At 47.7% G+C, this 115,343-nt stretch carries 106 protein-coding genes, 15 pseudogenes and 2 other annotated features (2 of these 123 running past the window's edge); of the genes and pseudogenes, 62 read left to right on the plus strand and 59 right to left on the minus strand.

The window, feature by feature from the left end:
* The 5 genes from cspI to ACU8XX_RS11950 form a co-directional block, all read left to right on the plus strand.
* A protein-coding gene (gene cspI / locus ACU8XX_RS11930; protein ID WP_000066495.1) for a cold shock protein CspI crosses the window boundary here: on the plus strand, positions 1-99 show its 3' end. Its footprint begins 114 nt before the window's first position; 99 of the gene's 213 nt are visible here — the last part of the coding sequence; the start codon falls outside the window, past its left edge; the stop codon is at positions 97-99.
* Positions 100-109: 10 nt separating this feature from the next.
* A complete protein-coding gene (ymcF, locus tag ACU8XX_RS11935; RefSeq protein ID WP_071524604.1) occupies positions 110-298 on the plus strand; it encodes a cold shock small protein YmcF in 189 nt (62 codons plus the stop codon).
* A 2-nt stretch (positions 299-300) separates the two neighbouring features.
* Entirely contained in the window at positions 301-366 is a 66-nt protein-coding gene (gene ynfR, locus ACU8XX_RS11940) for a small protein YnfR (protein WP_122134696.1), read from the plus strand.
* A 4-nt stretch (positions 367-370) separates the two neighbouring features.
* Entirely contained in the window at positions 371-601 is a 231-nt protein-coding gene (ynfN, locus tag ACU8XX_RS11945) for a protein YnfN (protein WP_000720962.1), read from the plus strand.
* Between the two features lie 171 nt (positions 602-772).
* Positions 773-946 carry a GnsA/GnsB family addiction module toxin gene (locus tag ACU8XX_RS11950; protein WP_001019606.1) on the plus strand — a complete coding sequence of 58 codons (174 nt, stop codon included), beginning with the start codon at positions 773-775 and terminating at the stop codon, positions 944-946.
* Between the two features lie 151 nt (positions 947-1,097).
* On the opposite strand, the gene ACU8XX_RS11955 is transcribed toward ACU8XX_RS11950, so the two are convergent.
* Both ACU8XX_RS11955 and ACU8XX_RS11960 read right to left on the minus strand, forming a co-directional pair.
* Positions 1,098-1,508: a DUF1398 domain-containing protein gene (locus ACU8XX_RS11955; RefSeq protein ID WP_240765516.1), complete on the minus strand. Its 411-nt coding sequence runs from the start codon at positions 1,506-1,508 to the stop codon at positions 1,098-1,100.
* A 57-nt stretch (positions 1,509-1,565) separates the two neighbouring features.
* Entirely contained in the window at positions 1,566-1,799 is a 234-nt protein-coding gene (locus ACU8XX_RS11960) for a YlcI/YnfO family protein (protein ID WP_001368374.1), read from the minus strand.
* 388 nt (positions 1,800-2,187) lie between these two features.
* Here ACU8XX_RS11960 and ACU8XX_RS11965 point away from each other — a divergent pair, with 388 nt between their 5' ends.
* The 4 genes and pseudogenes from ACU8XX_RS11965 (at position 2,188) to ACU8XX_RS11980 (ending at position 4,423) form a co-directional block, all read left to right on the plus strand.
* A complete protein-coding gene (locus ACU8XX_RS11965) occupies positions 2,188-2,733 on the plus strand; it encodes a DNA-packaging protein (protein ID WP_000453611.1) in 546 nt (181 codons plus the stop codon).
* Positions 2,708-2,950: pseudogene (locus tag ACU8XX_RS11970) on the plus strand (phage terminase large subunit family protein); the annotation flags it as partial. The gene ACU8XX_RS11965 and the pseudogene ACU8XX_RS11970, both read left to right, overlap by 26 nt.
* A 254-nt stretch (positions 2,951-3,204) precedes the next feature.
* Positions 3,205-3,855 (plus strand): annotated as a pseudogene (locus tag ACU8XX_RS11975) (tail fiber protein); the annotation flags it as partial.
* Positions 3,855-4,423 (plus strand): annotated as a pseudogene (locus ACU8XX_RS11980) (tail fiber assembly protein). The pseudogenes ACU8XX_RS11975 and ACU8XX_RS11980, both read left to right, overlap by 1 nt.
* A 97-nt stretch (positions 4,424-4,520) precedes the next feature.
* On the opposite strand, the gene ACU8XX_RS11985 reads toward ACU8XX_RS11980, so the two are convergent.
* From ACU8XX_RS11985 to ACU8XX_RS11995, 3 genes are all read right to left on the minus strand, one after another.
* Positions 4,521-5,111, minus strand: a complete 591-nt coding sequence (locus ACU8XX_RS11985) for a recombinase family protein (RefSeq protein ID WP_000086527.1) — start codon at positions 5,109-5,111, stop codon at positions 4,521-4,523.
* Positions 5,112-5,427: 316 nt separating this feature from the next.
* Positions 5,428-5,661, minus strand: coding sequence for a cold shock protein YdfK (gene ydfK, locus ACU8XX_RS11990; RefSeq protein ID WP_000836768.1), 234 nt, complete (start codon positions 5,659-5,661; stop codon positions 5,428-5,430).
* A gap of 68 nt (positions 5,662-5,729) precedes the next feature.
* Complete coding sequence (locus ACU8XX_RS11995; RefSeq protein ID WP_120795384.1) at positions 5,730-5,843, minus strand: YnaM/YnfT family protein; 114 nt, start codon at positions 5,841-5,843, stop codon at positions 5,730-5,732.
* 604 nt (positions 5,844-6,447) lie between these two features.
* Between ACU8XX_RS11995 and ydfJ the strand changes: the two are divergent.
* Positions 6,448-7,731: pseudogene (gene ydfJ, locus ACU8XX_RS12000) on the plus strand (MHS family MFS transporter YdfJ); the annotation flags it as partial.
* Between the two features lie 88 nt (positions 7,732-7,819).
* A complete protein-coding gene (locus ACU8XX_RS12005; protein WP_000527800.1) occupies positions 7,820-9,280 on the plus strand; it encodes a mannitol dehydrogenase family protein in 1,461 nt (486 codons plus the stop codon).
* Positions 9,281-9,315: 35 nt separating this feature from the next.
* Here the strand turns inward: ACU8XX_RS12005 and ydfZ are convergent, their stop codons facing one another.
* The 3 genes from ydfZ to ydfG form a co-directional block, all read right to left on the minus strand.
* Positions 9,316-9,519, minus strand: coding sequence for a putative selenium delivery protein YdfZ (ydfZ, locus tag ACU8XX_RS12010; RefSeq protein WP_000214712.1), 204 nt, complete (start codon positions 9,517-9,519; stop codon positions 9,316-9,318).
* A 176-nt stretch (positions 9,520-9,695) separates the two neighbouring features.
* A complete protein-coding gene (gene rspR / locus ACU8XX_RS12015) occupies positions 9,696-10,382 on the minus strand; it encodes a DNA-binding transcriptional regulator rspR (protein ID WP_000215549.1) in 687 nt (228 codons plus the stop codon).
* Between the two features lie 88 nt (positions 10,383-10,470).
* Complete coding sequence (ydfG, locus tag ACU8XX_RS12020) at positions 10,471-11,217, minus strand: bifunctional NADP-dependent 3-hydroxy acid dehydrogenase/3-hydroxypropionate dehydrogenase YdfG (RefSeq protein WP_001324973.1); 747 nt, start codon at positions 11,215-11,217, stop codon at positions 10,471-10,473.
* A 136-nt stretch (positions 11,218-11,353) separates the two neighbouring features.
* Here ydfG and dcp point away from each other — a divergent pair, with 136 nt between their 5' ends.
* The gene (gene dcp, locus ACU8XX_RS12025) at positions 11,354-13,399 is read left to right on the plus strand and encodes a peptidyl-dipeptidase Dcp (protein WP_000210376.1); all 2,046 of its coding nucleotides are present in this window, start codon (positions 11,354-11,356) and stop codon (positions 13,397-13,399) included.
* A 44-nt stretch (positions 13,400-13,443) separates the two neighbouring features.
* On the opposite strand, the gene ACU8XX_RS12030 is transcribed toward dcp, so the two are convergent.
* Positions 13,444-13,962 (minus strand): 2-oxo-tetronate isomerase, encoded by a 519-nt coding sequence (locus tag ACU8XX_RS12030; RefSeq protein ID WP_016242129.1) that lies wholly within the window; start codon positions 13,960-13,962, stop codon positions 13,444-13,446.
* 275 nt (positions 13,963-14,237) lie between these two features.
* On the opposite strand from ACU8XX_RS12030, the gene ydeI reads away from it, so the two are divergent.
* Entirely contained in the window at positions 14,238-14,630 is a 393-nt protein-coding gene (gene ydeI / locus ACU8XX_RS12035; RefSeq protein ID WP_000671731.1) for a YdeI family stress tolerance OB fold protein, read from the plus strand.
* A gap of 254 nt (positions 14,631-14,884) precedes the next feature.
* Entirely contained in the window at positions 14,885-15,775 is an 891-nt protein-coding gene (gene dgcZ / locus ACU8XX_RS12040; protein WP_000592814.1) for a diguanylate cyclase DgcZ, read from the plus strand.
* 114 nt (positions 15,776-15,889) lie between these two features.
* On the opposite strand, the gene mgtT is transcribed toward dgcZ, so the two are convergent.
* From mgtT to ydeE, 3 genes are all read right to left on the minus strand, one after another.
* On the minus strand, positions 15,890-15,994 hold the full coding sequence (gene mgtT, locus ACU8XX_RS12045; protein ID WP_211180496.1) for a protein MgtT: 105 nt from the start codon (positions 15,992-15,994) through the stop codon (positions 15,890-15,892).
* A complete protein-coding gene (gene mgtS / locus ACU8XX_RS12050) occupies positions 15,994-16,089 on the minus strand; it encodes a protein MgtS (protein WP_000901367.1) in 96 nt (31 codons plus the stop codon). The genes mgtT and mgtS overlap by 1 nt, the downstream gene beginning before the upstream one ends.
* A gap of 126 nt (positions 16,090-16,215) precedes the next feature.
* Complete coding sequence (gene ydeE, locus ACU8XX_RS12055; RefSeq protein ID WP_001054189.1) at positions 16,216-17,403, minus strand: efflux MFS transporter YdeE; 1,188 nt, start codon at positions 17,401-17,403, stop codon at positions 16,216-16,218.
* 194 nt (positions 17,404-17,597) lie between these two features.
* Here ydeE and eamA point away from each other — a divergent pair, with 194 nt between their 5' ends.
* Entirely contained in the window at positions 17,598-18,497 is a 900-nt protein-coding gene (gene eamA, locus ACU8XX_RS12060) for an O-acetylserine/cysteine exporter (RefSeq protein ID WP_000087216.1), read from the plus strand.
* Positions 18,498-18,541: 44 nt separating this feature from the next.
* On the opposite strand, the gene ACU8XX_RS12065 is transcribed toward eamA, so the two are convergent.
* A complete protein-coding gene (locus ACU8XX_RS12065) occupies positions 18,542-19,240 on the minus strand; it encodes a GntR family transcriptional regulator (RefSeq protein WP_023157114.1) in 699 nt (232 codons plus the stop codon).
* 198 nt (positions 19,241-19,438) lie between these two features.
* Here ACU8XX_RS12065 and ACU8XX_RS12070 point away from each other — a divergent pair, with 198 nt between their 5' ends.
* The 5 genes and pseudogenes from ACU8XX_RS12070 to ACU8XX_RS12090 all read left to right on the plus strand — a co-directional run bounded on the left by ACU8XX_RS12070 (position 19,439) and on the right by ACU8XX_RS12090 (position 24,718).
* Positions 19,439-19,750 (plus strand): PTS sugar transporter subunit IIB, encoded by a 312-nt coding sequence (locus ACU8XX_RS12070; RefSeq protein WP_000722572.1) that lies wholly within the window; start codon positions 19,439-19,441, stop codon positions 19,748-19,750.
* A 114-nt stretch (positions 19,751-19,864) separates the two neighbouring features.
* Positions 19,865-21,187 (plus strand): PTS sugar transporter subunit IIC, encoded by a 1,323-nt coding sequence (locus ACU8XX_RS12075; protein ID WP_000523802.1) that lies wholly within the window; start codon positions 19,865-19,867, stop codon positions 21,185-21,187.
* A 27-nt stretch (positions 21,188-21,214) separates the two neighbouring features.
* On the plus strand, positions 21,215-21,526 hold the full coding sequence (locus ACU8XX_RS12080; protein ID WP_112034009.1) for a PTS lactose/cellobiose transporter subunit IIA: 312 nt from the start codon (positions 21,215-21,217) through the stop codon (positions 21,524-21,526).
* 55 nt (positions 21,527-21,581) lie between these two features.
* Positions 21,582-23,254, plus strand: a pseudogene (locus ACU8XX_RS12085) (carbohydrate porin).
* Positions 23,255-23,278: 24 nt separating this feature from the next.
* Complete coding sequence (locus ACU8XX_RS12090) at positions 23,279-24,718, plus strand: 6-phospho-beta-glucosidase (protein WP_001741702.1); 1,440 nt, start codon at positions 23,279-23,281, stop codon at positions 24,716-24,718.
* 56 nt (positions 24,719-24,774) lie between these two features.
* Here the strand turns inward: ACU8XX_RS12090 and marB are convergent, their stop codons facing one another.
* From marB to marR, 3 genes are read right to left on the minus strand one after another with little or no spacing between them, the layout of a single operon-like run.
* Positions 24,775-24,993: a multiple antibiotic resistance protein MarB gene (gene marB / locus ACU8XX_RS12095; protein WP_000803522.1), complete on the minus strand. Its 219-nt coding sequence runs from the start codon at positions 24,991-24,993 to the stop codon at positions 24,775-24,777.
* 31 nt (positions 24,994-25,024) lie between these two features.
* Positions 25,025-25,408: an MDR efflux pump AcrAB transcriptional activator MarA gene (gene marA / locus ACU8XX_RS12100; protein WP_000091199.1), complete on the minus strand. Its 384-nt coding sequence runs from the start codon at positions 25,406-25,408 to the stop codon at positions 25,025-25,027.
* 19 nt (positions 25,409-25,427) lie between these two features.
* On the minus strand, positions 25,428-25,862 hold the full coding sequence (gene marR, locus ACU8XX_RS12105) for a multiple antibiotic resistance transcriptional regulator MarR (RefSeq protein WP_000843419.1): 435 nt from the start codon (positions 25,860-25,862) through the stop codon (positions 25,428-25,430).
* 210 nt (positions 25,863-26,072) lie between these two features.
* Here marR and marC point away from each other — a divergent pair, with 210 nt between their 5' ends.
* Complete coding sequence (marC, locus tag ACU8XX_RS12110; RefSeq protein ID WP_000885024.1) at positions 26,073-26,738, plus strand: NAAT family transporter MarC; 666 nt, start codon at positions 26,073-26,075, stop codon at positions 26,736-26,738.
* Positions 26,739-26,762: 24 nt separating this feature from the next.
* Here the strand turns inward: marC and ydeA are convergent, their stop codons facing one another.
* From ydeA to ptrR, 3 genes are all read right to left on the minus strand, one after another.
* Positions 26,763-27,953, minus strand: a complete 1,191-nt coding sequence (ydeA, locus tag ACU8XX_RS12115; RefSeq protein WP_000210799.1) for an L-arabinose MFS transporter — start codon at positions 27,951-27,953, stop codon at positions 26,763-26,765.
* Between the two features lie 149 nt (positions 27,954-28,102).
* Complete coding sequence (gene yneK, locus ACU8XX_RS12120; protein ID WP_240765155.1) at positions 28,103-29,218, minus strand: putative protein YneK; 1,116 nt, start codon at positions 29,216-29,218, stop codon at positions 28,103-28,105.
* 77 nt (positions 29,219-29,295) lie between these two features.
* Positions 29,296-30,177 (minus strand): putrescine utilization regulator PtrR, encoded by an 882-nt coding sequence (gene ptrR, locus ACU8XX_RS12125; RefSeq protein WP_000366502.1) that lies wholly within the window; start codon positions 30,175-30,177, stop codon positions 29,296-29,298.
* A gap of 100 nt (positions 30,178-30,277) precedes the next feature.
* On the opposite strand from ptrR, the gene sad reads away from it, so the two are divergent.
* From sad to ACU8XX_RS12155, 6 genes and pseudogenes are all read left to right on the plus strand, one after another.
* Complete coding sequence (gene sad, locus ACU8XX_RS12130; protein ID WP_001338596.1) at positions 30,278-31,666, plus strand: succinate-semialdehyde dehydrogenase; 1,389 nt, start codon at positions 30,278-30,280, stop codon at positions 31,664-31,666.
* 63 nt (positions 31,667-31,729) lie between these two features.
* On the plus strand, positions 31,730-32,656 hold the full coding sequence (glsB, locus tag ACU8XX_RS12135; protein WP_000257409.1) for a glutaminase B: 927 nt from the start codon (positions 31,730-31,732) through the stop codon (positions 32,654-32,656).
* Positions 32,656-33,015, plus strand: a complete 360-nt coding sequence (locus ACU8XX_RS12140) for a DUF4186 domain-containing protein (RefSeq protein WP_001191019.1) — start codon at positions 32,656-32,658, stop codon at positions 33,013-33,015. Before glsB ends, ACU8XX_RS12140 begins: the two co-directional genes overlap by 1 nt.
* A gap of 72 nt (positions 33,016-33,087) precedes the next feature.
* Positions 33,088-34,074: pseudogene (locus ACU8XX_RS12145) on the plus strand (GGDEF domain-containing protein); the annotation flags it as partial.
* 225 nt (positions 34,075-34,299) lie between these two features.
* On the plus strand, positions 34,300-35,751 hold the full coding sequence (uxaB, locus tag ACU8XX_RS12150; protein WP_000854624.1) for a tagaturonate reductase: 1,452 nt from the start codon (positions 34,300-34,302) through the stop codon (positions 35,749-35,751).
* A 206-nt stretch (positions 35,752-35,957) separates the two neighbouring features.
* Positions 35,958-36,872 (plus strand): bestrophin family protein, encoded by a 915-nt coding sequence (locus ACU8XX_RS12155; protein ID WP_000637082.1) that lies wholly within the window; start codon positions 35,958-35,960, stop codon positions 36,870-36,872.
* A gap of 3 nt (positions 36,873-36,875) precedes the next feature.
* Here the strand turns inward: ACU8XX_RS12155 and tam are convergent, their stop codons facing one another.
* From tam to lsrA, 7 genes are read right to left on the minus strand one after another with little or no spacing between them, the layout of a single operon-like run.
* Positions 36,876-37,634, minus strand: a complete 759-nt coding sequence (gene tam, locus ACU8XX_RS12160) for a trans-aconitate 2-methyltransferase (RefSeq protein WP_001286597.1) — start codon at positions 37,632-37,634, stop codon at positions 36,876-36,878.
* A 55-nt stretch (positions 37,635-37,689) separates the two neighbouring features.
* Positions 37,690-37,980: a (4S)-4-hydroxy-5-phosphonooxypentane-2,3-dione isomerase gene (gene lsrG / locus ACU8XX_RS12165; protein ID WP_000558527.1), complete on the minus strand. Its 291-nt coding sequence runs from the start codon at positions 37,978-37,980 to the stop codon at positions 37,690-37,692.
* A gap of 23 nt (positions 37,981-38,003) precedes the next feature.
* On the minus strand, positions 38,004-38,879 hold the full coding sequence (lsrF, locus tag ACU8XX_RS12170) for a 3-hydroxy-5-phosphonooxypentane-2,4-dione thiolase (RefSeq protein ID WP_000774189.1): 876 nt from the start codon (positions 38,877-38,879) through the stop codon (positions 38,004-38,006).
* A 26-nt stretch (positions 38,880-38,905) separates the two neighbouring features.
* Complete coding sequence (lsrB, locus tag ACU8XX_RS12175; protein WP_000172488.1) at positions 38,906-39,928, minus strand: autoinducer 2 ABC transporter substrate-binding protein LsrB; 1,023 nt, start codon at positions 39,926-39,928, stop codon at positions 38,906-38,908.
* 11 nt (positions 39,929-39,939) lie between these two features.
* Positions 39,940-40,932, minus strand: coding sequence for an autoinducer 2 ABC transporter permease LsrD (gene lsrD, locus ACU8XX_RS12180; protein WP_001222721.1), 993 nt, complete (start codon positions 40,930-40,932; stop codon positions 39,940-39,942).
* Positions 40,932-41,960 carry an autoinducer 2 ABC transporter permease LsrC gene (gene lsrC, locus ACU8XX_RS12185; RefSeq protein ID WP_000911192.1) on the minus strand — a complete coding sequence of 343 codons (1,029 nt, stop codon included), beginning with the start codon at positions 41,958-41,960 and terminating at the stop codon, positions 40,932-40,934. The genes lsrD and lsrC overlap by 1 nt, the downstream gene beginning before the upstream one ends.
* On the minus strand, positions 41,954-43,489 hold the full coding sequence (gene lsrA, locus ACU8XX_RS12190; protein ID WP_001194875.1) for an autoinducer 2 ABC transporter ATP-binding protein LsrA: 1,536 nt from the start codon (positions 43,487-43,489) through the stop codon (positions 41,954-41,956). Before lsrA ends, lsrC begins: the two co-directional genes overlap by 7 nt.
* Before the next feature lie 248 nt (positions 43,490-43,737).
* On the opposite strand from lsrA, the gene lsrR reads away from it, so the two are divergent.
* From lsrR to ACU8XX_RS12245, 11 genes and pseudogenes are all read left to right on the plus strand, one after another.
* Positions 43,738-44,691 carry a transcriptional regulator LsrR gene (gene lsrR / locus ACU8XX_RS12195; RefSeq protein WP_000154352.1) on the plus strand — a complete coding sequence of 318 codons (954 nt, stop codon included), beginning with the start codon at positions 43,738-43,740 and terminating at the stop codon, positions 44,689-44,691.
* 78 nt (positions 44,692-44,769) lie between these two features.
* Positions 44,770-46,362, plus strand: a complete 1,593-nt coding sequence (lsrK, locus tag ACU8XX_RS12200) for an autoinducer-2 kinase (protein ID WP_105394438.1) — start codon at positions 44,770-44,772, stop codon at positions 46,360-46,362.
* 530 nt (positions 46,363-46,892) lie between these two features.
* A pseudogene (locus ACU8XX_RS12205) lies at positions 46,893-52,311 on the plus strand (ECSE_1600 family autotransporter).
* Between the two features lie 222 nt (positions 52,312-52,533).
* A complete protein-coding gene (hipB, locus tag ACU8XX_RS12210) occupies positions 52,534-52,800 on the plus strand; it encodes a type II toxin-antitoxin system antitoxin HipB (protein WP_001301023.1) in 267 nt (88 codons plus the stop codon).
* On the plus strand, positions 52,800-54,122 hold the full coding sequence (hipA, locus tag ACU8XX_RS12215) for a type II toxin-antitoxin system serine/threonine protein kinase toxin HipA (RefSeq protein WP_001125439.1): 1,323 nt from the start codon (positions 52,800-52,802) through the stop codon (positions 54,120-54,122). The genes hipB and hipA overlap by 1 nt, the downstream gene beginning before the upstream one ends.
* A 301-nt stretch (positions 54,123-54,423) precedes the next feature.
* Positions 54,424-55,764 (plus strand): site-specific integrase, encoded by a 1,341-nt coding sequence (locus tag ACU8XX_RS12220; protein ID WP_001459747.1) that lies wholly within the window; start codon positions 54,424-54,426, stop codon positions 55,762-55,764.
* Positions 55,751-56,173 (plus strand): hypothetical protein, encoded by a 423-nt coding sequence (locus ACU8XX_RS12225; RefSeq protein WP_446908499.1) that lies wholly within the window; start codon positions 55,751-55,753, stop codon positions 56,171-56,173. Before ACU8XX_RS12220 ends, ACU8XX_RS12225 begins: the two co-directional genes overlap by 14 nt.
* A 33-nt stretch (positions 56,174-56,206) precedes the next feature.
* Positions 56,207-56,904, plus strand: a protein-coding gene (locus ACU8XX_RS12230; RefSeq protein ID WP_103215986.1) for an IS1-like element IS1A family transposase whose coding sequence is annotated in 2 segments (ribosomal slippage) — positions 56,207-56,456 and positions 56,456-56,904 — 699 coding nt in all. Because the reading frame shifts where the segments join, the coding sequence is not laid out codon by codon here.
* 9 nt (positions 56,905-56,913) lie between these two features.
* Positions 56,914-58,092 carry a site-specific integrase gene (locus ACU8XX_RS12235; protein WP_240765518.1) on the plus strand — a complete coding sequence of 393 codons (1,179 nt, stop codon included), beginning with the start codon at positions 56,914-56,916 and terminating at the stop codon, positions 58,090-58,092.
* Complete coding sequence (locus ACU8XX_RS12240; protein WP_000788503.1) at positions 58,076-60,442, plus strand: hypothetical protein; 2,367 nt, start codon at positions 58,076-58,078, stop codon at positions 60,440-60,442. Before ACU8XX_RS12235 ends, ACU8XX_RS12240 begins: the two co-directional genes overlap by 17 nt.
* On the plus strand, positions 60,442-60,876 hold the full coding sequence (locus ACU8XX_RS12245) for a hypothetical protein (RefSeq protein ID WP_001214175.1): 435 nt from the start codon (positions 60,442-60,444) through the stop codon (positions 60,874-60,876). Before ACU8XX_RS12240 ends, ACU8XX_RS12245 begins: the two co-directional genes overlap by 1 nt.
* Before the next feature lie 204 nt (positions 60,877-61,080).
* Here the strand turns inward: ACU8XX_RS12245 and ACU8XX_RS12250 are convergent, their stop codons facing one another.
* Positions 61,081-61,413, minus strand: coding sequence for a helix-turn-helix domain-containing protein (locus tag ACU8XX_RS12250; RefSeq protein WP_024189840.1), 333 nt, complete (start codon positions 61,411-61,413; stop codon positions 61,081-61,083).
* 97 nt (positions 61,414-61,510) lie between these two features.
* On the opposite strand from ACU8XX_RS12250, the gene ACU8XX_RS12255 reads away from it, so the two are divergent.
* Complete coding sequence (locus ACU8XX_RS12255) at positions 61,511-62,071, plus strand: hypothetical protein (protein ID WP_001543770.1); 561 nt, start codon at positions 61,511-61,513, stop codon at positions 62,069-62,071.
* A gap of 307 nt (positions 62,072-62,378) precedes the next feature.
* Positions 62,379-62,675, plus strand: coding sequence for a helix-turn-helix domain-containing protein (locus ACU8XX_RS12260; RefSeq protein WP_000379666.1), 297 nt, complete (start codon positions 62,379-62,381; stop codon positions 62,673-62,675).
* An 88-nt stretch (positions 62,676-62,763) separates the two neighbouring features.
* Here ACU8XX_RS12260 and ACU8XX_RS12265 read toward each other — a convergent pair whose 3' ends face one another.
* Entirely contained in the window at positions 62,764-63,699 is a 936-nt protein-coding gene (locus tag ACU8XX_RS12265; protein WP_016245986.1) for a hypothetical protein, read from the minus strand.
* Here ACU8XX_RS12265 and ACU8XX_RS12270 point away from each other — a divergent pair.
* Positions 63,648-63,950, plus strand: coding sequence for an SEC-C metal-binding domain-containing protein (locus ACU8XX_RS12270; RefSeq protein ID WP_240765157.1), 303 nt, complete (start codon positions 63,648-63,650; stop codon positions 63,948-63,950). The genes ACU8XX_RS12265 and ACU8XX_RS12270 overlap by 52 nt on opposite strands.
* Before the next feature lie 2 nt (positions 63,951-63,952).
* Here ACU8XX_RS12270 and ACU8XX_RS12275 read toward each other — a convergent pair.
* The 3 genes from ACU8XX_RS12275 to ACU8XX_RS12285 form a co-directional block, all read right to left on the minus strand.
* Positions 63,953-65,166 (minus strand): IS3 family transposase gene (locus ACU8XX_RS12275; protein ID WP_428848416.1). Its coding sequence is split into 2 segments (ribosomal slippage): positions 63,953-64,878 and positions 64,878-65,166, totalling 1,215 coding nucleotides; the frame shifts between segments, so codons are not numbered across the junction.
* Positions 64,769-64,885 (minus strand) — a sequence feature (AL1L pseudoknot). Its footprint overlaps the gene before it by 117 nt.
* Before the next feature lie 362 nt (positions 65,167-65,528).
* Positions 65,529-66,671 carry an AlbA family DNA-binding domain-containing protein gene (locus ACU8XX_RS12280; RefSeq protein ID WP_001459743.1) on the minus strand — a complete coding sequence of 381 codons (1,143 nt, stop codon included), beginning with the start codon at positions 66,669-66,671 and terminating at the stop codon, positions 65,529-65,531.
* Positions 66,672-66,806: 135 nt separating this feature from the next.
* A complete protein-coding gene (locus ACU8XX_RS12285) occupies positions 66,807-69,965 on the minus strand; it encodes an ATP-binding protein (protein ID WP_001543764.1) in 3,159 nt (1,052 codons plus the stop codon).
* A gap of 343 nt (positions 69,966-70,308) precedes the next feature.
* On the opposite strand from ACU8XX_RS12285, the gene ACU8XX_RS12290 reads away from it, so the two are divergent.
* Positions 70,309-71,522, plus strand: a protein-coding gene (locus ACU8XX_RS12290; RefSeq protein WP_428848416.1) for an IS3 family transposase whose coding sequence is annotated in 2 segments (ribosomal slippage) — positions 70,309-70,597 and positions 70,597-71,522 — 1,215 coding nt in all. Because the reading frame shifts where the segments join, the coding sequence is not laid out codon by codon here.
* Positions 70,590-70,706 (plus strand) — a sequence feature (AL1L pseudoknot). Its footprint overlaps the gene before it by 117 nt.
* 2 nt (positions 71,523-71,524) lie before the next feature.
* Here the strand turns inward: ACU8XX_RS12290 and ACU8XX_RS12295 are convergent.
* Positions 71,525-72,247, minus strand: a complete 723-nt coding sequence (locus tag ACU8XX_RS12295; RefSeq protein WP_240765159.1) for a hypothetical protein — start codon at positions 72,245-72,247, stop codon at positions 71,525-71,527.
* 90 nt (positions 72,248-72,337) lie between these two features.
* A pseudogene (locus ACU8XX_RS12300) lies at positions 72,338-72,493 on the minus strand (transposase); the annotation flags it as partial.
* A 174-nt stretch (positions 72,494-72,667) separates the two neighbouring features.
* Between ACU8XX_RS12300 and ACU8XX_RS12305 the strand changes: the two are divergent.
* Positions 72,668-73,776, plus strand: a protein-coding gene (locus ACU8XX_RS12305; protein ID WP_369755208.1) for an IS3 family transposase whose coding sequence is annotated in 2 segments (ribosomal slippage) — positions 72,668-72,929 and positions 72,929-73,776 — 1,110 coding nt in all. Because the reading frame shifts where the segments join, the coding sequence is not laid out codon by codon here.
* A gap of 125 nt (positions 73,777-73,901) precedes the next feature.
* Here ACU8XX_RS12305 and ACU8XX_RS12310 read toward each other — a convergent pair.
* Positions 73,902-74,225 (minus strand): annotated as a pseudogene (locus ACU8XX_RS12310) (Tn3 family transposase); the annotation flags it as partial.
* On the opposite strand from ACU8XX_RS12310, the pseudogene ACU8XX_RS12315 reads away from it, so the two are divergent.
* Positions 74,200-74,325 (plus strand): annotated as a pseudogene (locus ACU8XX_RS12315) (IS3 family transposase); the annotation flags it as partial. The pseudogenes ACU8XX_RS12310 and ACU8XX_RS12315 sit on opposite strands and share 26 nt — an antisense overlap.
* Before the next feature lie 98 nt (positions 74,326-74,423).
* Here the strand turns inward: ACU8XX_RS12315 and ACU8XX_RS12320 are convergent.
* From ACU8XX_RS12320 to ACU8XX_RS12345, 6 genes and pseudogenes are all read right to left on the minus strand, one after another.
* Positions 74,424-75,200, minus strand: coding sequence for an MBL fold metallo-hydrolase (locus ACU8XX_RS12320; protein WP_016245981.1), 777 nt, complete (start codon positions 75,198-75,200; stop codon positions 74,424-74,426).
* Positions 75,201-75,270: 70 nt separating this feature from the next.
* Complete coding sequence (locus ACU8XX_RS12325) at positions 75,271-76,224, minus strand: GlxA family transcriptional regulator (RefSeq protein ID WP_016245980.1); 954 nt, start codon at positions 76,222-76,224, stop codon at positions 75,271-75,273.
* 19 nt (positions 76,225-76,243) lie between these two features.
* A complete protein-coding gene (locus ACU8XX_RS12330) occupies positions 76,244-76,642 on the minus strand; it encodes an ester cyclase (protein ID WP_000798353.1) in 399 nt (132 codons plus the stop codon).
* Positions 76,643-76,840: 198 nt separating this feature from the next.
* Positions 76,841-77,053: pseudogene (locus ACU8XX_RS12335) on the minus strand (recombinase family protein); the annotation flags it as partial.
* Between the two features lie 53 nt (positions 77,054-77,106).
* Positions 77,107-77,420, minus strand: a pseudogene (locus ACU8XX_RS12340) (Tn3 family transposase); the annotation flags it as partial.
* Between the two features lie 26 nt (positions 77,421-77,446).
* Positions 77,447-78,199, minus strand: coding sequence for an alpha/beta hydrolase family protein (locus ACU8XX_RS12345; RefSeq protein ID WP_000734115.1), 753 nt, complete (start codon positions 78,197-78,199; stop codon positions 77,447-77,449).
* Positions 78,200-78,440: 241 nt separating this feature from the next.
* Between ACU8XX_RS12345 and ACU8XX_RS12350 the strand changes: the two genes are divergently transcribed.
* Together ACU8XX_RS12350 and ACU8XX_RS12355 are read left to right on the plus strand one after the other, a co-directional pair.
* Entirely contained in the window at positions 78,441-79,313 is an 873-nt protein-coding gene (locus tag ACU8XX_RS12350; protein ID WP_000090196.1) for a DMT family transporter, read from the plus strand.
* Positions 79,314-79,443: 130 nt separating this feature from the next.
* Positions 79,444-80,667 (plus strand): MalY/PatB family protein, encoded by a 1,224-nt coding sequence (locus ACU8XX_RS12355; RefSeq protein WP_000872613.1) that lies wholly within the window; start codon positions 79,444-79,446, stop codon positions 80,665-80,667.
* A 185-nt stretch (positions 80,668-80,852) separates the two neighbouring features.
* Here ACU8XX_RS12355 and ACU8XX_RS12360 read toward each other — a convergent pair whose 3' ends face one another.
* The 3 genes from ACU8XX_RS12360 to ACU8XX_RS12370 all read right to left on the minus strand — a co-directional run bounded on the left by ACU8XX_RS12360 (position 80,853) and on the right by ACU8XX_RS12370 (position 83,565).
* The gene (locus ACU8XX_RS12360) at positions 80,853-81,626 is read right to left on the minus strand and encodes an SDR family NAD(P)-dependent oxidoreductase (protein ID WP_001091224.1); all 774 of its coding nucleotides are present in this window, start codon (positions 81,624-81,626) and stop codon (positions 80,853-80,855) included.
* Positions 81,627-81,691: 65 nt separating this feature from the next.
* Positions 81,692-82,393, minus strand: a complete 702-nt coding sequence (locus ACU8XX_RS12365; RefSeq protein WP_008502228.1) for a DsbA family oxidoreductase — start codon at positions 82,391-82,393, stop codon at positions 81,692-81,694.
* Positions 82,394-82,458: 65 nt separating this feature from the next.
* Entirely contained in the window at positions 82,459-83,565 is a 1,107-nt protein-coding gene (locus ACU8XX_RS12370) for an alkene reductase (protein ID WP_006687059.1), read from the minus strand.
* 212 nt (positions 83,566-83,777) lie between these two features.
* Between ACU8XX_RS12370 and ACU8XX_RS12375 the strand changes: the two genes are divergently transcribed.
* Positions 83,778-84,107, plus strand: coding sequence for a thioredoxin family protein (locus tag ACU8XX_RS12375; RefSeq protein WP_008502229.1), 330 nt, complete (start codon positions 83,778-83,780; stop codon positions 84,105-84,107).
* A 29-nt stretch (positions 84,108-84,136) separates the two neighbouring features.
* Here the strand turns inward: ACU8XX_RS12375 and ACU8XX_RS12380 are convergent, their stop codons facing one another.
* From ACU8XX_RS12380 to ACU8XX_RS12395, 4 genes are all read right to left on the minus strand, one after another.
* Complete coding sequence (locus ACU8XX_RS12380; RefSeq protein WP_000888080.1) at positions 84,137-84,475, minus strand: carboxymuconolactone decarboxylase family protein; 339 nt, start codon at positions 84,473-84,475, stop codon at positions 84,137-84,139.
* A gap of 4 nt (positions 84,476-84,479) precedes the next feature.
* Positions 84,480-85,061, minus strand: coding sequence for a TetR/AcrR family transcriptional regulator (locus ACU8XX_RS12385; protein WP_008502230.1), 582 nt, complete (start codon positions 85,059-85,061; stop codon positions 84,480-84,482).
* A 141-nt stretch (positions 85,062-85,202) separates the two neighbouring features.
* Complete coding sequence (locus tag ACU8XX_RS12390; protein ID WP_000108589.1) at positions 85,203-85,760, minus strand: OsmC family protein; 558 nt, start codon at positions 85,758-85,760, stop codon at positions 85,203-85,205.
* A 184-nt stretch (positions 85,761-85,944) separates the two neighbouring features.
* Complete coding sequence (locus ACU8XX_RS12395; RefSeq protein ID WP_012695450.1) at positions 85,945-86,529, minus strand: recombinase family protein; 585 nt, start codon at positions 86,527-86,529, stop codon at positions 85,945-85,947.
* A 159-nt stretch (positions 86,530-86,688) separates the two neighbouring features.
* On the opposite strand from ACU8XX_RS12395, the gene ACU8XX_RS12400 reads away from it, so the two are divergent.
* Positions 86,689-89,673, plus strand: coding sequence for a Tn3 family transposase (locus tag ACU8XX_RS12400; RefSeq protein WP_042098032.1), 2,985 nt, complete (start codon positions 86,689-86,691; stop codon positions 89,671-89,673).
* A 121-nt stretch (positions 89,674-89,794) separates the two neighbouring features.
* Positions 89,795-90,010 (plus strand): annotated as a pseudogene (locus ACU8XX_RS12405) (integrase core domain-containing protein); the annotation flags it as partial.
* A gap of 11 nt (positions 90,011-90,021) precedes the next feature.
* Here the strand turns inward: ACU8XX_RS12405 and ACU8XX_RS12410 are convergent.
* On the minus strand, positions 90,022-90,483 hold the full coding sequence (locus tag ACU8XX_RS12410; RefSeq protein WP_040229972.1) for an Lrp/AsnC family transcriptional regulator: 462 nt from the start codon (positions 90,481-90,483) through the stop codon (positions 90,022-90,024).
* Positions 90,484-90,691: 208 nt separating this feature from the next.
* On the opposite strand from ACU8XX_RS12410, the gene ACU8XX_RS12415 reads away from it, so the two are divergent.
* Complete coding sequence (locus tag ACU8XX_RS12415) at positions 90,692-91,999, plus strand: aromatic amino acid transport family protein (protein ID WP_032296056.1); 1,308 nt, start codon at positions 90,692-90,694, stop codon at positions 91,997-91,999.
* A gap of 31 nt (positions 92,000-92,030) precedes the next feature.
* Positions 92,031-93,236, plus strand: a complete 1,206-nt coding sequence (locus tag ACU8XX_RS12420) for a MalY/PatB family protein (RefSeq protein ID WP_023063506.1) — start codon at positions 92,031-92,033, stop codon at positions 93,234-93,236.
* A 213-nt stretch (positions 93,237-93,449) separates the two neighbouring features.
* Here ACU8XX_RS12420 and ACU8XX_RS12425 read toward each other — a convergent pair whose 3' ends face one another.
* From ACU8XX_RS12425 to ACU8XX_RS12445, 5 genes are read right to left on the minus strand one after another with little or no spacing between them, the layout of a single operon-like run.
* Positions 93,450-93,953: a 4Fe-4S dicluster domain-containing protein gene (locus ACU8XX_RS12425; RefSeq protein WP_226792351.1), complete on the minus strand. Its 504-nt coding sequence runs from the start codon at positions 93,951-93,953 to the stop codon at positions 93,450-93,452.
* Between the two features lie 29 nt (positions 93,954-93,982).
* The gene (locus ACU8XX_RS12430; protein ID WP_023063504.1) at positions 93,983-94,579 is read right to left on the minus strand and encodes a TorD/DmsD family molecular chaperone; all 597 of its coding nucleotides are present in this window, start codon (positions 94,577-94,579) and stop codon (positions 93,983-93,985) included.
* A 43-nt stretch (positions 94,580-94,622) separates the two neighbouring features.
* A complete protein-coding gene (locus ACU8XX_RS12435; protein ID WP_023063503.1) occupies positions 94,623-95,396 on the minus strand; it encodes a dimethyl sulfoxide reductase anchor subunit family protein in 774 nt (257 codons plus the stop codon).
* A complete protein-coding gene (locus tag ACU8XX_RS12440) occupies positions 95,389-96,015 on the minus strand; it encodes a DMSO/selenate family reductase complex B subunit (RefSeq protein ID WP_023063502.1) in 627 nt (208 codons plus the stop codon). The genes ACU8XX_RS12435 and ACU8XX_RS12440 overlap by 8 nt, the downstream gene beginning before the upstream one ends.
* A gap of 13 nt (positions 96,016-96,028) precedes the next feature.
* Positions 96,029-98,470 carry a DMSO/selenate family reductase complex A subunit gene (locus tag ACU8XX_RS12445; protein WP_050488533.1) on the minus strand — a complete coding sequence of 814 codons (2,442 nt, stop codon included), beginning with the start codon at positions 98,468-98,470 and terminating at the stop codon, positions 96,029-96,031.
* Positions 98,471-99,092: 622 nt separating this feature from the next.
* On the opposite strand from ACU8XX_RS12445, the gene ACU8XX_RS12450 reads away from it, so the two are divergent.
* A protein-coding gene (locus ACU8XX_RS12450; RefSeq protein ID WP_425342433.1) for an IS5-like element IS5 family transposase occupies positions 99,093-100,072 on the plus strand; the annotation gives its coding sequence in 2 pieces (ribosomal slippage) (positions 99,093-99,978 and positions 99,978-100,072; 981 coding nt in all).
* Between the two features lie 305 nt (positions 100,073-100,377).
* On the opposite strand, the gene ACU8XX_RS12455 is transcribed toward ACU8XX_RS12450, so the two are convergent.
* Together ACU8XX_RS12455 and ACU8XX_RS12460 are read right to left on the minus strand one after the other, a co-directional pair.
* A complete protein-coding gene (locus ACU8XX_RS12455; RefSeq protein ID WP_001300905.1) occupies positions 100,378-100,572 on the minus strand; it encodes an MbcA/ParS/Xre antitoxin family protein in 195 nt (64 codons plus the stop codon).
* Positions 100,556-100,888, minus strand: a complete 333-nt coding sequence (locus ACU8XX_RS12460; RefSeq protein WP_001300511.1) for a helix-turn-helix domain-containing protein — start codon at positions 100,886-100,888, stop codon at positions 100,556-100,558. Before ACU8XX_RS12460 ends, ACU8XX_RS12455 begins: the two co-directional genes overlap by 17 nt.
* A gap of 96 nt (positions 100,889-100,984) precedes the next feature.
* Here ACU8XX_RS12460 and ACU8XX_RS12465 point away from each other — a divergent pair, with 96 nt between their 5' ends.
* Positions 100,985-101,545: a hypothetical protein gene (locus ACU8XX_RS12465; protein WP_001088752.1), complete on the plus strand. Its 561-nt coding sequence runs from the start codon at positions 100,985-100,987 to the stop codon at positions 101,543-101,545.
* Between the two features lie 408 nt (positions 101,546-101,953).
* Here the strand turns inward: ACU8XX_RS12465 and ACU8XX_RS12470 are convergent.
* The 3 genes and pseudogenes from ACU8XX_RS12470 to ACU8XX_RS12480 form a co-directional block, all read right to left on the minus strand.
* Positions 101,954-102,328: pseudogene (locus ACU8XX_RS12470) on the minus strand (IS3 family transposase); the annotation flags it as partial.
* Positions 102,329-102,359: 31 nt separating this feature from the next.
* A protein-coding gene (locus tag ACU8XX_RS12475) for an IS3-like element ISEc16 family transposase (RefSeq protein ID WP_095526145.1) occupies positions 102,360-103,510 on the minus strand; the annotation gives its coding sequence in 2 pieces (ribosomal slippage) (positions 102,360-103,249 and positions 103,249-103,510; 1,152 coding nt in all).
* A gap of 50 nt (positions 103,511-103,560) precedes the next feature.
* A protein-coding gene (locus ACU8XX_RS12480) for an IS1-like element IS1A family transposase (RefSeq protein ID WP_103215986.1) occupies positions 103,561-104,258 on the minus strand; the annotation gives its coding sequence in 2 pieces (ribosomal slippage) (positions 103,561-104,009 and positions 104,009-104,258; 699 coding nt in all).
* 80 nt (positions 104,259-104,338) lie between these two features.
* Between ACU8XX_RS12480 and ACU8XX_RS12485 the strand changes: the two genes are divergently transcribed.
* From ACU8XX_RS12485 to ydeO, 6 genes are all read left to right on the plus strand, one after another.
* A complete protein-coding gene (locus ACU8XX_RS12485; protein WP_000876763.1) occupies positions 104,339-104,869 on the plus strand; it encodes a fimbrial protein in 531 nt (176 codons plus the stop codon).
* Between the two features lie 12 nt (positions 104,870-104,881).
* Positions 104,882-105,385 (plus strand): fimbrial protein, encoded by a 504-nt coding sequence (locus tag ACU8XX_RS12490; RefSeq protein ID WP_000825452.1) that lies wholly within the window; start codon positions 104,882-104,884, stop codon positions 105,383-105,385.
* Between the two features lie 58 nt (positions 105,386-105,443).
* Positions 105,444-106,358 (plus strand): fimbrial protein, encoded by a 915-nt coding sequence (locus ACU8XX_RS12495; protein ID WP_000520676.1) that lies wholly within the window; start codon positions 105,444-105,446, stop codon positions 106,356-106,358.
* 333 nt (positions 106,359-106,691) lie between these two features.
* Positions 106,692-108,971: an acid resistance putative oxidoreductase YdeP gene (gene ydeP / locus ACU8XX_RS12500; protein WP_000726691.1), complete on the plus strand. Its 2,280-nt coding sequence runs from the start codon at positions 106,692-106,694 to the stop codon at positions 108,969-108,971.
* Between the two features lie 247 nt (positions 108,972-109,218).
* On the plus strand, positions 109,219-109,416 hold the full coding sequence (gene safA, locus ACU8XX_RS12505; protein ID WP_240765161.1) for a two-component system connector SafA: 198 nt from the start codon (positions 109,219-109,221) through the stop codon (positions 109,414-109,416).
* 74 nt (positions 109,417-109,490) lie between these two features.
* Positions 109,491-110,252 carry an acid stress response transcriptional regulator YdeO gene (gene ydeO, locus ACU8XX_RS12510; protein ID WP_000060493.1) on the plus strand — a complete coding sequence of 254 codons (762 nt, stop codon included), beginning with the start codon at positions 109,491-109,493 and terminating at the stop codon, positions 110,250-110,252.
* A gap of 392 nt (positions 110,253-110,644) precedes the next feature.
* On the opposite strand, the gene ACU8XX_RS12515 is transcribed toward ydeO, so the two are convergent.
* Positions 110,645-111,342, minus strand: a protein-coding gene (locus tag ACU8XX_RS12515; protein ID WP_103215986.1) for an IS1-like element IS1A family transposase whose coding sequence is annotated in 2 segments (ribosomal slippage) — positions 110,645-111,093 and positions 111,093-111,342 — 699 coding nt in all. Because the reading frame shifts where the segments join, the coding sequence is not laid out codon by codon here.
* A gap of 57 nt (positions 111,343-111,399) precedes the next feature.
* Between ACU8XX_RS12515 and ACU8XX_RS12520 the strand changes: the two are divergent.
* The 3 genes and pseudogenes from ACU8XX_RS12520 to gadC all read left to right on the plus strand — a co-directional run.
* Positions 111,400-112,854: pseudogene (locus ACU8XX_RS12520) on the plus strand (M16 family metallopeptidase); the annotation flags it as partial.
* A 361-nt stretch (positions 112,855-113,215) separates the two neighbouring features.
* Entirely contained in the window at positions 113,216-114,616 is a 1,401-nt protein-coding gene (locus ACU8XX_RS12525) for a glutamate decarboxylase (protein WP_000358930.1), read from the plus strand.
* A 155-nt stretch (positions 114,617-114,771) separates the two neighbouring features.
* A protein-coding gene (gene gadC / locus ACU8XX_RS12530; protein ID WP_000246018.1) for an acid resistance gamma-aminobutyrate antiporter GadC crosses the window boundary here: on the plus strand, positions 114,772-115,343 show its start. It continues 964 nt past the right edge of the window; the window shows 572 of its 1,536 coding nt (coding positions 1-572); the start codon lies at positions 114,772-114,774; its stop codon lies off the right edge, out of view.

Raw genomic sequence — 115,343 nt, forward strand, 5'->3', positions numbered from 1 at the left:
AGCAACGATTTCAAAACATTAACTGAGAATCAGGAAGTTGAATTTGGTATTGAGAACGGACCTAAAGGTCCTGCCGCTGTTCATGTAGTGGCGCTTTGAGGTAGACAATATTACAAACCATATTCACTTTAGATGCCCGTGTTGTCATGGTTCCCAGTATAGAACATCATCTTTTGATGTTTCTGACATGAATCCTTTCGGGGCAAAATGTATCTTTTGTAAATCAATGATGATTACATTTGATAATATTTCACAATACTTAAATGCCAGCCGTCTGTCGTTGGATTTAAAAAAGTGAAAATGAAGGCTCCTTCGGGAGCTTTTTTGCTTGGTATCTATTCGATGGATACTCACATACTACGGTAACATCATGAAAAAAATCATAGTTTTTTTTAACTCTGAACCTGCAGTGGTAGTGCCAGCGATGACTGGAGTTAACACCATCATGCGTGAATATCCAAATGGCGAAAAAACACACCTTACTGTAATGGCCGCAGGGTTTCCATCTCTGACCGGAGATCATAAAGTCATTTATGTAGCCGCGGATCGACATGTTACTTCAGAAGAAATTCTGGAAGCAGCAATAAGGCTCTTGAGTTGATTTGATGCTATTGTATTGATAATTCAGGAAAATTTTCTTTGTCTGTTTGTGTAAAATTTAGACTATCGTATGTTGATTATTGCGATGTTTCATCTTATCTTTTACACGTTTGCACCATATAATCGACTTACTGTGTAACTGGAAAGTCATAACAGACTAAAAGAGGAAATGATGAATATTGAAAACTTAAAAACAAAAGCAGAAGCAGATATTTCTGAATATATAACAAAAAAAATTATTGAACTTAAGAAAAAGACCGGGAAAGAAGTTACCAGTATTCAGTTTACCGCACGGGAAAAAATGACGGGTCTTGAAAGCTATGATGTCAAGATTAATTTAATCTGATGTATTCAATAATAAAATTTATCCATAAACCTCGTTTTTACGGGGTTTTGTTATATTTGAATGGTTCCGAATATCTAAATCACAATTGTTGATGGTTTTTATTAAACCAATGCAGTCCGGCTCAGGAGTGAGAGAAGCCGGACGTTATGGTTTAGCGTGGTAAGATCTGTGTAGTTTTCTGGATGCTTTCAGTAAATAGTAATGAATTATCAAAGGTATAGTAATATCTTTTTTGTTCGTGGATATTTGTAACCCACCGAAAAACTCCTGCTTTAGCAAGGTTTCTTCTGTATTCCTGAAATGTGATCTCTCTGGATTTCAGCTTATTAGAGGTCGTTTCTATAAGATGCCTATCCTTTGAAAATTTGACAGACACAATGTTTTTTAGGCCCTTTAATAACACTGTATTATCATTTTTTAATACAATATGAACATTCTCTGTGGCTAAATAGTAAATGTAATGTGAGACATTGAGACGTTTTAGCTCAGAATAAAACCATTGATAGTTTAAATCGTTTCGAACTTTATCAAATATTTGTTTAAAAATGACTACCTGATCCATAGATAAACCTTCCATGTGATATGAGGGGGCGTAGTCTGCACGATTATCTAAATTGCTTCAATCTGGTCTGACCTGTTTTCTGAGCAATTCAGTAATGTCACTCTTTTCTTTGTTTGCTTCAGAAGAAACTCTTTTTTCTGAGCACAGTCTCCGGCGGCAGGCTTCAATGACCCAGGCTGAGAAATTCCCGGACCCTTTTTGCTCAAGAGCGATGTTAATTTGTTCAATCATTTGGTTAGGAAAGCGGATGTTGCGGGTTGTTGTTCTGCGGGTTCTGTTCTTCGTTGACATGAGGTTGTCCCGTATTCAGTGTCGCTGATTTGTATTGTCTGAAGTTGTTTTTACGTTAAGTTGATGCAGATCAATTAATACGATATCTGCGTCATAATTGATTATTTGACGTGGTTTGATGGCGTAGATGCACGTTGTGACATGCAGATGATAATTATTATCATTTTGCGGGTCCTTTCCGGCGATCCGACAGGTTACGGGGCGGCGACCTCGCGGGTTTTCGCTATTTATGAAAATTTTCCGGTTTAAGGCATTTCCGTTCTTCTTCGTCGTAACTTAATGTTTTTATTTAAAATACCCCCTGAAAAGAAAGGAAACGACAGGTGCTGAAAACGAGCTTTTGGGCCTCTGTCGTTTCCTTTCTCTGTTTTTGGCCGTGGAATGAACAATGGAAGTCAACAAAAAGCAGCTGGCTGACATTTTCGGTGCGAGTATCCGTACCATTCAGAACTGGCAGGAACAGGGAATGCCCGTTCTGCGAGGCGGTGGCAAGGGTAATGAGGTGCTTTATGACTCTGCCGCCGTTATAAGATGGTATGCCGAAAGGGATGCTGAAATTGAGAACGAAAAGCTGCGCCGGGAAGTTGAAGAACTGCGGCAGGCCAGCGAGACAGATCTCCAGCCAGGGACTATTGAGTACGAACGCCATCGACTTACGCGTGCGCAGGCCGACGCACAGGAGCTGAAAAATGCCAGAGACTCCGCTGAAGTGGTGGAAACCGCATTCTGTACTTTCGTGCTGTCGCGGATCGCAGGTGAAATTGCCAGTATTCTCGACGGGATCCCCCTGTCGGTGCAGCGGCGTTTTCCGGAACTGGAAAACCGACATGTTGATTTCCTGAAACGGGATATCATCAAAGCCATGAACAAAGCAGCCGCGCTGGATGAACTGATACCGGGGTTGCTGAGTGAATATATCGAACAGTCAGGTTAACAGGCTGCGGCATTTTGTCCGCGCCGGGCTTCGCTCACTGTTCAGGCCGGAGCCACAGACCGCCGTTGAATGGGCGGATGCTAATTACTATCTCCCGAAAGAATCCGCATACCAGGAAGGGCGCTGGGAAACACTGCCCTTTCAGCGGGCCATCATGAATGCGATGGGCAGCGACTACATCCGTGAGGTGAATGTGGTGAAGTCTGCCCGTGTCGGTTAACCGCGCTGACAGACAATACGCAGGGGGCAACAGGTCTTGAGTTATACGAGGTGTATAACAACGGATATCCAACAGCGTATGGAAATATCATTCACCTGAAAGGGATGACAGCCGTTGGCGAAGGTGAGTTACTCATCGGCTGGAGTGGTACAAGCGGTGCTCATGCTCCGGCATTTATTCGTTCACGACGGGATACGACCGACGCAAACTGGTCGCCGTGGGCGCAGCTTTACACCTCGGCTCATCCTCCTGCAGAGTTTTATCCAGTCGGTGCACCAATCCCGTGGCCATCAGATACCGTTCCGTCTGGTTATGCCCTGATGCAGGGGCAGACTTTTGACAAATCTGCTTACCCGAAACTTGCAGCCGCTTATCCGTCAGGCGTGATCCCTGATATGCGTGGCTGGACGATTAAGGGCAAGCCCGCCAGTGATCGAGCCGTATTGTCTCAGGAACAGGACGGCATTAAATCACACACCCACAGCGCCAGCGTATCCAGTACGGATTTGGGGACGAAAACCACATCGTCGTTTGATTACGGCACTAAATCCACGAATAACACTGGTGCGCATACCCATAGTGTTAGCGGTACGGCTGCTTCAGCCGGTGCACATACCCATTCGATGACATTTGTTTCAGGTGGTTCCAGTGGTGCTCCGGGAAGTGGATCACCTGATTATTCTAAATACAGTGTTAACACTTCTTCTGCAGGCGCTCATACGCACTCTGTATCGGGTACTGCTGCAAGCGCAGGTGCACACGCACATACTGTCGGTATTGGTGCTCATACGCACTCCGTTGCGATTGGTTCACATGGACATACCATCACCGTTAACGCTGCTGGTAACGCGGAAAACACCGTCAAAAACATCGCATTTAACTATATTGTGAGGCTTGCATAATGGCATTCAGAATGAGTGAACAACCACGGACCATAAAAATTTATAATCTGCTGGCCGGAACTAATGAATTTATTGGTGAAGGTGACGCATATATTCCGCCTCATACAGGTCTGCCAGCAAACAGTATCGATATTGCACCGCCAGATATTCCGGCAGGCTTCGTGGCTGTTTTCAACAGTGATGAGGCATCGTGGCATCTCGTTGAAGATCATCGGGGTAAAACGGTTTATGACGTGGCTTCCGGCGACGCGTTATTTATTTCTGAACTCGGTCCGTTACCGGAAAATGTTACCTGGTTATCGCCGGGAGGGGAATATCAGAAGTGGAACGGCACAGCCTGGGTGAAGGATACGGAAGCAGAAAAACTGTTCCGGATCCGGAAGAAACAAAAAACAGCCTGATGCAGGTAGCCAGTGAGCATATTGCGCCGCTTCAGGATGCTGCAGATCTGGAAATTGCAACGGAGGAAGAAATCTCGTTGCTGGAAGCATGGAAAAAGTATCGGGTATTGCTGAACCGTGTTGATACGTCAACTGCACAGGATATTGAATGGCCAGCACTGCCGTAGGGTAAAACATATAAATTCTATAATTAGATGTATCTTTCCATTTACGGCAAGGAAGGTGGCTTGGAAGACGTAAAGCATCTCACACCGAGATTATTTTTTATATGTCAGGTGTCTGAAGTTTTGCTTTGGCTCTTAAAATGGTTTGCCGCGAGGTTTTGAATTCCCGGGCAATGGCACTTATACTTACACCTGACTTAATTCGTTCGAATACCACCTGTTTCTGTTCTTCATTTAACACAGGTGGTCGACCAAAACGTTTCCCTGCGCCCCGGGCTCTTACTATCCCGGAATGAGTGCGTTCAAGTAAAAGGTCTCGTTCAAATTCAGCGACTGCTGAAATTACTTGCATCATCATTTTTCCTGTTGGACTGGTCAGGTCAATGCCCCCCAATGCTAAGCAATGCACTCTGATACCTGTTTCGGTCAGTTGTTCCACTGTTTTCCTGATATCCATTGCATTACAACCAAGGCGATCCAGTTTTGTCACAATCAATTGATCACCACATTTCAGGCGAGCAAGCAACCGGTTAAAACCAGGACGCTCACTGGTTGCTGCTGAGCCGCTAATGTGTTCTTCGATTATTTGCTGAGGTTTGATTTTAAAACCTGCACTTTCGATTTCCCGGCGTTGATTTTCGGTGGTCTGATCCAGCGTTGATATCCGACAGTAAGCAAAAATTCGAGACATAGTGAGACTCTATACGAAATTGGTGTTCATATCATAATGCATCTCAGAAAATAATTTTGATTATTTTTGTGCATATTTTTATGTACACGTTCGAAAATAAACGAATGCGTATGCAACCCCGTAATTTTGGTGAGACCCAAAATCGATTTTGTGAAAAATGGCTTTAACTCGGTTTGTTTTTCGAGTTCCGGGCGGACTCAAGGAAGAAGAATAGTGTTGCGTGTTATTTTAACCAGATTTCAAGTTGTTTGGTCGTGGAAAAGTGGAGCAAAATGTTGTTAAAGTGGAAAAATGATAAAAAAGTAAGTTTATTATATTACATTTTACCATTTAAATTTTGGTTGTCTTTAAGAACTGATATCGCTGTTTGTAATAATTCTTTGTTATCCAGCCATGATTTTTTCTTTATGTTTCCTTCAATGTAATCAAGCAATGTTCTGGTATTGATAGGTCTTCCCTGTTTTGCTACTTCCACTACAGCATCCCCTAGGATAATTCTTACTTCAGGAAGCTGCGCAGGGAACCACTTTAGGGTGTCTTTTGATTTCATGAAGATATTCCTTAAAATATTATTGATTTTCATTGCGATATTGTATGTCTGATTCAGGATATGTTGACTTATACATCGGTTTTGTCTGGGTTATTGGATATGCCAATCCCTAATTTTATTAGGGCATGACTAAAAATGCTGAATATGATAAGGAGAGATGTGATTATCAGTATGCTGTTCATATAGCCTCGAATTAGTAATGTGTTATATATGATATAGTTGACAATTTTTATCTTGGGTGTTCTTAAAGTTCGTAGATAAACATTGTCGTTTCAGGTATACAGGAATGCTAACAGGTGGCAGCAAAAATCAGGCGGTTTATGGCGCAAGCTGAAGCGGCAACTGCAAACTATCTTATGCAGAGACTCTACACGGATTGGGTTTAAAAGTATACATAGATAACAGTTTTTATCTGAAAAATAAAAATATCAAGGTGATATAGCCTATATGCCTTTGATGCGGAGGAATGAATGTGATGGGAGTGATGTATCTGAATAGTTGAAAAACCGCAGACACGCCTTATGCAAGAACGTGCTGCGGTTGGCTGGTAAATTTTTCGATAGTGTGAGTATTGAATGATTTCCAGCCGTTCTTGATTTTACGCATAAATCCATGAAAAAACTACTTATCTGTTGGGGAGTTTTTTTTGGGGCATATATGGGACAGAAATAGGCCCCAGATAGACACTGAGATCGAACTTAGGATGCTTTTTAAAAAATGCAACTATCTGAAAAAACCTAGAAAACGCCAAGGAAACCACAGGATGGGAAAAAACACCTGTGAATTATGGATTTCCAGTTATATTCGCTCGGCGCAGCGTTAGTGTTTCATGAAATATTTTTTCCTGAATCATCAACGGCAATGGCGTTAATTCTGGCAATGGGAACCTACGGTGCAGGTCATGTGGCGCGTATTGTCGGAGCATTTATTTTCGGCAAAATGGGCGACAGAATAGGGCGTAAAAAAGTGCTCTTTATTACCATCACCATGATGGGGATCTGTACCACCTTAATTGGTGTGTTACCGACCTATGCACAGATTGGTGTTTTTGCCCCCATCTTGCTGGTGACGCTGCGTATTATTCAGGGATTGGGTGCAGGTGCGGAAATTTCCGGTGCCGGTACGATGCTGGCGGAATATGCGCCAAAAGGTAAGCGCGGAATTATCTCCTCATTTGTGGCTATGGGAACTAACTGCGGAACTTTAAGCGCAACGGCAATCTGGGCCTTTATGTTCTTCATTCTCAGTAAAGAGGAACTGCTGGCGTGGGGATGGCGTATACCGTTCCTGGCGAGCGTTGTCGTGATGGTCTTTGCTATCTGGTTGCGTATGAATCTGAAAGAAAGCCCGGTTTTTGAGAAGGTTAACGACAGCAACCAACCGACAGCAAAACCTGCACCTGCTGGTAGCATGTTCCAGAGCAAATCCTTCTGGCTGGCAACAGGGCTGCGTTTTGGTCAGGCGGGTAACTCAGGTTTAATTCAGACTTTCCTTGCGGGCTATTTAGTGCAGACGTTATTGTTTAACAAAGCAATTCCAACAGATGCATTGATGATCAGTTCGATTCTCGGCTTTATGACCATTCCGTTCCTTGGTTGGTTATCCGATAAAATTGGTCGCCGGATCCCGTATATTATTATGAATACCTCCGCGATTGTGCTGGCATGGCCAATGCTTTCTATCATCGTAGATAAAAGCTATGCCCCGAGCACCATTATGGTTGCACTGATTGTGATTCATAACTGTGCGGTGCTGGGATTATTTGCTCTGGAAAATATTACCATGGCAGAAATGTTCGGCTGTAAAAACCGCTTTACCCGGATGGCTATTTCTAAAGAAATTGGTGGTCTTATCGCTTCCGGTTTTGGTCCTATCCTGGCGGGTATTTTCTGCACCATGACGGAATCCTGGTATCCGATCGCCATTATGATCATGGCATATTCAGTGATTGGTTTAATCTCTGCGCTGAAAATGCCAGAAGTGAAAGACCGTGATTTAAGTGCGCTGGAAGACGCCGCGGAAGATCAACCGCGTGTTGTAAGAGCTGCGCAACCTTCCAGAAGTCTGTAAATCCTCAATCCCTTCTCTTACCGGAGAGGGGATTTTTATTCATATAACAAAACATGTAGCTTGCCATATTTATATTTAAGGAATTGTTATGGGAAATAATTTGTTATCAGCAAAAGCGACACTCCCTGTTTATGATCGTAATAACCTGGCCCCAAGAATTGTTCATTTAGGCTTTGGTGCATTTCACCGTGCGCATCAGGGCGTGTATGCCGATATTCTTGCTACAGAACATTTCAGTGACTGGGGATATTATGAGGTCAACTTAATCGGCGGCGAACAGCAAATTGCCGATTTACAGCAGCAAGATAATCTTTATACCGTTGCGGAAATGTCGGCCGATGCGTGGACGGCTCGCGTCGTTGGCGTCGTTAAAAAAGCCTTGCACGTACAGATGGATGGCTTAGAAACCGTGTTGGCTGCGATGTGTGAACCGCAAATCGCGATTGTCTCTCTGACAATCACCGAAAAAGGGTATTTCCACTCTCCGGCGACCGGACAGTTAATGCTCGATCACCCGATGGTCGCTGCCGACGTGCAAAATCCCCACCAGCCGAAAACAGCAACAGGGGTGATTGTTGAGGCGCTGGCTCGCCGTAAAGCGGCAGGACTTCCCGCATTTACCGTCATGTCATGTGACAACATGCCAGAAAACGGTCATGTTATGCGTGACGTTGTCACTTCCTACGCGCAAGCCGTTGATGTAAAACTGGCACAATGGATCGAAGATAACGTGACTTTCCCATCAACAATGGTGGACCGTATTGTGCCCGCAGTGACAGAGGATACGCTGGCGAAAATCGAACAACTTACCGGTGTGCGCGATCCTGCTGGCGTTGCCTGTGAACCTTTCCGCCAGTGGGTAATAGAAGATAATTTTGTTGCCGGACGTCCGGAATGGGAAAAAGCGGGAGCAGAACTGGTTAGCGATGTACTGCCTTATGAAGAGATGAAGTTGCGCATGCTCAACGGCAGTCATTCATTCCTGGCGTATTTGGGTTATCTTGCCGGATATCAGCACATTAATGACTGTATGGAAGATGAACATTATCGTCATGCGGCGTATGGCTTGATGTTGCAGGAACAAGCGCCGACGCTGAAAGTGCAGGGCGTTGATTTGCAGGATTACGCTAACCGATTAATTGCACGCTATAGCAACCCGGCGTTACGTCATCGAACCTGGCAGATTGCGATGGATGGCAGCCAGAAATTGCCACAGCGGATGTTGGATTCTGTTCGCTGGCATCTGACGCATGACAGCAAGTTCGATCTGCTGGCGCTGGGCGTCGCGGGTTGGATGCGTTATGTCGGTGGTGTTGATGAACAGGAAAATCCGATAGAAATCAGTGACCCACTGTTACCTGTTATTCAGAAGGCTGTACAAAGTAGTGCCGAAGGGAAAGCGCGCGTCCAGTCATTGCTGGCGATTAAGGCGATCTTTGGTGATGATTTGCCAGCCAATAGCTTGTTTACTGCAAAAGTGACGGAAGCGTACTTGTCTTTATTAGCGCATGGCGCGAAAGCGACCGTGGCAAAATATTCCGTGAAGTAAAAAAAGCAATGCCGCCATCGGCGGCATTCACACGCTTAGTTCATGCCGAGACGAATCAGGTCCAGTGGTGCCAGTTTCTCTTCACAACCTTCAACAACTACGGTTTTTCCGCGGCGGATTTGCTCAGCGGTCAGACCTTCAGTATCAATCGACAGGATCTTGCCAGTGTGACCGGTGCCGCTAACCATAACACGGCTGCCAGTGGTGATTGCGTTACGGTTACGATCGTAGGTCGTCATAGGTGTTTTCTCCTTTCTGATTTACAGTCGAAGCCCACGTAACGGGCGCAATATAAATACTCCTGTCGAGTGAAATATTTTTTGTTTTTGATCAAGCTCACATCTTTTTTGATGCATGCATGAGCCATAAGGCGGGGGAAAAGACTCTCACCCCGGATGGGATGAGAGGAAATGAATTACTCTTCGCTAAACCAGTCGCTATTTTCCTGGCGGATCTGGCGCACGGATTCGCTGATTTCCTGCAAATGTTGCGTCATTGCACGTTCTACCGCATCGCCATCACGTTTTTGCAGGGCAGAGAAAATATCAAGATGCTGGCGTAACAGCATTTCTGGTGGAGAAACGTGGTCGAAACTCATATAGCGCACGCGATCAACGGTCGCTTTCAGGTTCTCAATGGTATCCCACGCCAGTTGACAGTCGGCAATCTGCGTCAGGAGTTGATGGAAGTTGTCATCAAGTTCAAAAAAATCATCCAGTTGCTTGCGCTCAATGGCAATGCGTTGCTGGTGAAGATTTTGTTCCAGTTGGTAGCACTGGCTTTCGGTAATCATGCTCGCCGCCCGACGCGCCACCGCGCACTCAATGGCCTGACGGATAAAACTGCCGTTGCGCACCTGGGCCATGGAAATTTTGTTGACGTAGCTGCCACGCTGCGGACGAATTTGAATCAGGCCGTTTTCCGCCAGTTTAATAAAGGCTTCACGAACCGGCTGGCGTGACACATTGAAACGAACAGAAACTTCTTTTTCCGACAACGGTGTGCCTGGTGCAATCAGGCAATGGACAATGTCGCGACGAAGAATACGATAAATCTGCTGATTGACAGGCTGTGTGGGATTAAGTTGCGTTTCGACGGTCATTCGTTCTTGCTTGTGAGTGAGTTAACTGCATGAGTCTACCACTTTTTTGTGACAAGCAATAACCCGGCAGTTACGCCGGGTATAAAAATTACTGACGGTGGACATTCAGTCCGGCATAGCTTTGGGTAACCGGCATCATTTCCAGGGTATTGATATTGACGTGAGCAGGCAGCGTTGACACCCACCAGACGGCTTCGCTGACATCTTCTGGCGTCAATGCAACGGTATTTTGATAGGTTTTTTCCACTTTACCGTCATCGCCTTTAAAGCGGACATTGGAAAACTCGGTGCCACCCACCAGACCCGGCTCGATGTCGGTGACGCGCACCGCCGTACCATGCAGATCCGTACGCAGATTCAGGCTAAACTGACGAACAAACGCTTTCGTCGCACCGTAAACGTTACCACCGGCATACGGCCAGCTACCTGCCGTTGAGCCAATGTTAATAATATGACCATGATTACGTTCAACCATACCCGGTAAGACGGCGCGCGTCATATATACCAGGCCTTTATTGTTGGTATCAATCATCGTTTCCCAGTCTTCAACGCTGGCTTTATGCGCAGGCTCCATGCCCAACGCCAGGCCGGCATTATTTACCAGGATATCAATATTGCTCCACTCGGCAGGGAGCGATGCCAGCATCTCTTCAATAGCGGCGCGGTTGCGAACGTCCAGTTGGGCGATATACAGATTATCTCCCAGTTCGTCTTTTAACTCCTGCAACCGTTCCTGACGACGGCCAGTGGCGATAACTTTATGCCCTTGTTGAATAAAACGACGAGTAATGCATTCACCAAAACCTGCCGTTGCTCCAGTTACTAAAACGATCATCTCACTGTTCCTCAACGCTTTTGTGTGTCAATAACATAGCACGGGATGCTTAAGAGCGGGTAATACTGGATTGCAAGATTGCACTCCGTTATCAGTAAGCCTACGCTATGGAACACCTCGCGTTCAGGAGAAGAAAATGACAACAATGAATCCTTTCCTTGTGCAAAGCACACTGCCGTATCTGGCTCCTCATTTTGATCAAATTGCCAATCATCACTATCGCCCGGCATTCGATGAGGGAATGCAGCAAAAGCGGGCAGAAATTGCTGCCATCGCGCTTAACCCGCAAACGCCTGATTTCAACAATACTATTCTGGCACTGGAACAAAGCGGAGAATTACTTACCCGCGTTACCAGCGTCTTTTTTGCGATGACTGCGGCGCATACCAATGATGAATTACAGCGTCTTGATGAACAGTTTTCCGCTGAACTGGCGGAACTGGCTAATGATATCTATCTGAACGGTGAATTATTCGCGCGGGTAGATGCTGTCTGGCAGCGCCGTGAATCCCTGGGGCTTGATAGTGAATCCATCCGCCTGGTGGAGGTGATTCATCAACGTTTTGTCCTTGCCGGAGCCAAACTTGCGCAAGCTGATAAAGCAAAATTAAAAGTACTGAATACAGAAGCTGCGACACTGACCAGTCAGTTTAACCAGCGATTACTGGCAGCAAATAAATCCGGCGGTCTGGTTGTGAACGATATCGCGCAGCTGGCAGGAATGAGTGAGCAAGAGATTGCGCTGGCGGCAGAGGCGGCTCGCGAGAAAGGTCTGGATAACAAATGGCTGATTCCGCTGCTGAATACCACCCAACAACCGGCGCTTGCCGAGATGCGCGATCGTGCGACGCGTGAAAAACTGTTTATTGCGGGCTGGACGCGAGCGGAAAAAAATGATGCCAATGATACCCGCGCTATCATTCAACGTCTGGTAGAGATTCGCGCACAGCAGGCGAAACTGCTTGGTTTTCCTCATTATGCCGCATGGAAAATCGCCGATCAGATGGCAAAAACACCTGAAGCAGCACTTAACTTTATGCGGGAAATTGTTCCAGCGGCGCGTCAACGTGCGAGCGATGAATTAGCCTCCATACAGGCGGTTATTGATAAGCAGCAGGGCGGGTTTAGCGCGCAGCCGTGGGACTGGGCATTTTATGCCGAACAGGTACGGCGGGAGAAATTTGATCTTGATGAGGCGCAGCTCAAGCCATATTTTGAATTAAACACGGTGTTGAATGAAGGTGTATTCTGGACCGCGAATCAGCTCTTCGGTATTAAGTTTGTCGAACGTTTTGATATTCCTGTCTACCATCCTGACGTTCGTGTGTGGGAAATTTTTGATCATAATGGCGTGGGACTGGCGTTATTTTACGGTGATTTCTTCGCCCGTGATTCAAAAAGCGGCGGTGCATGGATGGGCAATTTTGTTGAGCAATCAACGCTTAATGAAACGCATCCGGTAATTTATAACGTCTGCAATTATCAGAAACCCGCTGCCGGTGAGCCTGCGTTGTTACTCTGGGATGATGTAATAACCTTATTCCATGAATTTGGTCATACGCTGCACGGCCTTTTTGCCCGCCAGCGTTATGCCACGCTTTCCGGCACCAACACGCCGCGTGATTTTGTCGAATTTCCGTCGCAAATCAACGAACACTGGGCAACGCATCCGCAGGTATTCGCTCGCTACGCCCGGCATTATCAGAGCGGGGCAGCAATGCCTGACGAACTGCAACAGAAAATGCGTAATGCCAGCCTGTTCAACAAAGGGTATGAGATGAGCGAACTGCTTAGCGCCGCACTTCTCGATATGCGCTGGCATTGCCTGGAAGAAAACGAAGCAATGCAGGATGTCGATGATTTTGAATTGCGGGCGCTGGTGGCGGAAAATATGGATCTTCCTGCTATACCACCACGCTATCGCAGCAGTTATTTCGCCCATATTTTTGGTGGCGGATATGCTGCAGGTTATTACGCTTATCTGTGGACGCAAATGTTGGCCGATGATGGTTACCAGTGGTTTGTTGAGCAGGGCGGATTAACGCGTGAAAATGGGCAGCGTTTTCGCGAGGCGATCCTTTCCAGAGGTAACAGCGAAGATCTGGAACGCCTGTATCGACAATGGCGCGGTAAGGCTCCTCAGATTATGCCGATGCTGCAACATCGTGGCTTGAACATATAAACACCACCAATGGCTGGCCTGGAGATATCGCCAGGCCAGCCTGGTTATAGCAGTAATTGCAGCAGCTGGACGAGGGCAAACCTCACCGCTAAAGCTAATACCGTTTCGCAGTCGCCAGCAAAATGCATAACCGCAGTGTAGGTCTGGCCTTTAATATGCCACGCGAACCAGACGGTACCCGCTGGCGTACCATCTTCACCGCCCTCCGGTCCGCCGTAGCCGGTAATGGCAATACTGACATCAGCATCCGCACGCTCTATGGCACCTGTTGCCATTTCTGCTGCCACTTTCTCACTCACCGCAGAATATCGTTCAAGAGATTGCTGGCTTACGCTGAGGATTTTCATCTTTGCCTGATCGGTGAAAGTAACAAAGCCTGCACCGTAAAATTTGGGTGTATCTTCAGCTGCACACAGGGCGCTAGCCAACTTACCGCCGGTGCATGATTCGGCGGTAGTTAAGCGTAATTGATCCGCGATAAGTCTTTGACTCAACGCGGATGTCAGGTTTTCAATAGTGTCGGTATCTGCGAGTTGTACATTTTTATCTTTATTAATGTTCACTGTTTTTTGTCCACGCTATTATATGTAAAGGTGATTTGCTTTTTCTGTATGCTCGTCCAATATAATAATTTTCAAACATATAAATCCGATTATTCTGAAAATATGTTTAAGACTCTTCAATCTTCTTAACCTTAGTGAGTTAAATTCTCTGAATATTTGACAGCTAGTGGGCTGATTTTAAATGCCTTATAACAATTGGCAGTATTCTTATTTGGCAATTATAAAAATAGCAACCAGACTTAATAAGTCAAACCAAACGCAATTAAGGAGTTAGTATGAAATTTCAGGCCATTGTATTAGCAAGTTTTCTTGTCATGCCTTATGCGTTGGCAGATGACCAGGGCGGTTTAAAACAGGATGCAGCGCCACCGCCGCCTCATGCAATAGAAGATGGCTATCGCGGAACCGATGATGCAAAAAAAATGACCGTTGATTTCGCAAAAAACATGCACGATGGCGCTTCGGTTTCACTACGCGGTAATTTGATTTCTCACAAAGGAGAGGACCGTTACGTTTTTCGCGATAAGAGCGGTGAAATTAATGTCGTTATTCCTGCGGCCGTCTTTGATGGACGAGAAGTTCAGCCGGACCAGATGATCAACATTAGCGGCAGTCTGGATAAGAAAAGCGCGCCGGCCGTCGTTCGGGTCACTCATTTGCAGAAATAAAAATAAATTAGCCTGATGGCCTGAACTACTGGGCCATTAGGGTATTGGGTTATGCTATTTGTCATCCTTTTATTTACGATAATGCAGAGGTGATTTACAGAATTAAACACTTTTTTATCCGCTGATTTTGTTTTAAATCACAATGTTATCTCAGAGATGACTCATAACTTCGGATTTCTATGAAAATATTGACGTAATTTTGCTTTTCTCTCGTTAGAATAGCGCGCACAAGGAACTGTGAAAAAGGAGTGGCAATGATCAAGAAGACAACGGAAATTGATGCCATCTTGTTAAATCTCAATAAGGCTATCGATGCCCACTACCAGTGGCTGGTGAGTATGTTTCACAGCGTGGTCGCGAGAGATGCCAGTAAGCCAGAAATAACGGATAACCATTCTTATGGACTGTGCCAGTTTGGTCGGTGGATTGATCATCTGGGGCCACTCGATAACGATGAATTACCTTACGTTCGGCTAATGGATTCTGCCCATCAACATATGCATAACTGTGGTCGGGAATTAATGCTGGCTATTGTTGAAAATCACTGGCAGGACGCGCATTTCGACGCCTTTCAGGAGGGGTTGCTTTCTTTTACTGCGGCATTAACCGATTACAAAATTTATTTGCTGACGATCCGTAGCAATATGGATGTTTTGACGGGATTGCCGGGGCGTCGGGTTCTTGATGAATCCTTTGATCATCAGTTACGCAACGCTGAGCCTCTGAATCTTTATTTAATGTTGTTGGATATTGACCGATTTAAATTGGTTAATGATACCTACGGGCATTTAATCGGCGATGTAGTATTACGCACCCTGGCAACTTACTTAGCCAGTTGGACGCGTGATTACGAAACGGTTTATCGCTACGGGGGCGAAGAATTTATCATTATTGTCAAAGCGGCTAATGATGAAGAAGCATGTCGTGCAGGTGTCAGAATTTGCCAGTTAGTCGATAACCATGCCATCACACATTCTGAAGGGCATATCAACATTACCGTGACAGCAGGTGTCAGTCGCGCATTTCCTGAAGAGCCTCTGGATGTGGTCATTGGAAGAGCAGACCGGGCAATGTATGAGGGTAAGCAAACCGGAAGAAACCGCTGCATGTTTATTGACGAACAAAATGTGATTAACCGAGTTTAAGCTCCGTTTAACATTCATTGAGAAAACTGATGCTACTGTGTCAACGATCCGTTATCAGTGCAGGAAAATGCCTGTTAGCGTAAAAGCAAAACACAAATCTATCCATGCAAGCATTCACCGCCGGTTTACTGGCGGTTTTTTTTCGCCGTCATAAAAATCAGGCCCCTTGTACACAACTGTAACAAGGGGCCGGTTAGGTGAGGGATTATCTCCGTTCATTAGTCATCCCATTTGTGGCTGAAATACGCGGCCAGAAAACCAGAAAATAAAATTATTCCCAGTACGGCCATAAAAACATTCATATTACCCAGCATTATTTGCCTCCGTTTATGGTGTGGTGTGTTTCCTCGCTTACCTTAATTTTCATCTCAATGAGAAAGATATTAGCAGAGGTAACCTAAACGAAGGCTGAATTAAATCTTTATTGTGTTCGACTTAAATCAACAAAGCGCGGGCTGCCCCCACGGTCTTGCTCGAATCCCTTTTAACATCAGCACCCACGCAGCAATGATCACCAACGCTAAGATGACAAACAGCGAGGAAGGCGGCAGGCTGGTTAGCACTACGCCACTCACTAATGGGTTAATCGCGGCACCAAGCCAGCCTAAAGACTGGGCGGAAAAATAGCTGGCTTTCATTCCTGGCGGCGCAATATGGTCAATCAACATATACTCGCCCGGCGCATAAATGATTTCACCGACAGTAAATACCGCAGCTGACATACCCCACAATAGCAGGCTGTTGCCGGAAAAAATAAAACCGACCAGACCGATGACGAAACAGAGGGTGCCTGCTGTCATCAGCGCGCGGATGTTAGCCGGGTTAAGTCGGCGGCCCACGGAATATTGCAACGTAACCACCATGGCAGCATTCACCGGAAGAACAACCGCGACCACCTTTTCGGCAAAATCCCCATCAGCAATCACCATCACATATTGTGAAATGCATGAAGCAAATGCGCCGCTTACAAAAGAAGCCAGAAAACCAGAGCAGGTAAACCACAACAGTGCTTTATCTTGTAATAAAACTTTCGGCGACCAGACACTGCCTGTTTCCGTGGCGATGATTTTCTCGCTGCGCTTTACCCAAATTTGAATGAAAAGCATGGGAAACGCGGAACAGATAGCTGCCAGCCAGAAGGGCAGATTGATGCTCTGCATCACCAACAGCGTGCCGAGCGGCGGACCGATGGTCCAGCCAATGTTTAGCATGGTGTAGTTGATTGAGAAGATTTTCGTTTTGCTGGTGGACGAAAGATTGTCGGCAAACCAGGCTTTCAGCACGGTAGCAAAAACAGAATAGGCGCAGTTAATGAGGGCAAAAAAGAGCACAACCAGCGTCACGTTATTCACTAAAGGAATGGCAATAAAACCGCTGGCGAAGGCGGTAATTGCCAGTAACATATAGCGTTTCTTGTCGAACTTATCCGCCAGGATACCAAAACCGAGGCTAAAAACGACGCCAATAGTGAGCGCAATTGTCATCGCATAACCGATTAGATCGACACTCAGGCTGTACTGGCGACTCAAGTAAATGGTCATAAATGGCAGCGTAGCGCCGCGTCCGATGGTTAATAACAACGACGAGGCAAGAAGGGCGCTGGTAGAGCGTCGTAGGGATAAGTTCATTTGTCTGTCCGGCAGTGCGTTTCGTTATGTTTTGTTTTAGAGATGTAAAGAAATAGCATGGCAAAAATCCGAAGTATAGCGACTTATTTGCGTATTAATGCCGTCGTAACCGGCGACTAACGAATCAACTGTTAAAGAAAAGTAAATTCAGCTAAGTTGATTGCTTACAAAAGATGAAATTCAGAGGCGGTAGAATGTCGCGAAAAGATGGTGTGTTGGCGCTACTGGTAGTGGTCGTATGGGGGCTAAATTTTGTGGTCATCAAAGTGGGGCTTCATAACATGCCACCGCTGATGCTGGCCGGTTTGCGCTTTATGCTGGTCGCTTTTCCGGCCATCTTTTTTGTTGCACGACCGAAAGTACCACTGAATTTGCTCTTGGGGTATGGATTAACCATCAGTTTTGCGCAGTTTGCCTTTCTGTTCTGCGCCATTAACTTTGGTATGCCTGCTGGACTGGCTTCGCTGGTGTTACAGGCACAGGCGTTTTTTACTATCGTGCTTGGCGCGTTTACTTTCGGGGAGCGACTGCATGGCAAACAATTGGCGGGGATCGCCTTAGCGATTTTTGGCGTACTGGTGTTAATCGAAGATAGTCTGAACGGTCAGCATGTGGCGATGCTCGGCTTTATGTTGACCCTGGCTGCAGCATTTAGTTGGGCGTGTGGCAACATCTTCAATAAAAAGATCATGTCGCACTCAACGCGTCCGGCGGTGATGTCGCTGGTAATCTGGAGCGCTTTAATCCCAATCATTCCCTTCTTTGTTGCCTCGCTGATTCTCGATGGTTCCGCATCCATGATTCACAGTCTGGTTACTATTGATATGACCACCATCTTGTCGCTGATGTATCTGGCGTTTGTGGCGACAATTGTTGGTTATGGGATCTGGGGGACGTTACTGGGACGCTATGAAACCTGGCGGGTTGCACCGTTATCGTTACTGGTGCCCGTAGTCGGACTGGCAAGTGCGGCACTATTGTTGGATGAACGCTTAACGGGTCTGCAATTTTTAGGTGCGGTGCTCATTATGACCGGGCTGTATATCAATGTATTTGGCTTGCGGTGGCGTAAAGCGGTAAAGGTTAGAGGCTAAACCATACGCACAGAATGTGATGTCAGCACTCTGTGCGTCTGCTTTTATCGCGGGAAAAAGTACTTTACCTGGAACTCGATAATATTGCTGTAAAGTAACGAATAATCCAGCGGAATAGAGTTACTGTCCACAGCCTGGGTCTGAATTTTAAGTATGGGATCCCGTGGGCTGATCCGTAAAATACTGGCGATTTCTGGGGTAGGAAAAGTAGGGGAGAAAGTTTCATAGGTGCCAATGATTTTGATCCCGCATTCGTTCTCAATATACGAAAATTTGGATTTTTGCATATGTGATACGGTTAAATCAGGAAAACGTGCCACTGACATCCACGTTTCTTCTAATTGTGCCGCATTATCCTCAATGAATCGCAGTCTCTTTATGTAATAAACCTGCTCACCGGGCACTAAATTCAGCTCAGTTGCAATAGTGGGTGAAGCATCCTGCACTTCAAATTTCATAATCTGACTCCCTGCCTCTTTGCCGCTTTTATGCGCAATTTCACTGAAGCTGTTCATGTGATCAATGTGTGCAACAAAATTCTTTTTTTGAATGTATGTTCCTGAACCATGCTTTCTGTGAATAATTCCTTCGCCTTCCAGCAAGGATAATGCCTTACGCAGGGTATTACGCGAAACATTATAACGAACTGCGAGTTCAGCTTCTGACGGCAACAAATCACCAACGTGCCATGAATGGCCATTGATCTCAGATTTAAGTAAGCGGGCAATCTTTTGAAAAATCACTTTTGCACCTTTTAAGAGCCATTGAAAACAAGGAGTTGAGTCCTGATTGGTTTATCGTATGGCCGAGTCGTTTAATTATTACCCTGATGTTGAACAACTTTATTACTGTATTACTGTGATCAATGTACCAGGATGTATAGCTACTGCGGGATATGATATTTACACAATGTAGTCTGTTATATACCAGTAAGGGAAAATATGAAAAAGATATTGTTAGTTTGCGCTGCGGGCATGTCAACCAGTATGCTGGTTAAACGTATGATTGATCATGCTAACGCTATTTCACTTGAAGTTAATATTTCCGCATTGGCGATTGCAGAGGCTAAAGGAAAAATTAAAAATAACGAAGTTGACGTTGTTTTACTTGGCCCGCAAGTTCGCTTTCAGAAACCGGAGATTGAAGCCGTTGCACAGGGGAAAATGCCTGTAGCCGTTATCGAGATGAAAGACTACGGCACCATGAACGGACAGGCAGTTCTTGAATTTGCGATGAAACTACTGCAACAGTAAGAATCTAATATTATTAAACTATTACCTGAACTAATTTTTCACACATCATAAAATGGATATGGCATACATGCTTTATTGGGATGTATAAATATCCAAAACAACAGGTATAAAAAAATGGGATTAATGGCCTCATTCGAACGTGGAATGGAACGTTTTCTTGTTCCAGTTGCTATCAAGTTAAACTCACAAAAACATGTTGCAGCGGTGAGAGATGGATTCGTTTTTACGTTTCCAATTATCATGGCAAGTTCATTAATTATATTAATTAACTTTGCCATATTATCGCCAGACGGTTTTATTGCCGGATTACTGCATCTGAATAGCATTTTCCCCAACCTTGAAAAAGCACAAGCTATTTTTACTCCGGTAATGAATGGTTCTGTAAATATCATGTCAATTATGATTGCTTTCCTGGTCGCCAGGAATATGGCGATTAGCTATGAGCAAGATGATCTTTTATGCGGATTAACGGCAATAGGAGCATTTTTTATTGTTTATACGCCATATCAGATGATAGATGGGCAAGCATTCCTGACGACCAAATATCTCGGCGCGCAGGGGTTGTTTGTTGCTGTTATCGTTGCATTGATCACCAGTGAAATATTTTGTCGCTTAGCTCGAAACCCAAAAATCACCATAACGATGCCGGCAGCTGTACCGCCTGCGGTAGCGCGTTCATTTAAAGTTTTATTGCCAATATTTTTTGTCATGGTGTTCTTTTCCGCACTTAATTATTGCCTGACACTGATATCCCCGGCAGGACTAAACGATCTTATTTACACATTAATCCAGACGCCGCTCAAACATATGGGAACGAATATCTTTGCGGTAATTATCCTGGGGGCTGTGGGTAATTTCCTGTGGGTGCTGGGGATCCACGGACCTAATACCACATCGGCAATTCGAGAAACCGTTTTTTCTGAGGCTAATCTGGAGAATCTCTCCTGGGCCGCTCAACATGGCACTACCTGGGGCGCGCCATATCCGATTACCTGGACTTCTATTAATGATGCATTCGCCAACTGCGGCGGTTCAGGTATGACGTTGGGGTTATTGTTGGCTATTTTTATCGCTTCTAAGCGTGCGGAATACCGTGATCTGGCAAAAATGTCATTTATCCCCGGTATTTTCAATATCAATGAACCGATAATGTTTGGCCTTCCTATTGTACTTAACCCCATCATGATGGTGCCGTTTATTATGGTTCCCATTGTTAACTGTGCCATTGGTTACTTCTTTGTTTCGATGGAAATTATTCCACCGGTTGCTTATGCCGTGCCCTGGACTACGCCCGGACCTTTAATTGCTTTCCTCGGAACCGGGGGGAACTGGCTGGCTTTACTGGTTGGTTTTTTATGTTTAGGTGTGGCGACAATGATCTATTTACCTTTTGTTATTGCCGCCAACAAAGTCAATAACATGACAACTAACGGATAATTCCATTTACCCAGGAAGGAGATTGTGATGTTTGCAGATGAAGAACTTGTTATGGAGTTACTGGTCAACGCGGGGCAGGCACGTTCTGACGCGATGGAAGCCATACGTTGTGCCGGGCAAAAAGACTGGCAGGGCGCAACTCAGCTAATGGCCAGTTCTGAATCTGCCTGTCTTCAGGCACATAAGATTCAGACCGCATTAATTAGTCAGGATGAAGGCTGTGGCAAAATAAAAGTTAATTTAATTCTGGTTCATGCACAGGATCATTTGATGAATGCAAGATTATGCCAGGATTTAGCCAGGGAAATTATTTCATTAAGAAAAGAACTCCATGCCTGATTTTTTCCTCCAGTGCGATAGCTGGAGGAAATTATTATACTCTTAAGGATAAGTCATGAATATAAAGACGCTTAACATCAGCCTTTTGTCTTTTTCTATTATTACAGCATTGTTTCCATTGAACGCGATGGCAACAAAATTAACCATAGAGCAGCGCCTTGAATTGCTTGAAAATGAATTGTCGCAAAATAAACAAGAGCTGAAAGCAACACAGAATGAACTGGGAGTATATAAATCCCGACTTTCGACCTTACAAAAAAGCATCACGGGAAACAAATATAAATCAGCCTCGCTTGCTGAAATATCAGCGACATCTCCCGTCGCTGATAACATCAAAAATGAAAACGGTGAACAGAACTCGTCTGCCGCAGCGCATACTATAAATGGATCGCAGCAAGTTGCCGTTATTGAAAGTAAAGGCGACAAAACCACTATCGAAAGCGTGACCCTGAAAGATATCAGTAAATATATAAAGGATGATATTGGGTTCAGCTATCAGGGGTACTTCCGCTCAGGCTGGGGTACTGGTAATCACGGCTCACCACAAACTTATGCAGCGGGTTCTCTGGGACGTTTTGGTAATGAGATGAGCGGTTGGTTTGACCTGACCTTAAATCAGCGTGTTTATAATCAGGACGGTAAAACGGCAAATGCGGTCGTTACCTATGATGGCAACGTGGGTGAGCAGTATAACGATGCCTGGTTTGGTGACAGTGCCAATGAAAATATCATGCAGTTCAGCGATATTTACCTGACAACGCGAGGTTTTTTACCCTTCGCACCAGAGGCAGACTTCTGGGTCGGCAAACATAAACTCCCGCAATATGAGATCCAGATGCTGGACTGGAAAACCTTAACCACGGATGTCGCCGCGGGTGTGGGGATTGAAAACTGGGCACTTGGTGTAGGGCTGTTTGATATGTCCTTAAGCCGTGATGATGTCGATGTTTACTCTCGTGATTTTTCGCGTACCAGCCAGATGAATACCAATTCTGTGGATGTTCGTTATCGCAATATCCCGTTATGGGATGATGCGACATTATCATTAATGGCTAAATATTCCGCACCTAATAAAACGGATCAACAACAAGATAACGAAAATGACAACAGTTATTTTGAAATGAAAGATAGCTGGATGCTGACTTCTGTTTTACGGCAAAACCTGCAACGCGATACGTTTAATGAATTTACGTTACAGGTTGCCAATAATTCCTATGCCAGCAGTTTTGCCAGTTTCTCAGATGCCAGTAATACGATGGCGCATGGTCGCTATTACTATGGTGATCATACCAATGGGATCGCCTGGCGTTTAATCTCTCAGGGCGAGATGTATCTTACTGACAATATTATTATGGCTAACGCGCTTGTCTATTCTCACGGCGAAGATGTTTATAGTTATGAAAGTGGTGCTCATAGTGATTTTGACAGTATTCGCACTGTAATAAGACCGGCCTGATCTGGAATACATGGAATCAGACGGGGCTTGAATTAGGCTGGTTTAAGCAACAGAACAAAACTCAGCAGGGTGTAACACTAAATGAATCGGCTTATAAAACGACACTCTGGCATGCATTGAAAGTGGGTGAAAGCATTTTAGGTTCACGACCAGAAATTCGCTTCTATGGAACGTATATCAATATTCTGGATAACGAATTATCGAATTTTAAGTTTAATGAGAACAGCAAAGACGAGTTTATGGCCGGCATCCAGGCGGAAGTCTGGTGGTAATCTATTTTAGTTAAGGAGTTGTGTATGTCAGGATTTAAAAAAGGTTTTTTATGGGGCGGCGCGGTAGCCGCGCATCAGTTGGAAGGTGGCTGGAATGAAGGAGGAAAAGGCATCAGTATCGCTGATGTGATGACTGCTGGCGCTCACGGGGTGCCGCGTGAAGTGACAGAAGGCGTTATCGACGGGCTTAATTATCCCAATCATGAAGCAATTGATTTTTATCATCGCTATAAAACAGATATTCAGTTATTTGCCGAGATGGGATTCAAATGCTTTCGAACTTCCATTGCCTGGACACGAATCTTTCCGCAAGGTGACGAACAGGAGCCGAATGAAGAGGGTTTACAATTTTATGATGATCTGTTCGATGAATGCCTTAAGCAGGGAATGGAACCTGTGGTGACGCTTTCACATTTTGAGATGCCTTATCATCTGGTGACAAAATATGGTGGCTGGCGAAACCGTAAACTGATCGACTTTTTTATCCGCTTCGCATCAACGGTCTTCACGCGCTATAAAGAAAAAGTAAAGTACTGGATGACGTTTAACGAAATCAATAATCAGGTGAATTTCAGCGAAAGCCTGTGTCCATTTACTAATTCCGGTATCTTGTATTCGCCAGAGGAAGATATCAATGAGCGCGAACAAATAATGTACCAGGCGGTACATTACGAGTTAGTTGCCAGTGCCCTGGCGGTACAGACTGGAAAATCGATTAATCCTGAATTTAATATCGGCTGCATGATCGCCATGTGCCCCATCTATCCTCTGACGTGTGCACCCAACGATATGATGATGGCGACGAAAGCGATGCATCGTCGTTACTGGTTTACTGATGTTCATGCTCGTGGATATTATCCGCAACATATGCTGAATTACTTTGCCAGGAAAGGATTCAACCTCGATATCACACCAGAAGATAACGCGATTCTTGCCAGAGGTTGTGTCGACTTTATCGGTTTTAGCTACTACATGTCTTTTACGACACAATTTTCGCCCGATAACCCGCAACTGGATTATGTTGAACCACGAGATTTGGTCAGCAACCCTTATATCGATACATCCGAATGGGGATGGCAAATTGATCCGGCAGGGCTACGTTATTCACTCAACTGGTTGTGGGATCATTTCCAGTTGCCGCTGTTTATTGTCGAAAATGGATTTGGTGCGGTTGACCAGAGACAAGCTGACGGCACAGTGAACGATCACTATCGCATTGATTACTTTGCTTCCCATATTCGTGAAATGAAAAAAGCCGTAGTCGAAGATGGTGTTGACTTAATTGGCTACACCCCGTGGGGCTGCATTGACCTGGTTTCTGCCGGAACAGGGGAAATGAAAAAACGCTACGGAATGATTTATGTCGATAAAGACAACGAAGGGAAGGGAACGCTGGAAAGGATACGTAAAGCGTCGTTTTACTGGTATCGGGATCTCATCGCCAACAATGGCGAAAATATTTGAGACTTCAGAAAGATATTACGGAGATGTCAGGCTCTGTGATCAGAGCCTGACAATAACTACATAGCGTGTTGATTATAATAGGGCACGCCGAGCGCATCCGACTTATCACTGCCAGTACCCATGTGATTTAAATCAAACGGCGGTTGTTCCTGCGATGGAGGAGCAACCACCACATTGCCACAGGAAGTAACAACCGGCTGCGTGGGTTGTTCCGCAACGCCCTGCGCGGAAAAGAGAATAAGCGCAGCTGCTATTGCGGATAAAAGTGGTTTCATGATTGCCTCAGTGACGTTGTCACGTTATCAACTAGCTGTTGTAATGATTTAATGGATGTAAAAAGCGCGATTCGCCCTGCATATTGGTCATCCGGTATTTATGCGGCGGAACATCAAAGTAATTTTTGAAGGTTCGGGTCAGAGTTTGTTGCGACTCGAAGCCATATCGTTCTGCCAGATAGAGTATCGGCTCGTTACTTTCCTTCAGCTTTTGCGCGATTTCCGTCATCTTACGGCTGCGGATGTATTGGCCTAATGAATGACCGGTTTCTTTTTTAAACATCCGTTGCAGGTGCCATTTGGAGTAACCCGAACGCTCTGACACTTTCTCCAGTGACAGTGGCGATTCCAGGTTGTCCTCGATCCAGTCCAAAATGCTATGAATGGTAATAGCGTCAGTATTGCGTCTGGACATCGTCATACCTCTTTTTTGTTTACGGCAGGACTTTCTTAAGCAAATGCTCAAGTGTTGCCACTTCGTCCGCCGTCAGGTTTTTTGTTAATTCTTGATGCAGGTCCTGGCCAACTAATTGATGGCATTGTTCGCATATTGCCGCGCCGCTGGTGGTAAGTTTTACCAGTACGCCGCGCTTATCATTCGGGTTCGGCAACCGTTCAACCCAGCCTTTACAGACCAGGCGATCCAGCATACGGGTCAGTGCTCCCAGGTCGACCGACAACACTTTTTTCAGTTCAACCGGAGTAATACACGCCGCGCAGCGGATAGAGCAGAGCACCTTAAACTGTGCCGCAGTAATATCCAGCGGAGACAGATACTCGTTAAGCAGACGATCTTTCTTCTGATTAACCATATGGATTAAGCGACCCAATGGAATAATTTCATTGAACAGATCGCTGGTACTTTTCACATTAGTTGCCCTGGCAAGTAATTAGTTGCAGGGGATAATATTGCCCAGGCAAGTATAAGTCAAATGAATGAATGACCGATGCCACGTTTTGCTAAATCGGTTCAAGTTTTGGTCAATGCGATGCAAGGTTAGCTAAAGAGTGACACTTTATCCTTGTTTACCCCTTATACTTTTCGCTGATAACCCAGATACACAGGATAACAACCACCAATGTTAGATTTGTTTAAAGCAATTGGCCTGGGGCTGGTGGTGTTACTGCCGTTAGCTAACCCATTAACAACTGTCGCGTTATTTCTTGGCCTGGCAGGCAACATGAACAGTGCCGAACGTAATCGTCAGTCGTTGATGGCCTCGGTGTACGTATTTGCCATCATGATGGTGGCGTATTACGCCGGGCAACTGGTGATGGATACATTTGGCATTTCGATTCCCGGTCTGCGAATTGCAGGCGGCTTAATCGTCGCGTTTATCGGTTTTCGGATGCTCTTTCCGCAACAGAAAGCGATTGATTCACCGGAGGCGAAAAGCAAGTCGGAAGAGCTGGAAGATGAACCCAGTGCCCATATTGCCTTTGTGCCGCTAGCAATGCCAAGTACCGCTGGTCCGGGAACCATAGCGATGATTATTAGCTCGGCGTCCACAGTGCGTCAGAGTTCAACCTTCGCTGATTGGGTACTGATGGTTGCGCCGCCGCTGATCTTTTTCCTGGTGGCGGTTATTTTGTGGGGAAGCCTACGCAGCTCCGGCGCAATTATGCGGCTGGTGGGCAAGGGTGGCATTGAAGCGATCTCCCGTCTGATGGGATTCCTGCTGGTATGTATGGGTGTGCAGTTTATTATTAACGGCATCCTGGAAATCATTAAAACGTACCATTAAAAAAGGCCCGAATGGGCCTTTCAACTATTGCGTCTGTTCTTCGAGTGTCACTGGCCAGCGGCGAAATATAATGATTGACCATATTAACGCGGCAAAAGCAGGCACCGCGCCCACATAACCAATCATCGACATTGACCAGTGCAAACTCACCTGATTACCTACCAACGCACCCGCCCCGATTCCAATATTAAATATGCCGGAGAATAGCGCCATCGCGACGTCGGTAGCATCTGGTGCCAGCGCCAGCACTTTAACCTGCATACCAAGCCCGATGATCATCATCGCGATCCCCCAGAAAATACTCAGCACCCCGAGGTGTATTTCACTGTTCGCCGCAGGTAGCAGCAGTGCCAGACACACCAGCAACAGCGCAATTGCCGTACTCACCAACGCAGACGCATACTGATTACCCAGTTTACCGAAAATCACGCTGCCAATAATGCCCGCACCACCGAGTAATAACAGTAATGCCGTGGCAAAGTTGGCGCTGAATCCCGCAATGTTTTGCACAAAAGGCTCGATATAGCTGTATGCCGTGTAATGGGCGGTGACAACCACCACAGTTAACAAATAAATGCTCATCAATGCCGGGCGGCGGAACAATAGCGGGAGGCTTTTCAGTGAACCGGAATGCTCACTGGGCAGTAAGGGAAGTAACTTAATCAGGCACAAAAGGGTGATAAGCGCCCCAATACCAATCGCGAAGAAGGTCATTCGCCAACCGAAATACTGGCCCACAATGCGCCCGAGAGGTAAACCTAAGACCATCGCCAGTGCTGTACCGGTGGCAATTAAACTCAATGCCTGTGCTCGCTTCCCGGCCGGAGCCATACGGATCGCCAGAGACGCCGTAATCGACCAGAAAATCGCATGTGCAAAAGCCACACCAATGCGACTGATCACCAGAACGGTAAAGCTCCACGACAAAAACGACAGTACGTGGCTGGCAATAAACACCACAAACAGGCAGATCAGTAATTTGCGCCGTTCAACCTGACTGGTCATTAACATAAAAGGCAATGACATTAGCGCTACTACCCATGCGTAAATGGTCAACATGATGCCGACCTGAGCGGTTTGCATGTGAAAACTTTGCGCAATGTCAGAGAGCAGGCCAACAGGGACAAATTCGGTGGTGTTGAAGATGAAGGCGGCGACTGCCAGCGTAACGACCCGTAGCCACGCCACTTTGCGGGAAACAGTGTTTGTTGTCATAACAGATTATCGGGTGAGTTGCGAAAAAGTGATGAAATGATCTTAAAACGGTTAATGATGTGAATACAATGCATTTGTGATCTGGATCGCGTTTTCCGTTTCTCTGACGCTGATTCTGTTCCGCGTCAGAGAGTCGGTAACATCACGGTTTAATGACGTTCAGGAAGGTCTGGCGTTTTGGCGGTTGCGGGTATAGGTGGTCTGACAGGGGAGCGAGGCCTGTTTTTCACCAGGTCTTCGTGAGTAACTTTTGGCGGCGTTTCATTTTTTACAAACAGTTTGAGGGTCCTGCGCGCCATATGTTTGATAATTTTATCATCACTTAATGATGCTGGCATCAACACGTCATTCAGATCACTTTCATTGGGATTCATAAATTGGTGATAGTGCAATAACATATTGGCGAAAAATAAAAAAAAGTCCTGAAAATGAGGAGATTCTTGTTCTGCTAAAAGGGATAAAAAGCAGATGCAGACTTCGGGTAGTACATGTTTGTTAGAACCTAATGAATCCATCAGGCTTTGCAATAAATCCTCTTTTAATTCGCCGTCTGTTATGTCGAGAATGGCGGTGATCAAGTTAGGATCTTTATTGACGAACCATTTGTGAACCTCAGAGTTACTCCATAATCGGGGGAGTATGACAAAATTACCGCGAGAGATAAAATTCAGGACAAGCAAATCAAACTGGCGTAAGTAATCTGCAGCGGTATGGTGATCCGGAGGCAGGGGTTCAATATGTGGTGTATGCGCTCTTTTGATGGGAATGCCAAGGTTGATCATTGGAAATTGTTCAATAAAATCATTCAGAAACAGAAAGAGCACACGCTCGACGCCGGTCTGAAATACGCGCCCCATAGTGACAGGCTTTGGGTTGGGAGCGCAAAAAATATTAATTTCTCCATCATGGCGAAAATTATCTAAATAAATAGGGCTTAAATTTATTACTACCTGAAATTCAATATTTTCTTTGTGTCTTCCATTCTTGACGGGATAAGTGAGTTTAAACTGAACCTTTTCATTGTATAGTGTGTCGTTACCCCGAAAAGAAGTCCTCTGAATATATGATAAGTTGTCAAGGTTATTAAATATCTTTTTTGTGGCTGAGTTGATGTTTAAAGACGTGCGCCACTCTTCATCACATATTATGGTACTGAGTGCATCAATAAAATCCTTTAAAACTTCTTTTACCTGAGGTGCAATATTACGTACGGGAAAATCATCAGGAAGAGATATGTAATTGCTGATGCTTACTGGCGTAACCATATTTGCCCCATATAGTCATAAGTCATCGGAACATCACTATATAGAGCATATTAGCCGCAAGAACTATCAAAAATAGCTCATTGATATCCCTGTCTTGCCGAGTCAGGCACCTCCAGCAGTTGAATAAATGCCTCGAGCGGGCGCGTTTTCGCACCACGACGCCAGACCAGCCAGGTTGTTAACCAACGCCATTGCTCAGCTAACGGCCACGCTTCAACCTGGTGATGCCCCGGCATACTTTCCAGCATAGAGCGCGGAATAAGCGCAATGCCTGCTCCTGCGATCACACAGGCCAACATTCCGTGATAAGACTCCATCTCATGGATAGTTCCCGGAGCGGCACCGTCAGCATGAAACCAGCTCTCGAAGTGGCGACGATACGAACAATTGGCGCGGAAGGCATAAATGTTACTGCCATTAACCTGACTGGCACGGGTTACTGGCGCATATCCTTGTGGCGTGACGATCATCAGTTCCTCGCGGTATACCGGTATCCCGTCGATGGCAGTATGGTTAATGGGTCCATCAATAAACGCCGCATTCAGTTTTCCCTCCAGTACACCATCCAGCATAGTGCCGGAAGGGCCGGTGGAAAGTGAAAACTGAATTTTGGGATAACGACGGTTGAATTCCGCCAGCGTGGCTGGAATGCGCACTGCAGCGGTGCTTTCCAGCGAACCAAGAGAAAATAAACCTTGCGGCTCATCGCCAGCGACAACGCTCCGCGCTTCATCCACTAACGCGAGAATTTGTTGGCTATAGCGTAAAAAGTTATGCCCGGCAGGAGAGAGACGTAAACGCTGATTCTCGCGAATAAACAGATCAACCCCCAGTTCTGTTTCCAGCTGGCGCAGACGGGTAGTGAGATTCGACGGCACGCGATGCACTTTTGCTGCAGCCTGGGTTATGCTGCCAGCTTCGGCAACCGCGTTGAACATCTCCAGTTGGGTCAGATCCATAGCATTCTCGATTCGTGAATAAGTGGCTTAATATTATTCATTTTAAAGCAAGAGTAAATCTGCGTATCTTCATACCATGACTCATAAAGGAGATACCCCGATGACCATTACTCCGGCAACTCATGCAATTTCGATAAATCCTGCCACGGGTGAACAACTTTCTGTGCTGCCGTGGGCTGGCGCTGACGATATCGAAAACGCACTTCAGCTGGCGGCAGCAGGCTTTCGCGACTGGCGCGAGACAAATATAGATTATCGTGCTGAAAAACTGCGTGATATCGGTAAGGCTCTGCGCGCTCGTAGCGAAGAAATGGCGCAAATGATCACCCGCGAAATGGGCAAACCAATCAACCAGGCGCGCGCTGAAGTGGCGAAATCGGCGAATTTGTGTGACTGGTATGCAGAACATGGTCCGGCAATGCTGAAGGCGGAACCTACGCTGGTGGAAAATCAGCAGGCGGTTATTGAGTATCGACCGTTGGGGACGATTCTGGCGATTATGCCGTGGAATTTTCCGTTATGGCAGGTGATGCGTGGCGCTGTTCCCATCATTCTTGCAGGTAACGGCTACTTACTTAAACATGCGCCGAATGTGATGGGCTGTGCACAGCTCATTGCCCAGGTGTTTAAAGATGCGGGTATCCCACAAGGCGTATATGGCTGGCTGAATGCCGACAACGACGGTGTCAGTCAGATGATTAAAGACTCGCGCATTGCTGCTGTCACGGTGACCGGAAGTGTTCGTGCGGGAGCGGCTATTGGCGCACAGGCTGGAGCGGCACTGAAAAAATGCGTACTGGAACTGGGCGGTTCGGATCCGTTTATTGTGCTTAACGATGCCGATCTGGAACTGGCGGTGAAAGCGGCGGTAGCCGGACGTTATCAGAATACCGGACAGGTATGTGCAGCGGCAAAACGCTTTATTATCGAAGAGGGAATTGCTTCGGCATTTACCGAACGTTTTGTGGCAGCTGCGGCAGCCTTGAAAATGGGCGATCCCCGTGACGAAGAGAACGCTCTCGGACCAATGGCTCGTTTTGATTTACGTGATGAGCTGCATCATCAGGTGGAGAAAACCCTGGCGCAGGGTGCGCGTTTGTTACTGGGCGGGGAAAAGATGGCTGGGGCAGGTAACTACTATCCGCCAACGGTTCTGGCGAATGTTACCCCAGAAATGACCGCGTTTCGGGAAGAAATGTTTGGCCCCGTTGCGGCAATCACCATTGCGAAAGATGCAGAACATGCACTGGAACTGGCTAATGATAGTGAGTTCGGCCTTTCAGCGACCATTTTTACCACTGACGAAACACAGGCCAGACATATGGCGGCACGTCTGGAATGCGGTGGGGTGTTTATCAATGGTTATTGTGCCAGCGACGCGCGAGTGGCCTTTGGTGGCGTGAAAAAGAGTGGCTTTGGTCGTGAGCTTTCCCATTTCGGCTTACACGAATTCTGTAATATCCAGACGGTGTGGAAAGACCGGATCTGACGCGACATATTCAGCTCTGATATACTCGCAGGTCTTTTCAGACCTGCGGTCCAGGAGTAGAAAGTGGCAGTCGCCATGGATAATGCAATTTTAGAAAACATCTTGCGGCAAGTGCGGCCGCTCATTGGTCAGGGTAAAGTCGCGGATTATATTCCGGCGCTGGCTACAGTAGACGGTTCCCGATTGGGGATTGCTATCTGTACCGTTGACGGACAGCTTTTTCAGGCCGGAGACGCGCAAGAACGTTTTTCCATTCAGTCTATTTCCAAAGTGCTGAGTCTCGTTGTCGCCATGCGTCATTACTCCGAAGAGGAAATCTGGCAACGCGTCGGCAAAGATCCGTCTGGATCACCGTTCAATTCCTTAGTGCAACTGGAAATGGAGCAGGGTATACCGCGTAATCCGTTCATTAATGCCGGTGCGCTGGTGGTCTGCGATATGTTGCAAGGGCGATTAAGCGCACCACGGCAACGTATGCTGGAAGTCGTGCGCGGCTTAAGCGGTGTGTCTGATATTTCCTACGATACGGTGGTAGCGCGTTCCGAATTTGAACATTCCGCGCGAAATGCGGCTATCGCCTGGCTGATGAAGTCGTTTGGCAATTTCCATCATGACGTGACAACCGTTCTGCAAAACTACTTTCATTACTGCGCTCTGAAAATGAGCTGTGTAGAGCTGGCCCGGACGTTTGTCTTTCTGGCTAATCAGGGGAAAGCTATTCATATTGATGAACCAGTGGTGACGCCAATGCAGGCGCGGCAAATTAACGCGCTGATGGCGACCAGTGGTATGTACCAGAACGCGGGGGAGTTTGCCTGGCGGGTGGGACTACCGGCGAAATCTGGCGTTGGGGGCGGTATTGTGGCGATTGTTCCGCATGAAATGGCCATCGCAGTCTGGAGTCCGGAACTGGATGATGCAGGTAACTCGCTTGCGGGCATTGCCGTCCTTGAACAATTGACGAAACAGTTAGGGCGTTCGGTTTATTAATGCAGTCTCTCGATCCTCTCTTCGCGCGTTTATCCCGTTCAAAATTTCGCTCTCGCTTTCGTTTGGGCATGAAAGAGCGTCAGTATTGTCTGGAGAAAGGCGCGCCAGTCATCGAACAACATGCGGCGGATTTTGTCGCTAAACGTCTTGCTGCGGCATTACCGGTTAATGACGGTAAGCAAACCCCCATGCGCGGGCATCCGGTGTTTATCGCTCAGCACGCCACCGCGACCTGCTGTCGCGGTTGTCTGGCTAAGTGGCATAACATTCCGCAGGGTGTTTCGTTAAGCGAAGAACAACAACGTTATATCGTGGCGGTAATCTATCACTGGCTGGTTGTACAGATGAATCAGCCATGAGAATTGCGGAAAACGACAAAATAGCATTCCCAGGGTACCTTTATTTGCCGCCGCTGTCAGCGAACATGCTATCTTGGTTCGGTCAGTATTGATAGTCTGGATTTCTGGCCTTTGCTTGCGGACTGGTTCAGTGAGCAATTCTCAACGGGCGTGTTGATCGTGCCTTGTATGCTGACGTTGGCTATTCCTGGAGTGCTGCCGCGCTTTAAAGCAGAACAGATGATGCCCGCCATCGCGCTTATTGTGTCGGTTATTGCCTCGGTAGTCATTGGCGGAGCGGGGAGTCTGGCGTTCCCGCTGCCTGCATTAATCTGGTGTGCAGTGCGCTATACGCCGCAGGTAACATGTCTGTTGACCTTTGTCACCGGTGCGGTGGAAATCGTACTGGTGGCAAATTCGGTGATTGATATCTCGGTCGGTTCGCCGTTCTCCATTCCGCAAATGTTCTCCGCACGTCTCGGTATTGCCACGATGGCGATATGCCCAATTATGGTTTCTTTTAGCGTGGCAGCGATCAATTCGCTAATGAAGCAAGTTGCGCTGCGAGCCGACTTTGATTTTCTGACTCAGGTTTACTCACGGTCCGGTCTTTATGAGGCGCTGAAAAGTCCATCGCTGAAACAGACACAACATCTGACTGTCATGCTGCTTGATATCGACTATTTCAAAAGCATTAACGATAACTATGGACATGAATGTGGCGATAAAGTGTTAAGCGTGTTTGCCCGGCATATTCAGAAGATTGTCGGTGATAAGGGGCTGGTGGCGCGAATGGGCGGCGAAGAATTTGCTGTTGCAGTGCCGTCGGTGAATCCTGTCGATGGTCTGCTAATGGCGGAAAAAATCCGTAAAGGCGTTGAACTGCAACCATTCACCTGGCAACAAAAAACGCTTTATCTCACGGTAAGTATTGGCGTCGGTAGTGGTCGCGCATCGTACCGAACGCTGACCGATGACTTTAATAAATTGATGGTCGAAGCCGATACGTGTCTGTATCGCTCGAAGAAAGATGGGCGCAACCGTACCAGCACTATGCGTTACGGTGAGGAAGTTGTCTGACATCTTTATTCATTACGCGCGATTTGAATGCAATGTGTTCTACCACTTTATGATCCAGGAAAGGCGTTTTTCCTCGATTAAACCATGATCCGCGCCACACTTTTCTCATAAAACTGCTCATTAATCATCAGGAGTTGATCAAAACAGGGGTTCGGCGTATTAAAGTTTGCTAACCTGTCGTACCAATTCAAACAGGTTGTATGACTAATCAGAAGGGAACCCATTGTGAAAACACTAAATCGTCGCGATTTTCCCGGTGCACAGTATCCAGAACGTATCATTCAGTTTGGTGAAGGTAACTTCCTGCGCGCCTTTGTTGACTGGCAAATCGATCTCCTGAATGAGCACACCGATCTGAATTCTGGCGTGGTCGTTGTTCGTCCGATTGAAACTTCATTCCCGCCGTCACTGAGCACGCAGGATGGTCTGTACACCACCATTATCCGTGGCCTGAATGAGAAGGGGGAAGCGGTCAGCGACGCGCGTCTGATTCGCTCGGTTAATCGTGAAATCAGCGTCTACAGTGAATACGATGAATTCCTGAAACTGGCGCACAACCCGGAAATGCGCTTTGTTTTCTCTAACACCACCGAAGCGGGTATCAGCTACCATGCGGGCGATAAATTCGATGACGCGCCAGCGGTAAGCTATCCGGCAAAACTGACCCGTCTGCTGTTCGAACGCTTTAGCCATTTCAACGGTGCGCTGGATAAAGGTTGGATCATCATTCCGTGTGAGTTGATTGACTACAATGGCGACGCGTTGCGTGAACTGGTGCTGCGCTATGCGCAAGAGTGGGCACTGCCAGAAGCATTTATTCAATGGCTGGATCAGGCTAACAGCTTCTGTTCTACGCTGGTGGACCGTATCGTTACCGGTTATCCGCGCGATGAAGTGGCTAAACTGGAAGAAGAATTGGGTTATCACGATGGTTTTCTCGACACCGCTGAACACTTTTACCTGTTTGTGATTCAGGGACCGAAATCCTTAGCGACTGAACTGCGTCTGGACAAATATCCGCTCAACGTGCTGATTGTTGACGATATTAAACCGTACAAAGAACGCAAAGTGGCAATCCTCAACGGTGCGCACACCGCGCTGGTGCCGGTGGCGTTCCAGGCAGGGCTGGATACCGTAGGTGAAGCGATGAACGATGCTGAAATTTGCGCATTCGTTGAAAAAGCTATCTACGAAGAAATTATTCCGGTACTGGATTTGCCTCGTGATGAACTGGAATCTTTCGCCAGTGCAGTCACCGGGCGTTTCCGTAACCCGTACATTAAGCATCAGCTGCTGTCTATCGCGCTCAACGGTATGACCAAGTTCCGCACTCGCATCCTGCCGCAGCTGCTGGCAGGGCAGAAGGCAAAAGGCACACTTCCGGCGCGCCTTACTTTCGCATTAGCGGCATTGATTGCCTTCTATCGCGGTGAGCGTAACGGAGAAACATATCCGGTACAGGACGATGCACACTGGCTGGAACGTTATCAGCAACTCTGGAGCCAGCATCGTGACCGTGTTATCGGCACCCAGGAACTGGTAGCGATTGTTTTGGCAGAAAAAGACCACTGGGAGCAGGACCTGACGCAAGTGCCTGGTCTGGTCGAGCAGGTTGCTAATGACCTGGATGCGATTCTTGAAAAAGGGATGCGCGAAGCTGTACGTCCGTTGTGCTAATAACACCGTTACTTCTGAACCCGGTTTCGACCGGGTTTCTTATTTCACTATATTAGTTACAACATCCTATGTGCCTTTATCATTAACAGATGCCACATGCAGCGCCTGTTAATGTTGTAAGCTTGTAGGTAATTTGTAAGTAGCGTCTTGAGAATGTGATCGTAATCACGTTTAATAGGGCGACTTTTTCACGCCTGAAGATAACCATGATTGTTCGTCCACAACAACACTGGCTGCGCCGTATTTTTGTCTGGCACGGCTCAGTATTATCCAAGATATCATCGCGCTTACTACTCAATTTTCTCTTTTCTATCGCTGTTATTTTCATGCTGCCCTGGTACACGCATCTGGGCATCAAATTCACCCTCGCACCGTTCAGCATTCTCGGTGTCGCCATCGCCATTTTTCTTGGTTTTCGTAATAATGCCGGGTACGCCCGTTACGTTGAAGCGCGAAAACTTTGGGGGCAGTTGATGATTGCCTCACGGTCGTTACTGCGCGAGGTAAAAACGACATTGCCGGATTCGGCAAGTGTAAGGGAGTTTGCCCGGTTGCAAATCGCCTTCGCCCACTGTTTACGCATGACATTACGCAAACAGCCACAGGCGGAAGTGCTGGCTCATTATCTCAAGACTGAAGATCTTCAGCCTGTACTGGCTTCGAACTCTCCAGCTAACCGTATCTTGTTAATAATGGGGGAGTGGTTGGCGGTTCAGCGCCGCAATGGGCAGCTTTCAGATATCCTGTTTATTAGCCTCAACGATCGGCTTAATGATATTTCAGCGGTTCTGGCAGGCTGTGAGCGCATTGCCTACACGCCAATTCCCTTTGCCTACACCCTGATTTTGCATCGTACCGTTTATCTGTTTTGTATCATGCTGCCGTTCGCGCTGGTCGTGGACCTGCATTACATGACGCCTTTTATCTCTGTGCTGATTTCCTACACTTTTATTTCGCTGGATTGTCTGGCGGAAGAACTGGAAGATCCGTTCGGTACTGAAAACAATGATTTACCACTGGATGCCATCTGCAACGCTATTGAAATTGACCTGTTACAGATGAACGATGAAGCCGAAATTCCAGCAAAAATTCTTCCCGATCGTCATTACCAGCTGACGTGATATTTACTCCATACGCCGGGCAACAATAAACAGACGCGGAAATGCCAGCAGTATCTGTCCGTTCTCTTGCAGTGGATACTGCTCTTCCAGCATCTGATGGTAGCGCTTAAGAAAAAGCTGCTGTTCGCTCTCGGTCAGATCCTGTAACCACGGACGTAATCCAGTGGCAGTCACCCAATCGATAATCGCCTGGTGTGACGGCATCTGGTGATAGTAGGTGGTTCGCCAGATATCGACCTCACATCCGGCTTCGCTCAAAATATCGTAGTAAGCATGAACGCCAGCCAACGGCTCACGCCCGCGATCCGGGTAGTTTTGTTCCCAGGCAACTTCGCGCATGAGCACATGGGTCGGCTCCAGCCAGTTATCTGGCATCTGTACTGCCAGCACGCCCTGCGGATTAAGTAAAGAAACCAGATGAGGAAACAATTCGTAGTGGTCGGGCAGCCATTGCAGTGAGGCATTAGCAAAAATCAGATCGAGTGCCTGTACCGGTTGCCAGTTGCGGATGTCTGCTTCCACGAACTGGCAGTCTGGCAAAGCACTGCGCGCTTCAGCAATCATCGCCGGAGACGAGTCGATGCCTGTTATCCTGGCCGCAGGCCAACGTTGTTGTAGAAGGGCGGTGCTGTTACCTGGGCCACAGCCAAGATCGGCAACATATTCGACATTTTCCAGCGGCACTCTGGCAAGCAGCTCCACCGCCGGACGCGATCGTTCAGCGGAAAAGTGCAAATATAAAGAGGGGTTCCAGTCAGACATTTTTTACTCCCGTCAGCGCGTTACCCCAATTGTAGATAAAATTGATAAATTCGCCTCACGGCATCAAACCATTGAACAGACGTTTTTTACGCGGCCCGGTCATTAAAGATTCCAGTTTCGCGACACAGGTTTTGTAGTGGGGCGTGGTTTTATGGAACGCCACTGCGTCTTCATCTTTATAGGCTTCGTAGATATAAAAGCGCGAATTCACTTCCGGGTCCTGTAAGACATCGAAGCGCAAATTGCCTTCTTCCTGTACAGAGCCCAGGTGGTTCTGGCGAAAAACTTCGATAAACTCGTCAACCTTGTCTTCATGAACGTTAATTTCAACCAGTGTGACGTGCATAATTCTTCTCCTTAGATCCGCAGTTACTGTTTTTCACTCAGATAGAGTTCATATGCTCGATCAGCCGTTTCGTTATGGTGAACCACCGCCTGTACGGCTTTCATCATCGCCACCGGATGGTCAGACTGGAAAATATTACGCCCCATATCCACACCAGAAGCGCCCTGATCGATAGCCTGCCAGCACATTTCCAGCGCCTCGCGCTCCGGTAATTTTTTACCGCCAGCAATAACAATGGGTACCGGACATCCGGCAACAATCCGTTCAAAACCTTTTTCGACATAATAGGTTTTGATAATTTGCGCCCCCATTTCAGCGGCGATTCGAGTCGCGAGCGAGAAATAACGCTGATCGCGCACCATATCTTTGCCCACGCCAGTCACGGCCATGGTCGGCATTCCCACTTTCATTCCGGCATCAACCAGCTGAATAATATTTTTGATCGACTGATGTTCATATTCGCTGCCGATATAAACCTGCGCCGCCACCGCGCAACTGTTCAGGCGCACGGCATCATCCATCGATAACGCCACGGCTTCATTACTTAATTCCGCCAGAATAGAGTTCGCACCTGACGCCCTCAGTACCACCGGCTTATTGGTCGCTGGGGGAACTACGCTGCGCAAAATGCCGCGCGTACACATTAATACATCGGCATGTTCAAACAGCGGGGCGATATTTATATCAATGCGTTCAAGTCCGGTAGTCGGCCCCTGAAAATAACCATGATCAAAGGCCAGCATCACGGTATTACCCGTTTTCGGATTAAATATCCGCGATAAGCGTGACTGCATTCCCCAATCCAGCGCACCGCAACCTTTCAGGGTAAAAGGGATATTTTGTTGCGGTTGATCGGTACGAAAATCTTTACCATCTTTAATATCGTCTAAATCTGCCATAACTTACTCCGGTTAAGTAATGCACATCAGAAATCGTATTTGCCGATATTCTCTTTGTTGAATATCACGCGCTCCGGTAACAGTACGATGCCATTACCATCCGCTTCGTAGTCATAGCCCTGAACGCTATTTGGCGAGACTTCAACCTGACCTACGCCCTGGATATCCAGCTTGTCGCCCGTTTTCATTGATCCTTTTTTCAATAATGCATCCGCGACATACACTGAAATTTTGCCTTGCTGAACCACATCCCACAGGCCAAATTCTTTCACCGTGCCGCGTTCCACATATGGACGCATCACGTTTGGCGTACTGAATCCGACAATCGCTACTTTGTCATTTTTCAAGTTTTCTGCGGCTTGTGCGGCAGCGGGCAGGGCGTTGGCATCGGGGGCGATAATGGCGTCGAGATCGCTATACGCTTTTAATATTCCTTCTGCGGTTTGTAATGATTTAGTGGCATCGTTATAGCCAAACTGCGTAGTGACAATTTCCCAGCCAGGATGCTCTTTGGCGATTTTCGCTTTCGCTTCTTTCACCCACTGGTTTTGGTCCGTAACGGTGGGGCTTGAGTAGAAAAACGCGACTTTGGCTTTGTCTTTATTCACCTGACGCGCCGCCATATCCACCAACATACCTCCCAACTGGGCGGGCGTTCCCTGATTAATGTAGTAAGAGCGGCACTCCGGTTTAGTATCAGAGTCCCAGGTCAGCACTCTCACACCACGTTGCATGGCGCGTTTCAGTGCCGGACACAAGCCATCAGGCGAAACCGCAGAAACGATAATGGCGTTATAACCTTGATTGACGAAGTTATTAATCAACTGTACCTGACCAGAAACACTGGGTTCTGTCGGCCCGTCGTAGGTCACATCAACGCCCAGCTCTTTACCCGCTTGTTGTGCGCCGTTGCCACCGCTGGTAAAAAATCCCACGCCAACCAGTTTGGGAATAAATGCAATACGCTCTGCGGCCTGCACATTCATAGAGATTGCGGCAATGCCAAGAACGCTAAGTAAGGCGATTTTCTTAAAGCGATGAAGTGTCATGAAGATATCCTTTATGGCAATGGGTTATTGGCCCGACGCGCCAGCCACTCTTTAATTTGCTGGCGATGCAGGCTAACGGAACGACCTACGACAACGACGATAAGTAGCGCACCGGAAAGGGCGCTGGACACCTGATTTGGCACTCCTGCCATTTGCAAACCTTGTTGCAAATATCCCACTAATAAAACCGCAATGGCGGTGCCGATAATGGAACCGGAACCACCATAAATATTGGCACCGCCAAGCACCACGGCGGTGATGGCGGGCATCAGAAACGACGCACCGAGATCGGAACGTGCTGAACCAAAATACGATACCAGCAGCACAGCGGCGACCGCAGACGCCAGCCCCGTCATGGCATAGAGCGCACATAAGGTGCGGTTAACTGGAATCGCGCTATAAAGCGCCACGCGCGGGCTTTGCCCAATCAAAAACACATTACGTCCGGCATGGGTTTTATGCAGCCAGAGCCAGAAAACGAGGAGACATATCAGGAAGATAATCAGCGGAACGGGGAGTCCCAGCACATCCAGGTTAGCGAAATCTGTAAACGCCATCGGGAATCCACCAATACCTTCGTACCCCGTCGCTCCGGCCATACCGGAAAGCAGCAGAGCGCTTCCGGCAAACAGATACAGCGTGCCAAGCGTAATCACCAGCGGGTTAACTTTGGTATAGATAATTAATCCGGCGTTGATCAGCCCGCACAATGCGCCGAGCAGTAAGGTCAGGAGTATCGCCAGCGGCATCGGCACACCACTTTGAAACAGTACGCCCAATGCAATGGCGCAGAGGCCGATGGTCGAACCAAACGAAATATCGATCCCGCCACTGACAATCACCATCGTCAGCGGTAGGGCGACAATGCCAATGCAGATAAAGTCACTGGTGCTGAACAGCAACATATTGAGATCTAACATCCGCGGGTTAATTGCACCAAATGCGACAATCTCAATAACGAGCAGTGCGGCAAGAGCCAGTTCCCAACCGTAGCGAATACGCATTATGCGGCCTCCCGTTTTTTACCTGACGAAGCGGGTTTAACGGATGGCGGTGGCGTCATAAAGCGGGCATATTTTTGCCGCCGTAGATTACGTTCCAGCGCACAACGCAGGCGTCCATCAAACACCAGCACCGCCAGCAGCACGAGGCCCGCGATAAAATCGTTCCACCATGCCGGAATGCGCAACAGCACCAGTACGCTATCGATCTGCGTCAGGAACCATGCGCCGAGTACCGCACCGATGATCGCACCGGAACCGCCGAGCAAACTAATGCCGCCCAGCACGCAGGCTGCAATTGCTTTCATCTCCAGCCCGGTACCGGTCTGGTTGGGGATAAAACCAATCTGCGAAGCAAACACAATTCCCGCCAGTGCCGCCATGCAGCCGTTCAACGAAAATGCCACAATGCGAATGGCTTCCGTACGAACGCCCAGTTGACGAGCGCCCTGTAAATTATCGCCCGTGGCATAAAAACTGCGTCCAAACGCCGTCTTCGCCAGCAGCCAGGCCATAAATGCCACCAGAATTATCGTCAACCAACCAATCGCGGAAACGCCAAACAGCAGCGGTGCGGAGAGCTGTTTCAGTTCGGCGGGTAACCCTTCAATCCATTTACCGCCAGTCCACAGCAACATGATGCCTCTGTACAACCCTAACGTGCCAAGGGTGGCAACAATGGCAGGAATCTTTAGCCACGCGACCAGGACACCGTTGAAAAATCCCGCGAGCAAACCAAGCAGTAAAGTCGTGACACAGGCAACAGGTAGTGAATATCCTGCGTTCAGTAACATCCCCAACAGCACCGCGCACATTCCGGTAATCGAACCCACTGAAACATCAATATTGCGCGTAAGCATTACCAGCGTCGCGCCCATTGCCAGCAGGATCAGGATTTGCGCGCTGCTATAAACCATGGTCAGCGTTTGCACACTTAAATACTGGCGGTCGAGAAAACCGGGTAATACAAACAGCAGCACCACCGCCAGCAGTGCCGTGATTTCACGGTTGTTCTGAATAAACTTCAGCATGACGCCTCCTGACGCTGACTATCGCCGAAGGCAACGCGCATAATAGTCTCGACATTAATATCGCGCCCGGTCAGTGCAGAGTGGGCAATTTCGCCCTGATGCATCACATACACGCGATCTGCCATCAGTTCGATCTCTTCCAGGTCGGAGGAGATAAGCAGCACAGCCACATTCTGTGCGGCGATGCTGCGCAACAGTTGGTAGATATCATTACGCGCCGAGACATCCACGCCGCGCGTCGGCTCATCGACAATCAATACTTGCGGCGAGGCTTCCAGGCATTTGGCAATGAGGATTTTTTGCTGGTTGCCACCGGATAATGTCCGTGCAGCTTGTTCCGGTTGGTTAAATTTAATATTCAGCGCCCGACGATATCGTTCCAGGGTGGCATTATCTTTCGCGGTTTTCGCCCAGAATCCACGAAGGTTATGAGTAAGGGCGCAGACATTCCAGGCCAGCGAAGCATCGAGATTCAGTCCGGATGACTGGCGATCTTCCGGCAGATAAACCAGACCGCGCAGTAAACGTTCTCCAGTGGATAATTTATTGATCTCGTTACCATTCAGCATAATGCGTCCGCCACGCAAAGTACGCAGACCATAGAGCGTCTCGGCCAGTTCTGTGCGTCCGGCTCCCACCAGCCCAGCCAGGCCCAGAATTTCTCCGGCATTGAGCGTCAGGCTGACATTCCTGAAGCCTTCGCCAGTCAGATTTTCCAGTGTCAGCACCGGCGTTCCGGCGGCATGTTGTGGGCGGTTACCAGGTAACTCCAGCCATAATTTTTGGCTGGCAGAGAGCGATTTTTCCCGTACCACTGGCGTGATGGCCTGAATAATGTCGTCGGTAGACAGTTCGCTGGTTTTGCCGCTTAAGGCGATGGTTCCGTCGCGCATCACGCTAATTCGATCGGCAATCTGGCGAATTTCCGGCAGCTTATGCGAGATAAAAACAATACCCACGCCAGTAGCAAGCAGCTCTTGCAAGCGAGTAAACAAGCGTTCGGTTTCCGCAGGGGTAAGCGAGGCGGTAGGTTCATCGAGGATCAGAATCCGCGAGTCGCGCATCAGCCCGCGGAGGATTTCCACCATTTGGCGATCGGCGACATCCAGCGATCCTGCCAGACTATGCAGATCAAACTGGCAGCCCAGCGCCGCCAGCAAGTTCTTCATTTTCTGCATGGAGAGCTGTTTTTTTGCCAGCCCAAACAGGATGTTTTCTTTTATCGACAGGCTTGGGAAAAGCAGCGGTTCCTGGGGAACGAGATAAATACCCAGCTGATGAGCATGAACTGGCGTTAATCTGGCGTAGTTGTTGCCCCCAATCTCCAGCGTACCGCTATCAGCAGGGGTAATACCGGCAATAATCTTCATTAACGTCGATTTACCGGCACCATTGCCGCCGAGCAGGGCGTGGACCTCCCCCTGATGCAACGTAAAATCGATGCCTTTCAGGACATTGACCCCTGAATACTGTTTATAAACCGAGCGGGCGCAAAGTAGCGGTAACGCGCGGGTATCACTCGTTTGCATATTTCCCCCGTTCAGTTTTGCAGGTGAGTTTTGAACAAATGTATTTCTGCTTTTAATTTGTTCATAACCTTAGGTGGACATTGCACATATTTCCGACGAATAGATCACAATTTATGCTATTTTGATTTTCACGGTTGCGTTTGTTCATACTCGTAGAGTCAAACTGTGGTTGCCATCACAGATATAAATGCGCAAGAACTGAACAATTGCATTAAAGATTTTAATATGTTCAAAGTGAAGAATGAATTATGACAATCAACGATTCGGTAATTTCAGAACAGGGAATGTGTGAAGAAGAACAGGTCGCGCGGATCGCGTGGTTTTACTACCACGACGGGCTGACCCAGAGTGAGATCAGCGATCGTCTCGGCCTGACACGTTTGAAAGTATCGCGATTGCTGGAGAAAGGGCATCAGTCCGGCATTATTCGCGTACAGATTAATTCTCGCTTTGAAGGCTGTCTGGAATATGAAACTCAATTACGTCGTCAGTTTTCGCTGCAACATGTCCGGGTGATCCCTGGGCTTGCGGATGCTGATGTCGGCGGGCGACTAGGGATAGGCGCGGCGCATATGTTGATGAGTTTACTTCAACCACAACAGATGCTGGCGATTGGTTTTGGCGAGGCAACCATGAATACGCTGCAACGCTTAAGTGGTTTTATTTCGTCACAGCAAATTCGCCTGGTCACGCTCTCCGGTGGCGTCGGTTCTTATATGACGGGTATCGGGCAGCTTAACGCGGCGTGCAGTGTGAATATTATTCCGGCTCCGTTGCGGGCATCCTCCGCTGACATTGCCCGTACGCTAAAAAATGAAAATTGCGTCAAAGATGTTCTGCTAGCCGCGCAAGCAGCGGATGTGGCGATTGTCGGCATTGGGGCCGTGAGTCAACAAGACGACGCGACGATCATTCGCTCCGGTTATATCAGCCAGGGCGAACAGTTAATGATTGGCCGAAAAGGGGCGGTTGGCGACATTTTAGGCTACTTTTTTGATGCAAAAGGTGACGTTGTCACGGATATCAAAATACATAACGAACTGATTGGCTTACCTTTAAGCGCGCTGAAGACCATACCCGTCCGGGTTGGCGTGGCAGGGGGAGAAAATAAAGCCGAAGCAATTGCCGCTGCAATGAAAGGCGGTTATATCAACGCACTGGTTACCGATCAGGATACAGCAGCGGCGATTTTACGTAGTTAAATTTGCATGACCTTATTACCGGGAATGATGGAGAACGTATAGAGGAACAGACAGAACGCATAAGCCGAGGATAATCTAATGGCTCGACTCTTTACCCCTTCAGAATCAAAGTACTACCTGATGGCGCTGGATGCAGGCACCGGAAGTATTCGGGCTGTGATATTCGACCTGGAAGGCAATCAAATAGCAGTGGGACAGGCGGAGTGGCGGCATCTGGCAGTACCGGACGTTCCTGGTTCTATGGAATTTGATCTCAACAAAAACTGGCAACTGGCGTGTGAGTGTATGCGCCAGGCGTTGCACAACGCCGGCATAGCCCCGGAGTATATCGCTGCCGTTTCGGCATGTTCGATGCGTGAAGGCATTGTTTTATATAACAATGAAGGAACACCGATCTGGGCCTGCGCCAATGTGGATGCCAGAGCGGCGCGCGAAGTTAGCGAACTTAAAGAACTGCACAACAATACCTTTGAAAACGAAGTTTATCGCGCGACCGGACAAACGCTGGCTTTAAGTGCCATCCCCAGATTACTTTGGCTGGCGCACCATCGTTCCGATATTTACCGTCAGGCATCAACTATCACCATGATCAGCGACTGGCTGGCCTATATGCTCAGCGGTGAACTGGCGGTGGATCCCTCTAACGCTGGAACCACGGGACTTCTTGATCTAACCACCCGTAACTGGAAACCAGCATTGCTGGATATGGCTGGCCTGCGTGCCGATATTCTTTCTCCTGTCAAAGAAACCGGCACATTGCTGGGCGTGGTAAGTTCACAAGCGGCGGAACTCTGCGGTCTGAAGGCGGGCACACCTGTGGTCGTGGGAGGAGGCGACGTGCAGCTTGGTTGCCTGGGGTTAGGCGTTGTGCGTCCGGCACAAACCGCGGTTCTTGGCGGCACATTCTGGCAGCAAGTTGTAAACTTAGCCGCGCCGGTGACAGACCCAGAAATGAACGTGCGCGTTAATCCCCATGTTATTCCTGGCATGGTACAAGCTGAATCTATAAGCTTTTTTACCGGACTCACCATGCGCTGGTTCCGCGATGCTTTCTGTGCCGAAGAAAAACTGATTGCCGAACGTTTAGGCATCGACACCTATATGCTGCTGGAAGAGATGGCCAGTCGGGTGCCGCCTGGGTCGTGGGGCGTAATGCCGATATTCTCCGACAGAATGCGCTTTAAAACCTGGTATCACGCTGCGCCTTCCTTTATTAACTTGTCCATTGACCCGGATAAATGTAACAAAGCGACATTGTTCCGTGCGCTGGAAGAAAATGCGGCGATTGTATCAGCGTGTAACTTGCAGCAAATTGCTGATTTCTCGAATATTCATCCCACCTCGCTGGTTTTTGCTGGCGGAGGTTCTAAAGGGAAATTATGGAGTCAAATTCTCGCTGATGTCTCGGGATTACCCGTCAATATTCCGGTGGTCAAAGAAGCCACCGCATTAGGATGTGCCATTGCAGCTGGCGTCGGTGCCGGAATTTTTTCATCAATGGCAGAAACTGGAGAACGCCTGGTTCGCTGGGAACGGACACACACACCAGACCCGGAAAAGCATGAACTTTATCAGGATTCACGCGATAAGTGGCAGGCAGTTTATCAGGATCAGCTGGGGCTGGTTGATCATGGACTGACGACGTCGTTATGGAAAGCGCCTGGGTTATAGTTTCATTGACAGCCACATCATGATGACCGTGGCTGTTAGTTTTTGAGTATAGTTATTCTTATTTCCCTTCTTTTAGAGCTGGCTTGTTAAATGCCAGCTTGCAGATTCATCGCTCCATCACCAGTACTATATTCAAGGGAAAATTGCTATTTTTCTTAAAGCATTAAGCACAACCCTTATTTTATAGCGAATACTCCTAAAGACACTAATGGATGCAAAAGGGGTTTAATAAACTTCGATTTTTAGCAATTAGTGCTATTCTTTGTTAAATATGACGATGGTAATTTTCTTATTGAAAGAAACAGTTTTCTTATTAAGCAACAACAACTCATGGTTCATTTTTAAATAAAATAAGAACTATGCAATTTTTAATCTATCAATTCGAAAGTATTAGCAAATTAGCCAAATTGACACCTTTCCACCTCCAACCAACACTCAATACAGACCTCTGACAATTTAATAAGTTTCATTTTTAATGTCTGACGACTCATCTCTTTCGTGGCTGTATTTTTTGTATATGGAGCGTTTATATGAATAGAATCTATCGCGTGATATGGAATTGCACCCTACAGGTATTTCAGGCCTGCTCGGAATTAACTCGCAGGGTAGGTAAAACATCAACGGTTAATTTGCGTAAATCCTCTGGACTGACAACGAAATTCAGTAGATTGACGCTGGGTGTTTTGCTGGCACTAAGCGGTTCAGCGTCTGGTGCGAGTCTGGAAGTTGATAATGGTCAGATTACCAATATTGATACTGATGTTGCTTATGATGCCTACCTGGTTGGCTGGTATGGCACTGGAGTTCTTAATATTTTGGCTGACGGTAATGCCTCCTTAACCACTATTACTACCAGCGTCATTGGCGCTAATGAGGATTCGGAGGGTACCGTTAATGTTTTGGGTGGCACCTGGCGATTGTATGATAGCGGAAATAATGCAAGGCCTTTAAATGTGGGTCAATCCGGAACGGGGACGCTGAATATTAAACAGAAGGGTCACGTCGATGGAGGCTATTTAAGATTAGGTTCTTCGACAGGAGGCGTCGGGACGGTCAATGTTGAGGGAGAGGACTCTGTTCTGACGACCGAATTATTCGAAATAGGGAGTTACGGTACGGGCTCATTAAATATTACGGATAAGGGTTACGTCACGAGTTCAATCGTCGCCATTTTAGGATATCAAGCGAACAGTAATGGTAAGGTTATCGTTGAAAAGGGTGGCGAGTGGCTAATAAAAAATAATGATTCCTCAATTGAATTTCAAATTGGTAATCAAGGAGCTGGGGAGGCGACTATTCGCGAGGGTGGGCTGATTACGGCTGAAAACACGATTATCGGTGGCAATGCCACCGGTTTCGGAACCCTGAATGTGCAGGATCAAGACTCTGTCATCACGGTACGCAGACTCTATAATGGATATTTCGGCAATGGCACAGTCAATATTTCCAATAATGGACTGATTAATAACAAAGAATATTCATTGGTGGGCGTTCAGGACGGTTCCCACGGTGTCGTCAACGTGACCGATAAAGGGCATTGGAATTTCCTCGGAACGGGCGAAGCTTTCCGCTATATCTATATCGGTGATGCTGGCGATGGTGAACTTAATGTCTCGAGTGAAGGCAAAGTAGATTCGGGAATTATCACTGCGGGGATGAAAGAAACAGGCACAGGCAACATTACTGTTAAGGATAAGAACTCCGTTATCACTAATCTCGGAACTAATCTTGGTTATGACGGCCACGGCGAAATGGATATCAGTAATGAGGGGCTTGTTGTCAGCAACGGAGGAAGCTCACTCGGTTATGGAGAAACCGGCGTCGGGAATGTCAGCATCACCACGGGGGGATGTGGGAGGTCAATAAGAATGTCTATACCACCATTGGTGTTGCGGGCGTCGGAAACCTCAATATTAGCGATGGCGGTAAGTTCGTATCGCAAAATATTACTTTTTGGGCGATAAAGCAAGCGGTATCGGCACACTGAACCTGATGGATGCGACATCATCGTTCGATACTGTGGGTATCAATGTCGGTAATTTTGGTAGCGGTATCGTAAATGTCAGTAATGGTGCCACCCTTAATTCAACGGGCTATGGATTTATCGGAGGAAATGCCTCCGGTAAGGGGATAGTTAATATTTCAACGGACAGTCTCTGGAATTTAAAGACATCATCTACTAACGCACAATTGCTACAGGTCGGTGTATTAGGCACGGGTGAACTGAATATTACCACCGGAGGTATAGTTAAAGCGCGTGATACACAGATAGCTCTCAATGACAAAAGTAAGGGCGACGTGAGGGTGGATGGGCAGAACTCTCTTCTTGAAACATTCAATATGTACGTAGGGACATCTGGTACGGGTACGTTAACCCTGACGAATAACGGTACGCTGAATGTCGAAGGTGGAGAAGTTTACTTAGGTGTTTTTGAGCCTGCTGTAGGAACGCTAAACATTGGTGCTGCTCACGGTGAGGCGGCGGCAGATGCCGGATTTATCACCAATGCGACGAAAGTGGAGTTTGGTCTTGGCGAAGGCGTTTTTGTCTTTAATCATACCAATAACAGTGATGCCGGCTACCAGGTCGATATGCTGATTACAGGTGACGATAAAGACGGAAAAGTGATCCATGATGCAGGCCATACGGTGTTCAATGCAGGGAATACTTATAGCGGTAAAACGCTGGTCAATGACGGCCTCCTGACCATTGCGTCTCATACGGCAGATGGGGTAACGGGCATGGGGTCGAGTGAAGTAACCATTGCAAACCCCGGTACGCTCGACATTCTCGCATCAACGAACAGTGCAGGAGATTACACGCTGACCAATGCGCTCAAAGGCGATGGCTTGATGCGAGTGCAGCTGTCATCCTCCGACAAGATGTTTGGCTTTACCCATGCAACAGGGACTGAATTCGCCGGTGTTGCCCAACTGAAAGACAGTACCTTCACTCTGGAACGCGACAACACCGCTGCGCTTACTCACGCGATGTTGCAGTCTGACAGTGAAAATACCACATCGGTAAAAGTGGGAGAGCAATCCATTGGTGGACTGGCCATGAATGGCGGTACGCTCATTTTCGATACGGATATTCCTGCTGCGACGCTTGCAGAGGGATATATCAGCGTCGATACGCTGGTTGTCGGCGCGGGTGACTACACCTGGAAAGGCCGTAACTATCAGGTAAACGGGACGGGCGACGTGCTTATCGACGTGCCTAAACCGTGGAATGATCCCATGGCGAATAACCCTCTGACGACGCTCAATTTGCTGGAACACGACGATAGCCATGTCGGCGTTCAACTGGTGAAGGCGCAAACGGTTATTGGGTCGGGTGGCTCATTAACGTTACGTGATTTACAGGGCGACGAGGTGGAAGCGGACAAAACGTTACACATTGCGCAAAACGGAACGGTGGTCGCCGAGGGTGATTATGGATTCCGCCTCACGACCGCACCAGGTGATGGTTTGTACGTTAACTATGGGCTGAAAGCGCTGAACATCCATGGTGGGCAAAAGCTGACGTTAGCCGAACATGGCGGAGCCTATGGCGCAACGGCCGATATGTCGGCAAAAATCGGTGGTGAAGGGGATCTGGCAATCAATACGGTGCGACAGGTTTCGCTTTCCAACGGTCAGAACGACTATCAGGGGGCAACCTACGTTCAGATGGGGACATTACGTACCGATGCGGATGGTGCACTTGGCAACACCCGGGAACTGAACATCAGCAACGCGGCCATCGTCGATCTTAATGGATCGACGCAGACGGTAGAGACATTCACCGGGCAGATGGGTTCGACTGTTTTGTTCAAAGAGGGGGCGCTGACGGTAAATAAAGGTGGGATCAGTCAGGGTGAACTGACAGGTGGCGGAAACCTGAATGTTACAGGGGGAACGCTGGCTATCGAGGGGCTTAATGCACGCTACAATGCGTTAACCAGCATTAGCCCAAATGCGGAAGTCAGCCTCGATAATACTCAGGGGTTAGGCAGAGGAAATATTGCCAATGACGGTCTGTTAACGCTAAAAAACGTGACTGGCGAACTGCGTAATAGCATAAGCGGGAAGGGTATCGTGAGCGCAACCGCCAGGACAGATGTAGAGCTGGATGGCGATAATAGCCGCTTTGTGGGGCAATTCAACATTGATACAGGCAGCGCGCTCAGCGTCAACGAGCAGAAAAACCTGGGTGATGCTTCCGTTATCAATAATGGCCTGCTCACCATCTCCACTGAGCGTAGCTGGGCGATGACGCACAGTATCAGCGGTAGCGGTGATGTGACAAAACTGGGTACCGGGATCCTGACTCTTAACAACGATTCCGCGGCGTATCAGGGTACGACGGATATCGTGGGGGGGGAAATTGCTTTCGGTTCCGACTCTGCCATTAATATGGCAAGTCAACACATTAATATCCATAACAGCGGTGTGATGTCGGGAAATGTCACCACTGCAGGTGATATGAACGTTATGCCTGGGGGGGCACTGCGTGTCGCTAAAACCACTATCGGCGGCAACCTGGAGAATGGCGGCACGGTTCAAATGAATAGCGAAGGGGGGAAACCGGGGAATGTACTGACCGTTAACGGCAACTATACCGGAAACAATGGCCTGATGACGTTCAACGCGACGCTGGGCGGCGATAATTCGCCCACCGATAAGATGAACGTGAAAGGCGATACCCAAGGGAACACTCGCGTTCGGGTTGATAACATTGGCGGCGTCGGTGCACAAACGGTCAACGGTATTGAACTCATTGAGGTTGGCGGTAATTCTGCAGGTAACTTCGCGCTGACCACCGGAACTGTCGAAGCTGGGGCTTACGTCTACACGCTGGCTAAAGGGAAGGGGAATGACGAGAAAAACTGGTATCTGACCAGTAAATGGGACGGCGTAACGCCAGCGGATACACCCGATCCCATCAATAATCCCCCTGTTGTGGATCCGGAAGGCCCATCAGTTTATCGCCCGGAGGCCGGAAGCTATATCAGCAACATTGCCGCAGCCAACTCGCTGTTTAGCCATCGTTTACACGACCGTCTGGGTGAGCCGCAGTATACAGATTCACTGCATTCTCAGGGGTCGGCAAGCAGTATGTGGATGCGTCATGTCGGAGGGCACGAGCGTTCAAGGGCCGGTGACGGTCAGCTAAATACTCAGGCTAACCGCTATGTATTGCAGCTAGGCGGCGATTTGGCGCAGTGGAGTAGCAACGCGCAGGATCGCTGGCATCTTGGCGTGATGGCAGGCTACGCCAATCAGCACAGTAATACTCAGAGTAATCGTGTGGGTTATAAATCGGATGGGCGCATCAGCGGTTACAGCGCTGGGCTGTACGCGACCTGGTATCAGAACGATGCGAATAAGACCGGCGCTTATGTTGACAGCTGGGCGCTGTATAACTGGTTTGATAACAGCGTCAGTTCCGATAACCGTTCTGCTGACGACTATGATTCTCGCGGTGTGACGGCCTCTGTTGAGGGTGGGTATACCTTTGAAGCGGGAACATTTAGCGGCAGCGAAGGGACGCTGAATACCTGGTACGTCCAGCCACAGGCGCAAATCACCTGGATGGGTGTGAAAGATTCCGACCATACCCGGAAAGACGGAACGCGCATTGAAACGGAAGGCGACGGAAATGTGCAAACGCGACTTGGGGTGAAAACCTACCTGAATAGCCATCACCAGCGTGACGATGGTAAACAGCGTGAGTTCCAGCCTTACATTGAAGCGAACTGGATCAACAATAGCAAAGTCTACGCCGTGAAGATGAATGGTCAAACCGTAGGCCGTGAAGGTGCGCGTAATCTCGGTGAAGTACGTACCGGGGTTGAGGCGAAAGTAAATAACAACCTTAGCCTGTGGGGGAATGTCGGTGTGCAACTAGGTGATAAAGGCTATAGCGATACTCAGGGCATGCTGGGAGTGAAATATAGCTGGTAAACCGTATAAGCCGCATGTCGAGATGGCATGCGGCTTAATATTGCCGACTTCAAACGGCGCATCAACGCCTTATTTAAATCCTCCTTTTTATCCGCGATCGCGGATATCGCAGCGTTTATCCCGTAGAGCGGATAAGATGTGTTTCCAGATTGACTTATCCTCACTAAAGGATAAAACTTATAATATCCCCTTAAACGGATAAACTTGCTGTGGACGTATGACATGATGAGCTTTCAGAAGATCTATAGCCCAACGCAATTGGCGAATGCAATGAAACTGGTTCGCCAGCAAAATGGCTGGACGCAGAGCGAGCTGGCGAAAAAAATTGGTATTAAGCAGGCGACGATTTCCAATTTCGAAAACAACCCTGACAATACCACGCTCACGACATTTTTTAAGATTTTACAGTCGCTTGAACTCTCAATGACGCTATGCGACGCGAAAAATGCCTCGCCAGAATCAACAGAACAGCAAAATCTGGAGTGGTAATGCCTAAACTTGTCACTTGGATGAACAACCAGCGGGTAGGCGAGTTAACGAAGTTAGCCAACGGCGCGCACACCTTTAAGTATGCACCGGAGTGGTTAGCAAGCCGTTATGCCAGACCGTTGTCACTTTCGCTGCCATTGCAGAGGGGGAATATCACCTCTGATGCCGTATTTAACTTCTTCGATAACCTGTTACCCGATAGCCCGATTGTACGTGACCGGATCGTTAAACGTTATCATGCCAAATCCAGACAACCGTTTGATTTATTGTCAGAAATAGGGCGAGACAGCGTTGGTGCCGTGACGTTAATACCCGAAGACGAAACCGTAACGCATCCGATAATGGCATGGGAAAAGCTTACTGAAGCCAGACTTGAAGAAGTATTAACGGCTTATAAAGCAGATATCCCGCTAGGCATGATTAGAGAAGAAAATGACTTTCGCATCTCGGTTGCTGGCGCACAGGAGAAGACAGCACTGCTCAGAATAGGCAATGACTGGTGCATTCCGAAAGGAATAACGCCGACGACGCACATCATTAAATTACCGATTGGCGAAATCAGGCAGCCCAATGCGACGCTCGATCTCAGCCAAAGCGTTGATAATGAGTATTACTGTCTGCTGCTGGCGAAAGAACTTGGGTTGAATGTTCCGGACGCAGAAATCATTAAAGCGGGAAATGTGCGCGCGTTAGCGGTCGAACGTTTTGACAGGCGTTGGAATGCTGAGCGAACGGTTTTACTTCGCTTGCCACAGGAGGATATGTGTCAGACATTCGGTTTACCTTCATCGGTGAAATATGAATCAGATGGAGGCCCAGGCATCGCGCGGATCATGGCTTTTTTGATGGGGTCCAGCGAGGCGCTGAAAGATCGCTATGATTTTATGAAATTCCAGGTCTTCCAGTGGTTGATTGGCGCAACGGACGGTCATGCAAAAAACTTCTCCGTATTTATTCAGGCTGGCGGCAGTTATCGACTCACGCCATTTTACGACATCATTTCAGCATTTCCGGTCCTTGGCGGTACGGGAATACACATCAGCGATCTCAAACTGGCAATGGGGCTTAACGCATCCAAAGGCAAAAAAACGGCAATCGATAAAATTTATCCGCGACATTTTTTGGCGACAGCAAAGGTGCTGAGATTCCCGGAAGTGCAGATGCATGAAATCCTGAGTGACTTTGCCAGAATGATTCCAGCAGCACTGGATAACGTGAAGACTTCATTACCGACAGATTTTCCGGAGAACGTGGTGACGGCAGTTGAAAGCAATGTGTTGAGGTTGCATGGACGGTTAAGCCGAGAATACGGTAGTAAGTGAGATATGGGGTTTGGTCATTGTTAATGAGCATGACAATCATGACCGCCAACGACTGGATTCTTCCTTGGTTTATATTGGTGCGCATAATGTATATTATGTTAAATCACCTACTGTGGTAAATAAGTTCATATGACACTCCCACTAACTGATAAATCAATACGTTAGGATTTCTGATCTCCCTCTCGTTTCTTGCATTAGGTACAGAGTACATTCTCTTCATATCCATGATAATTTTGAGGTAAATATTGTGTATTCACTAAAGCAGTTGGTTATCTCAGGCCGTAAAAGGCGATGGATCCTGATGGACTTGGAAACCTCTCTGCCGTTGCTGTATCCCCTTAGGTACCATATTGACCATTTGGCTTTCCGCTCATTGTCCACACAGTCAGCTTCACTTCAATCTGTGAAGTTTTTTTACGAATTCTGGAGGCAAAAGTATGGTGTCTCGTTTTGCTACAGCTTCTATTCATCTGACCACAATCCAGACATTGCTGTCGGTGAAATGCCCGCATTTTGGATGTATCTAGAAAATGGCCACAACGTCCAGTCAAATGTGTTGTCTTTAACGAGAGTCACAAAAGCCAATAGCTTAACTCATACAGTTAGAGTTCGTGCTGTGATCCATTTCATTTCTTTTTTGATTAACACCTACATATCACCTGCATACCGGGATGACTCTCCCAAAGCATTATCACTTTTGGCTTCGCGTTTACACACCCGTTTACAGCTTTGCCGGGAGAATTATCGAACGCTTACATCAAACAAATTTTCGCAACATAGTCACAGCAGCCAAGGATTTCAGAGTTTGTCTGGGGCAATGGTGCTCAGCCTGTATGGAATAATAACCCCCTCTTCTGCCCAAAAGCATAACCCGCTAAATCCTTTCCCTTCCGGGCATCTTCAGTTCCGCAATTTTTTGATTATTCGTCTGTTGTTAAATTATGGTTTACGAACAGGTGAGCTATTGTTGTTAGAGTGCAGCTCAATTAAACCTAATTTAAAAGGTGATAAGTTTAGTTTGATTGTGACAACTGTCGACGAGGCATACGAACCAAGAAAGAATGCGCCATCTCTCAAAAATGCATGGGCTAATCGTGTGTTGGAGCTCGATAAGCAGGATTATATTTTTTTAAGCATTTATATAGCAAAGCTTCGACCAAAAACTGATAAACACGATTTCATCTTTACATCGAGTCAACAGTCAGCGAAGCCTTTGTCCTACACATCAGTTCATTCTATTTTTTCGAAAATAGATCAGGTCTTCACTAACCAATATCCAGAGTACAAATCACCGTTGTACTCTGACTCGTTGCAACGATTGACTCCGCATACAACCCGACATACTTGGGCCTTTTTGACATTGCAAAAAATATGGCATTTAAAATATTTGAAAAGCCAGCAAAATAAAACACACTTTATTGCTGAAGTCCCTTCCCTCTCAGGGATAATGGAAGAAGCCAAAGATGAACTACGACTGATGGGGGGATGGAGTCCGACAAGTCAAATGCCTGATCTATATGCAAAACGTTTCCTGTCTGAGCAGGCTAATGCTGCCAATGTCCAACGAATTATTCAAGACAATGCAGCGCTACATAATACGTTAGATACTATAATGGATAGATATAACGATGACATCATTTGATAATGCATTAAAATCTGACGAAGGGAACTCAGTTTACCCTCCTGATTTAGCTAAGGCTATCTTTGAACTCGATATTCCTGATCGAATTTATCTAAAAACGGCAATGGAGTTTGATGATAAATATATTGTTAACAAAGGAAATAAATGGACTTTCGATTATTCAGGCAGTCGGCGATATCTTGTTTTCAATCAAGATTGTATCTCAAATAAATTAAACAAGTATATCTGTTTCAAATATGCATCGACGAGATTTCCAACCAAACTTCCAGCGTTGCACCTTGATTGGAGGAATATCATTTCATATTGTCGAGAACATGGTGGGTTTTCGCTTAGTACGCTCCGATTATTTATCGAAAAAGAGGATATTGATAATGCTACTTTTTATTCGGTGATGCTGCCAACTTACTGATTTAGTGTATGATGGTGTTTTTGAGGTGCTCCAGTGGCTTCTGTTTCTATCAGCTGTCCCTCCTGTTCAGCTACTGACGGGGTGGTGCGTAACGGCAAAAGCACCGCCGGACATCAGCGCTATCTCTGCTCTCACTGCCGTAAAACATGGCAACTGCAGTTCACTTACACCGCTTCTCAACCCGGTACGCACCAGAAAATCATTGATATGGCCATGAATGGCGTTGGATGCCGGGCAACAGCCCGCATTATGGGCGTTGGCCTCAACACGATTTTACGTCACTTAAAAAACTCAGGCCGCAGTCGGTAACCTCGCGCATACAGCCGGGCAGTGACGTCATCGTCTGCGCGGAAATGGACGAACAGTGGGGCTATGTCGGGGCTAAATCGCGCCAGCGCTGGCTGTTTTACGCGTATGACAGGCTCCGGAAGACGGTTGTTGCGCACGTATTCGGTGAACGCACTATGGCGACGCTGGGGCGTCTTATGAGCCTGCTGTCACCCTTTGACGTGGTGATATGGATGACGGATGGCTGGCCGCTGTATGAATCCCGCCTGAAGGGAAAGCTGCACGTAATCAGCAAGCGATATACGCAGCGAATTGAGCGGCATAACCTGAATCTGAGGCAGCACCTGGCACGGCTGGGACGGAAGTCGCTGTCGTTCTCAAAATCGGTGGAGCTGCATGACAAAGTCATCGGGCATTATCTGAACATAAAACACTATCAATAAGTTGGAGTCATTACCTTTTATTCCGTGTTATTCGGATTAAAAATACTTTGTGCTGAAACATTCCCAGGTTTCAATCTTGAAGATTACGATGATCTTGAGTTCGTCCCTCGACCGTATCTCGAACATTGGGGGGTTTACCAAGAAATCGATAATATTCTTGACCCTCTTGAAAAAAACATGATTTGCAATGGACTGTTTGAAATGGCTTCGTTGTTACGCGATGGCAAAAGTTTCAGTCACAGCGAAGTGCGCAATGCAGCTATCCTTGGGTTGGCTTATGTAACGGGTGCACGCCCAGTACAACTCGCTAGGCTGGCGGTCAAAGATGTTCGTATCGATACACGAAATCAGGAATCTGGTCTGATTCGATACAGTGTTTTTTTACCATATGCTAAACAAAGACGAGTGACGACAGAGCGGTTATTTCTGGCGATCCCCCCAGAAATTGGGGAGTTAATTATGAACTATACCGTGAGATATAAGAAAAACCCCGAAGATAAACTATTCGATTTCAGCGTTTCAGCTCCGCATTATGTGTCTCAGGCAATTAATCAGGCAATCCTAAATTTCTGTCCTCCTGAATATCAAGCCGCCGTAGCATGTGGCGAAGCTGCATTGCCCACAATTACACCCACTGATTTACGCCACAATGTTGGGCACTCTTTGGCGATGCAAGGTGCTAGCGCTGAAGAGATAGCACATGTACTGGGGCACACCTCTCTTGCCGTAGCTAAATACTACATTATGGCAACTCCCGCGTTGGCCTTGATCCGTGCTAAAGCGCTTGGGTCGAATCCCGTTTGGCAAAATATGGTGGCTATGATGCTCACTGGGGAACTGGTCGACTCAGCACATTGGAAAGGCCATCCAGTGGTGGGACTCGTTGGTGACGAGTTGCATGATAAAATTGGTGGTTGCTCCAGGAACAGTAGTACATGCCCTTTCAGCGAAGTGCGTTCTTGTTACGGCTGTCTGTATTATCGCCCTTTTACGGATGGTGAACATCAGGCTCTACTTGAATGCGTCAAAAAAGAAGTCGATGAACTAATCGCTATTTCAGACGGTGTAGGTAATTCCCGAAATCCGCTCATTTTAATCCATGAAACCACACAGTTTGAAATTGAGTCTGTTATCGCCCGCTGCCGTTTTCATCAGGAACAGGTGAAGTCCAATGAAAAATCACTTTGAGCATTTTCAGGCTTTTATTGAAGAGCAAAAAAAATGGTTCGAACAGCACCTGTCTGCTGATTTTGCCCAAACATGGAATGATCATATCTGGGTAAGTGGTAACCAGGGAAGTGGATGGTTGCGAGGGAACGGCAGAAATACATTACGTTTTGATGAGATGAACAGATTCAAAGGTATTGTAGAACATCTGCCCATCGACAAAGAATATAGTCAGTTCATGAAAGCTATGCTGGTAGTGGTTTACCGACAGGGAAATAGGAGTATGTCGCCAGCGGTGGCAAAGGCAACTTTGATGATTCTGAAACGATGGTACCATGCGATGCTTTATGAGACAGGACAGACCCATCCATCTTACCTGAGCACAGTTGTCATTCAACGAGCGATGGATCTTCTCAGTAGCGTTTCATCTCCTAGTGACCCCAATACAGCTAACTATAAAGGGCGGTGCGTTAGCCTTCAAAAATTGGTCAATCACTTCACATTTACGTTGGTTAAACTGCAATACAACTCTGATGTGAAGTATACCAACAAAACCAACTTGACCCGCAAAGCCCGGGAAACCATGGCGCTGAAACAGCAGGCCAAGCTGTCTGATACCACTACCGATGGTGAAGATGCGTTGATTACCATTCGCGGATTTCTGAACATAGTTGCATTAATCCAGCGGGTGGAAAGTGATGCTGAGAAAATCGCGTTAAATTGCCTGTTGTTATTGGTTATTACCGGCTTTCGCTCCATTGAAGCGTTTAATCTCAGACAGGATGCCCTGTTTAAACGCCAGATTGATGATCCGGCAATCTGCAAACGATTTCAGGACAAGGGATTACCCGATTATTTTCTTGGTATCCGTTATGTTGGTGTCAAAGGTGCTGGGGAGCGAACGCATTGGGTAGAACCGCTGGCAGTACCGCTGGTCGAGAGTATATTCAGTACCGTTAAAATGTTGACCGCACCAATACGCAGCCATCTTACCTATCTACGGGCAAAATCTTTTGCTGATTACCTGCCACAGGCCATCAGCAACATGCCCGGTGAACGAGTCGAACTGGACGATGTGGTGAAGTACATCACCCAAACTACCTCAAGTTTTCGGGGCCGGGCAGGACAACGGGACAAAACATCCAAAGCCCTTAGCAAAAGAGGTGTGCTGCCCGTTCAAGAAATACCAGGCCCGAAAAACAGCAAATCTATCTATTATTCCAAGACTGCTCTCAATCATTACATTAAGACCGAATTTGGCCTGGCGAATGCCAACGAACCCTGTACACACGCCTGGATGGAAAATGGCAAACGCTACCAAGTTAACTACGAGGATCTGCTATTTCTACACGAGAAGGGTTCGCTGGCATTAAAGCGCACACTGGCTTTGCTGGCTACACCGATACCCTTCACTAACACACTTATGAATAAATTCTTAGGCAACGTTGAGCCTGATGGATCAGTATTCAGCAAATATCAATTACTGGAGGAGGATGGCACCTCGACGCGGATGCGTACCCACATTCCCCGGCACAACATCAATACCTTTCTTGCTATTGCGGATATCTCTGACCACTTACAGGCAATGTTGATGGGTCGAGTGGACATCACGCAGAATCAGCATTATCAACATCTGGCGCTTGCAGAACGGCGAAAAGCCGCCTCGTTGGTGCCCTTGCAGCCGATTTCGACAGCACTAACTGTCTCGCCCTCTTCGTCCTCCATTGCTACGCCACTGGATATCGTCAAACGGACCGGCCAACTGGCGGTCACGGAACACATGACTTTGGACAATACCATCAAAGCCAACCTGCATACTTTTGACGATCGGGATGATGTAGCCAGGTTTGTCGAGGCGTCATTTGCTAACGGCCTCTTTGAAGATGTTGCTGCCGCCTTTGAAGAAATCCGCGACGCAGAAGGACCAGAGCAAGCCTCTGACATGGTGGCAAGACATGCCGTGCTGTATCCGCTGAAATTTGGCTCCTGTATGCGGGAAGTTAACCTCTGGGGATGTCCTTATCGACTGAAATGCCAGAGTGCTGCCTTTTGTGAACATTTCACGCTGACAGGCCGGATAGATGAGCTACCAAATCTGATTGCCAAAAAACAGGCTTTACAGCAAGCACATTCGAAGTTGACCCAACTTACTCAACATCAGCCTGATTACCAGACCAGACTGGCCGACATCGAACGACGGTTACAGCAACTCGAGGCAATACAAGCACAATGGCATCGTCGTGCCAAGACTCAACAACTGGTTGCTGCTGAGAGTGTGTTGTCTGGTGGAGTAATCACCGAGGGCAAAGTCCGTACACTGGCCCAGCTTTTTGCACTTGAATACCAACAATTGATGCAGGAGAATGATTGATGCGCGGCAAGGAACTGAACACACTGATTGAGCACGAATTACAACTGATGCTGGTTGAAGGCTTTGACAAGTCCCCTATTTCCGCCAAGGCCCTGCATATTAGGCTCAAGGCAAAAGGTATCGTTAACGGTGGTTTAAGTACGCTGAGCAGCCTAGAGCGTAAACGCCTAATTGCTGCCTATGTTGACCAGCAACTTGGCCCATTGAATCTACGCCCAAAAGAAAAACAGCAATACGTCAACCGCAAAACCCGTCAGGCTTTGCTGGCCAGAAACCAGCAGTTGCAGGCTGAAGTAAGTGAATTGCGAGACCAATTAGCGCAAAATACCCTTTCGTTGATAGAAATTGTCAAAGCGGTAAAAATCAATTCGGTTATACCGGTGGAAAGCCTGTTGGCCAACCATATGATTCGGGAACTACATAAGTCGTCATAATTCTGACATGGAAGATTTAGCCGACAGCTTCCCGGTTGTCGGCAGAATGCTGGTTGTATTGATAAACATATATTTATGGCTCCCTCTTTTGAGTTTGTTATCTGAGAGGGCGTCTCCCACTGTAATGTCCTGCTTGGTTCATTGCATCAGTGTAATGCTACACTTTCGTTACCTTCAAAAAGTTCAGTCGCTTTATATGTAATATCATTTTTTGTCAGCATGCTTTTCGCCTGGATGCCTTTTGAGTGCTTCGATAAGATTACTTCGCTCTTCCTCTGTCATCCGGGATATGAGTAATGCAAGTTCAGCTGTGGTCTGATCATCACAAAAAAAGTAGTTCAACGGCACGTTTAACTCTGCCGCCATCCGTCGAAGCGTATCAATATCGGGGACATGGCGCCCTTTCTCATAATGATTCATACGACTGCTAGCCGAAGCGGGATCAAACCCAACAAGGAGGCCCAATGAGCGCTGTGATAAACCCGCCCTGCTTCTCGCTTCCTTAAGTCTTTCTGGTATCGGATTTTTTTCAGACACTGATTCATCTTCATTGGCCTCGAATGCTTAGATTGTCTAAGTATCTGCCATTGTTGTATACTTAGCAATCCTAAGTTAACTGCCTTGTTTTAGTCATATGAATAGTCGAGTATCCAACGCTGAGTCGTACATATTTTCCGCAATAATCTATATTGCTAAAGATAACTTCACCAGTAACGATGTGGCTCAAATTCTTATCGAGCGATTTTCACTTCCGAAAAGTTATTTTAAGGCAAAAGCTTTTGCTTATAACCAAATTCAGTGTTTAGTTAGAAAAGGATTATTGAGTAAAGTCAGAAAATCAGGCGCGTATCAATATGTATACTCAGTCACATCTGAATTCAATGTCGTAAAGAAAAGCGTAGAGTTAATTGAGGCACCCAAAAAAAATTCCAGTCAACTTGTTTTAAGTGCTACCAGTCATGAATACAGAAATGTAAATATTCAAATAAGAACTCTTATTGAAAAATACAGCAGCGAGTTGGAAAAAGTATCAGGAGCAAAGGAGATTTATGAAGAGTTGATAATTGCCGTGCCGAGCAGGGAAAATGAATTCAGAAAACTTTCTCTCGAGCAAGAGAAAAAGCAAATTAAGATAAATGAAAAAATAAACACATTGATTGGGATTTTTAATAAAACCATTGCAATAAGGCAATGACTTTTAAAAAACATTTAAAGTTAAATAAGTCCATGAAAGAGAGAGGGCAAAGCAGAGTCCGCCCTCTCCCTTCACACACTGATAAGCCTCATTACAAAGAGGATAACAGCGTACACCACTATATGCTAGTCCTTAATAAATATAATCCCAGCCAGCGCGAGATGCAACCTTTAAAATTTGAGCAGTATTAGTTAATACAACGAGTTCACCCTTACACCTTGTAAGCTGTAAAGTAATAAGACACCTTACAGGCTGTTTCTTACGAGGAGTGAATTTATTATGAAGTAATCGACATGGCCACCTACTTATGGATACTATTTTTCCCGTTAGACTTCTTAGCCAGTTACGTCCACTTCTAATTGGTTTTCGTAAATCAAAAGGATTAACTCAAAGAGAATTATCTGCCATGTTGGGTGTAACCCAGCAGACTTATGCTCGCCTTGAGTCAAATCCTTCAAAAGCAAGTTTTGAGCGTCTATACAAAGTGTTAAATATTTTAGGGGTGGAGATTTCGCTCAGTTCTGCACCGCTTTCAACTTATACAAACCCTGCAAATTTTGTAGAAAAGGAGTTTGATTCACCGGCAAGGCGTGAGGAATGGTGATAGAAGCCAGGCTATTTGATAGGGCTGTACGTCAGGCACTGCCCTTAAGGAAGGTGCGATTTGCGAGCAAGGGCGCTTTGCATCGGAGTTAGCGGGCCGTCAATATGGGAGTTAGCGAGCACACAACCAGCCGCGAAGATCCCCGCGTCATAGCGACATAGAGGTGTCGTGCATCCATCTCTTCCGGGGATGTGATGACTGCCACCTCCCCTTCCAGTCCCTTTAGCAACAATGTGCTGCCGATTACACGCCGGGCCAATGGTCGACTCTCGTGGCGATTGCGTTCGCGCTCGTTTACCGTGGCGTCTGCAAATGTGCAGCCTCCGGCAGCAGCCGACTGCAAGGCGCGCAAACAACAGCGCAAAACCTCTGGCCGATAGACCCGCGCATTATCCTGGCGGGTCAGAAGGCGCAGTGCCTCAGCGGCCAGCGTAAAACCGGGTCTCTCTGCAAATGCCACTAACGCTGCTTCGGCAACCGTCGGCGGGTTGCGGGCTCGCCCTCTTCGTAGCGTTTCCAGACGGGGCAGCAATGCTGCGGGGCCAACTTGGGTCATGACGCCTGCGGCAAACTGCACCAGGCGCGTCAACGCATCCGCAGCGTCTAGGTTAAACGCTGCACCAAAGTCGGTAAGGTCGACTAAATCGACGGCTTCGACGGTCGTTGCTCCCGGGGTCTGGCTGGCCATCTGCTGACGCCCGCGGGTGTCATAGCTGTTTCCAATCACCAGTACCTGCCCGTTTGCGGTGACAGCGCGTGTCAGGGCTGCAGTAAGGCGCTGCTGAACAACTGTTTCTGCCCGTAACGGCACCCAGGTCACCTCAGCAGGCACCTGGCGAAGGTCAATGGCGTTACCATTCAGCAACATCCGTCGGCAGTCCAGAAGCCAGCGACCGAGCTCCGGCGCCCCTGCGTTAGCCCAGCGCCATGGATGATTGAGCTCACCAATCAGTGGAAAGTGAGAGAGTACATGTGCATCCCAGTCCACGAGCTGGTTCCCCCGAAAGCCAAAAATGGCCTGCATGGGGTCACCCAGTACACAGGCAGGCAGCACCGTTGATAGCGCGGTTAGCCCCCTTTTTTGAAGGGTTAACAGGTGAGCAGCGACTAGAGGTTGAAAATCAGTCGAACTACATCGCGCAGCTTGCTTACAAGGCGGCTAAATCCGAAGTAACGCGATTGTTCGGGGCGGTAGGCAGAAATGAACCTTGTCCCTGCGGGTCGGGAGTAAAGTATGAACCGCCCCGGGTTTCCTGGAGAGTGTTTTATCTGTGAACTCAGGCTGCCAGATCATCGTTTCCGATGGAAGCATAATAAGCTTTTTCTGCTTCTGCCGGTGGAATATGGCCCTGCCTTTCCAGCAATCGTCGATTGTTATACCAGTCCACCCACGTGAGTGTGGCCAGTTCCACTTCTGCACGGTTTTTCCAGCTCTTACGGTGTATTACCTCCGCTTTGTAAAGACCATTGATGCTCTCCGCCATCGCGTTGTCATACGAGTCGCCTGTACTTCCTGTTGATGCCAGTAATCCGGCTTCCTTAAGCCGCTGTGTGTAGGCCAGCGATACATACTGAGAACCTTTATCACTGTGATGGACCGTGCCGGACGGTCGACGGGCCCATAACGCCTGCTCCAGTGCATCCAGCACGAATGTCGTTTCCATGGACGATGAGACCCGCCACCCCACGATGTATCCGGCAAACACATCAATGATGAACGCCACATAGACGAAGCCCCGCCATGTGCTGACGTAAGTAAAATCAGCCACCCACAGCTGGTCAGGTCGTTCTGCCACGAACTGACGGTTTACGCGGTCGCCTGCGGCAACGGCTTTCCGGCTGATGGTCGTACGGACCTTTTTACCCCGGAGAACACCGGCAAGTCCCATAACCGCCATGAGACGTGCCACAGTGCATCTGGCCACTCTGATACCTTCCCGTAACAACTGACGCCAGACTTTACGCACACCGTATACCTTGTGATTTTCATCGTATACGCGCTGTATCTCTTTCTTCAGCCAGTCATCGCGCTGCGCACGGGCACTGCGTTTATCCGGATGATGTCGCTGTTGCTGACAGTGGTAATACGTTGACGGGGCAATATGCAGTTCGCTGCATAGCGGTCCGACCCCGTACTGCTCACGCAGCTTATCCAGCAGTGGCATCATTTTTTCCAGAGGCGGTCGAACTCCGCCTTCGCAAAATAAGCGGAAGCCTGGCGAAGGATATCGTTACTGCGGCGCAGTTCACGATTTTCACGTTCCAGCTCTTTCAGACGCTGACGTTCAGCGGTGGTGAGCCCTCCATCACCGCCCCCGGTATCCCGCTCATGCTGGCGAACCCAGACACGCAGAGTCTCCGGCGTACAGCCAATCTTTGGAGCAATGGAACAAATTGTCGCCCATTGTGAGTCATATTCGCTCTGACTTTCCAGAACCATACGGACTGCCCGTTGACGGACTTCGGGGGAAAAACGAGTATTTTTAGTCATCCTGTTTACCTCTTTCTCAGGAAGTTTAGTCTCCAGGATTCCCGGGGCGGTTCAGTATAAAAAATGTCATGGAGCCTGAGTGCTGGCTTCGCTATGTTGGACGCGGCCGGGGGCTAAGTCCACGGGAGCCATATCAGGATGCTGTCCACATCGTGCAACCGAGCGCTTTTTATTGGTATTGCCGTTGACTCTCTTAAAGCACATCGTCGTGCGTGGGGCAGTATATGGCCCGCGAAAGTAGGCCAAATTCACCCAAGAGGGAGAAAATACGCGAGTGCGCACTAAAACACGCTATCGTAGCGCTGACCTTTAGTTGCAACGTCAAAAATGAACAACTCCCAGGCAGGGTTACTGGCTTCGGCTCAACGCATATGGTTAAAAACCCACCAGGAAAATTGCCTCTCTACTTCCATTCTTAGTTCTGGGTCAGTTTTCATCGATGCTGTATCAGGCATACCATCCGGACAAAAATCAGCAAGCTGACTTTGAATAAACTTTAGCTTTTCTTCTTTTTCCCCTGCGTTCTCAAACACCATGAATGGCAGCTCGATAATCGGCGGTTTGGTCTGGGTGGTTAACGGCATGGTTATGCCTGAATTACGGCCAGGCAGTGAGTGTAATTCTCTGATATGACTCAACAGATTGTAGGGTAAGGTGTTTTTTACGAAGTAAAAAACGTCTGCATAATAATCAGTTACGAATCCATCCCTTTTTCCTGGATAAGCCAGCGTATCCATCTCTGGAAAGGGAAACTGTAAACCCTCATTTCTGTAATGTACGATTGGCACTCGTTCAAGTACAAGCCCACGGTATTTGAGGATGTATTCATAGTGACAAGGTTGCTCAATGCTAATCGTTGACCACCAGTGTTGTCCTCCTATATCTTTTTCTGTGTAGCCAATATGAATGGCATAATCCGGGTCCAACCGATAATAGGCCTCGCTGATACCGTCATATTCCCAATTGTCGTAATCCAGAAGCAGTCTGACTATGCGGTCAGCGGGTGCCAGGTCCAGGTTAAAGCGCTCTCTCCACATTGCCATGACATCTCCAGGGCTGGCACAGCTAGTTACGGGCGTATTGGCATCTTGTTGCCGGGTGTAAACGACACCGGCTCTGACAGTTTTTCCCTCTTTTATATAGTCCTGGGTCAGATAGTAGGGTTTCATTCTGACGTTACGAATTTGTAGAATAGCCAGCACCTTATGCTGGAGTGTGATGTGGTGCAGCTGAATATCCGGACAATGGTGCTCTGCAAAACTGACTTTTCTTAACAGATCGATTAAATTTGCCTGGTTAAGTTGCTTACCATCTTCCGGCACGCCGGTAATCACCCCTTCATCATTCACGCCAAAAATCAGATACCGGTCACCGTCATGCAGGACGTTTGCCATGCAGAGGATATCGTGAACAAGGGCTGCATTGTTTTGGTGGTAGGTTTGTTTAAAGTCCCACCATGGCCCTTCCTTTCCACTGGCAATCAGTTTTTCGATGGTTTCGTTCATAGTCCCCTCTATCCGATATGGCGTGCGTTTGCTTGTACCAAGTATTCCTTCAGTCTACTTAAATTGGTAGTGTGAAATGGCTCTTCTGGCATTCGATGCCAGAAGAGCCAGTTGATTACTTAATAAGTATCGTTGTCAGCAGTTAAACGGCAGTTCCTCTTCTCGTAAAACTACTGGCGCCTTGTCTGCCCGGTACTGGATCCAAGTTTTCAGGTCTATTTGCGAGCCGTTACGGCCAGCTAAATCAAAATATCCCCTGTTAGCAAAACGGCGATATATAAGTTCTTCACCTGTTATGGCCAGGTAGGCGTTCAACGCCGAACGATGAATGAAAAGTCCGCTTTGTCTTACACCTTTATGATGGAAGGCGATAAGTTTGCCAGAACGATCAACCCAACCGCTTTGACAATCCCATAAAAGTTCGAGTTTTTGAATGATTCCCTGGCATGGCGCAATGAGGCTATCCTGGCGCTCGGGCGTGGTATATGAGTAGTCATATTCCCATTCGCTTCCGCGTAGTAAACTGACTTCTGTAAAATTAAATGCTTCACTATCTTCCTCATTATTAAGAAGTTGTTTGTACACTGGGCTGTCAGGATATTCAGCAAGATAACCGCGATAACAGCTATTTCCCTGATTATATTGGAAAATATCGCGCGCACTTTTCTGTTTAAAGTTCTGGATGCTTTCATTTATGAGTGCGCTTGAATAATAAGCACGAACTGCCAGGTAAGGTGAATTCCAGCTATTTTCATTCGGCGCTTTATCCTCGTCCCAATAGCTGTGTGAAAGCGCTACCCACTGTTCCCCTTCCTTGTCAGTTCGAATCAGACAAGCTTCATAAGGTGACAAATCATCGGTCCGAACCCAACCTTTGATATCTGAATTGCGGTCAGGGAATGCATAATTTGTTTCTTCCATCAGTACTGGATAGACACTTTCTGCGGTGATGTCGCGTACATCGGTCAGGTCGACTTTACGGACGTCGACTGACCATAGATGATCACTTGTAGGTTCGTAGTCGGAATATGGGTCTTCCAGTGCGGGAACATTACTGGCCAGAATGCCCAGTAGTCGATGTAAGGCGATCCAGTAATATTTTTTACCGAGTCGGTCAGCATACCCTTTTCTACCCCGTCCCGAGCCATACTGACTCCCGATATGGCGATCATAATTGAGCGCGCAGTGGTTATAACCGGGATATCCTAAATTAAGTGCTTCTCGCATTAACCAACAGGCAATGTTTTCATGGCTGATATTGGCGCTCTCCAAGTCAAAGCCGGAAATCTTCGATTCCACCTGATAACGCCAGAAATCCGGGGCCATGGACTCTCCCCAGAGCACCATGTTTGATGGTAAATGTTCCAGATCTAGGAGGGGTTTGACATCCGCCATTACAGGCCATCGTGATGGTAATGATACGTTTGTCTGGTAATGCTGTAATTGGCTTGTTACGGCTGTGGGAAATTCTCCTGTTTTCAACAAGTTTACTAATAGCTGAACCGTATCCCGGAGCAGAATATTCTTGCTATCTGACGCAATGCTTAATAGACCAGGGAGCGCTGGCATAAACGCATTTCTGCGTTGGTGTGACAATAAGCATGCACTGTAGATAGCAAGGCTAATACGCTCTAATACGTAATCATCATCACAATATGCAAATTCACTGATTACTGTTTGGCAGTTCTCCGGGTAGTTTGCCAGGATTCTGCTTAGCCCTTTTGAGGATAAATCCCTGATTCGGCGGTCAGCACACGAAGTGAGCCAGGCAAGTGTTAGACTGGCCAGCCTCCGGCTTTCAGCAGGCCAATGGGTTATGTCAGCAAATAGTGCTGCATGGATGAGTGAATAGACAGCAGTCTTGTTATCAAATGATCCCAGCGCAGCTAATGACAAGTAGGTGTCACGTTCAGCTAAGGATGACTGCCGTAAAAATGGCCCCAGCCAGTTAGTTGCGTTTAGACGATGGTCAGGAACCAGACTAAGTGAAAACAGCGCTTCATAAACCGACTCCCATAATCCAGGTGTATGCAGTGCTGCATGGATGTGTTCATCAATTTCTTCCACTACACTTTGTCGGGAGCGCCAAACCAATGACTGGATGAACAGCTTATGGGCTTTTTCGGATGGTAATCCTACTTCTTCAGCAGTAATTTCAAGAGCAGTTTTCTCTGGCAGCACGGCGGCAAGAGCTTCCAGCAATCCAGCATCTTCTTCTGTTAACGCTGCAATTTTCTCCGCGAGTTTTGCTGTATCCGAATCAAGAGCTTCCACAAGGCTGATAGCACGGAGTATGTCACCGTAGCGTTGATAACCCAGACGGATCAGGAAGGTATCCTCATCTACAACAGAAAGAATAATGAGGCCTTCATGTGCCAATGCATTTAAAAAGGATTCAGGTGTGGTCTCAGTTCCCACTATTTTGCTCAGTGCTTCGCAACAGGTTTCCCAGGTTCGGTTCTGCGGCAACTCATGTGTCAGGGTATTCGCGAGTGCCATCATTGCAGCCCTTACCAGATTGCGAGGGTTTGCGTAGTGGAGGTGTTCTCGAATTAAAACATCGCAATGTTTGAGATGTCCTTGAAACAGAGAGGTAAAACCCGGCAAAGAAATATCCAGATTGTCACGGCCTTCGCCCTTTAGCGTTTTACAGGCCAAGTGTAAAAATAAAGGATTACTGAGTTCGGGTGAAAAAAGTGGTGTAATCTCTGCATCCAGCCCATAGTAGGCTGCGAAAGCTTGTACCGCTTCGAATTGATGTCCTGAAAAACCGATATGTTCGAAAGCAAACCCTGGAAAGCGTGAATCGACCACAAGATTGCGATAGGTATCTCGGGTTGAAACGCAGATTTTGATGTCTGGATAAGACTTGCATTGAGCGAGTAATTCGGGAAGCTTGTCCTTCCAGCGCACTTCTCGCGGGCTTTCGTTCAAGGCATCGATATAAATGACAAAAGGTAAGCCAGTATGTTCGGCGCAGGCCTGTATGCATTCAAATAATGTCGAACGATCGATGGCGGCACCCAGCCCTATTTTACTGCGCAGCACTTCCCAAGGCTCTGCTTTGCCAAAGTCGTCTCCAAAGACGACCAAGGAAAAACCACCATGTTCCAGTCGACGCAATGCAGCGCTGACAATTGCGTGGGTTTTGCCGATACCCGCTGGGCCAACCAGCAGTAAGGAATGTGCTGTTGCAGCACCAATGACCTGAGAAGTCAACAAATTTTGCAGTTGCTGCGCCTGCTCTTCCCACTTTCTCGCCGCATCCATATCTCCGGCAGGAAATGCACACATATACTCTGCGTGGAACTGTCGGAACGATTCTGTATCACTATGCTTGCCATGCTTTTTATAAAATTTATCTTCTTGAGCATGGCGGGCATCAGCGATAAGTGTCAATAGGGATGACAGAGCAACGCAAAGATCTGTAACCGATGTGGCCGTGACATCGTTATCTCTCATGCTCTCACAGTAGGCGATTATTTCTTCAATCAATGCCGTCGCAGATGTAGCACAGGTTTCGCCGAGTATATCCAGCGATTTGCGTCCGTATCCATTCAGTGAATGGAACTCTCGAACGATTTGAACCGCCCCGGGAATCCTGGAGACTAAACTTCCTGAGAAAGAGGTAAACAGGATGACTAAAAATACTCGTTTTTCCCCCGAAGTCCGTCAACGGGCAGTCCGTATGGTTCTGGAAAGTCAGAGCGAATATGACTCACAATGGGCGACAATTTGTTCCATTGCTCCAAAGATTGGCTGTACGCCGGAGACTCTGCGTGTCTGGGTTCGCCAGCATGAGCGGGATACCGGGGGCGGTGATGGAGGGCTCACCACCGCTGAACGTCAGCGTCTGAAAGAGCTGGAACGTGAAAATCGTGAACTGCGCCGCAGTAACGATATCCTTCGCCAGGCTTCCGCTTATTTTGCGAAGGCGGAGTTCGACCGCCTCTGGAAAAAATGATGCCACTGCTGGATAAGCTGCGTGAGCAGTACGGGGTCGGACCGCTATGCAGCGAACTGCATATTGCCCCGTCAACGTATTACCACTGTCAGCAACAGCGACATCATCCGGATAAACGCAGTGCCCGTGCGCAGCGCGATGACTGGCTGAAGAAAGAGATACAGCGCGTATACGATGAAAATCACAAGGTATACGGTGTGCGTAAAGTCTGGCGTCAGTTGTTACGGGAAGGTATCAGAGTGGCCAGATGCACTGTGGCACGTCTCATGGCGGTTATGGGACTTGCCGGTGTTCTCCGGGGTAAAAAGGTCCGTACGACCATCAGCCGGAAAGCCGTTGCCGCAGGCGACCGCGTAAACCGTCAGTTCGTGGCAGAACGACCTGACCAGCTGTGGGTGGCTGATTTTACTTACGTCAGCACATGGCGGGGCTTCGTCTATGTGGCGTTCATCATTGATGTGTTTGCCGGATACATCGTGGGGTGGCGGGTCTCATCGTCCATGGAAACGACATTCGTGCTGGATGCACTGGAGCAGGCGTTATGGGCCCGTCGACCGTCCGGCACGGTCCATCACAGTGATAAAGGTTCTCAGTATGTATCGCTGGCCTACACACAGCGGCTTAAGGAAGCCGGATTACTGGCATCAACAGGAAGTACAGGCGACTCGTATGACAACGCGATGGCGGAGAGCATCAATGGTCTTTACAAAGCGGAGGTAATACACCGTAAGAGCTGGAAAAACCGTGCAGAAGTGGAACTGGCCACACTCACGTGGGTGGACTGGTATAACAATCGACGATTGCTGGAAAGGCAGGGCCATATTCCACCGGCAGAAGCAGAAAAAGCTTATTATGCTTCCATCGGAAACGATGATCTGGCAGCCTGAGTTCACAGATAAAACACTCTCCAGGAAACCCGGGGCGGTTCAATTGGTGTTAATGATGTTTCATACCACTCGCGAAAGTCACCGGTCCCACCAAAAAAATCCAGACCAACATGAGCATTCGTCACAACATCCAGCATTGAAGTATATCTTGGCCCTGCAAAAGCAATGGCGTCATCCAGACATTGTTGAATTTGAGCTGCTGTCAGCAACGTGTCATCAAACCAATACCTGCGCATTCCTCCGTAAGGGTCTATCTCAAGTAATTGATTGCAGATAACAGCCGCGGTACAAAGGACAATAGAAAGTGACTTCCCTTTCGCTGACGCTTCCGATTCGACTTTACTTTTCCATTCTTCAAAGCGTTCCGCCTGGCTTTTTCCTCGCTTTCCCGCAGCAACACGCCCGGTCAGGTCAAACGGTATATAAATCCAGTATTCGGTTAGTGTGGGATGGTTGCTTAGCGCGGCTTTAAGGGAACTATCAATCTGTGTAAGCTCTGCGGAAGCAAGCTGGAAAAAGTATTTTGCCTGAACACCGAATACGGCACCGTCCGGTGAGCGGAAATATGCCTCAACGCCACCGTCTCCACCATCTCCACGCAGACTAATAAATGTTGATTTTGTCGGTACTCGACAGGTTTTCCTAAATAACTGTACGGCGAGTGCTTCAAAGCTATCGTTACGGCTTTTGGGGGCGCTGCGAATTAAACTGAAATCAATATTCATCACCTGTCCTTGTTCCTGTCAATAATGCGGCAAAAGCAGTCACATATTATACCCATTAAAAATGTATTGGTATTGAGGCGAGGTAAGATGTTCGCTGTTATCAGGCTTGATAGCCCGTAGCCACTTGTAGAGGCTGTGCGCAGAAACGCCCAGACGGTCTGATACTTAGGCAACAGAATAACCGCGCTCGGTTATCTGGCGGACAGCCTCTTCCTTAAATTCAGGGGTAAAACGTGGTGTGCCCATAGACTCGTCCTATGCTCAAACTATAGGGCAGATTTGTCTACGGGCTCGGGGTCACTCCAAACTATAGGGCAGGATCGTCTACCGGGGTGGGGTCTGACCCTGACCCGAAATCCTGCTCCATTCAGAAACAGAATTCCGGCATGATATTCACTCCCCTGAGCGGAGGTTGTGCCGATGAAAAAGTCACGATTTACCGAAGAGCAGATTGTCTTTGCCCTGAAGCAGGCTGAGCTGGGTACGCCCGTACCGGAAGTCTGCCGCAAGCTGGGCATCTCCGATGCCACGTTCTACACCTGGCGCAAAAAGTACGGCGGGATTTCTCCTTCAGAGCTGAAACATATGCGGCAGCTCGAAGAGGAAAACCTTCGCCTGAAGAAGCTGGTTGCCGACCTGAGTCTCGACAAGGCCATGCTGCAGGACGTGCTGGCAAAAAAGAGCTGACGCTGGCACGCCTGCGCGAGTGGGTCAGGGACTTACAGACCCGCTACGGTGCCAGTGAAAGACAGGTCTGCTTTGCGCTGAAGATCAGCCGCAGTTCGTTCCGGTACCGCTCCGTTGCGGCAGACGACAGCGCACTGCGACTGCGCATCAGGGAGATAACCGAAACCCGTGTCCACTATGGCTACCGCAGAGTCCACGTCATGCTGAAACGGGAAGGCTGGCGCGATAATCACAAGCGTGTTTACCGGCTTTACCGCGAGCAGGGATTATCGCTGCGGCTGAAACGCCCCCGCCGCAATAAATCTGCGCTGAAACGTCAGCCACAGCCGCAGGGGCTGTATCCCAATCATGTATGGGGGATGGATTTTGTCTCCGATGCGCTGTTTGACGGTCGCCGGCTTCGCCTGCTGACGGTAATCGATCTCTACACGCGCGAATGTCTGGGGATCTGCGTGGGCCAGAACCTGCGCTCTTCAGAAGTGGCGGAGATGCTGGACACTATCGCGTTGAGACGCCCATTACCGCAGCTACTGAAGACAGATAATGGCTCTGAATTTGCAGGGAAAATGCTGGATAAATGGGTGTACGAACGTGATATCCGGATCGATTTCTCACGGCCAGGCACGCCCACGGATAATGCTACGGTGGAGTCATTCAACGGCAGGCTGCGGCAGGAGTGCCTGAACGAGAACTGGTTTATGTCCAAGGAGGATGCCCGGTGCAAAATCGAGGTCTGGCGCATACACTATAACCAGAGTCGTCCCCATTCTGCACTGGGCTGGATGACCCCGTGCGAATTCGCCGAGAAATCTGCCGGTTGCCAGAATAAGCAACCAACCTGAAGCCGGTTATTCCTGATTATAGGCTCCGTTTGGGAAACGGAAAATATTGTACGTTAAGATCAAATTTTAACCTGTAATACACTGATAAATTAGGGGCCCGCTTGGAAAACGGAAAATATCCTACGTTAAGCCTGTTTTTTATACAGACTGCTATCTACTGAGCGTAACGAACGGTATTTTCCCTGTCCCAGCTTGAGGTTTGTTCGCCAGACGTAATCTCCACTCAAGTTGATGTGTTCCCATCCCAGCGGGGACAGATGAGAAATCAGCTGTTCATTTAGTGGGATCCCTTTTCGCTTCAGAGAATCTATGGCTCTTTCTATATATACCGTATTCCACAGTGAGATCGCCGCAGTCAGCAATGTCAGCCCGCTGGCCCGGTAGCTCTGGTTTTCCAGTCCCCGGTCTCTGATTTCCCCCAGCCGGTGCATAAAGACTGCTCGCGCTATAACAGCGCCCCCCCCCCACGAATCCCTGAATAACCTGACACCGGAAGAGTACCGGCTGATGGCTGAAACCCCGGAAATCTCAAAAAGTGCGCGGAACTAAATCGGGTGACATAAAAAATTTCGAATGCTAAGAGGGCCGGCAGTCACCAGTAAAACCATAATGAGTAACTGCCTGATTAAAGTTGTGGGGATGTATAATTAAAGATTAACGACTTCACCATCTTCAGGGATACTAACCTGGTCAGTAATCTTATTAAGATCTACATACTCACGGATTTCTTTTCGGGTTTGTCCAAAATGATTTACAGATTCCATATGTGTGGAAATAATATGTGCTTTTGGAAGTATGTTATGTGTCCTTAGCACATCTTCTTTACCCATGATAATAGGCCCCAGATTTTCCACCTGCGCATATCCCGTATTCAGGATAACGATATCAGGCTGATATTTATGCATAACCTGCTCTACATCATTAATCCAGATAGTATCACCAACTATATAGATAGTCTTTTCGCCATCAGACTGGAGAATAACCCCCATAGCTTCACCTAATAGCTCTGCCGCAGCGGGGTTGCGGAATGCCTCATCACTACCATGTTGACAGTGAGTTTTAATTAAGCGAATTCCGGCGTATTCAATTTCATTATCAAGAACTTGTAGGTTAATAAATCCATCGCGGGCCAGTTCGTTTTTGTCTTCAGTATTCTGTACAAAAATAAGCATATCGCGAGGGATCAGCGCCCGGGCAGCAGCATCCCAGTGGTCATCATGCGTATGAGTAACAATAATAGCATCTACATCAATAACCTCTGATACCGGAAGAGGTAAGTCAACAAGAGGGTTCCGTAAATGGCGGTTCATCGTCAATGGAAAACCAGGGAATGAACCTTTTGCTGATAACATCGGGTCAATCAGGATTTTTTTTCCTGCATAATGAATAATTGCAGTGGCGTTACGGATCTGATGAAATTTCATAATAGAACTCCAGTTCTGTATTAACAGAACACAGTAAGAGGATTAATTTACTTTCCAGCTGGCAGAAGTTTTATATCGCTTCTGAACCCCTGAATGTTTTTCGCCATACGGACGGCGATACGCCAAATTTTGCGATAAACTTTTTCCGTAAAGATGTTGCGGAACTAAAACCAACCAGCTCAGATACCTTCTGTACAGAGTGGGCTGTAGATTCCAGTAATACCTGCGCTTCTCTCAGACGCTCCGTTGTTAACCAGTCAACCAGTGTCATGCCCGTCGACTGTCGGAAGCGGCGTGTAAAGGTTCGTCGGCTCATGCTAACGACTTCACAAAGTTCATCCAGCGTCCAGCGTCTGGCCAGGTCCTGGCGCAGCGTTTCAACCAGCAGAATTATCTGGCGATCCTTTGTTGCAGATGGAAAAGGCATCTGAATATACTGAGCCTGTCCCCCGTCCCGATGAGGCGGGATCACCATTCGCCTTGCTATCTGATTGGCAATATTGCTCCCGTACAACTCCCTGACCAGATACAGACAGCAGTCCATACCCGCACCTGTACCGGCAGAAGTAATAATATTATCGTCAGCTACATAGAGCGCATTCATATCCAGGTGGGTATTCGGAAACCGTGACTGAAAATCACTCTCATACAACCAGTGTGTCGACGCGTTTCTTGCATCCAGTAGTCCTGAATAGGCCAGAGCATAGGCACCAAGGCACAAACCCACAATGGTGGCATTATGCTGTGCAGCTTCCCGGAGTGCTTCCGTTAACTGTGGCTCCGGTACAATGTCAGGCGATGGCCAGAAAGGAACTATAACCATGTCAGCAGTACGTAACACCGATAAGTCATATTCCGGTGTAATATGCATACCATGTGAGGTTTTTATAGTCTTTCCCTGCACGGAGCATAAAACAACGTTAAATAATGAATGGTCCGGGATAATATCTGCAAAAATTGCCAGTGGTACGGAGAGATGAAATGCACTGATATCATCGGTTATCAAAATGGCTATCTTTTTCATTTCATACTCTCCTGTAAGATTAACTAATCTGACGTACGATATCGTTATAATCAAAGTGCGCACGTTTTTCCTTAATTTTACCGCCTTCAATAGTCAGCAGCATCATCAGAGAAATACGTACTTTTTTCCCGGTTGGTTTATATCCATGCATTTCATTATTGTGGATACCTTCAAAAACAACATAAGCTACGACTTTATCCGCTTCACTGATAAGAACTTCAGGCTTCATGCTGAAGCCCCGGAATCCATCAAGTGTGGCAGTTTCAGATGCGATAAAACCGTCAACTCCATGAATGGGGTTATCTATCTGTGAATAGAAAACAAAGTCACTGGAGCAAAGTGATTTAAGGGTTAAAAAATCATAACCTTCAAGAGCCTGATAAAAATCATGTACAAGTTTTTCATTTGAGTTTTTCATGGTCATTCACCTTTTTGTCTGGAGTAAGGACATTCTACGTGGTGTACACAAGTGAGTGTGAGTGACCAAAAAGACATTAATCAACATGATTGGGCCATTGTTATGAGAAAAAGGCTCCCCCCGCTGGGTTTCAACATCTGCCTGTGTTAAGCCCGCTCATAGCACATAGCATAACGTCCAGCTGAGAACTCACGGTCATTACTGTCCTGCCTTTACCCTGAGTATGGTTTGCCGGGTTGTATTAAACTCCCGAGCAATGGCGCTGATACTGGCCCCGGCCTTAATACGTGCAATCACAGAAAGTTTCTGTTCTTCATTCAGTGTTGAAGGACGGCCAAACCGCTTTCCGGCAGCTTTCGCTCTCGCAATACCAGAGTGCGTACGCTCAAGAAGCAAATCCCTTTCAAATTGGGGTCCGCTTGGAAAACGGAAATTATCCCACGCTAAGACTATATTTTGTACAGCAGTGGAGAAGGATGAGAGACCAGCAGTTCATTAACAGGGACTCCTTTTTGCTTAAGCGGCTCAATGGTTCTTTCTATATAAACCGTATTCCAGAGTGTTATCGCCGCCGTATGTAGTGTCAGCGCCGGTGGCGTGGTAACGCTGATCCTCCCCCCCCCAGATCCCTGATTTCATTCAGCCGGTGCATGAAGGATGCTCGCCCAAGGGCCTCACCCTTATTCAGCCCCGCCTGTATGCATCGGCCTAAGCCTTTATCGCAAAATCAGTCCAGCATAAACAGCGTCCGATCTCTGCAGAAAATCGCCCTCAGCGCTACGAGTTTGAACGCATTTACTCTGTTTATAGGTAACATTCGCTCCACGATATAATGATATCGGCAACGTATTCAGCATCCTGAGCATGTGTCAGAAGGTGATCAGCCTTACCCAGGGAAATGAAACTCTTGGGATGCTTAGCTGCTTTGAATATTTTCTCGGCCTGCTCAATTAACACGGTATCATCTTCAGTCGCATGAAAAATCAGCAGAGGTTTGTTCATGGCGAACACCTTATGAGCGATTTTGTGTTCCTGAATATTGTCCAGCATCTGTTTCTTTAACGTAAATACCCGCCCGGCCAGCTCAACGGGATAGGCTCCATGCTGGTTAATGTTTTCAACATCATCCTTAAAAAGACGTTTTACGTGTGTCAGTTCTCCGGGTGATCCTATGGTGACAATGGCCTTTGCCTCAGGAACTTCGCCGGCGATAGACAGGATGGCCGATCCCCCCAGGCTATGACCGATGAGCAAAGAAGGCGCTTCGTACTGTCGGCGGAGATAATCTACCGCGCAAAGCAGGTCCGAAATATTGGATGAGAAGTTGGTGTTGGAAAAATCCCCTTCGCTGTTTCCCAGACCAGTAAAATCAAACCGGAGAACGGCGATAGCTTTCTCTGTCAGTTTCCGCGCAATACGCGCCGCGCCTTTGAGGTCTTTGCCACACGTAAAACAATGAGCTAACAGCGCAAACGCTTTAGGATTTTCAGGAAGTTCAAGCAATCCGGCCAGTTCTTCACCCGCCGCATTTTTGAACGTAAATTTTAGTTTTTTCATAGGATATTCCGGGCCTTAAACTGATGTCATATGTTTGATCGCAGGAGAAAAATAATCTTCTGCTCTGCATCTGGCATAACGCGTTTTCCGTCCTCCACTGGGGATGTGAAACAGAATTCATTCCGAATGCCTGTCCTCACCTTCCAGTTTGGAAGCTGGTTATTGCTTCCTGTTCGGCGATCACTTACGCTATGCTACCAACTAGATGGTAGTTTACAAGGCTTTTGTGAGGACTTCTCGAATGGCCAGGTGCGCGCTCATTCTTAAAATATCACTGGCAATGCTGGCATTTGCGGCAAACTCCATTCTGTGTCGTCTGGCCCTGCAGGGAGGCCACATTGATCCCCTTTCATTCAGCAGCCTCAGGCTGGCCAGTGGTGCATTCGTCCTGTCCCCCTTCCTCTTTTATCACGCCAGGACCACATTATCGCTGTGGCGTCCGCTGAGCGGGTTTTACCTCATGGCGTATGCGGTGCTGTTTTCTGTCGCCTATATCCATCTCGATACCGGGGCTGGTGCGCTGTTACTTTTTGGTGCCGTACAGTTTGCGATGGTGATCCACGGATTATTTAAAGGAGAATCACTCTCCGCTATGCGGGCTTGCGGTTTAGTTCTGGCTCTGACGGGAATTGCTGCCCTGCTGTTACCCGGGACGAAGGCACCGCCGCTTTACAGTGCACTTATGATGATCGTTTCCGGATTAGCCTGGGCCGCCTATTCCGTCAGGGGGAGGGCGGGCCAGGCTGCCGGGGCTTCAACGGCGGCTAATTTTATTCTCGCAGCGCCGATGGCTCTCGCTCTTACGTTGCTGTTTATGAAGCAGGGTCACTCTGATGCTGCAGGCATTGCTTTGTCATTGCTGTCCGGTGCCGTCGCCTCAGCCGGTGCCTATGTATTGTGGTATACCCTTTTACCCTCCCTCGGCTCTATTACCGCCAGTATCCTTCAGCTCAGCGTTCCCTGCCTGGCAATGCTAGGGGGTGTGGTATTCCTGGGTGAATCACTGACGGTCAGAACGATATTTTCTGCCCTGGCAGTGCTGACTGGCATTGTGATGGTGACACGCGAGAAATCCCCCCGTCAGCCGATGGCAAAGGCGAGAAAACCTCAATAACGCAATTAATTCATGCAGTTGTAATGATTCTCTTATGTTAATCACACGAGCCAGTTTTCCCGCTCCGGCATCAGACTGACAGGAATACTGAGGTCGACGTTTCAGACTACACCTAAGGCAGGTTCATGAAATGAAATATGATTTCGATGAGTACGTAAGCAGAGAGAAAACAGACAGTCTTACCGTGGACGGCTGGCGGGAATACCTGTTTGCGGGGCAGTCCGAATTTGCAATGCGGTATCCGGCAGAAGGGCTAATCAACCTCTGGGTTGCTGACATGGCTTTTGCCACACCAGAGCCGATTCTTCAGGCCATCAGAGACCGTCTGGATAGAAAAATACTCGGCTACACTAAAATCTACGACGAAGAATACTATGAAATCTTTGGCAACTGGTGTGAGCGACAATATGGTCACCGTTTCAAAACGGAAGACATTGTACTGTCTCCGGGCATTATTCCCGCGCTGAACCGTCTCGTCCCGCTTCTGACCGACAAGGATGACAGTATTCTTATTATGACGCCTTCATATGGCCCGTTTAAAAAGGCGGGTGAATACAGTCAGCGTCGCGTGGTGTACTCGGCGTTAAAAAAATCAGCAGGTGGCTGGGAACCTGACTGGGAAGACTTTACACGCAAAGCCAGTCAGGCCGACTTACGTGTGAAAATTCTTTTCCTGTGTAATCCGCATAACCCGACCGGACGAGTCTGGCGGCCTGATGAACTTAAGCGGATTATTGAAATTTGCCTGGCCAATGATATCTGGGTGATATCTGACGAAATTCACTGTGACCTGTCCCGAAGTGGTATCGGTCATACACCGGCCGCCTCTCTTTTCCCTGATTCTACACGCATTATTACCTGCATGTCCTCGAGTAAAACATTCAATCTGGCCGGGAATTTGTTGGCAAATATCATTATTCCGGATCCCGGTGTCAGAAGCGAGTGGCGTCTCAGACACGACGAGTTCATCTCTCCGCTGAGCCTGGCAGCAAACAAAGCGGCGTGGAGTGAATGCGATGACTGGCTTGTCCATCTGAGGGAATATATTGACGGCAATTTCCAGTACCTGCACGACTACCTCAAAAGCTATTTACCCGAAACCAGGTTCTCGATCCCCGAAGGGACATATCTGGCCTGGATAGATATTAGCCACTACCTGCCCGACACTGTGGGTGAGGATTTATCGCTGTATTTTGCCCGGGAGTCAGGGGTGCTTCTTGAAGGGGGCTTGCTGTTTGTCGACAATGGGGAAGGACATATCCGGTTAAATCTGGCGTGCCCACGGACTATGCTGACAGCAGGGATGAAAAGAATTTCACAGGTACTGCGGACACCGGCCCCTAACAGGGTATAACCCCTTTCTCTCTGGCCGTTTGTCCTGTCAGGATGTCGTCAGAACCCGGCATAACACCCTGTGCCGGGAACAAAAAAGGCACGGATGAACAGGTTGTGAATATCCTGAGTGAAGCCTGCTGATGACATTTCTGGCGACAAAAAAATGACGCCCGTAAAGGGGCGGCTCTTGTCAACGTACCGGGGTTATCGTCTGACCGCCATAATGCCGGCATCGACATCCCAGATAGCGCCCGTCACCCATGATGTTTTGTCAGACAACAGGAAGAGAATGGTGTTTGCCACATCCTCTGCGGTTCCGACGCGGCCTAACGGGTGGAAATCGTTCAACGACTTCATAGCATCAGCGATATCCGCTTTGTCCATGAAGCCTTCGTATATTGGTGTATGAACAATCCCGGGAGACACAGCGTTGACACGAATACCCGCGCTGGCCAGTTCAATCGCCAGATTACGCGTCAGGGCATGCAGACCCGCTTTTGCCATTGAATAGGCCGAGGACGGCGAGTCACCCAGTGCTGCCTGGGCACCAATCGAACCGACGTTGACGATAGACCCTTCGAGCTTCGCGGCGAGCATGTTCTTCACGACATCCTGCGTAATAAAGAACGTGGCGCGGTTCAGCGAAAAGTACATGTCATAATCGGCAAAGCTGTGCTCGGTAAACCCTTTCGGCATAAAGATCCCGGCGGCATTTACCATCAGGCTGATATCGCGATGGCTGGCATTGATTTCATGACGGATAGTTTCCATACCTTCTTCAGTCATCAGGTTGGCCGCGATGACCGCCACCGGTCCCAGCGGGCTCAGCTCTTTTTGTACCGCTTCGGCTTTGTCTTTTTTATTCCCGGTCAGCACCACACTGCCGCCCGCTTCCAGTACCATGCGTGCCACGGCGAGACCCATGCCGCTGGTGCCGCCGACGACAAGCAGTTTTTTACCTTTGAAAAATGTATTCATTTTCAGACTCCATTACTGGTGGGTAAGACGTTGCCGGCAGCGTGAAACTGCCGGCGGTTGACGGATTAAATGCTGCAGCCATCCGTTCCGCAGGTCTGACCCGCAGTGGCTGAAAATTCGGTTTGCTGTTCATCCCAGACCTGACGCAGGGCATTCAAAAAGTTGTCTGCCCCCTGAGCCCCGCTGATGGCGTATTTCTCGTTCATCACAAAAACCGGAACGCCGCTGAGGCCAATAGACTGTGCGTGGGCTTCATCGTCGGAAACGGTGGCGCGAAAATCGTCATTTTCCAGAGCGGCTTCGGCGTCAGCTTTCTCCATACCGGCTTCTACGGCCATTGCAACGAGCTGCTGACGGTCAAAGAGAGAGCGACCTTCGGTGATACTGCCGTGATAAAAACGTTCTTCCACCGCGTCCGCAATTCCGGCCTTACGCGCGGCAACCAGCAGGGTGTGTGCATCTTCTGTATCACCAAACATCATGCCGTCAAAGTTGTAGATCAGACCTTCAGATTTACCGGCGGTGCCCACCTGATTCATCATCAGCTCCGCTGAATGCTGACTGCCCAGTTTTTTAACGATGGCATCCTTAAAAGGCATAGCGGGAGTACCACCGGCCAGACGGTAGCTGTGATGACGGATCACCACCTGATCGCGAAATTCAAAGCGATTCAGACCCTGTTCAAATCTTTTCTTAGCAATCCAGCACCACGGGCAGACCAAATCTGACCAGATATCGATGGTGAGGGTGGGTTTCAGCGTTTGCATAATGATTCCTCAAAGACCTTGGGCGGTCGGGTCTCACTTATCAGAGAACCGCGACCGTATGGGATTTATTGCGCCTGCCAGACCGGGTAATCGGTATAGCCTTTTTCCGGTGAACCACTGACGCCGTAGTAGGTGGCGCGGTCACTTTCTGCCAGTGGCCAGCCGTTTTGCATTCTTTCAACCAGATCCGGGTTAGCGATGTAGGGCACACCAAATGCCACCAGATCCAGCTCATCATCTTCCAGAGCCTGCTCTGCGATATCACGGGTGAAACCGCCGGCAGCGATGATGGTGCCTTTAAACGTGTTGCGAAAACGGCGGCGGAATCCTTCCGGAAGTGGCGCTTTGGTGTACACCGGCTGATAGTAAAGGTGTACGTAAGCCAGCTCCCGCTGACCGAGCGCGTCGGTGATGGCTGACCAGGTTTGCTCTTCACCTTCATACGGCGCGAGGTCATAAATGCGGCCGAACGGTGACAGGCGCACGGCAACGTGGCTGTTACCCACGGCTTCCGCCACGGCGTCAATGGTCTCCAGCAGGAAACGCTGACGATTTTCCACCGAGCCGCCGTATTCGTCGGTGCGGGTGTTCAGTTCGCTACTGAGGAACTGGTCAAAGATGAATCCGTTTGCAGCCATGATTTCCACACCGTCAAAGCCGGCTTCCATCGCCAGGCGTGCGGAGTGCACGAAGTCTGCAGTGATGCGTTTCACTTCATGCGTTTCCAGCGCGCGTGGCTGGCTTGGTACAACCGGGCCCGGTTCTCCGGATTCGGTCAGCGCAAAAACGGTGGTATTGACCGCCTGAACGGTGCCCGCTGAAACCGGCGCTATGTGGCCTGGCTGAAGAGAGACGTGAGACATACGGCCGACGTGCCAGAGCTGCGCGAAAATACGGCCACCTTTGGCGTGAACCGCTTGTGTCACCTTACGCCAGCCCTGGACGTGTTCGTCGTTGTAGATACCAGGGGTATAGAGGTAACCCCGGCCTTCTTCTGAAACCGGCATCCCTTCGGTGATGAGCAGGCCAGCAGAAGCACGCTGTGCATAGTACAAAGCCACGACCTCATCCGGCACGTCATTCATGGTGCGGGTGCGGGTCATCGGTGCCATAACTACACGGTTTTTTAACGCCAGGCCAGACAGATTGTAGGGGGTGAAAAGCTTACTCATCGTATACCTCACAGAAACAAAAAGGAGTATCCCGGCAGGGATTTGCACAACCCGGAAGTATCATCGACCGGACGTCGCGCACTGGAGTTGCATAAACATCTGATGGATGGCAATATACCAACCATCTAGTAGGTAGGTCAACGGGTGTGCCGTATTTTTTTGTCATAACGCAGCCATTTCTGAATTGTCACTCATTTTGCGAGGTCATCACCATGCGTACATTAACAGCTTATAACGAAGATAATTTCCGCCAGATAGAGCAGTACAAAGGAATATCGGTGGTACGTTTCTCTGCACCCTGGTGTCCGCCCTGTCAGGCCAGCGAAGAAATGTTCAGTCAGTTTGCAGACCGGCTCGATGGAGATATTCAGGTGGGGAAAGTCAATGTAGATCAGGCGCCGGTGCTGACAACCAAATACGAGATCTGGGGGCTGCCGTCTGTGCTGATATTTCATGAAGGGCAATTAGTTAAACGCATACCGGGTGTGAAACCTGCATCGGTATATGCTCAGGCGATTGCGGACATAAAAAAAGGGCAGTAATGCCCTTTTAACGTGGAATTTATTAATGCTTAACCGCGTGCCTGACCGACGGCATCCAGAGTGCGGGCTGAATAAATGACCGCCGCGCCAGCGTTGAGGTTAATCGCCACGCCCAGCGCTTCAGCAATTTCAGCGTCGGTTGCACCGGCTTTCACAGCGGCGTCGGCGTGAAAAGCAATACAGCCGTCGCAGCGGGTTGTGACTGCGCACGCCAGGGCAATGAGTTCACGCACTTTTGCGCCCAAAAGGTCAGTTTTGTTACCTGCGTTGCCCAGGGCAACCACGCCTTTCATGGTCTCGGGGGTCAGTTTGCCCAACTCGCCTAAACGTTGCATTAACTCTGAGCGATAGTTGTTCCAGTCCAGCATAGTGTCATTCTCCTGAATGAGGGGTATTAAGAAGCAGTTTTATATACTTAAGGCTGTTGGCGAAGACTTCGGGTCTGGCCGTTGCATGCGCCACTACGCTTGAGCCTTCACAGACATTAATGATCATCAAAGCAATATCTGATGGTTCGGCATGGGATGAAAACTCACCTGACTCCATGCCCGCCCTGACGACTTTTGTGAGCCATTCGATTTGCATATCGAAATAAAGTGATGTCTGTACAGTAATTGCCTGAGGCAGATTGGCGGTCTCTGCTGACAACGCACAACACAGTGGCAGTAGTGAAGCTTTATGGCTTTGCGCGAAGATATCGATGTAGGCCGCAATTCTTTTCTCCGCGCTTTTCTCAGTAGCCTCTATCTGCTCAAATACGCGTTGCGTATCAGAGAACGCCTGTATTACCACCTGCTCACCCAGAATATCTTTGGTCGGGAAATGGTGATGAATACTGGCCTTGGTGATACCCACTATTTTTGATAAATCAGCATAGCTGAATGCTGAATACCCTTTTTCGCGCATCAGGTGTTCTGCTTCGCTGAGCAGCCGTTCCCGTGTCATGGTTGTCATAATTACTCCATATAATCTACTAGTTGATAGATTATATTATTGCTATTTTTCCGTAGCAAGTTGTATCACTGACTCAGTATCGTGCAGAGCTGAACGTCACTGCCATCCTGCATTCTGAATGGCAGCATTACATCTCTGACATCACGCCAGGCGTGTAATCATTTCAACCGGATTAGCCAGAGTATCGTGGATTGGCGAATTCTTTTGCATTTCGCTGACCAGCGCTTCTAACTCCTCGCGACTGGCGGTCTTGCTCGTAAGGTGAACATCGACGCGAATAGATTTCGCACCTTTACGCACGTTGCTGTCCAGCCCAAGGAAGCCGTTGAGGTTGATATCGAAATTAAGATCCAGCTCGATACCGTCCAGGTCGATCCCTTTTTCAGCAGCCATCATGGTGAGGGTGGCGGTATAACAGCCAGCCAGCGCCTGCATGATGTATTCAGTCGGGCTCATGCCGGTATCGGTGCCGAGTAAACCTGCGGGTTCATCACCGATATTAGAAAATTTCCCCACGCGACTGGTATCGATAACGCCGTTCTGGATTGTGGCGCCGGTCTCTGTGCGAACGGTTAATCCGCCGCTGGAACGGGCTTTCATCTGGAAAGTCAGGTTACCCAGGCCAGGCTGGCTGCGAACTGCTTCACGGGTATTGTGGATCGCAGCTGCGTCTGCAGAAGGTTTAACGGTAGTAGACATAATGGCTCCTGTAATTTCTTGATAAAAGTTATAGCTGGTGTAATCAGTGCCAACCATCTAGTTGGTAGGTTAATGTCGCGAACCTCTTTTGTCTACTCTTTTATAAAAAATAGGGGGAAAAGAACCCAGAAGGCTGTTTTATTTCATAATAACCATTTGATTTTTTTATAATCTTCCCAGCCGCTCACTCTTGCAGCAATCCAGCCTTTACCCGAAGGATAGTCTGGCGGGTGGTATTAAATTCCCGGGCAATAGCACTGATACTGATGCCAGCATTTAGGCGCTCTGTCACTGTTTGCTTTTGTTCCTCGCTCAGGATGGGAGGGCGACCGAAGCGTTTTCCAGCCGCTTTTGCCCTCGCAATACCTGAATACGTTCGCTCAAGCAGCAAATCCCGCTCAAACTCCGCTACAGCAGAAATTACCTGCATAGTCATTTTTCCGGCCGGACTGGTCAAGTCAACGCCTCCGAGTGCGAGACAATGAACGCGAATATCTAAAGCCGCCAGTTGCTCTACTGTTTTTCGGATATCCATCGCATTACGACCCAGACGGTCAAGTTTGGTGACAATCAGTACATCCCCATTTTCCATGCGATCTAGCAACCGGATAAATCCGGGGCGTTCGCTGGCAGCAACCGAGCCACTGATATGCTCCTCAATAAGTCGTTGGGATCTGATGGCAAAACCCGCCGCTTCAATTTCACGACGCTGGTTTTCTGTGGTCTGTTCCAGAGTTGAGACCCTGCAGTAGGCAAAAACACGTGACATGGGAAACTTTCCGTACGAAATAGGTGTCCGAATTATAACGTGTGTCCGAAATTAATTTCACTAAGTTTCGGACATGTGCTGTAAGCGGTGTACGAAACCGACCGGTTTCGGTCACAGCGAACAAATAACAGATGAAAACTATACGCGAGGGAGGCATTTATGCCACGGCGACAGATACTGAGCAGCGAAGAGCAGGAACGCTTACTGGTTATACCAGATGATGAAATTATTCTGACCCGAATGTGTTTTCTGAACGAACCGGATATTGCGCTCATTAATAAGCACCGAAGGCCAGCGAATCGCCTGGGCTTTGCTGTATTACTCTGTTATCTGCGTGGACCTGGATTTATTCCGGACAAAAGCAGTGCTCCTCACAATGGCGTTGTATCCAGGGTTGCTTCCCGACTGAAACTTCAGCCTGATTTATGGCCGGAATATGCATCCAGAGAGCAAACCCGCTGGGAACATCTGACCGAACTTTATCGCTACCTGGAACTATCCCCGTTCAGCCGGTCAATGCAAAAAGACTGTATCCGTCATCTGCACCCCTATGCCATGCGAACTGACAAAGGATTTATGCTGGCGGAAGAAATGCTCAGCTGGCTACATAACAATAATGTTATTTTCCCTTCTGTTGAAGTGATCGAACGGACGCTTGCCGAAGTCGTCACGCTCGCTAACAGATCGGTATTTTCGACACTTACCGCGCAACTGGAAAAGCAGCATAAATCAGCACTCGACAGCCTGCTCATATCAGAGGGTGAACAACCTTCCCGTCTGGCATGGCTGCTACAGCCTCCGGGTAAAATAAACGGTAAAAATGTGCTGCAACATATCGACCGGCTTAATTCCATCGCTGCGCTGGGGTTGCCTGATGGTATTGCACTTTCCGTTCACCAGAACAGGTTGCTTAAACTGGCGCGTGAGGGCCGGAAAATGAGCAGCAGGGACCTGGCAAAATTCACCGATGTCAGACGTTACGCTACGCTGGTTTGTATAATAACAGAGGCCAGGGCCACCCTGACTGACGAAGTGATTGATCTGCACGAGCGTATCCTGGGTAGTCTGTTCAGCAGGGCAAAACGCACGCAGGCCGAACGGCTCCAGCAAACGGGAAAGCTTATTCAGAGCAAGCTGAAGCAGTACGTTACCGTCGGGCAGGCGTTACTTAACGCCAGAGAATCCGGGGAAGATCCCTGGACTGCAATAGAAGATGTCCTTCCCTGGCAGGAATTCATCAACAGCGTGGAAGAAACGCGGTTTCTTTCCCGTAAGGGCAATTTCGACGCGCTTCATCTGATCACCGAAAAATACAGTACGTTGCGTAAATATGCCCCGCGTATGCTGTCAGCATTGCAGTTCATGGCGACACCTGCGGCGCAGGCGCTCAGCGATGCGCTGGACACCATAACGGAAATGTACCGTAAACAACTTCGTAAAGTGCCGCCATCAGCGCCAACAGGGTTTATCCCTGAAAGCTGGCGAAAACTGGTGCTCACGCCTTCAGGCATCGACCGCAAGTACTACGAGTTTTGCGTACTGAATGAACTCAAGGGTGCATTACGTTCCGGTGATATCTGGGTAAAAGGATCGCGCCGCTACAAAAATTTTGATGATTATCTCATCCCGACTGCTGAGTTTGAGAAATCCCGACATAATGACCAGTTACAGTTGGCCGTTCAGACCGATAGCCAGGCATACCTTCAGGCCCGTATGACTCTTCTTGCATCTCGGCTGGAAGAAGTTAACGCGATGGCGCTTGCCGGTGATTTGCCCGATGTAGATATCTCAGATAAAGGCGTAAAAATCACTCCACTGGAGAACAGCGTTCCTTCAGGTGTTTCGCCCTTTGCAGATTTGGTCTATGGCATGCTTCCCCATCCGAAAATTACGGAGATACTGGAAGAAGTTGATAGCTGGACGGGATTTACGCGTCACTTCGCGCACCTCAAAAATAATAACGTCAGACCAAAAGACGGAAGACTGTTGCTGACCACCATTCTGGCTGACGGCATCAACCTTGGGCTGACAAAAATGGCGGAATCCTGCCCTGGGGCCACAAGATCGTCACTCGAAGGTATTCAGACATGGTACATCAGGGATGAAACTTATTCAGCGGCACTGGCCGAGCTGGTCAACGCACAGAAAGAGCGGCCTCTGGCCGCATTCTGGGGCGACGGGACAACATCGTCGTCAGACGGGCAGAACTTTCGGGTAGGCAGTCACGGACGTTATGCCGGTCAGGTCAATCTTAAATATGGTCAGGAGCCGGGCGTGCAGATTTATACGCATATCTCAGACCAATACAGCCCGTTCTACGCCAAAGTGATCAGCCGGGTGCGCGACTCAACCCACGTGCTTGATGGCCTGCTGTACCATGAAAGCGATCTGGAAATTACCGAGCATTACACCGATACCGCAGGCTTCACTGAACATGTTTTCGCCCTGATGCACCTGCTGGGATTCGCTTTTGCGCCAAGGATCCGTGATCTTCATGACAAGCGGCTGTTTATTCATGGAAAGGCCGAGCGCTATCCGGGGCTTCAGTCTGTCATATCAACAACCTGCCTGAATATCAAAGACATTGAGTCGCACTGGGATGAGGTATTGCGCCTGGCAACCTCGATTAAGCAGGGGACAGTCACCGCATCACTGATGATGAAAAAGTTAGCCAGTTACCCAAAACAGAATGGACTTGCCAAAGCGCTGAGAGAGATTGGCCGCATCGAACGGACACTATTTATGCTGGACTGGTTCCGTGATCCCGGTCTGCGCCGACGCGTGCAGGCGGGGCTGAATAAGGGTGAGGCCCGTAATGCCCTTGCGCGAGCGGTCTTTTTGCACCGTCTGGGTGAAATAAGGGATCGTGGGCTGGAGAATCAGAGTTATCGCGCCAGCGGGCTGACATTACTGACAGCAGCGATCACGTTGTGGAACACGGTATATATAGAAAGAGCTATTGAGTCACTAAAACGAAAGGGTATCCCGATAAATGAGCAACTGGTCTCTCATCTTTCTCCCCTGGGCTGGGAACATATCAATCTGAGTGGAGATTACGTCTGGCGTAATAATCTTAAGCTGGGATCCGGAAAATACCGCTCATTACGTACAGTCGATACCGCTTTGTACAAAAAACAGTCTTAGCGTGGGATAATTTCCGTTTTCCAAGCGGACCCCAGGGAGAGCTGAGAACATTAAATTTTAATATAAACAAAGAATTACCTTCTTAGCGTACGTTACCGTCCCATTGGCCCTCAAACCCCTCAACACCCTGATGGAACGTTTTTTTAGAAGTCTGAAAACAGAATGGGTGCCGGATAATGGATACGCTAATTTTAGCGAAGCCAGCACAGCGATAACGAATTACATAACGGGATATTACAGCCAGCTCAGACCTCATCAATATAACGGTAGTTTGACGCGGAATGAATCAGAACGATTGCTCTGGAAAAACTCTAAAGCCGTGGCCAACTATTGTTGACCACTACACATCTATTTTATAGGTAACCCCTTAAAAGATTTAATCTCCTTGATACTGAAACTGGTATTCATCTCCTTTATATTCCCAATTTTTCGTATCCTTATCATTGATACGTTGTGAAAATCATCCATATCTTTTACTACAAGATGCAGAAGATAGTCGTATCTTCCGGAGATATTATGACAGGCAATTACATTATCAATCTTCATTATTTCTGCCTCAAAATATTGCATGCACTCCTCGGAATGAAGATCTAATGTAATATTCATGAATGCATAAAAATTGTATCCAAGGCTTTTCGGTTCGATAAAAGCCCGATAGTTTTTTATCACTTCCTGCTCTAAAAACTTTAGCCGTTTCCAGCAGGCTGGAGGGGAAAGAAAAACACGCTTGGCAATCTCAGCGTTGTTCAGCCTGCCATCTTCCTGCAAGAGCTTTAAAATCTGCATATCAACTTTGTCAAGCTTTACCATGTTCAACCTCCTGTGATAGCAATCATATTCGTAATTTTATGAAATAAAATTAACCAAATCAATAAAAACAAGAAATAAGATAAGCCATAAATTGTAAAAATAGTTAATTTTAAAAAGATAATTAATATACTTACCGGGTAGAATCATTTATGAAGTGCAAACCTCTGTAAATAATTACCATAAAATATCCTCACACAGGAATATACCTATGACCATATTGGAACAGAACATCGACAGGGCCTCATTATCGCCAGAAGAGTGGAAAAAACTAACCCGATTTGACAGTACAGATGTAGGATGGATTATCATAAGCATAGGTATGGCTATCGGCGCCGGGATTGTGTTTTTACCGGTCCAGGTGGGGCTTATTGGATTGTGGGTATTCCTGCTTTCTTCCATCATTGGTTATCCGGCCATGTACCTGTTTCAAAGATTGTTTATCAATACGCTGGCAGATTCACGAGAGTGTAAAGACTATCCCGGTGTCATCGAGGGCTATCTGGGAAAAAACTGGGGAATGCTCCTCGGTCTGCTCTACTTTCTCATGCTGGTCATCTGGATATTCGCCTACCCTACGGCGTTGACTAACGATACAGCGTCGTATTTACACACGTTTGGCTTAACTGAGGGTCTTTTATCAGAGAACCCTTTCTATGGCCTAATTCTTATTACATTTCTTGTGCTTATTGCTTCACGTAGTGAAGAGCTCTTGTTCAGGATTTCCTCTTTCATGGTGTTATCAAAACTGGTGGTAGTGCTTATCCTGGGGTTGATGATGGTCAGCATGTGGGACCTCTCCAAAAACATCGGTTCATTCCCTTCTTTTAGTATTTTAATCAAAAACGCCATTATCACCTTGCCATTTACGTTGACATCAATCCTGTTTATTCAGTCTTTGAGTCCGATGGTAATTTCATATCGTGCAAAAAACAAATCTATAGAAGTGGCAAGATATAAAGCGCTAAGAGCAATGAATATCGCTTTTGGTACACTATTCATCGTTGTTTTCTTTTATGCATTATCATTCACTTTCGCCCTCGGTCACGATGAAGCTGTCAAAGCCTACGAGCAAAATATTTCAGCACTGGCTATTGCCGCACAGTTTATTGAAGGAGATGCAGCAAAGTATGTGACGCCAGTTGGTGTTGCATTGAATATCTTTGCCCTGATGACTGCCTTCTTCGGCGTTTACCTCGGGTTCAAAGAGGCTGTACAGGGACTGGCGATGAACGCATTGACCCGTTTTATACCTTCAGAGAAAATCAATAAAAAAACGCTTAATGTTGGTATTGTCATTTTCACTATTGCCATCGCCTGGGGGGCAATCGTTCTGAACCTGCCGGTTCTGCTATTCACCTCAATCTGCAGCCCCATTTTCGGCATTGTTGGTTGCTTAATCCCTGCTTATCTGGTTTACAAGGTACCCTCCCTTCACCGATATAAAGGGTTTTCTCTGTATCTGATCATCTTTACTGGCATCCTGCTCTGTATTTCTCCGTTCCTGAAATTCATTTAAACAAACATATATGTCCAAAGAAGGTTAAATTATGAAGTACAATTTTGATGAAATTATCAACAGAAAAAATACTGATGCCCTGAACTACGATGGGTGGAGACAATATATATTCAAGGCCGACAAGAGTGCCCGCTTTGACTTTAAGGACGATGAATTTGTCAGAATGTGGGTCGCTGATATGGATTTTGCGACACCTCCGGAAATCCTTGCAGCGATTCAGGAGAGGCTTGATAAAAAAATACTCGGTTACACAAAAGTTTACGATGATGAGTACTATCATATTTTCCACAACTGGTGCCAGAGACGCTATGACTGGAATATAGATACCACAGAGATCGTGCTTTCACCGGGCATTATTCCTGCACTTAACCGTCTGGTACCGTTACTGACACAACAGGATGAAAGTGTGTTGATCAATACACCATCCTATACGCCGTTTAAGCAGGCTGGAGACTATAGCTATCGTCGAGTGATCTGTTCTGATTTGCTGAAACAGGACAATGAATACATTATTGACTTCAACGATATGGAGAAAAAACTAACCGATCCTTCTCTAAATATTAAGCTGTTCATTTTATCCAATCCGCAAAATCCAACCGGGAAGGTCTGGTCAGAACAAGAATTAATGAGAATGGGGCAGTTGTGCCTTAAAAACAATGTCTGGATCATTTCAGACGAAATACATTGTGATTTACTGAGAAATGGGATCAATCATATCCCGATGGCAAAACTGTTCCCAGACACTGATAAGATCATCACCTGTATGGCACCAAGCAAAACCTTTAATCTTGCCGGAAATCTGATGTCCCATATTTTTATTAAAAATGAAAAGGTCAGAAAAGAATGGTTACGTCTTTATGATGAGTTTCTTTCACCACTGAGTCTGGCTGCGACCAAAGCGGCCTGGTCCCGGTGCGACGAGTGGCTGGAACAATTAAAACACTATCTTGATGATAACTTCAGACTGGTAGAAAAATTTACCCAGGAACACTTTCCTGACGCAAACTTTAAAATTCCCGATGCAACTTATCTGGCATGGATAAATATTGAGAAATACCTGCCACCGCAGGTAGACAGACAACAGCTTTCTCTCTATTTCGCCAACCAGACGGGAATACTGCTTGAAGGCGGGAACATGTTTGTAAGCAATGGAGAGGGTTACATACGGATTAATCTTGCCTGTCCACGCGCCGTGATACAAGAAGGATTAGAGAGAATAAGAAAAGCACTGAAATAGTAAATCCCTGAAAATTTCAGCCTGATCGTCCAAAAGGTCGCAGTTTAAACAATGCGACCTTTATACCGGATAATTTAGCATGTTGAACCGATTTTCGGAGACTCTCTATCGCGCTGGACGGCTCTGCATGTACATTGTCGCCTGAAAAATAATATCAGGGATATAAATAGCCTGTTAATACCTCGTTTCCTCTCTTCATGACACCCTGACTCATTAATATAGTGTCACAGCATTGTGAGGGCACTGGACAACGCATTCGCCACAACCATCACAGCGTTCGTTGTCAGCCGACATCCGTCCAGACTCATTAATAAAGCAAGCCTGTCGTGGGCATACATCCACGCACTGTTTACACTGTCTGACAGGATTCACACAGGCAGAGTTACAGAACACCGGGCGCAGTCCGGTATCAAAACGAGACTGCACGCGTAGCGCGTCACTCGAACATGCTGCGATACACAAACCACAGCCATCACAACTGGCATATTCAATCATCAGTTGCGGGTAACCGTCTTCATGTCTGGACAGGACTCCCATTGGGCAGACATCAATGCACTGACTACATTGGGTACACTGGGTTATGAACTCCGCATCAGGAACCGCCCCTGGCGGCAACGAATGTCCCAGCCGGGTAGACAGTACTTCTGGCGTTGTGTGCTTTGCCGCGCTGACAAACGCACGAAACAGTCCGCGCCGACTGACGTGCCGGTGAGCCATCAATTCATGATAATATTTCTCTGATTTGTTCATCCGAAATACAGCCGCTTCACCGCAGGTTGCAACGCCCGTTGCTGTTGCAAATCCTGCAAATAGCGCGTGGTCACGGCGGCAAGGCGAGCATAGAACGGACTCACCCTGTTGCCCTGCAGACGTTCAAGATAGCGATATCCCCACGGTAACAAATAAACCTCTAACAGCTGATTAACTGCCGCATCTTTTCCAGCATCAAGTATCGCACTGCAGGCTAACAACATCAGCCCAAACTGATCTTCCGGCTCATTTTGACCCGAATTAAAAGTCATTCCCTGAGACTGCAGAAACGCCCGGTACTTAGCGGTGGTATTGCCCATTAGCAGGTTATCGCGTTCCAGCCAGACAGATCCCCAGGGTGGCACGGGCATCTCGCCCTGCCCTTCAAACAGCACGGAGAATTGCCATGCCAGTTCGTCATTATCGGGAAACGGCCAGTCTGCGCACAGTGAAGCTGTTCCCGCAGGGTCGCTCCATGGGTACAGCTCCGACAGAGTGGGCAGACAATCGAAAAGTGCTTTCACCTCTGGTCGTTCCGGAGAGTAGTAAAACAGTGCACCGAGGATCCTCGGTAATACAATATTGGGGGACATCCTGAGTTCTCCTGAAAACAGAGCGGCTACAGCCGCTCACAGATTACATCGGCAACGTCCACAGGTTGTAGAATGCGATCCTACCCACCAGTTCCGCAGCGATAACCACCAGTGACGTGGTCGCCAGAACGGCCACATTAGTTTTGAGTCGTACCCAGGCCACCACACCGACAATGCCGACAGCTAGCAGTACAACCTGAGCAGTGAACCAACTGGATTGAGCCGCAGTTAGCACCCCATCAGCATCCATAAGCGTCAAAATATAGCCTGGACGCAGGCAGAAGCTGACCAGAATCGCCAGCACACTCACCAGCAACCCCAGGCGCAGACCAAACAGTCCGGCCAGAATGCCACCTCCGATCATCGGAGTCAGTACCATCATCACCGTAGTGTAAGATGTCCGCCAGGTGACCACCGTCGGCAACTGATAGATTTGCGGGATGGCGAAGATAAAAACCACCCCCACCGCGGCCGCCAGCCACACCAGTCCTTTACATAACGAAGCCGCTCCACGATTGAGAAGCAACCCCAGTGCGCCCAGCCCGCCAAGTGTCGCAAACACTGCCGATAACACGATTTCGTTGCTCATCGGTGAATGGCCCACTCGCAGCAACATATTCAATGCTCGTAAAGGCTGGCCTACATGGAAAATGCCCAGCAACACCCCAACGCCAAACAGACACATCGCGGAGAAAAGACCAACGGCCATACGCTGCCTGTCAATCTGCCCCAGGGTGCCGCCAATCAGCAACAGAATAAACGCGCCAACTGCGCTCTGAGTAAAGACGGTAAAAAAGACCAGAGGTAACTCATGCATTGCGCACCTCACTCATGTTCATGATGGCCCCTTCCTTGTCTCCCGTCGGGCGGGCCTTCGGATGGGGTTTAATAATAAGGTTAGGATGAGTAAACGACGCGGCGGGCAGCGGCGCGATTTCATTCTCAGTGCCATACTTCTTCCGTAACTCATCGATCGGCCCGAAATCCAGCGCGCGCTGTGGACAAGAGTCCACGCAAATTGGTCGCAGATTTTTCTCCAGTCGATCAAGGCAACCATCGCACTTACGCATCACTTTGGCCTGAGCATCAAATTGTGGCGCGCCATACGGGCAGCGCATTTCGCAATAACGGCATCCGACACAAATATTGTCATCGACCAGCACCAGTCCGTCCTCTTCACGTTTGTGCATCGCTCCGGTAGGACATCCGGAGACACAAACCGGTTCATCACAGTGGTTACAGGCAATAGAGAGGTAGTAGGTAAAAGTGTCGTTGTGCCAGCTTTCTCCTTCTTTCGCCCAACTTCCGCCACCATATTCATATACCCGACGGAATTTCGGGCCCACGTCCAGATCTTTATTATCCTTGCAACTGACCTGGCAAGTTTTGCAGCCTGAGCAACGCGAGGAGTCAACATAAAAGCCATACTGTTTCATTGCGGATCACTCCCTAAGCGCGTTTGATTTCAACCAGGTTGGTATGTTGCGGGTTCCCTTTCGCCAGCGGCGACGGCAGGTGGCTGGTCAATGTGTTAATACATCCACCCACGTCCACACCGTTGCTGTCCAGTCGGGTCCACGCGCCTTGCGGCATTGCCACCACGCCCGGCAGGATGCGCTGTGTCACCTTGCAGGGGATCTCCACCACACCGCGATCGTTGAATACATGGACCATATCGCCTGATTTCAACTGACGCACGCTGGCGTCTATCGGGTTGATCCAGACTTCATCCGGTACCGCTTCATGCAGCATCAGCACACTGGCATATGTTGAGTGCGTGTGACCTTTGGTGTGAAAACCGCTCATCTGTAGCGGATACTTTGCTGTCAGACTCTTGTTCAGATGGGACTCTGTCACTATACAAAATTCAGGAACAGCCGGAATGCGATCTCCTTCCGGTAGTGTCCAGGCTTTAGCCAGTTCCGCCAGAGTGTGCGAGTAAATCTCAATCTTCCCGGAAGGTGTCGTCAGTGGACTGGCAACCGGATCATGGCGGAAATCAGCAAGGATAATACTGTCCTCATCACGAGTACCTTGCTGATCGATAACCCCCATATTCATTGCAACTTCCCATTCAGGCAGATATGATCGCTTCTCTTTAACTTGTCCGTAATGCTTCGCCATCCACTCTGCCTGAGTACGCCCCTCAGTAAAACGCTCTCTTACCCCAAGATGCCCCGCAATATCTGCACAGATATCATAGGTACTGCGTACTTCCCACATCGGTGTGATCGTTTTTTGCATTGCAATCATGTAATGGTGAGAACCGGCTGCATAGGAACTGTCCACCAGATCCTCGGCTTCTAAGTAGCTAGTTTCTGGAAGAAGGATATCGGCAAAGCGGGCACTGGCAGTCATATGATTATCAATAACCACGATAGTTTCGCACAGGCTGTCATCTTCAAGTATTTTGCGTGTACGATTGATATTTCCATGTTGATTCAGAAGTGCATTCCCGGCCTGGTTGAAGAACAGTTTAATACCGGTTTTCAGTTTATCCGCGCCTTTAACCCCCATAGTGGTGGCTGTCATTTTTTCCGGACTTTGAATCGCATCTGTCCACAGATAGCAGGGGATTGACACCTTAACGGGATTTTCACCAATCGGCAGAGCAGGAACACCATAAGGTGTTCCGTATGTCCAGTTCCCATTGTTGGTTCCTGGCAATCCAAAATGACCCGTCAGGGCAGGAAGTATCTGAACCGCTCTGGAAGTCTGTTCACCATTTGCATGACGCTGTGGCCCCCATCCCTGGGCAATGAAACAGGCCCGAGCTTCGGCCATTTCACGTGCCAACTGGCGAATACGAATAGCCGGGATGCCACAGATATCTGCCGCCCATTCAGGTGTTTTTTCGACGCCGTCATCACCGTTACCCAGAACATAGTCTTTATAACTGGCATTTGGTTTCGCCGTTTCCGGAAGGGTGCTACGATCATAACCGACACAATAAGTATTGACTCGTTCTTCGTCGATCAGATTTTCTTTTATCAACGTGTGTGCAATAGCTGCTACCAGTGCAGCATCGGTTGTAGGGCGAATTGGTAACCATTCAGCATGTTCTGTAACAACAGAGTCTGTATAGCGCGGATCGATGATAATCACCCGGGCGCCTGATATTTCCAGCGCACGGCGCAGTTCTTCAACTTGCCCACCACCGGACATCCGAGTCTCAGATAAATTCAGACCAAAAAAAACCACAAGATCAGAATGCGCAATCTGGCTAAAATGACTGGCAAACTGTACTCCTGTAGCACCATACGTGTAAGATGTGGCGGTAAAGTTTTGAGCGTTTGAGTAATTATTGTAATACTGCAGAAAACCGCCATTCAGGTTCAATAACCTTTTCCATGCGGGTGTTCCTTGGTTATGATAATACGCGCCAGATTGATAATTAAAATAGATTGCTTCATTTCCATATTTTTCAGAAACGCGCTTTAATTCAGCGGCAATAAAGGCTGTGGCCTCATCCCATGAAATACGTTTAAATTTCCCTTCTCCGCGTTTACCAACACGTTTCATCGGATATTTAATCCGGTCAGGGCTGTAAACTCGCCAGCGGCTGGAACGACCTCGCAGACAGGGACGGATTTGGTGTTCACCGAATACCGAATCATCCTTAGCATCTTCCGGTTCAATTCGCACAATCCGATCATCTTTAACTATGACTTTCAGTGCACAGCGGCTGCCACAGTTTACTAAGCAGGCACTATGTCTTATGATTTCAACCCCCTCCTTCCCCGAAACCAATGCAGTATCAGCTGCATTGAGAGTAAACGGCAGGGGCAGTGTGCTTGATGCTGCAACCGCAGCACTAATTTTGGTTGTGTTCACAATAACCTGTCTGCGGGACAGGTCCTGTTGTAATAGCTCATTAATTATTGTTTTCATGTAATTCCCATAACCTCTGAAATAGCTTCCTGATATATGACATTACATTGGGTTATAAGAGTGTTATTGACAATGATCAATTAATACACAATCACGAAGATATAATTTTTATTACTGAGAAAGACAGACCGGTAACTTTCAAAGAAGTTGTCGTATGTTCATACTACCCAGCGTTCTTTTTTCGGGTTTAGCGATACAGTTTCTATCTGTGACCAGTTTCGAGTTTGTTGTGACCAGCGATCCGGATTCGTTTTCTCGCTGTTTCGTAGATAATTTTACGGCGGGCGAGGATCCCTATATTCTCCCCTCGATGTTATTCATCCGGTGTTACATACCTTATTCCGGTAAGGCGATGCTGGATGTTGTACCACGCAACCGAACCCATTGCGCGGCCATTGAGGGCAGTATTGCAGCATTCTGTAGAATGATTCTGAGTACGGATTATCATTGCTCACCCACGGTCTGATATCGGATGCGACTACACCCAGATCATACAACTTCGCCTGCATTGTGAAGTTTTTCATCGGATCAACGCTATCTGCATACAGAATTAGGGAAGGTGCGAACAAGTCCCTGATATGAGATCATGTTTGTCATCTGGAGCCATGGAACAGGGTTCATTATGAGTCATCAACTTACCTTCGCCGACAGTGAATTCAGCAGTAAGCGCCGTCAGACCAGAAAAGAGATTTTCTTGTCCCGCATGGAGCAGATTCTGCCATGGCAAAACATGGTGGAAGTCATCGAGCCGTTTTACCCCAAGGCTGGTAATGGCCGGCGACCTTATCCGCTGGAAACCATGCTACGCATTCACTGCATGCAGCATTGGTACAACCTGAGCGATGGCGCGATGGAAGATGCTCTGTACGAAATCGCCTCCATGCGTCTGTTTGCCCGGTTATCCCTGGATAGCGCCTTGCCGGACCGCACCACCATCATGAATTTCCGCCACCTGCTGGAGCAGCATCAACTGGCCCGCCAATTGTTCAAGACCATCAATCGCTGGCTGGCCGAAGCAGGCGTCATGATGACTCAAGGCACCTTGGTCGATGCCACCATCATTGAGGCACCCAGCTCGACCAAGAACAAAGAGCAGCAACGCGATCCGGAGATGCATCAGACCAAGAAAGGCAATCAGTGGCACTTTGGCATGAAGGCCCACATTGGTGTCGATGCCAAGAGTGGCCTGACCCACAGCCTAGTCACCACCGCGGCCAACGAGCATGACCTCAATCAGCTGGGTAATCTGCTGCATGGAGAGGAGCAATTTGTCTCAGCCGATGCCGGCTACCAAGGGGCGCCACAGCGCGAGGAGCTGGCCGAGGTGGATGTGGACTGGCTGATCGCCGAGCGCCCCGGCAAGGTAAGAACCTTGAAACAGCATCCACGCAAGAACAAAACGGCCATCAACATCGAATACATGAAAGCCAGCATCCGGGCCAGGGTGGAGCACCCATTTCGCATCATCAAGCGACAGTTCGGCTTCGTGAAAGCCAGATACAAGGGGTTGCTGAAAACGATAACCAACTGGCGATGTTATTCACGCTGGCCAACCTGTTTCGGGCGGACCAAATGATACGTCAGTGGGAGAGATCTCACTAAAAACTGTGGATAACGCCTTAAATGGCGAAGAAACGGTCTAAATAGGCTGATTCAAGGCATTTACGGGAGAAAAAATCGGCTCAAACATGAAGAAATGAAATGACTGAGTCAGCCGAGAAGAATTTCCCCGCTTATTCGCACCTTCCCTAGCACAGAATACCTTGTCATTAATTGAAATTGTCAAAGCGGTAAAAATCAATACGGTTATACCGGTAGAAAGCCTTCTTGCTCCGCACTTGATCATGGAGCTACACGAAAGGAAAAAAAATCAATGATAGGTATAGCGCTATATTTGTACAACAAAGTCATGAATAAACGCCTTGCTCTATTCGAAAAATGAGCATGGCAACTTTCAGTACCCCCTCTTCTGAGTCCATTATTTCAGAGGGCATTTTCCACTGTAATGCTCTGTTTGGTTCATTGCACCAGTTTAATGCTGCACTTTCGTTACCTTCAAAAAGATCAATAGCCTTTTGTATAACATCATTTTTTGTCAGCATATTTTACACCTGAAGACGTTTTTAGTGCTTCGATAAGGTTACTTCGCTCTTCCTCTGTCATTCGGGAGATGAGTAATGCAAGTTCTGCTGTTGTCTGATCATCACAAAAAAAATAGTTCAACGGTACGTTTAACTCTGCCGCCATTCGTCGAAGCGTATCAATATCGGGGACATGGCGTCCTTTCTCATAATGATTCATACGACTGCTAGCCGATGCGGGATCAAAGCCAACAAGGAGACCCAGAGAGCGCTGTGATAAACCCGCCCTGCATCTCGCTTCCTTAAGTCGTTCTGGTATTGGATTTTTTTCAGACACTGATTCATCTTTATTGGCCTCGAATGCTTAGATTGTCTAAGTATCTGTCATTGTTGTATACTTAGCAATCCTAAGTTAACAGCCTTGTTTTGTCATATGAATAGTCGAGTAACCAACCCTGAGTCGTACATATTTTCTGCAATCATCTTAATTGGCAAAGATAACTTCACCAGTAACGAAGTAGCAAAAATTCTTATCGAGCGATTTTCACTTCCGAAAAATTATTTAAAGGCAAAAGCTTTTGCTTATAACCAAATTCAATCCCTGGTTAGAAAAGGATTATTAAACAAAGTAAGAAAAACAGGCGTGTATCAATATTTATACTCAGTCACATCAGAATTTAATATCGCAACAGAATGCGTGGAATTAATTGAGGCAACCCCAAAGTCTTCCTGTCAACTTGTTTCAAGTGCTACCAACCATGAACACAGAAATGTAAATATCCAAATAAAGTCTCTTATTGAAAAATACAGCAGTGAGTTGGCGAAAGTATCAGGAGCAAAGGAGATTTATGAAGAATTGATAGTTGCTGTGCCGAGCAGGGAAAATGAATTCAGGAAGCTTTCTCTTGAACAAGAGAAAAAACACATCAAGATAAATGAAAAAATAAATACATTAATTGGAATTATTAATCAATCCCTTGCAGTAACGCAATGAATTTTAACAAGTATTTGAAGCTAAATGGAGTCATGAAAAAGAGAGGGCAAAGCCGAACTCCGCCCTCTCCCTTTAAGCACTGCTATATCTCATTAAAATGAGATTAACAGCGCGCACTGCTATATCTCATTAAAATGAGATTAACAGCGCGCACTCCTATATGCTAGACGTATATAAATATAATGTCAGCCAGTCCCGGATGCAACTCTTTAATGAAGTTCAGTACTCTCTGTTTTTTAGTTATCGAAATGATAGTTGGTACAAGGGAACACACGAAGAGGAAAATCGCGATGACTTTGACGCAGAGCATGTTGAGTCTGTTATTGCGACCCTCGAAGCTCTGGATGCGTTAGATTTACGCCACGGAAGATAGCACTCTGATCCTACCCTCGTAATATGGACACTGCTCTAAGCGAGGTTCTGGTTTTCAAATTGTTCCGGACCGAGACCGCCACACCAACTGTGCCGTCGCCAGCGATTGTAATCACATTCGATATAATTAAACACCGTTGCCCGCATTATTTCCCGGCTGATAAAGTGTTCTCCGTGGAGACATTCCACTTTCAGCGAATGAAAGAAGCTTTCCACGCAGGCATTATCGTAGCAGCAGCCCTTTGCGCTCATACTGCCACGCAGATTATGCCGCTTCAGCAGCGTCTGATAATCTGCTGAACAGTACTGGCTTCCGCGGTCCGAGTGAACGATAACGTTCCGGGGTCTCTTACGCCACCACAGCGCCATCTGCAGGGCATCGCAGGCCAGTTGCGCCGTCATGCGTGGCGACTGATCCTACCCACGTAATGTGGACACGGCCCTAAGCGAGATTATGGTTTTCAAATTGTTCCGGGCTGAGACCGCCACAGGCACTGTGACGACGCCAGCGATTGTAATCACACTCGATATAATTAAACACCGTTGCCCGCATTATTTCCCGGCTGCTAAAGCGTTCCCCGTGGATACATTCCACCTTCAGCGAATGAAAGAAGCTTTCCACACAGGCATTGTCATAACAGTAGCCTTTCGCACTCATACTGCCACGCAGGTTGTGTCGCTTCAGCAGCGCCTGATAATCCCCTGAACAGTATTGACCACCACGGTCCGTATGAACAATGACGCTTTCCGGGCGTCTTCTCCGCCACAACGCCATTTGCAGTGCATCACAGGCCAGTTGTGCTGTCATTCGCGGTGACATCGACCAGCCATTAACGGCGCGTGACCACAGGTCGATGACTACTGCGAGATACAACCAGCCCTCATCGGTACGCAAGTACGTGATGTCACCCGCCCACTTCTGGTTCGGGCCGCTGGCACTGAAGTCCTGCTCCAGCAGATTCTCCAATACGGGCAGGCCATGTGCACGGTAGCTGACCGGGCTGAACTTCCGGCTGGCTTTCACCCGCAGCCCCTGACGACGCAGGCTGGCGGCAATGGTTTTAATATTGAACTCCGGCAGTTCGTCAGCAAGGCGGGGAGCACCGTATCGCTGCTTTGCCTCAAAGAATGCCTTATGGACAGCGGCATCGCAGGTGAGCCGAAACTGTTGGCGCAGGCTCATCTGGTGACGACGCCTGAGCCAGACATACCAGCCGCTGCGGGCAACCCGAAGTACACGACACATCGCTTTGATGCTGAACTCTGCCCGATGATTTTCGATGAAGACATACTTCATTTCAGGCGCTTCGCGAAGTATGTCGCGGCCTTTTGGAGGATGGCCAGTTCCTCAGCCTGCTCCGCCAGTTGTCGTTTAAGGCGGACATTTTCAGCGGCCAGTTCGCTTTCGCGCTCTGACGAACTCATTTGTTGCTGCTGTTTACTGCGCCAGGCATAAAGCTGAGATTCATACAGGCTGAGTTCACGGGCTGCGGCGGCCACACCGATGCGTTCAGCGAGTTTCAGGGCTTCGTTACGAAATTCAGGCGTATGTTGTTTACGGGGCTTCTTGCTGATTGATACTGGTTGTGTCATGAGTCACCTCTGGTTGAGAGTTTACTCACTTAGTCGGTAATGACTCCAACTTATTGATAGTGTTTTATGTTCAGATAATGCCCGATGACTTTGTCATGCAGCTCCACCGATTTTGAGAACGACAGCGACTTCCGTCCCAGCCGTGCCAGGTGCTGCCTCAGATTCAGGTTATGCCGCTCAATTCGCTGCGTATATCGCTTGCTGATTACGTGCAGCTTTCCCTTCAGGCGGGATTCATACAGCGGCCAGCCATCCGTCATCCATATCACCACGTCAAAGGGTGACAGCAGGCTCATAAGACGCCCCAGCGTCGCCATAGTGCGTTCACCGAATACGTGCGCAACAACCGTCTTCCGGAGCCTGTCATACGCGTAAAACAGCCAGCGCTGGCGCGATTTAGCCCCGACATAGCCCCACTGTTCGTCCATTTCCGCGCAGACGATGACGTCACTGCCCGGCTGTATGCGCGAGGTTACCGACTGCGGCCTGAGTTTTTTAAGTGACGTAAAATCGTGTTGAGGCCAACGCCCATAATGCGGGCTGTTGCCCGGCATCCAACGCCATTCATGGCCATATCAATGATTTTCTGGTGCGTACCGGGTTGAGAAGCGGTGTAAGTGAACTGCAGTTGCCATGTTTTACGGCAGTGAGAGCAGAGATAGCGCTGATGTCCGGCGGTGCTTTTGCCGTTACGCACCACCCCGTCAGTAGCTGAACAGGAGGGACAGCTGATAGAAACAGAAGCCACTGGAGCACCTCAAAAACACCATCATACACTAAATCAGTAAGTTGGCAGCATCACCATCTGTCGCTAAGGAACAATAGATTATGAAATACAATAACATTATTTTCCTCGGTTTATGTCTGGGGTTAACCACCTATTCTGCTTTATCCGCAGATAGCGTTATTAAAATTAGCGGGCGCGTCCTCGATTATGGCTGCACAGTCTCATCGGATTCGCTTAATTTTACCGTAGATCTCCAAAAAAACAGTGCCAGACAATTTCCAACGACCGGTAGCACAAGTCCAGCCGTCCCTTTTCAGATTACGTTAAGTGAATGCAGCAAAGGGACAACGGGGGTTCGGGTTGCATTTAACGGTATTGAGGATGCAGAAAATAATACTTTGTTGAAACTGGATGAAGGAAGCAATACGGCCTCCGGTTTGGGTATAGAAATATTGGACGCAAATATGCGTCCGGTGAAACTGAATGATCTTCATGCCGGGATGCAGTGGATCCCACTGGTACCAGAACAGAACAATATTTTGCCTTACTCCGCTCGTCTGAAGTCAACTCAGAAGTCCGTCAATCCGGGACTGGTGAGGGCTTCGGCAACCTTTACCCTTGAATTTCAATAATCAGAGTCAGATATGAAAAGACTTCACAAGAGGTTCCTGTTAGCTACGTTTTGCGCGTTATTCACAGCAACTCTCCAGGCCGCCGATGTCACTATCACTGTTAATGGTCGGGTAGTCGCTAAACCCTGCACTATTCAAACCAAAGAAGCTAACGTTAATCTCGGGGATCTTTATACGCGCAATCTGCAACAACCTGGTTCTGCATCTGGCTGGCACAATATTACTTTGTCATTAACCGATTGTCCGGTTGAAACAAGTGCAGTGACGGCAATCGTGACAGGTTCAACTGACAATACGGGTTATTACAAAAATGAAGGTACTGCCGAAAATATTCAGATAGAGCTGAGGGATGACCAGGATGCTGCGTTAAAAAATGGCGATAGCAAAACGGTTATTGTTGATGAGATCACTCGTAATGCACAGTTTCCACTTAAGGCAAGAGCTATCACGGTGAATGGAAACGCAAGCCAGGGAACGATCGAGGCGCTAATCAATGTGATCTACACCTGGCAATAACGTCGATTCGATTTTCTTAGCCTTCTTTTTAAATCAATTTTTAACCTTAGGATATATCATGGGTAAAACAATCAGTATAAAGGTCCTGTTCGGTATTTATCTTCTATTAATGGCAGGCAAAGTTTTTGCCTTCAGTTGTAATGTCGATGGCGGGTCAAGTATTGGAGCAGGTACAACCTCTGTTTATGTTAATCTCGACCCTGTAATACAGCCGGGCCAGAATCTGGTTGTAGACTTGTCTCAGCATATAAGTTGCTGGAATGATTACGGCGGCTGGTACGACACTGATCATATAAACCTGGTACAAGGCTCAGCTTTCGCAGGCTCCCTACAGTCATATAAAGGATCGCTGTACTGGAATAATGTGACCTACCCCTTCCCGTTGACGACAAATACCAACGTATTGGATATTGGTGATAAGACACCGATGCCATTACCGTTAAAACTCTATATTACCCCAGTTGGGGCGGCCGGTGGAGTTGTCATAAAAGCGGGGGAAGTCATTGCCCGTATTCATATGTATAAAATTGCAACATTAGGAAGCGGAAATCCGCGTAATTTTACGTGGAATATTATTTCAAATAACAATGTTGTTATGCCAACAGGCGGCTGCACCGTTGATAGTCGTAATGTCACCGTGGATCTCCCGGACTTTCCTGGAAGCGCAGAAATACCCCTTGGCGTATATTGCTCAAGCGAACAAAAGCTCTCATTTTATCTTTCGGGTGCCACCACTGACAGTAGCCGACAAGTGTTTGCTAACACAGCACCTGATGCAACAAAAGCATCGGGAGTGGGTGTCACTCTAATGCGTAATGGAAAAATACTGGCTACGGGAGAAAATGTCTCCCTGGGGACAGTAAATAAAAGCAAAGTACCTCTGGGTTTAAGCGCAACCTATGGACAAACAGGAAACAAGGTTTCAGCCGGAACCGTCCAGTCAGTCATTGGTGTCACTTTTATCTATGAATAATTGTGATTTTGACCTTAGTCTATGCGCTCCATTCACGAAAATTGCGCGGATAATTATTTTGTGAAGGCTATTAGCCTACACCTGTAAGAAAATCCGCGCACAATTGAAGCCAGAGTCTTATTTTTTATATTGAAAAATATGTTAATTTAAACACTATGAGAGATGATGCTTAACTTATCGTATTTAATCTATTGTTTAACGATAATAGATTAAAAATAGAAAGAGAGTAGTCCCCTACTCTTATATATCCATGTTGGCGATAATCCCTTTGTATGTACTGTGCATCATCGCTATTACAAATCCTAATAATTCATTTCCACACAGGATAAGTAGATGAAGAAAAAAATTGAATCCTACCAGGGTGCTGCCGGTGGTTGGGGTGCTGTTAAATCCGTAGCGAATGCAGTACGTAAGCAGATGGATATACGCCAGGATGTTATTGCCATGTTTGACATGAATAAGCCAGAGGGCTTTGACTGTCCGGGTTGTGCATGGCCAGATCCTAAGCACAGTGCGTCATTCGACATTTGTGAAAACGGCGCAAAAGCAATCGCCTGGGAAGTCACGGATAAGCAGGTAAACGCCTCTTTCTTTGCTGAGAATACGGTTCAATCATTACTTACCTGGGGAGACCACGAGCTTGAGGCTGCGGGGCGACTCACTCAGCCTTTGAAATATGATGCCGTCAGCGACTGTTACAAGCCATTAAGCTGGCAACAAGCTTTCGACGAAATTGGCGCACGCCTTCAAAGCTATAGTGATCCCAATCAGGTTGAATTCTATACTTCGGGCCGCACTTCCAATGAAGCTGCCTTTCTTTATCAGCTTTTTGCCCGTGAATACGGGAGCAATAACTTTCCCGACTGCTCCAACATGTGCCATGAACCGACAAGCGTGGGTTTGGCAGCGAGTATCGGTGTAGGTAAAGGGACCGTGTTGCTGGAAGACTTTGAGAAGTGCGATTTAGTCATTTGCATTGGGCATAACCCTGGTACAAACCACCCTCGCATGCTGACTTCGTTGCGCGCTTTAGTGAAACGGGGAGCGAAAATGATCGCCATCAATCCTCTACAGGAACGTGGCCTGGAGCGATTTACCGCACCGCAAAACCCGTTTGAAATGCTGACGAACTCTGAGACTCAGTTGGCCAGTGCCTACTATAACGTGCGCATTGGTGGCGATATGGCGTTGCTCAAGGGGATGATGCGCCTGTTAATTGAGCGCGATGATGCTGCAAGCGCCGCAGGTCGGCCTTCATTGCTTGATGACGAGTTTATTCAAACGCATACCGTCGGCTTTGACGAGCTACGCCGTGACGTTCTCAATTCCGAGTGGAAAGATATCGAACGTATTTCTGGACTAAGTCAGACACAAATCGCCGAACTGGCTGACGCATATGCCGCTGCCGAACGCACCATTATCTGTTACGGAATGGGGATCACTCAGCACGAACATGGTACCCAGAACGTACAGCAACTGGTCAATCTGCTGTTGATGAAAGGTAACATTGGCAAGCCTGGTGCGGGTATCTGCCCACTACGTGGACACTCTAATGTACAGGGCGACCGAACCGTCGGTATCACCGAGAAACCGTCTGCAGAGTTTCTGGCTCGTCTGGGTGAGCGCTATGGCTTCACCCCACCTCATGCACCTGGACATGCTGCAATTGCCAGCATGCAAGCAATATGTACGGGGCAGGCTCGAGCATTGATCTGCATGGGGGGCAATTTTGCGCTGGCAATGCCAGATCGGGAAGCGAGCGCTGTACCGTTAACGCAATTAGATTTGGCGGTACACGTAGCCACTAAGCTTAACCGCTCTCATCTGTTGACCGCACGGCATAGCTATATTCTGCCGGTCCTGGGACGTAGCGAGATTGACATGCAAAAAAACGGTGCGCAGGCGGTAACCGTTGAGGATTCAATGTCGATGATTCATGCCTCGCGTGGCGTGTTAAAACCCGCCGGTGTAATGCTGAAATCAGAGTGTGCAGTGGTCGCGGGAATCGCGCAGGCAGCACTACCCCAGAGCGTGGTAGCCTGGGAGTATCTGGTGGAAGATTATGATCGCATTCGCAATGACATTGAAGCTGTGCTGCCAGAGTTCGCCGACTATAACCAGCGCATCCGTCATCCCGGTGGTTTTCACCTGATAAATGCAGCTGCTGAAAGGCGCTGGATGACGCCGTCAGGTAAGGCTAATTTCATTACCAGCAAAGGGCTGTTAGAAGATCCCTCTTCAGCGTTTAACAGTAAGCTGGTCATGGCGACAGTACGCAGCCACGATCAGTACAACACGACGATTTATGGTATGGATGATCGCTATCGAGGGGTATTCGGTCAACGAGATGTGGTCTTTATGAGTGCTAAACAAGCTAAAATTTGCCGTGTAAAAAACGGCGAAAGAGTTAATCTTATTGCGCTTACGCCAGACGGTAAGCGCAGCTCACGCCGCATGGATAGATTAAAAGTGGTCATTTACCCTATGGCTGACCGCTCACTGGTGACCTATTTTCCAGAATCGAATCACATGCTAACACTTGATAACCACGATCCATTAAGTGGCATTCCTGGCTATAAAAGTATTCCGGTTGAATTAGAACCATCAAATTAATGCCTCTTCTCATTTCTTCTGCTGTCATCCGCACAGCAGAAGAATTCCTCATTGACTATTATTTCGCAATTTGCTCACATGGATTAAATTAAACTACATACTATAAGATATAAACTTCTGCCTACAGCTGTAAGAAACTCCGCTCAGTACTGAAGCACCAGTCCTATTTCCTCTTTTCTCCAGCCTGTTATATTAAGCATACTGATTAACGATTTTTAACGTTATCCGCTAAATAAACATATTTGAAATGCATGCGACCACAGTGAAAAACAAAATCACGCAAAGAGACAACTATAAAGAAATCATGTCTGCAATTGTGGTTGTCTTATTACTGACACTTACGTTGATAGCCATTTTTTCGGCAATTACTCAGCTGAGTATTTCAGAAATGGGTCGCATTGCAAGAGATCTTACACATTTCATTATCAATAGTTTGCAAGGCTGAAAACAAACAGCAAATTATAAATATGAAATGTTAAAAAAGTATCGATAAAAACTTTATTGTTTTAAGGAGATAAAATGTCGCTCGTTTGTTCTGTTATATTTATTCATCATGCCTTCAACGCTAACATTTTAGATAAAGATTACGCCTTCTCTGACGGCGAGATCCTGATGGTAGATAACGCTGTTCGTACGCATTTTGAACCTTATGAGCGGCATTTTAAAGAGATCGGATTTACTGAAAATACCATTAAAAAATATCTACAATGCACTAACATCCAGACAGTGACGGTGCCTGTTCCTGCGAAGTTTTTACGTGCTTCAAATGTACCGACTGGATTGCTTAATGAAATGATTGCTTATCTCAACTCGGAAGAACGCAATCATCATAATTTTTCAGAACTTTTGCTTTTTTCTTGCCTGTCTATTTTTGCCGCATGCAAAGGTTTCATTACACTATTAACTAACGGTGTGCTATCCGTTTCCGGAAAAGTGAGAAATATTGTCAACATGAAGCTGGCGCACCCATGGAAGCTGAAAGATATTTGTGACTGCCTGTACATCAGTGAAAGCCTGTTGAAGAAAAAACTAAAGCAAGAGCAAACGACATTCTCACAGATTCTATTAGATGCCAGAATGCAGCACGCAAAAAATTTGATACGCGTAGAAGGTTCAGTCAATAAAATTGCCGAACAATGTGGTTATGCCAGTACATCTTATTTTATTTATGCGTTCCGCAAACATTTCGGCAACAGTCCGAAGAGAGTTTCTAAGGAGTACCGTTGTCAAAGTCACACGGGTATGAATACGGGCAACACGATGAGTGCTTTAGCTATTTGATTATTTGCTAACGAGTAGTCAACCACGCACGCTACGTAAGAATTATATGGGGCAGCCATTCCCTGCCCCGCGTTGTTTTTAGGCGATATATTTATTGAAATAAATAAGTGACATCCATCACATATTTATGCACTTGCATAACCTGTTGCATGATTATTTATGATCTCAATTCGGCATTTTGTCAGTAAAATGCAATAATTTATTAAATATCAATAAATTAGTTGTTTATCGGCGAGAAATTACTTAATAGAACAGAAAGTAATGTCAACGCTTTATGGACTGTTATTTCCCTTTTTTTAGCTAAATCTGCTATCTCTTTATGTGACTAACTTCACTTACATCCACTTATTTCTCTTCGTAAAATTACTTCGGAATTAGGTAATGACTCCAACTTATTGATAGTGTTTTATGTTCAGATAATGCCCGATGACTTTGTCATGCAGCTCCACCGATTTTGAGAACGACAGCGACTTCCGTCCCAGCCGTGCCAGGTGCTGCCTCAGATTCAGGTTATGCCGCTCAATTCGCTGCGTATATCGCTTGCTGATTACGTGCAGCTTTCCCTTCAGGCGGGATTCATACAGCGGCCAGCCATCCGTCATCCATATCACCACGTCAAAGGGTGACAGCAGGCTCATAAGACGCCCCAGCGTCGCCATAGTGCGTTCACCGAATACGTGCGCAACAACCGTCTTCCGGAGCCTGTCATACGCGTAAAACAGCCAGCGCTGGCGCGATTTAGCCCCGACATAGCCCCACTGTTCGTCCATTTCCGCGCAGACGATGACGTCACTGCCCGGCTGTATGCGCGAGGTTACCGACTGCGGCCTGAGTTTTTTAAGTGACGTAAAATCGTATTGAGGCCAACGCCCATAATGCGGGCTGTTGCCCGGCATCCAACGCCATTCATGGCCATATCAATGATTTTCTGATGCGTACCGGGTTGAGAAGCGGTGTAAGTGAACTGCAGTTGCCATGTTTTACGGCAGTGAGAGCAGAGATAGCGCTGATGTCCGGCGGTGCTTTTGCCGTTACGCACCACCCCGTCAGTAGCTGAACAGGAGGGACAGCTGATAGAAACAGAAGCCACTGGAGCACCTCAAAAACACCATCATACACTAAATCAGTAAGTTGGCAGCATCACCGGCAGCAGTTAAGAAAGAACCAGGACGCATTTTGGGAGCAAATGGTAAACAATGAGCTTGCCGCCAAAAAAGCATTGTCTCCTGCGGCTATCCTGGCGCTGGAAAAAGAGTACGCCAACAAAAAGCTGGCGGCTTACATCTTCCCAGGCAGAAATTTATCGTTAACAGTAGACGCTGACCCACAGGCGGAAATTAGCAGCAAAGAAACGCTGGCTGAGAATCTGACATCATTAACACTTTCCAATGGTGCCAGGGTTATTCTGGCAAAATCCGCGGGTGAAGAGCAAAAGCTACAAATTACTGCCGTATCGAATAAAGGCGATTTAAGTTTCCCTGCGCAGCAAAAATCACTTATCGCGCTGGCAAATAAAGCAGTTAGCGGATGCGGCGTTGGCGATCTCTCCTCTTCCAGCCTGAAACGCTGGAGTGCGGAAAACTCGGTAACCATGAGCAGTAAAGTCAGTGGCATGAATACGTTGCTCTCCGTTAGCGCACGGACTAATAACCCTGAACCTGGTTTTCAGTTGATTAACCAGCGAATCACCCACAGCACAATTAACGACAATATTTGGGCATCGCTACAAAATGCTCAAATTCAGGCGTTGAAAACGCTCGACCAGCGTCCAGCGGAGAAATTCGCCCAGCAGATGTATGAGACGCGCTATGCTGATGACCGCACGAAATTACTGCAAGAAAAACAGATTGCACAGTTTACTGCCGCAGATGCGCTGGCTGCCGATCGCCAGTTGTTTTCATCTCCAGCGGATATCACGTTTGTCATTGTCGGTAATGTCTCAGAAGACAAACTCGTGGCGTTAATTACGCGTTACTTAGGATCAATCAAACACTCTGATTCGCCATTAGCCGCAGGTAAACCATTAACTCGCGCGACGGACAACGCATCGGTTACTGTAAAAGAACAAAATGAACCTGTGGCACAGGTTTCACAGTGGAAGCGTTATGATTCCCGGACACCTGTTAATCTGGCGACGCGTATGGCGCTCGATGCTTTTAACGTCGCACTGGCAAAAGATCTACGTGTTAATATTCGTGAACAGGCATCTGGAGCATACAGCGTTTCTTCTCGCCTCTCGGTTGATCCTCAGGCCAAAGATATCAGTCATTTGCTGGCTTTTACTTGTCAACCAGAACGACATGATGAACTGTTAACGTTAGCGAATGAAGTGATGGTTAAGCGTCTGGCTAAAGGGATCAGTGAGCAAGAACTGAATGAATACCAGCAAAACGTTCAGCGCAGCCTCGATATCCAACAGCGTAGCGTTCAACAATTAGCGAACACTATTGTAAATAGTCTTATTCAATATGACGATCCTGCAGCATGGACTGAGCAGGAGCAATTGTTGAAACAAATGACGGTAGAGAATGTTAACACTGCCGTTAAACAATATCTTTCTCATCCGGTAAATACTTATACCGGAGTATTATTGCCAAAATAATAACAGCCCCGTCAACACATCGTTGGCGGGGATTTTAGCAATATTCGCTATTTTTATGTAATAATTTTATAAATGCGTTCAAAATAATAATCAAGTACTAATAGTGATATTTTAAGGTCTGATTTTTACGTGATAATTCAGGAGACACAGAATGCGCATAAAAATAACAGCATAAAACACCTTACCACCACCCAAGAATTTCATATTGTATTGTTTTTCAATGAAAAAATATTATTCGCGTAATATCTCACGATAAATAACATTAGGATTTTGTTATTTAAACACGAGTCCTTTGCACTTGCTTACTTTATCGATAAATCCTACTTTTTTAATGCGATCCAATCATTTTAAGGAGTTTAAAATGGATAAGAAGCAAGTAACGGATTTAAGGTCGGAACTACTCGATTCACGTTTTGGTGCGAAGTCTATTTCCACTATCGCAGAATCAAAACGTTTTCCGCTGCACGAAATGCGCGACGATGTCGCATTCCAGATTATCAATGACGAATTATATCTTGATGGCAACGCTCGTCAGAACCTGGCCACTTTCTGCCAGACTTGGGACGACGAAAATGTCCACAAATTGATGGATTTATCCATTAACAAAAACTGGATCGACAAAGAAGAATATCCGCAATCCGCAGCCATCGACCTGCGTTGCGTAAATATGGTTGCCGATCTGTGGCATGCGCCTGCGCCGAAAAATGGTCAGGCCGTTGGCACCAACACCATTGGTTCTTCCGAGGCCTGTATGCTCGGCGGGATGGCGATGAAATGGCGTTGGCGCAAGCGTATGGAAGCTGCAGGCAAACCAACGGATAAACCAAACCTGGTGTGCGGTCCGGTACAAATCTGCTGGCATAAATTCGCCCGCTACTGGGATGTGGAGCTGCGTGAGATCCCTATGCGCCCCGGTCAGTTGTTTATGGACCCGAAACGCATGATTGAAGCCTGTGACGAAAACACCATCGGCGTGGTGCCGACTTTCGGCGTGACCTACACTGGTAACTATGAGTTCCCACAACCGCTGCACGATGCGCTGGATAAATTCCAGGCCGATACCGGTATCGACATCGACATGCACATCGACGCTGCCAGCGGTGGCTTCCTGGCACCGTTCGTCGCCCCGGATATCGTCTGGGACTTCCGCCTGCCGCGTGTGAAATCGATCAGTGCTTCAGGCCATAAATTCGGTCTGGCTCCGCTGGGCTGCGGCTGGGTTATCTGGCGTGACGAAGAAGCGCTGCCGCAGGAACTGGTGTTCAACGTTGACTACCTGGGTGGTCAAATTGGTACTTTCGCCATCAACTTCTCCCGCCCGGCGGGTCAGGTAATTGCACAGTACTATGAATTCCTGCGCCTCGGTCGTGAAGGCTACACCAAAGTACAGAACGCCTCTTACCAGGTTGCCGCTTATCTGGCGGATGAAATCGCCAAACTGGGGCCGTATGAGTTCATCTGTACGGGTCGCCCGGACGAAGGCATCCCGGCGGTTTGCTTCAAACTGAAAGATGGTGAAGATCCGGGATACACCCTGTACGACCTCTCTGAACGTCTGCGTCTGCGCGGCTGGCAGGTTCCGGCCTTCACTCTCGGCGGTGAAGCCACCGACATCGTGGTGATGCGCATTATGTGTCGTCGCGGCTTCGAAATGGACTTTGCTGAACTGTTGCTGGAAGACTACAAAGCCTCCCTGAAATATCTCAGCGATCACCCGAAACTGCAGGGTATTGCCCAGCAGAACAGCTTTAAACATACCTGATAACGTTTAACGGTAACGGTGTCCCGAAACGAACCCGTTTCGGGACAATTTCCAAAGTCTGTTCACTGGCATTAGCAACGGAAAATATTGTTCTGAATACGCTTCAGAACAAAACAGGTGCGGTTCCGACAGGAATACCGTTTTAGGGGGATAATATGGCTACATCAGTACAGACAGGTAAAGCTAAGCAGCTCACATTACTCGGATTCTTTGCCATAACGGCATCGATGGTAATGGCTGTTTATGAATACCCTACCTTCGCAACATCGGGCTTTTCATTAGTCTTCTTCCTGCTATTAGGCGGGATTTTATGGTTTATTCCCGTGGGACTTTGTGCTGCGGAAATGGCCACCGTCGACGGCTGGGAAGAAGGTGGTGTCTTCGCCTGGGTATCAAATACTCTGGGGCCGAGATGGGGATTTGCAGCGATCTCATTTGGCTATCTGCAAATCGCCATTGGTTTTATTCCGATGCTCTATTTCGTGTTAGGGGCACTCTCCTACATCCTGAAATGGCCAGCGCTGAATGAAGACCCCATTACCAAAACTATTGCAGCACTCATCATTCTTTGGGCGCTGGCATTAACGCAGTTTGGTGGCACGAAATACACGGCGCGAATTGCTAAAGTTGGCTTCTTCGCCGGTATCCTGTTACCTGCATTTATTTTGATTGCATTAGCGGCTATTTATCTGCACTCCGGTGCCCCCGTTGCTATCGAAATGGATTC

Source organism: Escherichia sp. MAL-1, from assembly GCF_052948035.1.

What these genes read in the sequence shown, in the direction of transcription:
- ynfN (WP_000720962.1), top strand. Translation starts at nt 371, where the DNA reads ATGAAAAAAATCATAGTTTTTTTTAACTCTGAACCTGCAGTGGTAGTG.
- ACU8XX_RS11950 (WP_001019606.1), top strand. Translation starts at nt 773, where the DNA reads ATGAATATTGAAAACTTAAAAACAAAAGCAGAAGCAGATATTTCTGAA.
- ACU8XX_RS11955 (WP_240765516.1), bottom strand. Translation starts at nt 1,508, where the DNA reads ATGGATCAGGTAGTCATTTTTAAACAAATATTTGATAAAGTTCGAAAC.
- ACU8XX_RS11960 (WP_001368374.1), bottom strand. Translation starts at nt 1,799, where the DNA reads ATGTCAACGAAGAACAGAACCCGCAGAACAACAACCCGCAACATCCGC.
- ACU8XX_RS11965 (WP_000453611.1), top strand. Translation starts at nt 2,188, where the DNA reads ATGGAAGTCAACAAAAAGCAGCTGGCTGACATTTTCGGTGCGAGTATC.
- ACU8XX_RS11985 (WP_000086527.1), bottom strand. Translation starts at nt 5,111, where the DNA reads ATGTCTCGAATTTTTGCTTACTGTCGGATATCAACGCTGGATCAGACC.
- ydfK (WP_000836768.1), bottom strand. Translation starts at nt 5,661, where the DNA reads ATGAAATCAAAAGACACCCTAAAGTGGTTCCCTGCGCAGCTTCCTGAA.
- ACU8XX_RS11995 (WP_120795384.1), bottom strand. Translation starts at nt 5,843, where the DNA reads ATGAACAGCATACTGATAATCACATCTCTCCTTATCATATTCAGCATT.
- ACU8XX_RS12005 (WP_000527800.1), top strand. Translation starts at nt 7,820, where the DNA reads ATGGGAAATAATTTGTTATCAGCAAAAGCGACACTCCCTGTTTATGAT.
- ydfZ (WP_000214712.1), bottom strand. Translation starts at nt 9,519, where the DNA reads ATGACGACCTACGATCGTAACCGTAACGCAATCACCACTGGCAGCCGT.
- rspR (WP_000215549.1), bottom strand. Translation starts at nt 10,382, where the DNA reads ATGACCGTCGAAACGCAACTTAATCCCACACAGCCTGTCAATCAGCAG.
- ydfG (WP_001324973.1), bottom strand. Translation starts at nt 11,217, where the DNA reads ATGATCGTTTTAGTAACTGGAGCAACGGCAGGTTTTGGTGAATGCATT.
- dcp (WP_000210376.1), top strand. Translation starts at nt 11,354, where the DNA reads ATGACAACAATGAATCCTTTCCTTGTGCAAAGCACACTGCCGTATCTG.
- ydeI (WP_000671731.1), top strand. Translation starts at nt 14,238, where the DNA reads ATGAAATTTCAGGCCATTGTATTAGCAAGTTTTCTTGTCATGCCTTAT.
- dgcZ (WP_000592814.1), top strand. Translation starts at nt 14,885, where the DNA reads ATGATCAAGAAGACAACGGAAATTGATGCCATCTTGTTAAATCTCAAT.
- mgtT (WP_211180496.1), bottom strand. Translation starts at nt 15,994, where the DNA reads ATGAACGGAGATAATCCCTCACCTAACCGGCCCCTTGTTACAGTTGTG.
- mgtS (WP_000901367.1), bottom strand. Translation starts at nt 16,089, where the DNA reads ATGCTGGGTAATATGAATGTTTTTATGGCCGTACTGGGAATAATTTTA.
- ydeE (WP_001054189.1), bottom strand. Translation starts at nt 17,403, where the DNA reads ATGAACTTATCCCTACGACGCTCTACCAGCGCCCTTCTTGCCTCGTCG.
- eamA (WP_000087216.1), top strand. Translation starts at nt 17,598, where the DNA reads ATGTCGCGAAAAGATGGTGTGTTGGCGCTACTGGTAGTGGTCGTATGG.
- ACU8XX_RS12070 (WP_000722572.1), top strand. Translation starts at nt 19,439, where the DNA reads ATGAAAAAGATATTGTTAGTTTGCGCTGCGGGCATGTCAACCAGTATG.
- ACU8XX_RS12075 (WP_000523802.1), top strand. Translation starts at nt 19,865, where the DNA reads ATGGGATTAATGGCCTCATTCGAACGTGGAATGGAACGTTTTCTTGTT.
- ACU8XX_RS12080 (WP_112034009.1), top strand. Translation starts at nt 21,215, where the DNA reads ATGTTTGCAGATGAAGAACTTGTTATGGAGTTACTGGTCAACGCGGGG.
- ACU8XX_RS12090 (WP_001741702.1), top strand. Translation starts at nt 23,279, where the DNA reads ATGTCAGGATTTAAAAAAGGTTTTTTATGGGGCGGCGCGGTAGCCGCG.
- marB (WP_000803522.1), bottom strand. Translation starts at nt 24,993, where the DNA reads ATGAAACCACTTTTATCCGCAATAGCAGCTGCGCTTATTCTCTTTTCC.
- marA (WP_000091199.1), bottom strand. Translation starts at nt 25,408, where the DNA reads ATGTCCAGACGCAATACTGACGCTATTACCATTCATAGCATTTTGGAC.
- marC (WP_000885024.1), top strand. Translation starts at nt 26,073, where the DNA reads ATGTTAGATTTGTTTAAAGCAATTGGCCTGGGGCTGGTGGTGTTACTG.
- ydeA (WP_000210799.1), bottom strand. Translation starts at nt 27,953, where the DNA reads ATGACAACAAACACTGTTTCCCGCAAAGTGGCGTGGCTACGGGTCGTT.
- yneK (WP_240765155.1), bottom strand. Translation starts at nt 29,218, where the DNA reads ATGGTTACGCCAGTAAGCATCAGCAATTACATATCTCTTCCTGATGAT.
- ptrR (WP_000366502.1), bottom strand. Translation starts at nt 30,177, where the DNA reads ATGGATCTGACCCAACTGGAGATGTTCAACGCGGTTGCCGAAGCTGGC.
- sad (WP_001338596.1), top strand. Translation starts at nt 30,278, where the DNA reads ATGACCATTACTCCGGCAACTCATGCAATTTCGATAAATCCTGCCACG.
- ACU8XX_RS12140 (WP_001191019.1), top strand. Translation starts at nt 32,656, where the DNA reads ATGCAGTCTCTCGATCCTCTCTTCGCGCGTTTATCCCGTTCAAAATTT.
- ACU8XX_RS12155 (WP_000637082.1), top strand. Translation starts at nt 35,958, where the DNA reads ATGATTGTTCGTCCACAACAACACTGGCTGCGCCGTATTTTTGTCTGG.
- tam (WP_001286597.1), bottom strand. Translation starts at nt 37,634, where the DNA reads ATGTCTGACTGGAACCCCTCTTTATATTTGCACTTTTCCGCTGAACGA.
- lsrG (WP_000558527.1), bottom strand. Translation starts at nt 37,980, where the DNA reads ATGCACGTCACACTGGTTGAAATTAACGTTCATGAAGACAAGGTTGAC.
- lsrF (WP_000774189.1), bottom strand. Translation starts at nt 38,879, where the DNA reads ATGGCAGATTTAGACGATATTAAAGATGGTAAAGATTTTCGTACCGAT.
- lsrB (WP_000172488.1), bottom strand. Translation starts at nt 39,928, where the DNA reads ATGACACTTCATCGCTTTAAGAAAATCGCCTTACTTAGCGTTCTTGGC.
- lsrD (WP_001222721.1), bottom strand. Translation starts at nt 40,932, where the DNA reads ATGCGTATTCGCTACGGTTGGGAACTGGCTCTTGCCGCACTGCTCGTT.
- lsrC (WP_000911192.1), bottom strand. Translation starts at nt 41,960, where the DNA reads ATGCTGAAGTTTATTCAGAACAACCGTGAAATCACGGCACTGCTGGCG.
- lsrA (WP_001194875.1), bottom strand. Translation starts at nt 43,489, where the DNA reads ATGCAAACGAGTGATACCCGCGCGTTACCGCTACTTTGCGCCCGCTCG.
- lsrR (WP_000154352.1), top strand. Translation starts at nt 43,738, where the DNA reads ATGACAATCAACGATTCGGTAATTTCAGAACAGGGAATGTGTGAAGAA.
- lsrK (WP_105394438.1), top strand. Translation starts at nt 44,770, where the DNA reads ATGGCTCGACTCTTTACCCCTTCAGAATCAAAGTACTACCTGATGGCG.
- hipB (WP_001301023.1), top strand. Translation starts at nt 52,534, where the DNA reads ATGATGAGCTTTCAGAAGATCTATAGCCCAACGCAATTGGCGAATGCA.
- hipA (WP_001125439.1), top strand. Translation starts at nt 52,800, where the DNA reads ATGCCTAAACTTGTCACTTGGATGAACAACCAGCGGGTAGGCGAGTTA.
- ACU8XX_RS12220 (WP_001459747.1), top strand. Translation starts at nt 54,424, where the DNA reads ATGGACTTGGAAACCTCTCTGCCGTTGCTGTATCCCCTTAGGTACCAT.
- ACU8XX_RS12225 (WP_446908499.1), top strand. Translation starts at nt 55,751, where the DNA reads ATGACATCATTTGATAATGCATTAAAATCTGACGAAGGGAACTCAGTT.
- ACU8XX_RS12240 (WP_000788503.1), top strand. Translation starts at nt 58,076, where the DNA reads ATGAAAAATCACTTTGAGCATTTTCAGGCTTTTATTGAAGAGCAAAAA.
- ACU8XX_RS12245 (WP_001214175.1), top strand. Translation starts at nt 60,442, where the DNA reads ATGCGCGGCAAGGAACTGAACACACTGATTGAGCACGAATTACAACTG.
- ACU8XX_RS12255 (WP_001543770.1), top strand. Translation starts at nt 61,511, where the DNA reads ATGAATAGTCGAGTATCCAACGCTGAGTCGTACATATTTTCCGCAATA.
- ACU8XX_RS12260 (WP_000379666.1), top strand. Translation starts at nt 62,379, where the DNA reads ATGGATACTATTTTTCCCGTTAGACTTCTTAGCCAGTTACGTCCACTT.
- ACU8XX_RS12265 (WP_016245986.1), bottom strand. Translation starts at nt 63,699, where the DNA reads ATGCAGGCCATTTTTGGCTTTCGGGGGAACCAGCTCGTGGACTGGGAT.
- ACU8XX_RS12280 (WP_001459743.1), bottom strand. Translation starts at nt 66,671, where the DNA reads ATGAACGAAACCATCGAAAAACTGATTGCCAGTGGAAAGGAAGGGCCA.
- ACU8XX_RS12285 (WP_001543764.1), bottom strand. Translation starts at nt 69,965, where the DNA reads ATGTGTGCATTTCCTGCCGGAGATATGGATGCGGCGAGAAAGTGGGAA.
- ACU8XX_RS12295 (WP_240765159.1), bottom strand. Translation starts at nt 72,247, where the DNA reads ATGAATATTGATTTCAGTTTAATTCGCAGCGCCCCCAAAAGCCGTAAC.
- ACU8XX_RS12320 (WP_016245981.1), bottom strand. Translation starts at nt 75,200, where the DNA reads ATGAAATTTCATCAGATCCGTAACGCCACTGCAATTATTCATTATGCA.
- ACU8XX_RS12325 (WP_016245980.1), bottom strand. Translation starts at nt 76,224, where the DNA reads ATGAAAAAGATAGCCATTTTGATAACCGATGATATCAGTGCATTTCAT.
- ACU8XX_RS12330 (WP_000798353.1), bottom strand. Translation starts at nt 76,642, where the DNA reads ATGAAAAACTCAAATGAAAAACTTGTACATGATTTTTATCAGGCTCTT.
- ACU8XX_RS12345 (WP_000734115.1), bottom strand. Translation starts at nt 78,199, where the DNA reads ATGAAAAAACTAAAATTTACGTTCAAAAATGCGGCGGGTGAAGAACTG.
- ACU8XX_RS12350 (WP_000090196.1), top strand. Translation starts at nt 78,441, where the DNA reads ATGGCCAGGTGCGCGCTCATTCTTAAAATATCACTGGCAATGCTGGCA.
- ACU8XX_RS12355 (WP_000872613.1), top strand. Translation starts at nt 79,444, where the DNA reads ATGAAATATGATTTCGATGAGTACGTAAGCAGAGAGAAAACAGACAGT.
- ACU8XX_RS12360 (WP_001091224.1), bottom strand. Translation starts at nt 81,626, where the DNA reads ATGAATACATTTTTCAAAGGTAAAAAACTGCTTGTCGTCGGCGGCACC.
- ACU8XX_RS12365 (WP_008502228.1), bottom strand. Translation starts at nt 82,393, where the DNA reads ATGCAAACGCTGAAACCCACCCTCACCATCGATATCTGGTCAGATTTG.
- ACU8XX_RS12370 (WP_006687059.1), bottom strand. Translation starts at nt 83,565, where the DNA reads ATGAGTAAGCTTTTCACCCCCTACAATCTGTCTGGCCTGGCGTTAAAA.
- ACU8XX_RS12375 (WP_008502229.1), top strand. Translation starts at nt 83,778, where the DNA reads ATGCGTACATTAACAGCTTATAACGAAGATAATTTCCGCCAGATAGAG.
- ACU8XX_RS12380 (WP_000888080.1), bottom strand. Translation starts at nt 84,475, where the DNA reads ATGCTGGACTGGAACAACTATCGCTCAGAGTTAATGCAACGTTTAGGC.
- ACU8XX_RS12385 (WP_008502230.1), bottom strand. Translation starts at nt 85,061, where the DNA reads ATGACAACCATGACACGGGAACGGCTGCTCAGCGAAGCAGAACACCTG.
- ACU8XX_RS12390 (WP_000108589.1), bottom strand. Translation starts at nt 85,760, where the DNA reads ATGTCTACTACCGTTAAACCTTCTGCAGACGCAGCTGCGATCCACAAT.
- ACU8XX_RS12395 (WP_012695450.1), bottom strand. Translation starts at nt 86,529, where the DNA reads ATGTCACGTGTTTTTGCCTACTGCAGGGTCTCAACTCTGGAACAGACC.
- ACU8XX_RS12400 (WP_042098032.1), top strand. Translation starts at nt 86,689, where the DNA reads ATGCCACGGCGACAGATACTGAGCAGCGAAGAGCAGGAACGCTTACTG.
- ACU8XX_RS12410 (WP_040229972.1), bottom strand. Translation starts at nt 90,483, where the DNA reads ATGGTAAAGCTTGACAAAGTTGATATGCAGATTTTAAAGCTCTTGCAG.
- ACU8XX_RS12415 (WP_032296056.1), top strand. Translation starts at nt 90,692, where the DNA reads ATGACCATATTGGAACAGAACATCGACAGGGCCTCATTATCGCCAGAA.
- ACU8XX_RS12420 (WP_023063506.1), top strand. Translation starts at nt 92,031, where the DNA reads ATGAAGTACAATTTTGATGAAATTATCAACAGAAAAAATACTGATGCC.
- ACU8XX_RS12425 (WP_226792351.1), bottom strand. Translation starts at nt 93,953, where the DNA reads ATGGCTCACCGGCACGTCAGTCGGCGCGGACTGTTTCGTGCGTTTGTC.
- ACU8XX_RS12430 (WP_023063504.1), bottom strand. Translation starts at nt 94,579, where the DNA reads ATGTCCCCCAATATTGTATTACCGAGGATCCTCGGTGCACTGTTTTAC.
- ACU8XX_RS12435 (WP_023063503.1), bottom strand. Translation starts at nt 95,396, where the DNA reads ATGCATGAGTTACCTCTGGTCTTTTTTACCGTCTTTACTCAGAGCGCA.
- ACU8XX_RS12440 (WP_023063502.1), bottom strand. Translation starts at nt 96,015, where the DNA reads ATGAAACAGTATGGCTTTTATGTTGACTCCTCGCGTTGCTCAGGCTGC.
- ACU8XX_RS12445 (WP_050488533.1), bottom strand. Translation starts at nt 98,470, where the DNA reads ATGAAAACAATAATTAATGAGCTATTACAACAGGACCTGTCCCGCAGA.
- ACU8XX_RS12455 (WP_001300905.1), bottom strand. Translation starts at nt 100,572, where the DNA reads ATGCTGACAAAAAATGATGTTATACAAAAGGCTATTGATCTTTTTGAA.
- ACU8XX_RS12465 (WP_001088752.1), top strand. Translation starts at nt 100,985, where the DNA reads ATGAATAGTCGAGTAACCAACCCTGAGTCGTACATATTTTCTGCAATC.
- ACU8XX_RS12485 (WP_000876763.1), top strand. Translation starts at nt 104,339, where the DNA reads ATGAAATACAATAACATTATTTTCCTCGGTTTATGTCTGGGGTTAACC.
- ACU8XX_RS12490 (WP_000825452.1), top strand. Translation starts at nt 104,882, where the DNA reads ATGAAAAGACTTCACAAGAGGTTCCTGTTAGCTACGTTTTGCGCGTTA.
- ACU8XX_RS12495 (WP_000520676.1), top strand. Translation starts at nt 105,444, where the DNA reads ATGGGTAAAACAATCAGTATAAAGGTCCTGTTCGGTATTTATCTTCTA.
- ydeP (WP_000726691.1), top strand. Translation starts at nt 106,692, where the DNA reads ATGAAGAAAAAAATTGAATCCTACCAGGGTGCTGCCGGTGGTTGGGGT.
- safA (WP_240765161.1), top strand. Translation starts at nt 109,219, where the DNA reads ATGCATGCGACCACAGTGAAAAACAAAATCACGCAAAGAGACAACTAT.
- ydeO (WP_000060493.1), top strand. Translation starts at nt 109,491, where the DNA reads ATGTCGCTCGTTTGTTCTGTTATATTTATTCATCATGCCTTCAACGCT.
- ACU8XX_RS12525 (WP_000358930.1), top strand. Translation starts at nt 113,216, where the DNA reads ATGGATAAGAAGCAAGTAACGGATTTAAGGTCGGAACTACTCGATTCA.